General features: G+C 63.5%; 112 protein-coding genes, 1 tRNA gene, 2 pseudogenes and 1 riboswitch (1 of these 116 cut by a window edge). Of the genes and pseudogenes, 51 read left to right on the forward strand and 64 right to left on the reverse strand.

The features are described from left to right. Window positions 1–854: the end of a M23 family metallopeptidase gene (locus NKI50_RS18300; protein WP_352717267.1), read on the forward strand. 1,105 nt of this gene lie to the left of the window's left edge; 854 of the gene's 1,959 nt are visible here — the last part of the coding sequence; its start codon lies beyond the left edge, outside the window; its stop codon occupies window positions 852–854. A 16-nt stretch (window positions 855–870) separates the two neighbouring features. Here the strand turns inward: NKI50_RS18300 and NKI50_RS18305 are convergent, their stop codons facing one another. After that, window positions 871–2,436 (reverse strand): MFS transporter, encoded by a 1,566-nt coding sequence (locus NKI50_RS18305; RefSeq protein WP_352643395.1) that lies wholly within the window; start codon window positions 2,434–2,436, stop codon window positions 871–873. Window positions 2,437–2,606: 170 nt separating this feature from the next. On the opposite strand from NKI50_RS18305, the gene NKI50_RS18310 reads away from it, so the two are divergent. Continuing rightward, window positions 2,607–3,239: a TMEM175 family protein gene (locus NKI50_RS18310; RefSeq protein ID WP_352496396.1), complete on the forward strand. Its 633-nt coding sequence runs from the start codon at window positions 2,607–2,609 to the stop codon at window positions 3,237–3,239. A gap of 20 nt (window positions 3,240–3,259) precedes the next feature. Here the strand turns inward: NKI50_RS18310 and NKI50_RS18315 are convergent, their stop codons facing one another. The 9 genes from NKI50_RS18315 to NKI50_RS18355 all read right to left on the reverse strand — a co-directional run bounded on the left by NKI50_RS18315 (window position 3,260) and on the right by NKI50_RS18355 (window position 15,912). Then, window positions 3,260–4,726: a L,D-transpeptidase family protein gene (locus NKI50_RS18315; protein ID WP_352643393.1), complete on the reverse strand. Its 1,467-nt coding sequence runs from the start codon at window positions 4,724–4,726 to the stop codon at window positions 3,260–3,262. A 235-nt stretch (window positions 4,727–4,961) separates the two neighbouring features. After that, window positions 4,962–5,327, reverse strand: a complete 366-nt coding sequence (locus tag NKI50_RS18320; protein ID WP_352643391.1) for an MmcQ/YjbR family DNA-binding protein — start codon at window positions 5,325–5,327, stop codon at window positions 4,962–4,964. Between the two features lie 100 nt (window positions 5,328–5,427). Continuing rightward, complete coding sequence (clpB, locus tag NKI50_RS18325; protein WP_352483554.1) at window positions 5,428–8,034, reverse strand: ATP-dependent chaperone ClpB; 2,607 nt, start codon at window positions 8,032–8,034, stop codon at window positions 5,428–5,430. A 238-nt stretch (window positions 8,035–8,272) separates the two neighbouring features. Continuing rightward, window positions 8,273–9,232, reverse strand: coding sequence for a DUF4167 domain-containing protein (locus tag NKI50_RS18330; protein ID WP_502899026.1), 960 nt, complete (start codon window positions 9,230–9,232; stop codon window positions 8,273–8,275). Between the two features lie 304 nt (window positions 9,233–9,536). Then, complete coding sequence (gene prmC, locus NKI50_RS18335) at window positions 9,537–10,415, reverse strand: peptide chain release factor N(5)-glutamine methyltransferase (protein ID WP_352496392.1); 879 nt, start codon at window positions 10,413–10,415, stop codon at window positions 9,537–9,539. Continuing rightward, the gene (gene prfA / locus NKI50_RS18340; protein WP_352496391.1) at window positions 10,408–11,487 is read right to left on the reverse strand and encodes a peptide chain release factor 1; all 1,080 of its coding nucleotides are present in this window, start codon (window positions 11,485–11,487) and stop codon (window positions 10,408–10,410) included. The genes prmC and prfA overlap by 8 nt, the downstream gene beginning before the upstream one ends. 8 nt (window positions 11,488–11,495) lie before the next feature. Beyond that, complete coding sequence (ptsP, locus tag NKI50_RS18345; RefSeq protein ID WP_352483551.1) at window positions 11,496–13,766, reverse strand: phosphoenolpyruvate--protein phosphotransferase; 2,271 nt, start codon at window positions 13,764–13,766, stop codon at window positions 11,496–11,498. Window positions 13,767–13,896: 130 nt separating this feature from the next. Further along, window positions 13,897–15,150, reverse strand: coding sequence for an aspartate kinase (locus NKI50_RS18350; RefSeq protein WP_352496390.1), 1,254 nt, complete (start codon window positions 15,148–15,150; stop codon window positions 13,897–13,899). A 195-nt stretch (window positions 15,151–15,345) separates the two neighbouring features. Then, window positions 15,346–15,912: a putative glycolipid-binding domain-containing protein gene (locus NKI50_RS18355; RefSeq protein WP_023722293.1), complete on the reverse strand. Its 567-nt coding sequence runs from the start codon at window positions 15,910–15,912 to the stop codon at window positions 15,346–15,348. Between the two features lie 217 nt (window positions 15,913–16,129). Between NKI50_RS18355 and ubiG the strand changes: the two genes are divergently transcribed. Next, complete coding sequence (gene ubiG, locus NKI50_RS18360; protein WP_352483548.1) at window positions 16,130–16,879, forward strand: bifunctional 2-polyprenyl-6-hydroxyphenol methylase/3-demethylubiquinol 3-O-methyltransferase UbiG; 750 nt, start codon at window positions 16,130–16,132, stop codon at window positions 16,877–16,879. A 19-nt stretch (window positions 16,880–16,898) separates the two neighbouring features. Here ubiG and NKI50_RS18365 read toward each other — a convergent pair whose 3' ends face one another. Further along, a complete protein-coding gene (locus tag NKI50_RS18365) occupies window positions 16,899–17,789 on the reverse strand; it encodes a DMT family transporter (protein ID WP_352483547.1) in 891 nt (296 codons plus the stop codon). 96 nt (window positions 17,790–17,885) lie between these two features. On the opposite strand from NKI50_RS18365, the gene NKI50_RS18370 reads away from it, so the two are divergent. Next, window positions 17,886–18,371 carry a MarR family winged helix-turn-helix transcriptional regulator gene (locus NKI50_RS18370; protein WP_352717272.1) on the forward strand — a complete coding sequence of 162 codons (486 nt, stop codon included), beginning with the start codon at window positions 17,886–17,888 and terminating at the stop codon, window positions 18,369–18,371. 39 nt (window positions 18,372–18,410) lie between these two features. Here NKI50_RS18370 and NKI50_RS18375 read toward each other — a convergent pair whose 3' ends face one another. After that, window positions 18,411–19,064: a Vgb family protein gene (locus tag NKI50_RS18375; protein ID WP_023722289.1), complete on the reverse strand. Its 654-nt coding sequence runs from the start codon at window positions 19,062–19,064 to the stop codon at window positions 18,411–18,413. Window positions 19,065–19,073: 9 nt separating this feature from the next. Beyond that, a pseudogene (locus NKI50_RS30570) lies at window positions 19,074–20,365 on the reverse strand (helix-turn-helix domain-containing protein). A 175-nt stretch (window positions 20,366–20,540) separates the two neighbouring features. Here NKI50_RS30570 and NKI50_RS18390 point away from each other — a divergent pair. Continuing rightward, window positions 20,541–21,341, forward strand: a complete 801-nt coding sequence (locus NKI50_RS18390) for an SDR family NAD(P)-dependent oxidoreductase (RefSeq protein WP_352483545.1) — start codon at window positions 20,541–20,543, stop codon at window positions 21,339–21,341. A 142-nt stretch (window positions 21,342–21,483) separates the two neighbouring features. Here NKI50_RS18390 and NKI50_RS18395 read toward each other — a convergent pair whose 3' ends face one another. Genes NKI50_RS18395 through NKI50_RS18410 form a run of 4 tightly spaced genes read right to left on the reverse strand, consistent with a single transcriptional unit; the run spans window position 21,484 to window position 23,890 of the window. After that, window positions 21,484–21,909 (reverse strand): DUF1178 family protein, encoded by a 426-nt coding sequence (locus NKI50_RS18395; RefSeq protein ID WP_352483544.1) that lies wholly within the window; start codon window positions 21,907–21,909, stop codon window positions 21,484–21,486. Continuing rightward, window positions 21,906–22,772: a carbon-nitrogen hydrolase family protein gene (locus NKI50_RS18400; protein ID WP_352483543.1), complete on the reverse strand. Its 867-nt coding sequence runs from the start codon at window positions 22,770–22,772 to the stop codon at window positions 21,906–21,908. Before NKI50_RS18400 ends, NKI50_RS18395 begins: the two co-directional genes overlap by 4 nt. A 10-nt stretch (window positions 22,773–22,782) precedes the next feature. Next, the gene (gene grxC, locus NKI50_RS18405; protein ID WP_023721036.1) at window positions 22,783–23,052 is read right to left on the reverse strand and encodes a glutaredoxin 3; all 270 of its coding nucleotides are present in this window, start codon (window positions 23,050–23,052) and stop codon (window positions 22,783–22,785) included. 37 nt (window positions 23,053–23,089) lie between these two features. Continuing rightward, the gene (locus NKI50_RS18410; RefSeq protein WP_352641405.1) at window positions 23,090–23,890 is read right to left on the reverse strand and encodes a ComF family protein; all 801 of its coding nucleotides are present in this window, start codon (window positions 23,888–23,890) and stop codon (window positions 23,090–23,092) included. A 54-nt stretch (window positions 23,891–23,944) separates the two neighbouring features. Between NKI50_RS18410 and NKI50_RS18415 the strand changes: the two genes are divergently transcribed. Beyond that, complete coding sequence (locus NKI50_RS18415; protein ID WP_352641404.1) at window positions 23,945–24,817, forward strand: methyltransferase domain-containing protein; 873 nt, start codon at window positions 23,945–23,947, stop codon at window positions 24,815–24,817. Between the two features lie 51 nt (window positions 24,818–24,868). Here the strand turns inward: NKI50_RS18415 and NKI50_RS18420 are convergent, their stop codons facing one another. The 5 genes from NKI50_RS18420 to argJ form a co-directional block, all read right to left on the reverse strand. Beyond that, window positions 24,869–25,048 (reverse strand): Flp family type IVb pilin, encoded by a 180-nt coding sequence (locus NKI50_RS18420; protein WP_023721039.1) that lies wholly within the window; start codon window positions 25,046–25,048, stop codon window positions 24,869–24,871. 206 nt (window positions 25,049–25,254) lie between these two features. Beyond that, the gene (locus NKI50_RS18425; protein ID WP_023721040.1) at window positions 25,255–25,560 is read right to left on the reverse strand and encodes a hypothetical protein; all 306 of its coding nucleotides are present in this window, start codon (window positions 25,558–25,560) and stop codon (window positions 25,255–25,257) included. A gap of 127 nt (window positions 25,561–25,687) precedes the next feature. Then, window positions 25,688–26,110 carry a (deoxy)nucleoside triphosphate pyrophosphohydrolase gene (locus tag NKI50_RS18430; RefSeq protein ID WP_352641402.1) on the reverse strand — a complete coding sequence of 141 codons (423 nt, stop codon included), beginning with the start codon at window positions 26,108–26,110 and terminating at the stop codon, window positions 25,688–25,690. After that, a complete protein-coding gene (locus NKI50_RS18435; protein WP_352641400.1) occupies window positions 26,107–26,886 on the reverse strand; it encodes a GNAT family N-acetyltransferase in 780 nt (259 codons plus the stop codon). Before NKI50_RS18435 ends, NKI50_RS18430 begins: the two co-directional genes overlap by 4 nt. Beyond that, on the reverse strand, window positions 26,886–28,127 hold the full coding sequence (gene argJ / locus NKI50_RS18440; RefSeq protein ID WP_352717275.1) for a bifunctional glutamate N-acetyltransferase/amino-acid acetyltransferase ArgJ: 1,242 nt from the start codon (window positions 28,125–28,127) through the stop codon (window positions 26,886–26,888). Before argJ ends, NKI50_RS18435 begins: the two co-directional genes overlap by 1 nt. A 181-nt stretch (window positions 28,128–28,308) precedes the next feature. On the opposite strand from argJ, the gene NKI50_RS18445 reads away from it, so the two are divergent. Continuing rightward, entirely contained in the window at window positions 28,309–29,535 is a 1,227-nt protein-coding gene (locus NKI50_RS18445; RefSeq protein WP_352717277.1) for a caspase family protein, read from the forward strand. A gap of 3 nt (window positions 29,536–29,538) precedes the next feature. Here NKI50_RS18445 and NKI50_RS18450 read toward each other — a convergent pair whose 3' ends face one another. After that, window positions 29,539–29,775, reverse strand: a complete 237-nt coding sequence (locus NKI50_RS18450; protein WP_352483537.1) for a putative antibiotic biosynthesis monooxygenase — start codon at window positions 29,773–29,775, stop codon at window positions 29,539–29,541. A gap of 111 nt (window positions 29,776–29,886) precedes the next feature. Between NKI50_RS18450 and NKI50_RS18455 the strand changes: the two genes are divergently transcribed. Further along, window positions 29,887–30,543: a TetR/AcrR family transcriptional regulator gene (locus NKI50_RS18455; protein WP_352483567.1), complete on the forward strand. Its 657-nt coding sequence runs from the start codon at window positions 29,887–29,889 to the stop codon at window positions 30,541–30,543. Window positions 30,544–30,586: 43 nt separating this feature from the next. Here the strand turns inward: NKI50_RS18455 and NKI50_RS18460 are convergent, their stop codons facing one another. Further along, on the reverse strand, window positions 30,587–31,504 hold the full coding sequence (locus NKI50_RS18460; RefSeq protein WP_023721047.1) for a peptidylprolyl isomerase: 918 nt from the start codon (window positions 31,502–31,504) through the stop codon (window positions 30,587–30,589). Between the two features lie 253 nt (window positions 31,505–31,757). Between NKI50_RS18460 and secA the strand changes: the two genes are divergently transcribed. After that, window positions 31,758–34,490, forward strand: a complete 2,733-nt coding sequence (secA, locus tag NKI50_RS18465; RefSeq protein ID WP_023721048.1) for a preprotein translocase subunit SecA — start codon at window positions 31,758–31,760, stop codon at window positions 34,488–34,490. 280 nt (window positions 34,491–34,770) lie between these two features. Here secA and NKI50_RS18470 read toward each other — a convergent pair whose 3' ends face one another. The 3 genes from NKI50_RS18470 to NKI50_RS18480 all read right to left on the reverse strand — a co-directional run bounded on the left by NKI50_RS18470 (window position 34,771) and on the right by NKI50_RS18480 (window position 36,360). After that, window positions 34,771–35,721, reverse strand: coding sequence for a 2-hydroxyacid dehydrogenase (locus tag NKI50_RS18470; protein ID WP_156948167.1), 951 nt, complete (start codon window positions 35,719–35,721; stop codon window positions 34,771–34,773). A gap of 24 nt (window positions 35,722–35,745) precedes the next feature. Continuing rightward, the gene (locus NKI50_RS18475; RefSeq protein ID WP_352641414.1) at window positions 35,746–36,066 is read right to left on the reverse strand and encodes a hypothetical protein; all 321 of its coding nucleotides are present in this window, start codon (window positions 36,064–36,066) and stop codon (window positions 35,746–35,748) included. A 96-nt stretch (window positions 36,067–36,162) separates the two neighbouring features. Next, the gene (locus NKI50_RS18480) at window positions 36,163–36,360 is read right to left on the reverse strand and encodes a hypothetical protein (RefSeq protein WP_023721050.1); all 198 of its coding nucleotides are present in this window, start codon (window positions 36,358–36,360) and stop codon (window positions 36,163–36,165) included. 258 nt (window positions 36,361–36,618) lie between these two features. Here NKI50_RS18480 and NKI50_RS18485 point away from each other — a divergent pair, with 258 nt between their 5' ends. From NKI50_RS18485 to NKI50_RS18495, 3 genes are all read left to right on the forward strand, one after another. Then, complete coding sequence (locus NKI50_RS18485) at window positions 36,619–38,019, forward strand: lipopolysaccharide biosynthesis protein (protein ID WP_352641410.1); 1,401 nt, start codon at window positions 36,619–36,621, stop codon at window positions 38,017–38,019. Beyond that, entirely contained in the window at window positions 38,019–39,299 is a 1,281-nt protein-coding gene (locus NKI50_RS18490) for a GNAT family N-acetyltransferase (protein ID WP_352641392.1), read from the forward strand. The genes NKI50_RS18485 and NKI50_RS18490 overlap by 1 nt, the downstream gene beginning before the upstream one ends. A 214-nt stretch (window positions 39,300–39,513) precedes the next feature. Continuing rightward, entirely contained in the window at window positions 39,514–40,122 is a 609-nt protein-coding gene (locus NKI50_RS18495) for a hypothetical protein (protein ID WP_023721053.1), read from the forward strand. Window positions 40,123–40,343: 221 nt separating this feature from the next. On the opposite strand, the gene NKI50_RS18500 is transcribed toward NKI50_RS18495, so the two are convergent. Both NKI50_RS18500 and NKI50_RS18505 read right to left on the reverse strand, forming a co-directional pair. After that, window positions 40,344–41,081 (reverse strand): SDR family NAD(P)-dependent oxidoreductase, encoded by a 738-nt coding sequence (locus NKI50_RS18500; protein ID WP_352483536.1) that lies wholly within the window; start codon window positions 41,079–41,081, stop codon window positions 40,344–40,346. A 154-nt stretch (window positions 41,082–41,235) separates the two neighbouring features. Further along, window positions 41,236–42,051, reverse strand: coding sequence for an antibiotic biosynthesis monooxygenase (locus tag NKI50_RS18505; protein ID WP_352483535.1), 816 nt, complete (start codon window positions 42,049–42,051; stop codon window positions 41,236–41,238). A 147-nt stretch (window positions 42,052–42,198) separates the two neighbouring features. On the opposite strand from NKI50_RS18505, the gene NKI50_RS18510 reads away from it, so the two are divergent. The 4 genes from NKI50_RS18510 to NKI50_RS18525 all read left to right on the forward strand — a co-directional run bounded on the left by NKI50_RS18510 (window position 42,199) and on the right by NKI50_RS18525 (window position 44,501). Next, window positions 42,199–42,630, forward strand: coding sequence for a winged helix-turn-helix transcriptional regulator (locus NKI50_RS18510; protein ID WP_023721056.1), 432 nt, complete (start codon window positions 42,199–42,201; stop codon window positions 42,628–42,630). A gap of 136 nt (window positions 42,631–42,766) precedes the next feature. Beyond that, window positions 42,767–43,366, forward strand: coding sequence for a hypothetical protein (locus tag NKI50_RS18515; protein ID WP_031194561.1), 600 nt, complete (start codon window positions 42,767–42,769; stop codon window positions 43,364–43,366). Continuing rightward, window positions 43,363–43,956, forward strand: a complete 594-nt coding sequence (locus NKI50_RS18520; protein WP_352641388.1) for a hypothetical protein — start codon at window positions 43,363–43,365, stop codon at window positions 43,954–43,956. Before NKI50_RS18515 ends, NKI50_RS18520 begins: the two co-directional genes overlap by 4 nt. Further along, window positions 43,956–44,501, forward strand: coding sequence for a hypothetical protein (locus NKI50_RS18525; protein WP_023721059.1), 546 nt, complete (start codon window positions 43,956–43,958; stop codon window positions 44,499–44,501). The genes NKI50_RS18520 and NKI50_RS18525 overlap by 1 nt, the downstream gene beginning before the upstream one ends. On the opposite strand, the gene NKI50_RS18530 is transcribed toward NKI50_RS18525, so the two are convergent. From NKI50_RS18530 to NKI50_RS18545, 4 genes and pseudogenes are all read right to left on the reverse strand, one after another. Further along, the gene (locus NKI50_RS18530) at window positions 44,494–45,753 is read right to left on the reverse strand and encodes a hypothetical protein (RefSeq protein ID WP_352483533.1); all 1,260 of its coding nucleotides are present in this window, start codon (window positions 45,751–45,753) and stop codon (window positions 44,494–44,496) included. The genes NKI50_RS18525 and NKI50_RS18530 overlap by 8 nt on opposite strands. 299 nt (window positions 45,754–46,052) lie before the next feature. Beyond that, window positions 46,053–46,137: transfer RNA gene (locus NKI50_RS18535), tRNA-Leu, on the reverse strand. Between the two features lie 158 nt (window positions 46,138–46,295). Further along, window positions 46,296–46,829 carry a CPBP family glutamic-type intramembrane protease gene (locus NKI50_RS18540; protein ID WP_023721061.1) on the reverse strand — a complete coding sequence of 178 codons (534 nt, stop codon included), beginning with the start codon at window positions 46,827–46,829 and terminating at the stop codon, window positions 46,296–46,298. A 358-nt stretch (window positions 46,830–47,187) separates the two neighbouring features. Next, window positions 47,188–49,046, reverse strand: a pseudogene (locus NKI50_RS18545) (ABC transporter ATP-binding protein). 370 nt (window positions 49,047–49,416) lie between these two features. Between NKI50_RS18545 and NKI50_RS18550 the strand changes: the two are divergent. Continuing rightward, window positions 49,417–50,004: a YqaA family protein gene (locus NKI50_RS18550; protein WP_352483530.1), complete on the forward strand. Its 588-nt coding sequence runs from the start codon at window positions 49,417–49,419 to the stop codon at window positions 50,002–50,004. A 29-nt stretch (window positions 50,005–50,033) separates the two neighbouring features. Continuing rightward, the gene (locus NKI50_RS18555) at window positions 50,034–50,552 is read left to right on the forward strand and encodes a disulfide bond formation protein B (protein ID WP_352641385.1); all 519 of its coding nucleotides are present in this window, start codon (window positions 50,034–50,036) and stop codon (window positions 50,550–50,552) included. 230 nt (window positions 50,553–50,782) lie between these two features. Here NKI50_RS18555 and NKI50_RS18560 read toward each other — a convergent pair whose 3' ends face one another. Both NKI50_RS18560 and NKI50_RS18565 read right to left on the reverse strand, forming a co-directional pair. Further along, a complete protein-coding gene (locus NKI50_RS18560) occupies window positions 50,783–51,340 on the reverse strand; it encodes an HNH endonuclease (RefSeq protein WP_023677956.1) in 558 nt (185 codons plus the stop codon). A gap of 129 nt (window positions 51,341–51,469) precedes the next feature. After that, window positions 51,470–52,111, reverse strand: a complete 642-nt coding sequence (locus NKI50_RS18565) for a DNA-3-methyladenine glycosylase family protein (protein ID WP_023721065.1) — start codon at window positions 52,109–52,111, stop codon at window positions 51,470–51,472. 124 nt (window positions 52,112–52,235) lie between these two features. Between NKI50_RS18565 and gluQRS the strand changes: the two genes are divergently transcribed. Next, window positions 52,236–53,111 carry a tRNA glutamyl-Q(34) synthetase GluQRS gene (gene gluQRS, locus NKI50_RS18570; RefSeq protein WP_023721066.1) on the forward strand — a complete coding sequence of 292 codons (876 nt, stop codon included), beginning with the start codon at window positions 52,236–52,238 and terminating at the stop codon, window positions 53,109–53,111. A gap of 145 nt (window positions 53,112–53,256) precedes the next feature. Then, a complete protein-coding gene (locus tag NKI50_RS18575) occupies window positions 53,257–54,147 on the forward strand; it encodes a DMT family transporter (protein ID WP_023721067.1) in 891 nt (296 codons plus the stop codon). On the opposite strand, the gene NKI50_RS18580 is transcribed toward NKI50_RS18575, so the two are convergent. Further along, window positions 54,114–54,968: a YihY/virulence factor BrkB family protein gene (locus tag NKI50_RS18580; RefSeq protein WP_031194564.1), complete on the reverse strand. Its 855-nt coding sequence runs from the start codon at window positions 54,966–54,968 to the stop codon at window positions 54,114–54,116. The two genes, NKI50_RS18575 and NKI50_RS18580, sit on opposite strands and share 34 nt — an antisense overlap. Before the next feature lie 57 nt (window positions 54,969–55,025). On the opposite strand from NKI50_RS18580, the gene NKI50_RS18585 reads away from it, so the two are divergent. The 7 genes from NKI50_RS18585 (at window position 55,026) to NKI50_RS18615 (ending at window position 60,451) form a co-directional block, all read left to right on the forward strand. After that, complete coding sequence (locus NKI50_RS18585) at window positions 55,026–55,892, forward strand: SDR family oxidoreductase (protein WP_352641408.1); 867 nt, start codon at window positions 55,026–55,028, stop codon at window positions 55,890–55,892. Between the two features lie 24 nt (window positions 55,893–55,916). Continuing rightward, window positions 55,917–56,108, forward strand: a complete 192-nt coding sequence (locus tag NKI50_RS18590) for a twin transmembrane helix small protein (RefSeq protein WP_023677950.1) — start codon at window positions 55,917–55,919, stop codon at window positions 56,106–56,108. A 29-nt stretch (window positions 56,109–56,137) separates the two neighbouring features. After that, the gene (locus NKI50_RS18595; RefSeq protein WP_352717282.1) at window positions 56,138–56,719 is read left to right on the forward strand and encodes a cob(I)yrinic acid a,c-diamide adenosyltransferase; all 582 of its coding nucleotides are present in this window, start codon (window positions 56,138–56,140) and stop codon (window positions 56,717–56,719) included. Between the two features lie 25 nt (window positions 56,720–56,744). Then, window positions 56,745–57,548 carry a rhomboid family intramembrane serine protease gene (locus tag NKI50_RS18600; protein WP_352641379.1) on the forward strand — a complete coding sequence of 268 codons (804 nt, stop codon included), beginning with the start codon at window positions 56,745–56,747 and terminating at the stop codon, window positions 57,546–57,548. A gap of 209 nt (window positions 57,549–57,757) precedes the next feature. Then, complete coding sequence (locus NKI50_RS18605; RefSeq protein WP_352641376.1) at window positions 57,758–58,507, forward strand: electron transfer flavoprotein subunit beta/FixA family protein; 750 nt, start codon at window positions 57,758–57,760, stop codon at window positions 58,505–58,507. Window positions 58,508–58,528: 21 nt separating this feature from the next. Further along, window positions 58,529–59,458, forward strand: a complete 930-nt coding sequence (locus tag NKI50_RS18610) for an electron transfer flavoprotein subunit alpha/FixB family protein (protein WP_352641373.1) — start codon at window positions 58,529–58,531, stop codon at window positions 59,456–59,458. A 114-nt stretch (window positions 59,459–59,572) separates the two neighbouring features. Next, on the forward strand, window positions 59,573–60,451 hold the full coding sequence (locus NKI50_RS18615; RefSeq protein WP_023721073.1) for a 3-hydroxybutyryl-CoA dehydrogenase: 879 nt from the start codon (window positions 59,573–59,575) through the stop codon (window positions 60,449–60,451). Window positions 60,452–60,460: 9 nt separating this feature from the next. Here the strand turns inward: NKI50_RS18615 and NKI50_RS18620 are convergent, their stop codons facing one another. After that, the gene (locus NKI50_RS18620) at window positions 60,461–61,099 is read right to left on the reverse strand and encodes an NrsF family protein (protein ID WP_352641370.1); all 639 of its coding nucleotides are present in this window, start codon (window positions 61,097–61,099) and stop codon (window positions 60,461–60,463) included. Window position 61,100: 1 nt separating this feature from the next. Beyond that, window positions 61,101–61,643 (reverse strand): sigma-70 family RNA polymerase sigma factor, encoded by a 543-nt coding sequence (locus NKI50_RS18625; protein ID WP_352548864.1) that lies wholly within the window; start codon window positions 61,641–61,643, stop codon window positions 61,101–61,103. A 202-nt stretch (window positions 61,644–61,845) separates the two neighbouring features. Here NKI50_RS18625 and NKI50_RS18630 point away from each other — a divergent pair, with 202 nt between their 5' ends. From NKI50_RS18630 to NKI50_RS18640, 3 genes are all read left to right on the forward strand, one after another. Then, on the forward strand, window positions 61,846–62,853 hold the full coding sequence (locus tag NKI50_RS18630) for an iron ABC transporter substrate-binding protein (protein WP_352717286.1): 1,008 nt from the start codon (window positions 61,846–61,848) through the stop codon (window positions 62,851–62,853). 169 nt (window positions 62,854–63,022) lie between these two features. Further along, window positions 63,023–64,606, forward strand: coding sequence for an ABC transporter permease (locus NKI50_RS18635; RefSeq protein ID WP_352641365.1), 1,584 nt, complete (start codon window positions 63,023–63,025; stop codon window positions 64,604–64,606). Beyond that, the gene (locus NKI50_RS18640; RefSeq protein WP_023721080.1) at window positions 64,603–65,685 is read left to right on the forward strand and encodes an ABC transporter ATP-binding protein; all 1,083 of its coding nucleotides are present in this window, start codon (window positions 64,603–64,605) and stop codon (window positions 65,683–65,685) included. The genes NKI50_RS18635 and NKI50_RS18640 overlap by 4 nt, the downstream gene beginning before the upstream one ends. Before the next feature lie 22 nt (window positions 65,686–65,707). On the opposite strand, the gene NKI50_RS18645 is transcribed toward NKI50_RS18640, so the two are convergent. The 4 genes from NKI50_RS18645 to ugpB form a co-directional block, all read right to left on the reverse strand. Continuing rightward, window positions 65,708–66,775, reverse strand: a complete 1,068-nt coding sequence (locus NKI50_RS18645) for a sn-glycerol-3-phosphate import ATP-binding protein UgpC (protein WP_023721081.1) — start codon at window positions 66,773–66,775, stop codon at window positions 65,708–65,710. A gap of 7 nt (window positions 66,776–66,782) precedes the next feature. After that, window positions 66,783–67,631, reverse strand: coding sequence for a sn-glycerol-3-phosphate ABC transporter permease UgpE (gene ugpE / locus NKI50_RS18650; protein WP_352641362.1), 849 nt, complete (start codon window positions 67,629–67,631; stop codon window positions 66,783–66,785). 8 nt (window positions 67,632–67,639) lie between these two features. Then, window positions 67,640–68,524 carry a sn-glycerol-3-phosphate ABC transporter permease UgpA gene (gene ugpA / locus NKI50_RS18655; RefSeq protein ID WP_352483564.1) on the reverse strand — a complete coding sequence of 295 codons (885 nt, stop codon included), beginning with the start codon at window positions 68,522–68,524 and terminating at the stop codon, window positions 67,640–67,642. Between the two features lie 185 nt (window positions 68,525–68,709). Then, complete coding sequence (gene ugpB / locus NKI50_RS18660) at window positions 68,710–70,020, reverse strand: sn-glycerol-3-phosphate ABC transporter substrate-binding protein UgpB (RefSeq protein ID WP_352641359.1); 1,311 nt, start codon at window positions 70,018–70,020, stop codon at window positions 68,710–68,712. A 293-nt stretch (window positions 70,021–70,313) separates the two neighbouring features. Between ugpB and NKI50_RS18665 the strand changes: the two genes are divergently transcribed. Then, complete coding sequence (locus NKI50_RS18665) at window positions 70,314–72,746, forward strand: bifunctional diguanylate cyclase/phosphodiesterase (RefSeq protein ID WP_352717289.1); 2,433 nt, start codon at window positions 70,314–70,316, stop codon at window positions 72,744–72,746. A gap of 2 nt (window positions 72,747–72,748) precedes the next feature. On the opposite strand, the gene tlpA is transcribed toward NKI50_RS18665, so the two are convergent. Beyond that, complete coding sequence (tlpA, locus tag NKI50_RS18670) at window positions 72,749–73,432, reverse strand: thiol:disulfide interchange protein TlpA (RefSeq protein WP_352641354.1); 684 nt, start codon at window positions 73,430–73,432, stop codon at window positions 72,749–72,751. 35 nt (window positions 73,433–73,467) lie between these two features. Here tlpA and argH point away from each other — a divergent pair, with 35 nt between their 5' ends. The 3 genes from argH to lysA all read left to right on the forward strand — a co-directional run bounded on the left by argH (window position 73,468) and on the right by lysA (window position 76,430). Further along, window positions 73,468–74,868: an argininosuccinate lyase gene (gene argH / locus NKI50_RS18675; RefSeq protein ID WP_352495613.1), complete on the forward strand. Its 1,401-nt coding sequence runs from the start codon at window positions 73,468–73,470 to the stop codon at window positions 74,866–74,868. A 70-nt stretch (window positions 74,869–74,938) separates the two neighbouring features. After that, window positions 74,939–75,145 carry a hypothetical protein gene (locus NKI50_RS18680; protein ID WP_352495614.1) on the forward strand — a complete coding sequence of 69 codons (207 nt, stop codon included), beginning with the start codon at window positions 74,939–74,941 and terminating at the stop codon, window positions 75,143–75,145. 16 nt (window positions 75,146–75,161) lie between these two features. Beyond that, complete coding sequence (lysA, locus tag NKI50_RS18685; RefSeq protein ID WP_352641352.1) at window positions 75,162–76,430, forward strand: diaminopimelate decarboxylase; 1,269 nt, start codon at window positions 75,162–75,164, stop codon at window positions 76,428–76,430. Between the two features lie 16 nt (window positions 76,431–76,446). Here the strand turns inward: lysA and NKI50_RS18690 are convergent, their stop codons facing one another. After that, window positions 76,447–76,749, reverse strand: coding sequence for an ArsR/SmtB family transcription factor (locus NKI50_RS18690; RefSeq protein ID WP_352483516.1), 303 nt, complete (start codon window positions 76,747–76,749; stop codon window positions 76,447–76,449). A gap of 62 nt (window positions 76,750–76,811) precedes the next feature. On the opposite strand from NKI50_RS18690, the gene NKI50_RS18695 reads away from it, so the two are divergent. Then, window positions 76,812–77,753, forward strand: a complete 942-nt coding sequence (locus NKI50_RS18695) for a threonine/serine dehydratase (RefSeq protein WP_352495616.1) — start codon at window positions 76,812–76,814, stop codon at window positions 77,751–77,753. 212 nt (window positions 77,754–77,965) lie between these two features. Then, a complete protein-coding gene (locus tag NKI50_RS18700; RefSeq protein WP_352641350.1) occupies window positions 77,966–80,578 on the forward strand; it encodes a TIGR02302 family protein in 2,613 nt (870 codons plus the stop codon). Between the two features lie 79 nt (window positions 80,579–80,657). Here NKI50_RS18700 and NKI50_RS18705 read toward each other — a convergent pair whose 3' ends face one another. Further along, a complete protein-coding gene (locus tag NKI50_RS18705) occupies window positions 80,658–81,515 on the reverse strand; it encodes a LysR substrate-binding domain-containing protein (RefSeq protein ID WP_023721091.1) in 858 nt (285 codons plus the stop codon). Window positions 81,516–81,737: 222 nt separating this feature from the next. Between NKI50_RS18705 and NKI50_RS18710 the strand changes: the two genes are divergently transcribed. Then, on the forward strand, window positions 81,738–82,688 hold the full coding sequence (locus tag NKI50_RS18710) for a DMT family transporter (protein WP_352483513.1): 951 nt from the start codon (window positions 81,738–81,740) through the stop codon (window positions 82,686–82,688). An 18-nt stretch (window positions 82,689–82,706) separates the two neighbouring features. Here NKI50_RS18710 and NKI50_RS18715 read toward each other — a convergent pair whose 3' ends face one another. From NKI50_RS18715 to NKI50_RS18725, 3 genes are all read right to left on the reverse strand, one after another. Further along, window positions 82,707–83,078 carry a response regulator gene (locus tag NKI50_RS18715; protein ID WP_023721093.1) on the reverse strand — a complete coding sequence of 124 codons (372 nt, stop codon included), beginning with the start codon at window positions 83,076–83,078 and terminating at the stop codon, window positions 82,707–82,709. Between the two features lie 299 nt (window positions 83,079–83,377). Further along, complete coding sequence (gene hpt / locus NKI50_RS18720; RefSeq protein WP_023721145.1) at window positions 83,378–83,920, reverse strand: hypoxanthine phosphoribosyltransferase; 543 nt, start codon at window positions 83,918–83,920, stop codon at window positions 83,378–83,380. A 179-nt stretch (window positions 83,921–84,099) separates the two neighbouring features. Beyond that, window positions 84,100–84,390 carry a hypothetical protein gene (locus NKI50_RS18725; protein ID WP_352591131.1) on the reverse strand — a complete coding sequence of 97 codons (291 nt, stop codon included), beginning with the start codon at window positions 84,388–84,390 and terminating at the stop codon, window positions 84,100–84,102. Window positions 84,391–84,625: 235 nt separating this feature from the next. Here NKI50_RS18725 and ftsE point away from each other — a divergent pair, with 235 nt between their 5' ends. The 3 genes from ftsE to NKI50_RS18740 all read left to right on the forward strand — a co-directional run bounded on the left by ftsE (window position 84,626) and on the right by NKI50_RS18740 (window position 87,114). Continuing rightward, entirely contained in the window at window positions 84,626–85,285 is a 660-nt protein-coding gene (gene ftsE / locus NKI50_RS18730; protein ID WP_023677923.1) for a cell division ATP-binding protein FtsE, read from the forward strand. Beyond that, a complete protein-coding gene (locus NKI50_RS18735; RefSeq protein ID WP_352717292.1) occupies window positions 85,278–86,261 on the forward strand; it encodes a cell division protein FtsX in 984 nt (327 codons plus the stop codon). Before ftsE ends, NKI50_RS18735 begins: the two co-directional genes overlap by 8 nt. Before the next feature lie 88 nt (window positions 86,262–86,349). Beyond that, complete coding sequence (locus tag NKI50_RS18740) at window positions 86,350–87,114, forward strand: YdcF family protein (protein WP_352591134.1); 765 nt, start codon at window positions 86,350–86,352, stop codon at window positions 87,112–87,114. A gap of 16 nt (window positions 87,115–87,130) precedes the next feature. Here NKI50_RS18740 and NKI50_RS18745 read toward each other — a convergent pair whose 3' ends face one another. Further along, complete coding sequence (locus NKI50_RS18745; protein WP_352483511.1) at window positions 87,131–87,751, reverse strand: pyridoxamine 5'-phosphate oxidase family protein; 621 nt, start codon at window positions 87,749–87,751, stop codon at window positions 87,131–87,133. Window positions 87,752–87,885: 134 nt separating this feature from the next. On the opposite strand from NKI50_RS18745, the gene NKI50_RS18750 reads away from it, so the two are divergent. Together NKI50_RS18750 and NKI50_RS18755 are read left to right on the forward strand one after the other, a co-directional pair. Further along, on the forward strand, window positions 87,886–88,794 hold the full coding sequence (locus NKI50_RS18750; RefSeq protein WP_352483510.1) for a LysR family transcriptional regulator: 909 nt from the start codon (window positions 87,886–87,888) through the stop codon (window positions 88,792–88,794). A 108-nt stretch (window positions 88,795–88,902) separates the two neighbouring features. Then, on the forward strand, window positions 88,903–89,703 hold the full coding sequence (locus NKI50_RS18755) for a lysophospholipid acyltransferase family protein (protein ID WP_023721099.1): 801 nt from the start codon (window positions 88,903–88,905) through the stop codon (window positions 89,701–89,703). A 27-nt stretch (window positions 89,704–89,730) separates the two neighbouring features. Here NKI50_RS18755 and NKI50_RS18760 read toward each other — a convergent pair whose 3' ends face one another. Continuing rightward, window positions 89,731–90,351, reverse strand: a complete 621-nt coding sequence (locus tag NKI50_RS18760; RefSeq protein WP_352483509.1) for a LysE family translocator — start codon at window positions 90,349–90,351, stop codon at window positions 89,731–89,733. Window positions 90,352–90,428: 77 nt separating this feature from the next. After that, on the reverse strand, window positions 90,429–91,376 hold the full coding sequence (locus tag NKI50_RS18765; protein WP_352641344.1) for an aldo/keto reductase: 948 nt from the start codon (window positions 91,374–91,376) through the stop codon (window positions 90,429–90,431). A 319-nt stretch (window positions 91,377–91,695) separates the two neighbouring features. Between NKI50_RS18765 and NKI50_RS18770 the strand changes: the two genes are divergently transcribed. Further along, window positions 91,696–92,676, forward strand: coding sequence for a quinone oxidoreductase family protein (locus NKI50_RS18770; RefSeq protein ID WP_352591140.1), 981 nt, complete (start codon window positions 91,696–91,698; stop codon window positions 92,674–92,676). A gap of 45 nt (window positions 92,677–92,721) precedes the next feature. Here the strand turns inward: NKI50_RS18770 and NKI50_RS18775 are convergent, their stop codons facing one another. Then, entirely contained in the window at window positions 92,722–93,255 is a 534-nt protein-coding gene (locus tag NKI50_RS18775; protein WP_352591143.1) for a gamma-glutamylcyclotransferase, read from the reverse strand. Between the two features lie 114 nt (window positions 93,256–93,369). Here NKI50_RS18775 and NKI50_RS18780 point away from each other — a divergent pair, with 114 nt between their 5' ends. Then, the gene (locus tag NKI50_RS18780) at window positions 93,370–94,371 is read left to right on the forward strand and encodes a DUF2125 domain-containing protein (RefSeq protein ID WP_352591145.1); all 1,002 of its coding nucleotides are present in this window, start codon (window positions 93,370–93,372) and stop codon (window positions 94,369–94,371) included. A 131-nt stretch (window positions 94,372–94,502) separates the two neighbouring features. Here NKI50_RS18780 and NKI50_RS18785 read toward each other — a convergent pair whose 3' ends face one another. Together NKI50_RS18785 and hisC are read right to left on the reverse strand one after the other, a co-directional pair. Continuing rightward, on the reverse strand, window positions 94,503–95,438 hold the full coding sequence (locus tag NKI50_RS18785) for a prephenate/arogenate dehydrogenase family protein (protein WP_352483504.1): 936 nt from the start codon (window positions 95,436–95,438) through the stop codon (window positions 94,503–94,505). A 6-nt stretch (window positions 95,439–95,444) separates the two neighbouring features. Then, a complete protein-coding gene (gene hisC, locus NKI50_RS18790) occupies window positions 95,445–96,554 on the reverse strand; it encodes a histidinol-phosphate transaminase (RefSeq protein ID WP_352591148.1) in 1,110 nt (369 codons plus the stop codon). 138 nt (window positions 96,555–96,692) lie between these two features. Further along, window positions 96,693–96,770: riboswitch (SAM riboswitch) on the forward strand. 92 nt (window positions 96,771–96,862) lie between these two features. Here hisC and metX point away from each other — a divergent pair. Continuing rightward, entirely contained in the window at window positions 96,863–98,032 is a 1,170-nt protein-coding gene (gene metX, locus NKI50_RS18795; RefSeq protein WP_292661143.1) for a homoserine O-acetyltransferase MetX, read from the forward strand. Between the two features lie 172 nt (window positions 98,033–98,204). Further along, on the forward strand, window positions 98,205–98,819 hold the full coding sequence (metW, locus tag NKI50_RS18800) for a methionine biosynthesis protein MetW (protein ID WP_023721109.1): 615 nt from the start codon (window positions 98,205–98,207) through the stop codon (window positions 98,817–98,819). A 62-nt stretch (window positions 98,820–98,881) separates the two neighbouring features. Here the strand turns inward: metW and NKI50_RS18805 are convergent, their stop codons facing one another. Next, the gene (locus tag NKI50_RS18805) at window positions 98,882–99,091 is read right to left on the reverse strand and encodes a hypothetical protein (protein WP_352717297.1); all 210 of its coding nucleotides are present in this window, start codon (window positions 99,089–99,091) and stop codon (window positions 98,882–98,884) included. Here NKI50_RS18805 and NKI50_RS18810 point away from each other — a divergent pair. Then, window positions 99,090–99,296, forward strand: a complete 207-nt coding sequence (locus NKI50_RS18810; protein WP_352483502.1) for a hypothetical protein — start codon at window positions 99,090–99,092, stop codon at window positions 99,294–99,296. The two genes, NKI50_RS18805 and NKI50_RS18810, sit on opposite strands and share 2 nt — an antisense overlap. An 84-nt stretch (window positions 99,297–99,380) precedes the next feature. On the opposite strand, the gene NKI50_RS18815 is transcribed toward NKI50_RS18810, so the two are convergent. Next, window positions 99,381–99,701: a DUF1330 domain-containing protein gene (locus NKI50_RS18815; RefSeq protein ID WP_023721111.1), complete on the reverse strand. Its 321-nt coding sequence runs from the start codon at window positions 99,699–99,701 to the stop codon at window positions 99,381–99,383. Window positions 99,702–99,936: 235 nt separating this feature from the next. On the opposite strand from NKI50_RS18815, the gene NKI50_RS18820 reads away from it, so the two are divergent. Together NKI50_RS18820 and NKI50_RS18825 are read left to right on the forward strand one after the other, a co-directional pair. After that, window positions 99,937–100,683 (forward strand): SDR family NAD(P)-dependent oxidoreductase, encoded by a 747-nt coding sequence (locus tag NKI50_RS18820; protein ID WP_352641338.1) that lies wholly within the window; start codon window positions 99,937–99,939, stop codon window positions 100,681–100,683. Between the two features lie 41 nt (window positions 100,684–100,724). Then, window positions 100,725–101,750, forward strand: coding sequence for an RNA polymerase subunit sigma-70 (locus NKI50_RS18825; RefSeq protein ID WP_352717299.1), 1,026 nt, complete (start codon window positions 100,725–100,727; stop codon window positions 101,748–101,750). 18 nt (window positions 101,751–101,768) lie between these two features. On the opposite strand, the gene NKI50_RS18830 is transcribed toward NKI50_RS18825, so the two are convergent. The 3 genes from NKI50_RS18830 to NKI50_RS18840 form a co-directional block, all read right to left on the reverse strand. Then, window positions 101,769–102,575: a DUF1194 domain-containing protein gene (locus NKI50_RS18830; protein ID WP_352591157.1), complete on the reverse strand. Its 807-nt coding sequence runs from the start codon at window positions 102,573–102,575 to the stop codon at window positions 101,769–101,771. Between the two features lie 76 nt (window positions 102,576–102,651). Continuing rightward, window positions 102,652–104,484 (reverse strand): ABC transporter ATP-binding protein/permease, encoded by a 1,833-nt coding sequence (locus NKI50_RS18835; protein WP_023721115.1) that lies wholly within the window; start codon window positions 104,482–104,484, stop codon window positions 102,652–102,654. A gap of 130 nt (window positions 104,485–104,614) precedes the next feature. Next, entirely contained in the window at window positions 104,615–105,385 is a 771-nt protein-coding gene (locus tag NKI50_RS18840; protein WP_352591160.1) for a class I SAM-dependent methyltransferase, read from the reverse strand. A 98-nt stretch (window positions 105,386–105,483) separates the two neighbouring features. On the opposite strand from NKI50_RS18840, the gene gloB reads away from it, so the two are divergent. Further along, window positions 105,484–106,251, forward strand: coding sequence for a hydroxyacylglutathione hydrolase (gene gloB / locus NKI50_RS18845; RefSeq protein ID WP_352591163.1), 768 nt, complete (start codon window positions 105,484–105,486; stop codon window positions 106,249–106,251). 20 nt (window positions 106,252–106,271) lie between these two features. Continuing rightward, entirely contained in the window at window positions 106,272–106,700 is a 429-nt protein-coding gene (locus NKI50_RS18850) for a cupin domain-containing protein (protein WP_352591166.1), read from the forward strand. Between the two features lie 184 nt (window positions 106,701–106,884). Here NKI50_RS18850 and NKI50_RS18855 read toward each other — a convergent pair whose 3' ends face one another. From NKI50_RS18855 to NKI50_RS18875, 5 genes are all read right to left on the reverse strand, one after another. Further along, window positions 106,885–107,469 carry a short chain dehydrogenase gene (locus tag NKI50_RS18855; RefSeq protein ID WP_352641332.1) on the reverse strand — a complete coding sequence of 195 codons (585 nt, stop codon included), beginning with the start codon at window positions 107,467–107,469 and terminating at the stop codon, window positions 106,885–106,887. Beyond that, window positions 107,466–107,828, reverse strand: a complete 363-nt coding sequence (locus tag NKI50_RS18860) for a MerR family transcriptional regulator (protein ID WP_352495627.1) — start codon at window positions 107,826–107,828, stop codon at window positions 107,466–107,468. The genes NKI50_RS18855 and NKI50_RS18860 overlap by 4 nt, the downstream gene beginning before the upstream one ends. A 181-nt stretch (window positions 107,829–108,009) precedes the next feature. Continuing rightward, window positions 108,010–108,678, reverse strand: a complete 669-nt coding sequence (locus NKI50_RS18865; RefSeq protein ID WP_352641328.1) for a lysoplasmalogenase family protein — start codon at window positions 108,676–108,678, stop codon at window positions 108,010–108,012. Beyond that, the gene (yddG, locus tag NKI50_RS18870; protein ID WP_352641325.1) at window positions 108,678–109,583 is read right to left on the reverse strand and encodes an aromatic amino acid exporter YddG; all 906 of its coding nucleotides are present in this window, start codon (window positions 109,581–109,583) and stop codon (window positions 108,678–108,680) included. Before yddG ends, NKI50_RS18865 begins: the two co-directional genes overlap by 1 nt. Before the next feature lie 40 nt (window positions 109,584–109,623). Beyond that, window positions 109,624–110,415: a DUF3108 domain-containing protein gene (locus NKI50_RS18875; protein WP_352495630.1), complete on the reverse strand. Its 792-nt coding sequence runs from the start codon at window positions 110,413–110,415 to the stop codon at window positions 109,624–109,626. Between the last annotated feature and the right edge of the window lie 14 nt (window positions 110,416–110,429).

Raw genomic sequence — 110,429 nt, forward strand, 5'->3', positions numbered from 1 at the left:
TCGACGATTCGCCTGCGCCCGTGGGGCGCGGCAATCTACCGAACGTCTATGACGGCATCTATCGCACCGCCTATTCCTACGGCATGTCCAAGGCGATGACGCAGCGGCTGATCAAGTTGCTGGCATCCGGTGTCGATTTCCAGTCGCGCCTCAGTCCCACGGATCGCATCGAGGTGCTGTTCTCGCAGCCCGATGGCGACGACCAGGCGTCCGACGAATCCGAGCTGCTTTACGTCTCCGCGACTTTCGGCGGCACGACGCGAAATTTCTACCGTTTCCAGATGCAGGACGGCAGCACCGACTATTTCGACGAAAACGGCAGCAGCGCCCAGCAGTTTCTGCTTCGCAATCCCTTGCCCAATGGCAGGTTTACGTCGGGGTTCGGTGCCAGGCGCCACCCCATTTTGGGGTATGTGAAAATGCATACCGGCACCGACTGGGCAGCTCCGGTGGGCTCGCCGATTATTGCCGCGGGCAACGGCGTCGTCGAAAAGGCCGGCTGGGCTGGCGGCTATGGCAAGCAGATCATCCTGCGGCACGCCAATGGTTACGAGACGTCCTACAATCACCAGAGCGCCTTTGCCAAGGGCATTGAGCCGGGTGTTCGCGTTCGCCAAGGTCAGGTTATCGGCTATCTCGGCTCAACCGGCCTCTCCACCGGTCCGCATCTTCATTACGAACTGATCGTCAACGGCACCAAGGTCGATTCGATGCGCGTCCGCCTGCCGGTCGGCAAAACGCTGAAAGGCGACGACCTCGTCGCCTTCAAGCGCGAGCGCGAACGCATCGACGACCTGCTCAAGCAGGAAGACAGCAATCAGTTGAAGGTAGCGAGCGCCAAGATCGAAGGCTGAGCCGACGTTTTCGTCGTCAGCCCTGCTGATTCGCCGTGTCGCGCGCCCATGGCAGCCGCTCGCCGGAAACCGTCATCCAGGCGGTGATTGCCGAAAGCAGGCAAAGCAGCGCGGTCACTGCGGCAACGGCCGCGAATGCCGCGTCGCTGGCGGCAAGCCGTGCCGCATCGAGATCGGGCGCCAGGCCGGCGGGCGCCGGTTCGCCGAAACCCGGAATGCCGGAGCCGGCACCGGTATCGAGCACGGCAGCATAGACCCAGGCCGCCAGCGATCCCATCGCCGCCACGGCGATCAGGCCGCCGATGCGCGAGACGGCGTTGTTGATGCCCGAGGCCGCACCCGTATCCTTGTCCTCGACCGCCGTCATGATGGCGGTCGACAGCGGCGACACCACCAGCGCCATGCCGAACCCCATCAGCGCCATCAGCGGGAACACCCCCAACCAGAAATTATGGATGCCCCAATGGGCCAGCAAGGCAAGCCCGGCAAAGGCAACAGCCACAACCAGACTGCCGCTGGCGATCGGAAAGCGAGGCCCGATGCCGTCGGACCACTGGCCGACCGGCCCGGACAGCAGCGCGATCAATGCCGACAGCGGCAGGAAGATGAAGCCGACCTCGGCCGTGCTCAGCCCCCATCCGGCGATCATGAGCATCGGCAGATAGAACAGATTGGCCGACAGCGCGAAATAAAGGAAGAAGGTCGCCACATTGGCGCCCGCAAACGCCCCAATCCGAAACAGCGATAGGTCGATCATCGGCTCGCGCCGCCGGCGTTCGAAGACGATGAACACGACGAGCAAAACTGCGCCGGCGGCAATACTCGGGCCGGACATCAGCCCCTCCCCGTCACCGCTCATCGAGGTCAGGCCGTAAGCGAGCGCTCCGAACGCCAATATGGCGAGTGCTGCGCCACCGAGATCGAGGCTGCGCTTTTCCGCCGGCGCGTCGGCGGGAACCTTGGCCAGCAGAAGATAGATCGAGATAAGACCGAGCGGCAGGTTGATGGCGAAGATCGCCCGCCAGATGCCGTCGCCGAAGGCCGACAGCACGAAGCCGCCCAGCACCGGACCGAGCGCCATCGTCAGCGCTGATGCCGCCGCCCAGATGCCGATCGCCCGGCCGCGTTCCTTTTTCGGATAGGCTTTGGCGATAATGGCCAGGCTGCCCGGCACCATGACGGCCGCTCCAACACCCTGGATAGCCCGAAACGCAATAAGCACCGCCGGGTTAGGCGCCAACGCGCAGGCAAGCGAGGCGGCGATGAACAGGACGATGCCGGCGACGAAGGAGTGGCGCAGGCCGAAGCGATCGCCAGCGGCGCCGCCGACGAGAATGAGGGCTGAAAGCGTCAATGCATAGGCATTGGAAATCCATTGCGCCTCGGCGAGGCTGGCGCCGAGGTCGACGCGGATCGCCGGCGTCGCAATAGCCAGGACCGATCCGTCGATAAAGCCGAGTGCGGAAGCCAGGATCGCCGCGATCAGCACGAACCGCCGCTGCGCCTGCGGGCAAAACGTATCGGACGGAAGTGAGCCGGTCAGGGGAACGGCGCCGGTACCGACTTTGGTTGGCGTGTGCATGCTGCCTTACCTAGACCGCCGGGGGGCCAGCGACAACCGGCCGGCAGGCTGTTCTCGTTGAAACCAGCCCGAACCTGGCCATGCAGGCAGGACCACGCCAGTGCGGGTGCAAACGGCCGATGCCGTGCTAAGCTTCTTGCAGCGCGACTGGCAAGGGGGAAAATACCCGCATGAAACGACCGCTCGAACCCTCGGCGGAAGGACGTGGGCGCGTCGTCGGCATCACCGACGGCGTGTTCGCCATCGCGCTCACCCTGATCGTTCTCGAGATCAGGGTGCCAGCGCATGAAACGGTGCATTCCGAAAACGAGTTGATCGCCGCGGTCGCAGCACTGGCGCCGCGTTTTCTGACCTATGCGCTCAGCTTCCTGACGCTGACCATCTTCTGGTTCGGCCAGCAGGCGCAGCACGGGCTGATCGCGAAGTCCGACAGGCGGCTTGCCACGCTGAACCTTTGTTTTCTCGGTTTCATCGCCTTGCTGCCGTTCTCGACCGATCTTTTGGCCGACTTCCTCGAATTCAGAACCGCCGTGCTCGTCTACTGGCTCAATCTTTTGATGCTCGGGCTGACGCTGCTCGCCAGTTGGCGCTATGCGGACAAAAACGGCCTCCTGGCGGAAGGCGTCGATGCGGAGACCACCCGAACGGTCTATCTGCGCATCGTCAAGGCGCAGATCCTGTGGGCGATCGGCGCTGCACTCTGCCTCGTCAGCCCGCTGCTCAGCGTCGGCTTCATGTTGGTGGTGCAGCTGATCTATGCGGCGGCGCCACGCGCGCGACTGCTGCGCAAGATCATCGGGTGAGTGGAGCGAAAACGCTCAACTCAGTCGACGAACTCCACCGTCACGCCGGGCGACACGATTTTGGCCAGCTCGCGCGCGTCCCAATTGGTCAGCCGCACGCAGCCATGGCTTTCGGTCTTGCCGATCTTGGACGGATCCGGGGTGCCGTGAATGCCATAGGTCGGCTTGTCCAGCGCAATCCAGACCGAGCCGACCGGACCGTTCGGCCCCGGCGGGATGGTCAGGATCCTGTCGTTTTCGCCCTGCTTGAAATTGATGTTCGGGTTGTAGGTGTAATTCGGATCCAACGCGACACGCGACACCGCATGGGTGCCGGACGGCGACGGCGTGTCCGACGAGCCGATGGTCGCCGGATAGGCCGCGACCAGCTTGCCCGCCGCATCATAGGCGCGGACCTGCTTGTTGGCCTTGTCGGCGATGATGCGCGCCACCGGCGTCGCCACCAGCCTGCCGAAATTGGCGACCTTGATGATGATGCCGGGGCGGCTGAAATTGGCGTCCGGATTGAGCGATTTCAGATAGGCCTCGTCCATGTGGAAGCGCTCGGCCAGCGCCTCGGGCACCGACGTGTAGCCCATGCGGTCGAGCTGGGCCTTTTGGCTGTAGTCCTCCGGTATCGAGGCGACATAGGGGCCGGCCGCATCCTCGGGCGTGATCGTATAGGAGGCGAAGGCATCGCCACCGGATTGCGCCAGGGCGGCCTGGATGCCGATCGCATCGGTCGATTTCAGATTGCTGCCGGTGATCTCATTATAGGCGGCAAGCGCCTTGTCGACATTCGAGCCGAAGCGTCCGTCGATGACGCCGGGCGAAGAACCGGCACGGTCGAGCAGCACCTGCAGCGCCGCCACGTCCTGGCGGGCGCCGAGCGATAACGACGGGTCGACCGCCGTTTTGCCGCCAGTGCTTGGCGGCAAGGCCGCCTGCTCGCCCGGCACTGTCGGTTCGACCGGCTCGATCGAAGCCTCATTGAGCGGCTGGCGCTCAATGGTGCGCGGCTTCACCGGCTGCGCTTCCTCCGGAAAATTGTTGCCATAGCCGCCGTCATCCCGCGGCGCTTCGGGGAAGACTTCTGCCGAATTGTCGCCATAGGGGTCGTACTCGTCAGCCGGCGGCACGATGACCCTGCCTTCGTCTTCCAACTGCCTGCGACGGAACCGCGCCGTGTCCTCCGGATCGTCAAGATAATGGCGGTCGTCTTCGACCGGTCCGAGATTGCGCAGGCGCTCGCGGCGCAAGGCACGGCGATCGAGCCTGGTCTGCGGCGGCTGGATGGCGATAACCTTGCCGGTCTCCGCATCGACGATGACGCGGTTTCCCCTGGCGTCGTAATAGATGTCGAGATTGCCGTTCTGGGCGACAAGAATGCCGCCGTCATCGGCAGCACGACCCACCCGTGGCGCAGTATCCACTATCGGCGATGCCATCGTATTCGAAGCCAGCAGCCCGGCAGCAAGCGCTGAAAGGGTGAAGATGGTGCGCAACATGGTGGCCAAAATTCTCCGGTCCGTAACTGCCGCCGCCGGCATTGTCTCTCAAGAGCGCCGCGCGTCCTTTTGGGGCTTAAGGACACTCTAACGCTTTAAATCTCCGCATCGTGCTTTGCGAAAATCAAACTCGATTTCGGGCCGATGTGGTCGCGAACCCCTTCGCCAGCAAATCACTTGCGTACGATAAGGTTCCAATATGAACCGGGCATGAAGATGGCGGGTTTCTGACCGATTAACCGGCAGCAAGTCCCAATTCCTTGCGCGCCTGCTTCGTCAGCTTCAGCGCGACGAGACGGTGGCTTTCGCGTAGATAATCCTTCAACGCCTCATCATCCATGCTTTCGCCTGTCTGGCGCTGGATCCATTTCATGCCGCGCGAGGCGAGATAGGGTGCCGGCCGAAGGCCCGGCTGTTCCCTCAGCACGTCATAGGCGATATCGGAGCATTTGAAGGTGACGAACGGCTCTTTGCCTTCACTCCAGCCGCCGATTGCAAACACCTTGCCGCCGACTTTCCAGACATGGGCGCCGCCCCACTGCACGACATGGGTCGTCGAAGGCAGCGAGGCGCAGAAGCTGTTATAATCGTCCAGCGTCATCTGCGCCCCGCCAATGATGGTAGACCATGAGATCATGGTCAAAAAAGAAGAGAGGAGCCCATCCCGATTCCATCGGGATGGAACAGGCTTTGGCTTGAAGTCAGGCGGCCGCCTCGGTTGCCACGACCGCCGGCTTCGAGCGGAAGTTCAGCCGGTCGGACCCGGCGGTGACCTTGACGGTCGAGCCGTCGAGGATCTCGCCGAGCAGGATCTTTTCCGCCAGCGGATCCTGCAATTCCTTCTGCATCACCCGCTTCAGCGGCCGCGCGCCGTAGGCCGGATCATAGCCCTTGGCCGCCAGCCAGTCGATCGCCTCCTGATCGAGCGAAAGCGCGATCTTGCGGTCGACAAGCAGGTTTTCCAGCCGCTTGAGCTGGATTTCGACGATGCGGCCCATATCCTGCCGGCGCAGCCGGTGGAACAGGATCACCTCGTCGATGCGGTTGAGGAATTCCGGCCGGAACGAAGCCCTGACCACATTCATCACCTCGTCGCGCACCACGTCGACATCCTGGTCCTCGCCGAGATTGACCAGATATTCGGCGCCGAGGTTGGACGTCATGATGATCAGCGTGTTGCGGAAGTCGACCGTACGGCCCTGCCCGTCGGTCAGCCGGCCGTCGTCGAGCACCTGCAGCAGCACGTTGAACACGTCCGGATGCGCCTTCTCGATCTCGTCGAACAGCACGACCTGATAGGGCCGCCGCCGGATCGCTTCGGTCAGCGCGCCGCCTTCCTCATAGCCGACATAGCCGGGGGGCGCGCCGATCAGCCGGGCGACCGAGTGCTTCTCCATGAACTCCGACATGTCGATGCGCACCATGGCGCTCTCGTCGTCGAACAGGAAGCTGGCCAGTGCCTTGGTCAATTCGGTCTTGCCGACGCCCGTCGGTCCGAGGAACATGAACGAGCCGAGCGGCCGGTTCGGGTCCTGCAGGCCGGCGCGCGCACGGCGCACCGCTTTCGACACCGCCTGCACCGCCTCACCCTGGCCGACGACGCGCTTGCCGACCTCGTCTTCCATGCGCAACAGCTTGTCGCGTTCGCCTTCCAGCATCTTGTCGACCGGGATCCCCGTCCAGCGCGACACGATATGAGCGACGTGATCGGGGCCGACCACTTCCTCGACCATGCCGGCCTTGCCATCCCTGGCTTCAGCCTGCTTCAGCTGCTTTTCGAGTTCCGGGATCTTGCCATAGGCAAGTTCGCCGGCGCGCTGGAATTCGCCCTTGCGCTGCGCAATGGCAAGTTCGTTGCGCGCCTCGTCGAGCTGCTTCTTGAGGTCGGCGGCAAGCCCGAGCTTCTGCTTCTCGGCCTGCCACTTCGAGGTCAGCTCGGTCGATTCCTCCTCGAGGTTCGAGAGTTCCTTCTCAAGCCGGGCGAGCCGGTCCTTCGAGGCATCGTCCTTCTCGACCTTGAGCGCCTCGCGCTCGATCTTGAGCTGCATGATGCGGCGATCGATCTCGTCCAGCGCCTCGGGCTTCGAATCGACCTGCATCCTGAGCCGCGAGGCGGCCTCGTCGACGAGATCGATCGCCTTGTCCGGCAAGAAGCGGTCGGCGATGTAGCGGTTTGACAGCGTAGCGGCCGCGACCAGCGCCGAATCCGAGATGCGCACTTTGTGGTGCTGCTCGTATTTCTCTTTCAGGCCGCGCAGGATCGAGACGGTGTCTTCGACCGTCGGCTCATTGACGAAGACCGGCTGGAAGCGGCGGGCAAGGGCCGCATCCTTCTCGACATGCTTGCGGTATTCGTCGAGCGTGGTGGCGCCGACGCAGTGCAGCTCGCCGCGGGCCAGCGCCGGCTTCAGCAGGTTCGATGCATCCATGGCGCCATCCGCCTTGCCGGCGCCGACCAGGGTGTGCATCTCGTCGATGAACAGGATGATGCCGCCGGCCGCAGACGTGACTTCGGAAAGCACCGCCTTCAGCCGCTCCTCGAACTCGCCGCGGTATTTGGCGCCGGCGATCAGCGACCCCATGTCGAGCGCCATCAGCTGCTTGTCCTTGAGCGATTCCGGCACATCGCCATTGACGATGCGCAGCGCCAGCCCTTCGGCGATCGCCGTCTTGCCGACGCCGGGTTCGCCGATCAGCACCGGGTTGTTCTTGGTGCGGCGCGACAGCACCTGGATGGTGCGGCGAATTTCGTCATCACGGCCGATGACCGGATCGAGCTTGCCCGCGCGGGCGTCCGCCGTCAGGTCGCGCGCGTATTTCTTCAGCGCGTCGTAGCCCTGCTCGGCGCTCGCCGAATCGGCGGTGCGACCTTTGCGTACGTCGTTGATGACCTGGTTCAGCGCCTGCGGCGTGACACCCGCCTTGGACAGGATGTCGGCGGTCTTGGCCGACTTTTCCATGGCAAGCGCCTGCAAAAGCCGTTCGACGGTAACGAAGCTGTCACCGGCCTTCTTGGCCAGTTCCTCGGCGGTCGAGAACACCTTTGCCAGCGGCTGCGCCAAGTAGAGCTGGCCATTGCCGCCCTCGACCTTGGGCATTGCCTCCAGTGCCGTTTCGACGCCGAGCTTGACGTCACGGACATTGCCGCCGGCGCGCTCGATCAGCGACGCAGCCAGGCCCTCGTCGTCATCGACAAGGACCTTGAGGATATGCTCGGGGGTGAATTGCTGGTGGCTGCGGGAAAGCGCCATGGTTTGCGCGGACTGGATAAAGCCACGCACGCGCTCAGAATATTTTTCAAGATTCATGCCTGTCTCCTTCCGTCACCGGCCCGCTTCGCGGCACCGGATCAGATTGCGGTGACGGACCCGCCCGTTCGAGCCGGATCCTGTTCACGCAAGATATGGGACGCAAACCACGGACCCTCAAGACGCCTCGACACTGGCGAACGCATAATATTCCGAGCGCGCAAAAGGAAAACGGCGGAGATTTCTCTCCGCCGTCCATGGTAAAGGATGCGCTAAGATCGTCTGAACGTTTCTTCGATCAATTCTCGACGTCGGCAATAATAGGTTGACCGCCGGCATCTTCAGCCGGCGCCGCATCGACATTGCCAGTTTCGGCACGGTCAGGGCCGGAACTGTCAGGGCCGGCATTGTCGTTGCCGCCATTTGCCTGTTCGACATCGAGGCGCGGACGACGCGGACGCCTGGGGCGGCGGGCCGGGCTGTTTTCGGCAGCAGCTTCGTTGAGCTCGGCCTGGGCGGCGAGACCCGCCGGCGAAAGGTTTTCGAATTGCGGTGCGGGCTCGCTCACAAAGACCGGCTCAGCGGCCGGCACGGGCTCCGCCTGCGCCGGCATCTCGTCGCGCTGTGGCTGTTGTTCGACGCGCTGGCCACCCTGCTGCTCGCCGCGCGCGCCATATTCGCCGCGCTGGCCGTTCTGACCGTAACCGCCATTGGGGCGACGGTCGCGGTGGCGTCCGCCATTGTTGTCGCGGCCGTCACGGTTATCGCGGCCGCCCCGATTGTCGCGGCTGTTTTCCTGGTTCAGAGCCAGTTCGGCCGGCGTGCCATCGATGACCGGCTGCGGGCCGGCACCGTGATTGGCCGACGCCGAGGCCTCGTTGGCATTGTTGTTGCCGGCATTGTCGAACTCGTCGCGATCCTCGTCGCCGTCATCGTCGAAATCGTCTCGATTCTGCTGCGCGTTCTGGATCGGCATCTGTGCCTGAGCGGCTGCGATGATGCGGTTATAGTGCTCGGCATGCTGGAGATAGTTTTCCGCCATCACCCGGTCGCCGGAGCTTTGCGCGTCACGGGCAAGGGTTGCGTACTTCTCGGCAATCTGCTGAGCCGATCCGCGGATCTTCACGTCCGGACCGTTGCTCTCATAGTTGCGCGTCAGGGGATTCGGCCCCTTTCGGTTGTTGTTGTTATTGTTGTTGCCGCCGCCGCCATTGTTGTTGCGACCGCGCATGCGCCTGTTTTGCTGTTGTGGCCTCATTAGACTCTCTTCACTTTGAAATTTTCGAAAAACTCTTCACGAACGGAGGCGCTCATGCGGCCAGCCGTTTCGTTCCTTCACCGGCGTTCGCCCGCATCAATTGCGTTGGCGCCACGTGCCATCCTGTTCCGGTTACTTCACTTGCCGGACGATTCCCGCACGAAGCTTGGGCGTCGTTTGCGCAAGAAGGCAGCTATTTCCAAGGAAAACCGAATCGCTAAGAGCACTGCCTGCTTCGTCTCATCCGGTTAAGGCGACCCTAGCCGCATTCCCCGGTATTGCCAAGCGCTTTTTTCGCACTGCATCACGGCTTCCACCGTTCGAACACAAGAACTCTGTCGTTTCCGCCGAGATCACGAAACACCCCGACCGGACAGTACCCGGCCGCGGAGAATATCCCCGTAACCTGTTGGTGCTGCGTATGGCCGATCTCGACCGCAATCCTGCCTTGGAGTTCCAAATAGGCTGCCGCTCCTGCGGCGATCTTCCTGTAGGGGCTCAGACCGTCCACGCCGCCATCCAGGGCCTGGCGTGGATCGAAACCGCGGACCTCGTCCTGCAGATTTCCAATGTCGTCTGAGGGTATATAGGGAGGGTTTGCGACAATTACATGGTACCGGCCAGAAACTTTTTCAAACCAGTCGGATTTGAGCGCCGTGAACCGACCGGCGAGCCCCAATTCCCCGGCATTACGCATGGCCGTGACCAGCGCCTCTCGCGAAATGTCGACGCCGGTGGCGGTCGCGGCCGGGACAGCGCTGAGCAGCGCCAGCGCGATGGCACCGGTGCCGGTCCCCAGATCGAGGACGCGGCAGCCGCCTTCGCGTGCCGCCACTGCCTTGACGAAGGGCAGTATAGCCTCGACCAGCGTTTCGGTATCCGGCCGCGGCTCCAGCGTTTGCGGCGAAAGCGACAGGCGCAAGCCGTAGAATTCGCGATAGCCGAGGATGCGGTGCACCGGCTCGCCGGCGATACGCCGCCGCAGTGCGGCATCGATCGCTGCTCTCACGCCCGCATCGACCGTTTGCTCGGGATCGGCGATGGCCTGCGTGCGGGTCGTGCCGGAAAAATGCTCGACGATCAGCCTGGCATCGAGCGCCGGATCCGCGATCCCGGCCGCGGTAAGCCGGTTTCGCGCCTCCCGCAACAGTGAGGCGAGCGTGCCGGGCAGGCCGTCAGCCATCGAGGCCGATATCGGCGAGCAGCTTCGACTGGTGATCGGCGATCAGCGCGTCGATGATCTCGTCAAGCTCACCCATCATCACCCGGTCGAGCTTGTAGAGCGTCAGGTTGATGCGATGATCGGTGACGCGCCCTTGCGGAAAATTATAGGTGCGGATGCGTTCCGAGCGGTCGCCCGAGCCGACCTGCGACTTGCGCGATTCGGAGCGTTCCTCGTCCGCCTTGCTGCGCTCGAGGTCGTAGAGCCTGGCGCGCAGGATCTGCATGGCCTTCGCCCGGTTCTGGTGCTGCGACTTTTCCGCCTGCACCACCATGATGCCGGTCGGCAGATGGGAGATGCGCACGGCCGAATCGGTGGTGTTGACGTGCTGGCCGCCGGAACCCGAGGCGCGCATCGTGTCGATGCGGATGTCTTCGGCCCTGATGTCGATATCGACCTCTTCCGCTTCCGGCAACACCGCGACCGTCGCCGCCGAGGTATGGATGCGCCCGCCCGCCTCCGTCGTCGGCACACGCTGCACGCGGTGCACGCCGGATTCGAATTTCAGATGCGCAAAGACGCCCTTGCCCGAAACGGTGGCTATGATTTCCTTGTAGCCGCCGACCTCGCCCTCGCTGGCCGACACCGTCTCGAAACGCCAGCCATGCGCCGCGGCATAGCGCTCGTACATGCGAAACAGGTCGCCGGCGAAAAGTGCCGCCTCGTCACCGCCGGTGCCGGCGCGGATTTCGAGGATGGCGTTCTTTTCGTCGGCGGCATCCCTTGGCAACAGCAGGATTTGGATGTCCTGCTGCAGCGCCTCGATGCGATGCTTGACCCCTGGCAGATCGGCCTCGGCCAAGGCCCGCATCTCGGCGTCGGTGCCCTTGTCGGCGAGCATCGCCTCCAGATCGGCCTGTTCGCGCTCCGCGGCGCGCAGCGCCCTGATCTTTGCCACCATCTCCTGGATGTCGGCATATTCGGAGGCCATCCTGACATAGGCGTCCGCCGCCGGCCCGGCCGACATCTGCGCTTCGAGCATGTCGAAACGCTTGACGACTTGGTCCATACGGTCGCGGGGCAGGTTGATCATGGCGAAGTCTATAGCGGTATGGAGCGGTCGTCGGCAAAGGCTTGCAGCAGCGCCCGCATCGGCAGGCCTTGCGCCGGCGCCATCAGATTGTCGTCGAAGAACGCTTCCAGTTCGCTGAGCGGCAGTTCCGTCAGCATCGCCTTGACCGGGCCGATCGAAGCCGGCGACATCGAGATCGAGCGATAGCCAAGGCCGATCAGCGCCATCGCCGAAATCGGCTTGCCGGCAAGTTCGCCGCACAGGGTCACCGGCGTATGGTTGCGCGCTCCGGCGTCGGCAATTTTCTTCAAAACACGCAGGAACGGCGTCGAGAGCGGGTCGAAGCGGTCGGACAATTGGGTGTTGCCGCGATCCACCGCCATGACGAACTGGAACAGATCGTTCGAGCCGACCGAGACGAAATCGACCGCCTTCATCAACTCGTCGAGCTGGAACAGCAGCGACGGCACCTCCAGCATCGCGCCCACCTTGAGGCTGGTCGGCAAATGATGGGCAAAGCGCGACAAATGCCGCACCTCGCGATCGATGATCTCGCGCGCCTGCACGATCTCGCCGAGTTCCGTCACCATTGGCAGCATCAGCTTCAGTTCGCGCCCGCCGCACGCCTTGAGCAGTGCGCGGATCTGGGTGCGCAGCAGGCCGGGCCGGTCGAGCGTCAGGCGGATGGCGCGCCAGCCGAGCGCCGGGTTCTCCTCCTGGATCGACCCCTTGAAATAGGGCAGCACCTTGTCGCCGCCGATATCGATGGTGCGGAACGTCACCGGCTTGCCGCGCGCCGCCTCGAGCACGTCGCGATAGAGCCGCTCCTGCGCTTCGGCGCGCGGAAAAGTCGAGGCGACCATGAATTGCAGCTCGGTGCGGAACAGGCCGATGCCGGCCGCGCCAGCTTCGGCCAGTTGCGGCAGGTCGACCGCCAGCCCGGCATTCATCAGAAGATCGACCTGGACACCGTCCTTGGTCACCGACGGCTTCTTGCGCAGCTCGCGGTAGACCTCCTGCCGCCGCGCCCTGAAGCGCACTTTCTCGGCATAGGCCGCCTCGAGGTCGGGCTGCGGGCGCAGATGGATCGCGCCTTCCTCGCCGTCGACGATGATGGCATCGCCGTTTTCCGCCATGGAAACGGCGCCCTTCATCTGGCCGGCGACCGGTATGCCCATCGCACGGGCCACGATGACGACATGGCTGGTCGCCGCGCCGTCCTCCAGCACCAGTCCGCGCAGCTTGTCTCTGGGATAGTCAAGCAGCTCGGCAGCACCCATCGAGCGGGCGACGATAATGGCGTCCTTGGGCAGCGAGGCCGCGACGTCCTCCGGTCCGCGCCCCATAAGCTGCCGCAGCAACCGGTTGGCGAGATCGTCGAAATCGCTCATCCGTTCGCGCAGATACGGATCGGTCATGTGCAGCATGCGGGCACGCATGTCGCTCTGCACCTTTTCGACCGCCGCTTCGGCCGTCAGGCCGTTGCGGATCGCCTCCTCCAGCCGGCGTACCCAGCCACGGTCGTTGGCGAACATGCGATAGGCTTCGAGCACCTGGCGATGCTCGCCCTCGAAGGCGACGTCGCGGCGCTCCAGCATGTCGTCGATGGAGAGCCTGAGCGAGCCGAGGGACGCGTCGAGCCGCCTGACCTCCTCCTCGCTGTCCTCGTTGAACAGGTTGGTGACGACAATGCGCGGCTCGTGCAGCACCACATGGCCGAGCCCGACGCCTTCATTGAAGGACAGGCCGGTAAAGCTTACCGGGCGACGCAGATCGAGCTCGAGGCCGGGGCGCGTCAGCCGCTCCAGATCGCCGGTGGCGATCATCTCGGCGATCACCATCGCCGTCGTTTCCAGCGCCTCGACCTCGTCGTCTCGATAATGGCGCATGGTCTTGTTCTGCACGACCAGGACGCCGAGCGTCCGCCCTGCCCTCAGCACCGGCACGCCGAGGAAGGAATTGTAGATTTCTTCCCCGGTCTCCGGCAGGTAGGCGAAGGCAGGATGCTCCTGTGCATTGGAAAGGTTGAGCGGCCGCGCCGAGGCCGCGATCGTGCCGACCAGGCCTTGACCCAGCCTGAGCTGCGCCAGGTGGACGGCGTTCGGGTTCAGGCCTTCGGTGGCGTAGAGCTCGAGCACCGAATCGGCGCGCAGCACATAGAGCGAGCAGACCTCGGCAACCATGTTGGAGGCGATGTCGCGCACGATCCGGTCAAGCCGCTCCTGCGGCTCCAGCGGCTCTTGCATGAGCTCGCGGAGCCGTTTCAGCAAAACGCGCGGGCCACTGGCCGAATCACGCATCGCGGCTTCTTCTCCAATAGCATTTCAGCCGGTGCAGGTTGCCCTGCACAGCGGCACAAACGCAACAACTCAATTAGAGCGCCGTGCGTCCAATTGAACGCATAAAGGCCGCTCCAAGACTTTCGATCTGCTACTGCTTATCCAGACCGTAGACGGAATGCAAAGTGCGAACTGCTAGTTCCGTATAGGGACCGTCGATCAGGATCGAAATCTTGATTTCGGACGTTGTAATGGCGCGGATGTTGATCGACCTGTCGGCCAGCGCCTTGAAGGCGGTGGCGGCGACGCCGGCATGGCTGCGCATGCCGATGCCGATGACCGAGACCTTTGACATGCCGGCTTCCGACTGCACCACATCGTAGCCGATCGTCGCCTTCAGCCGTTCGAGCACGGCAAGCGCCTTGTCGACGTCGCCGGATGGCACGGTGAAGGTCATATCGGTGAACTTGCCGTCCTCGGAAATGTTCTGGACGATCATGTCGACGTTGATGTTGGCCTCGGCGAGCGGCCCGAAAATGCCGGCGGCGACGCCCGGCCGGTCGCCGACGCGGCGCAGCGATATCTGCGCCTCGTCCTTGGCATAGGCAATTCCGGTGACGACCTGCTGTTCCACGATCTCTTCCTCGTCGCAAATAAGCGTTCCCGGCGGATTGAGCAAATCCCCCATTCCGGGTGCATCGGGATCGTCGAAGGACGACCGCACAAAGGTACGCACCCTGTGCACCATGGCAAGCTCGACCGAGCGCACCTGCAGGACCTTGGCGCCCAGCGAGGCCATTTCGAGCATTTCCTCGAAGGAAATCTTGGCCAGCCGCCGCGCCTTCGGCTCGATGCGCGGATCGGTCGTGTAGACCCCGTCGACATCGGTGTAGATGTCGCAGCGGTCGGCCTTGACCGCCGCCGCGATGGCGACAGCGCTGGTATCGGAACCGCCGCGGCCGAGCGTTGCGATCCGGTTGTCCGGCCCGATGCCCTGGAAACCGGCCACCACCGCCACCTGGCCTTCGCCGAAGCGCTTGATCAGGAACGCGCCGTCAATATCGAGAATGCGCGCCGCGCCATGCGCGTTGTCGGTCTTGATCGGGATCTGCCAGCCTTGCCAGGAGCGGGCATGCACGCCGATATTCTGCAGCGCGATCGCCAGCAAGCCGGCGGTGACCTGCTCGCCGGCCGCGACGACGGCGTCATATTCGCGCGCATCGTGCATCGGCGAGGCCTCGCGCGTCCAATGCACGAGCTCGTTGGTCTTGCCGGCCATCGCCGAGACCACGACGGCGACCTCATGGCCGGCATCGACCTCGCGTTTGACGTGACGCGCCACATTGCGGATGCGGGCGATGTCGGCGACGGACGTTCCGCCGAATTTCATCACGATGCGCGCCATGGAAGCGAAATGCCTTTGACTGAATGCCGGACCGAGGGCCGAAAAGCGGAAATGCGTCCGACCGGGCCGGACGCTCAATGCGCGGCCTCCTTAGCCAAATGATCGCGGTTTCGCAAGGCATGCCGCCGCTGCCGGCCAGGCGACACACGAGCGCAGTGTCACGCCTGCACTGCTTGTTGGCAAATGCCGCTCGCTTCAGCCCTGCAGTGCCGTGGCTCTCCACAGGCGCGGATAATCGAGGACGAAACCGAGCGGCGAGACCTCCAGCATCTCGTTGTAGCCGAACAGCGGCGCGGCATAGGCGTAGTGTGCTGCATCGACGCGCTGATAGGTCTGTTCCAGGTGCGTCAGCCTCAGGTCGGGAAATGTCAGATAGGCCGCCGGGGCGGGCGTCGCCGTGCCGACATCGAGGGCAAAACGGCGGAGCGCCAAAAGGTTTGTGGCAGGCGTGAAGCCGAGATCGACATCGATGAGACCGTCGGCTTCCGCTTGATGCTCGCCGTTCAGCGTCCATTGGCGCTCGGTAAGCCGGTCGATGCCATAATGCAGCTCTTGCGTGCCGAGGAAGCCGTCGGCACGCGCCGAGCGCGTATGCCAGCCGGTATCGCAGTCCACCTCGTAGGCGATGCTGCACGGCTTGCCGTCCTGGACGAAAAGCGCGTGTCCCCTGAGGTTCCACCCGGAACTCGCTTCCGACAGCAGGCAAGCGTCGTGGCCTTCCTGGTCAAGCCGGCGCCAAAGAATGGAAGCAACCGTTCGCATCGTTGTGCACTCCTTCGATCACCATGTCTCTGCTTCGTCCGCCAGGGCATTGGTGTTTCCTTCCGGGACACCATCAACTGACATGTGCTGACACAATTGCCTCCGGCAAAAGGCGGTGCTGTCAGGCATCACGCGCATCGCGCTGCCGGCGGTGAATTTCGCGCCTTGACATTCGCAGCCTTGCGCCCGACTTCCTAGCGTCCGAGGAGACCACGCCATGCCAGAGCCCCGACGATCGACGATCGATGCCGGAGAGGTGGAACGATTTTCCGCCCTTGCCGCCGAATGGTGGAACCCGAACGGCAAGTTCCGCCCGCTGCATAAGTTCAACCCGATCCGGCTTGCCTATATCCGCGACCAGGTGGCGGCCCGCTTCGGCCGTGATCCGCGTGCGGCACGGCCGTTCGAAGGCCTGCGCTTCCTCGACATAGGCTGCGGCGGCGGGCTTTTGTGCGAGCCGATGGCGCGGCTTGGCGCCGAAGTGGTCGGCGCCGATGCCTCCGCCACCAACATCGAAGTGGCCAAGCTGCATGCGGCGGAAGTCGGCGTGAGCGTTGACTACCGCGCCATGACCGCGGAAGACCTGGCCGACGCTGGCGAAAAATTCGACGTCATCCTCAACATGGAAGTGGTCGAGCATGTCGCCGATGTCGATCTGTTCCTGGCCAAATGCGGCGAGATGGTCAAGCCCGGCGGCATCATGTTCGTCGCCACCATCAACCGCACGCTGAAGGCCCTGGGCCTGGCCATCATCGGCGCCGAATATGTGCTGCGCTGGCTGCCCCGCGGCACCCACCAGTTCGGCAAGCTGGTGCGCCCCGAGGAACTCGAAAAGGCGCTTGCCGGCGCCGGCCTGACCGTCATCGACCGCACCGGGGTCAGCTACAGCCCGCTCGCCGATCGCTGGCAGCGGTCGAAGGACATGGACGTCAACTACATGGTGCTGGCGGAGAAGGTATCCGTCTGAAGCTTACGCCTTCTGGCCCCTATGTCTTCTGGCTTTGCGCCTTGGTGGTGATGAACACGCCGGCGGTGATGATGACGGCACCCGCCCAGGTCAGCAACTGATAGCGCTCGCCGAGGAAGAGCGTCCCGGCAAACAGCCCGACCGCCGCCGCCACATAGCCGATCTGGCTGAGATAGACCGGGCCGCCGACCGCTTGCAGGCGGAAGAAGAAGGCGAACATCGCCGAGGCTGATGCCACCTGTGCCGCAGCGACCAGCGGCACGCCGCCGAGCGAGCCGAATGCATTGCCGCCCAGCAGGACCAGAATGCCGGCAAGCAGCATCAAGGCTGCTGCCAGATGGCTGCCGACGGCAAGCTCGATCGGGCCGGTGTCTTCAGGCCAGTCGACGGTGCGGTAGATGTTGCCGGCGGCGAGGCTGACCGGGATGAGCAGGCCCATCGCCACCCAGAAAAATTCGGCCGGATGGCCCGCTTCCCCGCGCGTCACGGCCACCATGACTGCGCCCACGAAACCGACGACTATGCCGACGATGCCCAGCATGGTCGGGCGCCTGACCCCGAGCAGCATCGAGAACACCAGCGTGACGACCGGCGACAGCGTGAACATGATGCCGCTGTAGCCGGCGCCCAGATGCGGAATGGCTGAAAACATCAGCAGATTGGGGATTGCGTAGGAGACGGCCGCGGTGACAAAGAAATAGCGCAGCCTGTGCGGCGAAAGCCGCATGCGCTGCCCGTTGAGCAGCAATGCGCACAAAAGCACGCCGCCGGCGCCAAGCGAGATGACGAAGGCCCAGACCATGGCGGGGACGCCGGCCGCCGTCGCGATCTTGCCGAACGGCAGCGTCAGGCCGAGCAGTCCACCGGTGACGACCAGAAGGCCAAGCGCCGAGTCCCAGAGAAATTTCATCGCCGTCCCATCGCCTGTTCGCACTTGGCCGATACCACAAGCTGAGGTACGATAAGGTAAAGATTCTTCACGTCAAGATACATAACGGTGAGAGACATGGATCGCGCAGCAAAAGCGATGGAGCAGTGGAAAAAGGAACGGCCGGATCTCGATGTCTCGCCGATGGCCGTGCTCGGACGGTTGAACGAGGCTGCCTCGTTGATCGCGCGGGAGCGGCTGGCGCCGCTGTTTGCAAGTTACGGACTGCAATCCGGAGAATTCGATGTGCTGGCGACGCTGCGTCGTTCCGGGCCGCCATACGCGCTGACGCCGACCGCTCTGTACGAGGCGACGATGGTGACATCGGGCGCGATGACCAACCGCCTCGATCGGCTCGAGAAATCCGGCTTGATCAAGCGCGGGCCACATCCCGACGATCGCCGCGGCATCGTCGTACAACTGACCCGGAAGGGCCTCGCTTTGATCGACGAGGCGGTTGCCGCGCACGTTGCCAACGAGCACGAGATACTTTCCGGCCTGATACGCCCGGAGCAGGTCATGCTGGCACGCCTGCTCGAAAAATTGATCGCGAGCCTAGGCTAACCAAACCGGCCAAAAGGGCCGGCCGAGAAGGTGGAAAACTCAAATCCTGGCCGCGGAGCCTCGTTTGGGCCGGCGGACAGCTCTGATCTTGCCGCTGTTTCCGCCGCCACAGAAAAACTGGTCACCGCCATCGGATTCGAGCCCCGACACGCCTGTTCCTGGCGGCATATCGAGCTTCTCCAGGACCTTTCCCGTTTCAGGATCGATCCGCCGGACATCGCTCTCCTCACCCTCCCAGGTGCCATGCCACAGCTCGCCATCGACCCAGCTGACCCCGGTGACGACGCGGTTGGAAACGATGGTGCGAAGGATTGCCCCTGTCTCGGGATCGACCTGATGGATCTTTCGGCCCCGGTGCTGCCCGACCCAGAGTGTTCCTTCGGCCCAGGCGAGCCCGGAATCACCGCCATTGCCGGGCGCCGGGATCGACGCCAGCACCTGGCCATTCTTCGGATCGATCTTGTGGATGCGATCCTCGGCGATCTGATAGAGGTGCTGGCCGTCGAAGGCCGTGCCGGCGTGTGCCGCGACATCGATCGAGCGCACCACTTTGCCGCTCGCCGGATCGAAGGCGTTCAACCTGTCACCTGACGCAAACCAGACATGCTCACCGTCGAAGGTAACGCCGTCGACGTGGTCGACACCCGGAAAGGGTCCATATTCACGGAGGATTTCGGCTGAGGATCGTTTCATAATACCACCCTAGTAGCCCGGCAGCGGGCCGGGGAGTAACAAGATTGTCGGGAAACCCGGCACCGGCGGGGTCATCCAGCGACGCGCCCGCCCGCGGCCGAACGACTGCACCTTGCCTGACTGGGCGAGTTGCTCGAGCGCCCGCTGCACGGTACGCGAACTGGCTCCAAGCGCAATCGCCAAGGCCGAGCTCGACCACGACTCGCCGTCGGCGAGGAAGGCGAGCACCGCGGCATGATCGTCCTCGACGGGCGGCGCCAGCACGACGACCTCGCCGGCGCGGCGCGGCGCCAGGGCAAAGCCCCGCTTCGTCGCGCTCACATCGGCCAAGCTCCGAAGCTCCGCGCGAAGCCGCCCGATTTCGACCCGTAACCGCGCGCGATGTGATTCGTCCGCGTCCTTTCCCCGGAAAGCGCGCGCAATAAGCGTCGATCTTGCCACGTCCCCCGGCCAGGCTTCGGCCAGCGCGCGGGCAACAGCGAACAGCACCGGGCGGGTCGCCAGCGAGACGACGGTGTCTGCGACCCGCACGACATTGCGGCATGCATCCACCACGAGCGCCCCCGACGCCAGGAGCGCTTCGACTTCGTCGAGCAGAAGGGGCCGTTCCTCGCCACGGGCGACAAGGCGTGCCGCCGGCGTCTCCAGCACCAGCGATGCGCTCTCCACCTCTGCGGTCAGCGCGGGGATGCCGGCCGGGGGGGGGGGGCGCCCCCCCCCCCCCCCCGGGGCGGGCGCGCGCGCCGGCCCCCCGCCCCGCCCGGGGGGGGGGGCGCCCCCGCCCCCCGGGGGGGTGGGGGGGGGCGCCCAGGACCGGTCCGCAAGCGGCGGATGGCGATGCCGGCGACAGCCAGCTCGTGGGCGGCCCGCGATGCCGGCGGCAGCGGCGAGGGATCGAAGCCGTCCAGCCTGCGCTCGGCTTCGTCTAGATGACCAATCAGCAGCAGGCGCCGAACTTCGAGGTTGCGCGCATGCGCGGCGTTGACGCGGTCGCCATGCTTTTCAAGCGTCGCCCGCGCGGTGTCGAGTGCCTTGGCCGGCCAGGCGAGGTCGCGCGAGACGAGCGCGATCTCGGCCTCGGCGACGATACACCTCGCGCGGGCCACGGCCTCCCTCGGGCTGAATGCGTGCGCCGCCCTCTTGAGAAGAACCTTCGCCCTATTCAGGTCGCCAAGCTGCGCCATCGCGATACCGCGCAACGCAAGGGCCGGCGCATCGTCGCGCAGCGCAACCCGTTTCAAGGCGCCGAGCGGATCGCCCGCCGCGAGCGCATGCGCCGCGGCCGTGATCAGCGAGTCCATCGGAATCCCGTCACACTTGTCACTCCCATGGCTTCGACATCCGGCGCTAAGTCCATCTCACCAACCAGTCGTATCGAGAATGGCGACTGTAGCCAACCTGAGTTGCGGCGCGCCTGAGTTGCGGCGCGATTGTGCACTGAGCTCGAACACAACGATAAGCACTAGGAGAGACGCAATGAAGATCGAAGGCACAACTATCCTGGTGACTGGAGCCAATCGGGGCATCGGTCGGGCACTGGTCGAGGAAGCCCTGAGCAGAGGCGTAAAGCGCGTCTATGCCGCAACCCGCCAAGCCATGGCTCACCCGGACCGGCGTGTGACGTCCCTGACCATGGATGTAACGAACGCTGCGCAGATCCGGGAGGCCGTCGAGAAAATCGATGCTCTCGATATCCTCATCAACAATGCCGGCGTATCGCCCTTCGACGACCTCAGCGACCGTCGCGTGCTCGAACAACAGCTCGCCGTAAACCTCTTCGGCGCGTATGACGTGACCCAGGCTCTGCTGCCGTTGCTGGCCCGGTCGCGGGGAGCCATCGTCAACATTCTGTCGCTGGCCTCTATTGCCGCCGTGCCGTTCAGTCCGGCTTACTCGATCTCGAAGGCGGCCTCGTTCTCACTGTCACAGTCGTTGCGCACCCTCTTGGCCGGACGGGGTGTCAGCGTCCACAGGGTCCTTCCCGGCCCCGTGGACACGGACATGACACGGGGCCTGGACATCCCGAAGGCCTCTCCGGAGTCTGTTGCGCGAGCGATCCTGGACGGCGTGGAGAACGGCGAGGAGGAAATCTTCCCCGATCCCATGTCGGAATCCGTGGCGGAGGGTTGGCGCAGCAGTGCGGTCAAGGCGCTTGAACGCCAGTTTGCAGGCTATGCGGAAGCAAGCCCGTCAAGTGAAGCAAGCCCGTCAAGCAGTGGGCACGAAAGAAGCAGCGAAACGACTACCCGAGAAGCCCATCCTTGCTGCTCGGCATGAAACTGCAGACGCCTGTGCAGGGGGCGGCAGCACCGCCGCCCTCGACGCCGGCGGTCGGCTGTCGCTGGCGACGGCGCCGACCTTCACGGTCATGGCGCGGCCTGGCGGAGATGCCTCGTTATGTCCCGGGCAAGTTGACGGATCAGTTGCGGTCGTCCGGGAAGCTGGGAATAGGCAAGAACTCGACGCCGTCGTCGGCGAGGCTCTTGGCCTCCTCCAGCGTCGCCTCGCCATAGATGCCGCGCGGATCGCTCTCGCCGAAATGGATTTTGCGCGCTTCCTCGGCAAACTTGTCGCCGACATAATCGGCGTTCTCGCGCACCTTCTCGGCCATGGCCTTCAATTGCGCCAGCGCCTGCTTCTGGGCCTCGCCCATGGCGAGCGCGATCTTTTCCTGGTTGCGCCCGGTCGAGACCGCGGGCGCCATCAGCGCCTTGTCGACCTTACGCGAGCCGCAGGCCGGACAATCGACGAAACCGCGCTTCTTCTGTGTGTCGAAATCGTCGTTGCTGCGGAACCATGCCTCGAATTCGTGCTCGTGCTCGCAGGTCAGGGAAAAGCGGATCAAGAGGCGGCACCCCTGAGCGGCAGCGCGTCCACCGGACCGGCGTTGACGGCAAAATCGCGTGCGTTCTTGAGGTTCGGTATCTTCTTGCGCGCTGCGACCGACTGCGCCGGGTCGATTTCGGCGACGATCACCGCCGGCTCGTCATGCGCTGCTTCGGCGATGATGCGGCCCCAGGGATCGACGATCAGCGAATGGCCATAGGTTTCGCGACCGTCTTCGTGCACTCCGCCTTGCGCGGCGGCGACGACATAGGCGCCGTTCTCGATGGCGCGCGCCCTGAGCAGCACATGCCAATGCGCTTCGCCGGTCTGGCGGGTGAAGGCGGCGGGCACCGCAAGCAGATCGGCGCCGGCCAGCGCCTCGGCGCGGAACAGCTGCGGGAAGCGCAGATCGTAGCAGACGGCAAAGCCCAGCTTCGCGCCATCGATTTCGGTGACGACAGCCTCCGTGCCCGGCTCATAAGCGGCGGATTCGCGCCAGCTCTCGCCATTGTCGAGATCGACGTCGAACATGTGGATCTTGTCATAGGTGGCAATCGTGGCGCCGTCAGGCCCGAACAGAAGTGCGCGGTTGGCGAGCTTGCCGTCGGCGCGCAGAATGGCGGTCGAGCCGATATGCAGGAAGATGCCGAGTTCGTTGGCCAGCTTCCGCGACGTCGAGACGATGATGTCTTTGTCTTCGGAGGTGAACGAAGCGGCCCGGGCTTGGCTGTCGCGGATCAGCGCGCCGGTCATTTCCGGGGTCTGGATGTAGCTCGCGCCCAGGCCTGCCGCCTCGCGCACCAGCCGTTCCAGATCGACCGCATTGCGCTCCGGGCTGGTTCCCGAACGCATCTGGATCGCCGCCGCCTTGAAACCAGTCATCGTCATGTCCTTACCTGGCCGAGCCGTTGGCGAGCAATCTGTCCAGCCGTCCTTCCGCCTCCAATTCGTGGAGATCGTCGGAGCCGCCGACATGCGTGTCGCCGATGAATATCTGCGGAAAGGTGGAACGGCCGTGAGCCCGGGAAATCATCTCCTGGCGCAGCTCCGGCGAGAAGGAGGCGTCGTGCTCGGTGTAGGCGACACCCTTCCTGTCGAGCAGCCGCTTGGCCGCAGTGCAATAGCCGCACATCATCCGCGTGTAGATCGTCACATCGACCATCGGTCAGCAACCCTGCCTCGTTCCGCTGTCATATAGGCTATATAGGCGCCGATTCGTCGGCCCGAAAGTCCCCCGGCAGCACGCGCGCGAAGGTCAGTACGTCGACTGCGCCGGCACCGCCCTTTTTTAACGCCCTGGCGACCGCACGGACCGTGGCGCCGGTGGTGTAGACATCGTCGATCAACAGCACCCGGCGGCCGGCGATTTCGATCTCCGCTTCATCAGGCACTGTGAATGCGGCGCGCACATTTTCCTCGCGTTCCCGCCGCTCCATCCCGACCTGCTGGCGCGTGAGTTTGACGCGCTTGACGGCTGATGGCGCGAAGGGCCGATCGCCGAGCTGCGCCACCGCCCGCGCCAGTTCCGCCGACTGGTTGAACTGCCGCCTGAAGAAGCGCCGCCAGTGCAGCGGCACCGGCACGACCACGTCGGCCTCGGCGATCAGCTCGGCACCGGCGCGAAGCATCCAGCGCGCCATCCACGGCGCCAGATCGGTGCGGTCCTGATATTTCAGCCCTTGCACCATCTGGCGGGCCACGCCGGAATAGGCAACCGCCGCCCGCGCGCGCTCGAATGGCGGCGGGTCGGCTATCGCCTCCGCCGACAGGAACCCCTCACCCATATTGTGGGTGAACGGCGTGCCCATCACCGGGCACCATGGCCGTTCCAGCAGCCTGAGTTTCGGCCAGCAGGCGCCGCACAACACGCCGGGTTGCGAGACATGGCGGCGGCAGCCGGCGCAGACCGGCGGGAACAACAGGCGCGCCGGCCAGCCCAATGCCTTGCGGGCAATGCTCTTGATCGCAATACGCTTGATCTCTGGCATGGGATCGGCCACGTGGTTGGTCCTCCGCAGCACTATATCAGAGAGCGAAGCACAAGGACCTGCCCATTGCAGCCCGTAATCGACACCTCGCTCTGGCTGGCGCGCAAGCGCCGGGCACTGGCCCGCCCTATCGCCGGGGCGGATTTCCTCATGCGGCGGGCGGCCGAGGATCTTGCCGACCGGCTCGGCGCCGTCGAACGCAAGTTCGGCAAGGCGGCCTCATTGTTTTGCCAGACGCCGGCAGCAGCAGAGGTGCTCGCAGAAAGCGGCAAGGTAGCGGAAAACGTGCGCGTCGAGGCCGACGCCGCTTTCCTCGACGGCCGGCCAGGAGTGGTGGCGCCGTTGGAAACCGTGCCATTCGGGCCGGAAAGCCTCGATCTCGCTGTCTCGCTGCTGTCGCTGCAGGCGATGAACGACATTCCCGGCATGCTGGTGCAGATCCGCCGGGCGCTAAAGCCGGACGGGCTTTTCCTCGGCGCCTTCGCCGGCATAGGCACGCTCTCCGAACTGCGCGAAAGCCTGCTTGCCGCCGAGACCGAGCTCTACGGCGGCGCCAGCCCGCGTGTGATCCCGTTCACCGATGTCCGCGACGCCGGCGTGCTGCTGCAGCGCGCCGGCTTGGCGCTGCCGGTTGCCGACGTCGAGACGATTACGGTGCGCTACGATTCCCTCTTTGGCCTGGTCGCCGACCTGCGCGCAATGGGCGAGACCAGCGCGCTTGTCGACCGCAGCAGACGGCCGGGCACCCGAGCGCTGTTCGCGCGCGCCGCCGAAATCTATGCGGAGCGGTTTTCGGACGCCGATGGCCGCGTCAGGGCGAGTTTCTCCGTGGTCTGGATGTCAGGCTGGGCGCCCGATGCCTCTCAGCAAAAACCGCTGAAGCCGGGCTCCGCAAAAATATCGCTGAAGACGATCCTGGAAAACCCCGGCGGCCCCTGAGCATATCCCTGCGCAAAAGCTAAGCGTAGCCCTGCGCAACAGCCGAGCGAATCACTGCGCAAATGCGTTGGCAAGCCTGCTGCTGTTGTCGCTGAACAGCCACTCGATCGCACCGGCAGCCTGGCCGATGCCTGTGACAATGGCAAGCGACAGCACGGCCACGATCAAACCATATTCGATAGCCGTCGCACCCCTCTCGTCTTCTAAAAATCGTTGCAGCAAGATTTTCATGGGCGCCCATCCCTCTTGCCGGAACCTAGCGCCGACCCGTTAAGAAAGGTTAACGTGACAGGCTTAACGCGCGGTGAAACAGCTGCATTCCAATGCATGTCGCGCAAAAGTGTGCAGCGGTTTTGCGATAACGACATGCATCGAAACATAAGCGCGTCGCATGAGGCCGGTCGAACGCGACGCGCTTCAGATATCTGTTGAGGACGTCAGCAGTCACCGCTGCTTCTGCCATCGGCCCGAATGACGCAAACCGAACTGGGCAGCGGCTGCAGCACGCTCTTGCGCAGCGTATAGCTGTCGCGCTGGCCGATCGAGCCGGTGCTCATTGTATCAAGGCCGTCGCGGGCAAACTGCGATCGGGTCCGGCTGTCGAGGTAGGGTGTCGCGATCAAGGCCAGAGCCACCGCGGCCGAGCCGAACAAAAGGGCGATGCGCAATATTCCCATGCCAGCATTGGCGGCGCCAGGAAGGCGATCGGGCCAAGGCAAGTCCCAGTCCTTGTCGAAGCTCATGCAAATCGCTCCCCAGCGGTGGAATCGGCGTAACCGCTTTGCGTCAATTTTTCACGGCCAGATAAATCTTTCATTAACGCTGCTGATATCGCTTCGCGGAGCTGCCCGGTTTACGGGAGATCGGCCGTTACAGCAGATCGATGAGGAACTGGATCAGCGGGGCATCGGCCGCCGGCATTGGAAAATCGCGCATCTGGCGCGGCCGCACCCATTTCAGCACCTGCCGTTCCTTCGGCTGGGCAATGCCGCGGAAGCGACGGCAGACGAACAGCGGCATCAGCAGGTGAAAATCATCGTAGGAATGGCTGGCAAAGGTGAGTGGTGCCAGGCAAGGGATATCGGTCTCGATGCCGATCTCCTCATACAGTTCGCGGATCAGGCATTGTTCCGGCGTTTCGCCGGGCTCGACCTTGCCGCCCGGAAACTCCCATAGGCCGGCGAGTTGCTTGCCTTCGGGCCGCTGCGCCAAAAGCACGCGCCCGTCGGCATCGACTAGCGCGCAGGCCGCAACCAGGAGCAGGCGCTTGCCGACCGTGTCTGAGCCGCTCATGCGCCTTGTGGCCGGCGATAGTGATAGCGATAGACTTCGTCGAATCCGAGCGAACGGTAAAGCGCCAGCGCCGGCGCGTTGTCCGCCTCGACTTGCAGCCAGGCTTCCCGCGCCCCGCGCAGTCGCGCCCATTTCAGCGCCGATCGGATGAGGTGGCGGCCATGGCCCTGGTTGCGCACCGATCTGTCGGTGGCGATCTCGAACAGCCCGGCAAGGTCGCCGTCATGCACGCAGATCAACGTTGCCAGCGGCTCGCTGCCGTTCTCCAGCGCAAACAGCCCGGCCTCCGGCTGGATGGCGCCAATGATCTCCGACAGGCCGGGCCGCAGCGACACATCCGAGCCGCTCACCTTGAGCGCCGCGCCGATGAAACGGCTGATGTCCTTCAACGGAATCTGGTCCATGGCGTCGTCGAGCATAGCGTCCGCCAGCGGCAGCCGCATGACCAGCGACTCCGCGAATGTGCTCCAGCCCTCGCTGTCGAGGTACTTTGAGAGATCCGGCCCCGACAGCGGCGAGATGCGAAAGGTCAGCGGCCTGCCATAGGCGTCGAAGCGACGGCTGGCGCGGCCGATGCGCTCGGCAATGTGCTGGATGTCGCCCGGATCGAGCGGATTGACCGAATTCAGCCGCTTGGCCGGGTGGCCGGCCGTCAGCCGCACCACCCAGGTGCCATCATAATGGACGGCGGCCGCCGGCCAGGCGCGAAAGCCCGCCGCCTCGTAGCGGCGCACGATCGCCAACACGCTTGCCGGATGTCTGGAAGCCAATGTCATCAGCTCCGATAATCGCCATTGATGGCGACATATTCCTTGGTGAGATCGCAGGTCCACACCGTCGCCTTGCCGCGGCCGATGCCGATATCGGCGCGGATGCGGATCTCGTCGCGCTTCATATACGCCGAAGTCGCCGCTTCGGAATAGGCGGCGTCGCGCTCGCCCTGATATGCCAGGCGGTTGTCGCCGAACCAGATCGACAGAAGGTCGCGGTCGGCCGGTTCACCGGCCTTGCCGACGGCCATGACGACACGGCCCCAATTGGCGTCCTCGCCGGCGACTGCCGTCTTGACCAGCGGCGAATTGGCGATCGACAGCGCGATGCGCTTGGCCGAGCGGGCCGATTTGGCCCCGGTGACGGTGACCTCGACCTGCTTGCGGGCGCCCTCGCCGTCGCGCACCACCTGCAGCGCCAGCGATTTCAATACCTTGCCGAGGGCACGGCGGAACGCGCTGAGGCGCGCATCCTTGGGGTCGGAAATCGCCGGCGCGCCACGCCTGGCGGCAGCAGCTGTGGCGAACATCAGCAGCGTGTCGCTGGTCGAGGTGTCGCTGTCGACGGTGACCGCGTTGAAGGTCTTGGCCGTGCCGCGCGACAAGAGATCCTGCAGCACCGGTGCTGCGATCGGCGCATCGGTGGCGATGAAGGAAAGCATCGTCGCCATGTCGGGCGCGATCATCCCCGCGCCCTTGGCGATGCCGTTGATGGTGACGTCGGCATTGCCGAGCTTGACCGTCGCGGTCGCCAGTTTGGGATAGGTGTCGGTGGTCATGATTGCCTTGGCGGCTTCGGTCCATAATTCCGGCTTGCCGTCCTTGATCAGCCCGGCCAGCAGGTGGCTGAACTTACCAGTATCGAGCGGTTCGCCGATGACGCCGGTCGAGGCCAGGAACACCTCGCCTGGCGTGCAGCCGGCCGCCTTCGCCGCCGTCTCGCCCGTGAGTGCCGTCGAGGCGCGGCCCTTCTGGCCGGTAAAGGCATTGGCATTGCCGGAATTGACGACCAGAACGCGCGCCTTGCCCGCCGTGAGGTTCTGCCGGCAGAAGTCGACCGGCGCCGACGGGCATTTCGACCTGGTAAACACGCCCGCGACGGTGGTTCCGGCGTCGAACACCATGGCCAGCAGGTCGGTGCGGTTCTTGTATTTTATGCCGGCCTCGGCGGTGGCGATGCGCACGCCCTCGATGGCCGGCATCTTGGCATATTTCTTCGGCGCGAGCGGCGAAACCTGTGCGGACATAGAAGACCCCGGGGCGGGAAAATCGCGAAAGGAACGCCGGTTTGCCCGATAGCGCGCGTCGGCGCAAGCCGTTTTCACAGCCGTTACGGGTGCCGGACGCCTGACACTGCCTCATGCCGCAAGCAGGGCTGTTGCAAATTTGTTGGCATCGCTGCGGCCGATAGCGCTATGATCCTGCCCTATGGGCAGGCTTGTGGTCTTGGCACTGGCGTTTCTGGGCTTTCTGCTGCTGCGCGCGGATGCGCAGACGGCGCGGCGCGTGGCGCTTGTGGTCGGCAACGGCAGCTACGCCAAAGCCGGCACGCTGGCCAATCCCGTCAACGATGCGCTCGACATTGCCGACAAGCTGCGCGCCATCGGTTTCGAAGTGATCGAAGGCAACGATCTCGGGAAGCGCGAGCTCGAACGCAAGATCGGCGAATTCTCCGATGCGCTGCAAGGCGCCGGTGCCGGGCTGTTCTACTATGCCGGCCATGGCCTGCAGGTCGACGGGCGCAACTTCATCGTGCCGGTCGACGCCAGGCTGGACATGCCGGTCAAGCTGCAGCTCGAGGCGGTGCCGATCGACGAGGTCCTCGACATCATGGAGCAGCAGACCAAGGTCAGCCTGGTCTTCCTCGATGCCTGCCGCAACAACCCGTTTGCCCGAAGCCTCAGCCGCAGCGCCACGACGCGCTCGGCGACGGCTCTCGCCGGCCTCGCCCAGTTCGAGTCGACACGCGGCTCGTTCATCGCCTTCTCGACGGCGCCCGGCGCCGTCGCAATGGACGGGACGGAGCGCAACTCGCCCTTCGCCGCCGCACTTTTGCGGCATATGGCGGAACCCGGACAAAGCATCAACGACATGATGATCGCGGTGCGCCGCGATGTCGTTTCCGCAACACGCGAGGCGCAGCGTCCCTGGGAGCAGGGATCGCTGCTCGAGCGTTTCGAATTCGTGCCGGGCGGAGACAGTGCCCAGCAACCGAAACCGGCCGTCACCCCGGCGCCCGCGTTTGAGGTCGCAGCGCTCGAACGCTCCGTCGGCGACAAGGGCGCCATCGAGCAGTTTCTGCGCCACGACTATCTGGCGCCTGATGCCAAGGCGATGCGCGAGACCGTCAAGCGGCTTTACGGTGCATCGGCCACCATCTACGGCACGCGCTACGACAGCGAGGCCATCGTCAAGGTCAAGACCGACTGGTTCGCGCAATGGGCATCGTGGTCGTTCGGTCTTGAGCCCGGCAGCCTTGAGGTGACGCCGCACGGCAAGGACCGCGCCGATGCGGTTTTCGCCATGACCTACGATTATGTGCCGAAGGACCACTCGGCGCAGCGGCTGACCGGCAAGGCACGGGTCATGCTGGAACTCGTGCTGGCCGACGGCGAGTGGCGCGTTGCGTCGGAAACGTCGCAGGCGCTGGAATGAACATCACCGGACCGCTGGGTTAATGAACCCGCGAAACGCCCGCTGCACGCCCGGAATCAGTCCCCAGATCATGATCGAGACCATCAGCGGCGCGATGACCAGTGTACGCTGCCAGATTTGCCACTCCTTGGTCAGCGGAAAAACCATGTACAAAATGGCAGTGATCAGCGGGTAGACGCCGAGCAGCACCAGCAGGGCGAAGCGCAAGCGCGAAAAACGCGTGGCGACAGTCGAGGTCATTGCTGTTCTCCTTATCGTTACGGAACGTTCCGTTACATATGAAACGGATCGTTTCGTTTCGTCAAGGGGCTGTGTATGATGGCTGCTGAGATCATCGGCAAGGAAGACGAGATGGGCGAAACCACCGATCCCGGGCGCAAATCAGCCGGCGCACGGCGCAGCCCCGAAAGCGCCGATGCCATTCTCGATGCCGCCGAAGCGGTACTGGTCGAAGCCGGCTATTCCGGCTTCTCCATCGAGGCGGTGGCGCGGCGGGCGCGCGCCGGAAAACCGACGATCTATCGCTGGTGGCCAAGCAAGGCCGCTCTGCTGCTCGACGTCTACCAGCGGCAAAAGCGTGTCGACAATCCCGACACCGGGAACCTTGAGCAGGACCTCGTCGGCTTCCTGAAGAGCTTGTTTGCGCACTGGCGCGACACATCGTCGGGCAGCGTGTTCAGATCGCTGATTGCCGAGGCGCAGTCGGACGAAAAAGCGGCCGCCGCCCTTGCCGAATACGCGAGAGGCCGTCGTGTCCACACCGGCCAGATGGTCGAACGCGCCAAGGCAAGGGGAGAGGTGGCAGCCGATGTCGATGCCACTGTCGTCGCCGACCTGATCGCCTCGTACGCCTGGACGCATCTTCTGACGAACCGCCTCGACGAGGACGAAGCGACGCTGCACAGGGCGGTCGGCTATGTCTTGAAAGGCATCGTCGCTGGCGATGCCGGCGATGCCACGGCGGTCCGGCGGCGGCGTCGACGCATCATCGTTCGCCCTACCAAATAGAAGCGACAGGGCGGCAGCGCGCCCTGTCGTAGCTCAATCTGGCCTATTTCGCGCTTTCCAGTGCGTCGACCGTCTTCTTCAGGTTGGCATCGGGGATGTCGACCTTGGCGTTGGCGCGCAGCGACTTGACCAGCGCGAAATACTTGTCGCGGATGACCGCCTGGCGGGCCTGGTCCTTGACCTCGTCGAAGGCCGGCGGCTGCTTGGTGCGCTTGTCCTCGACCTTGATGACGTGCCAGCCGAACTGCGACTGTACCGGCTGCTCGGTGTATTTGCCGACCGCCAGCGCAAACGCCGCCTTGTCGAATTCCGGCACCATCTGGCCAGGCCCGAACCAGCCGAGATCGCCGCCGCTGGTCTTGCCGCTCGGATCGCTGGTGTGCTCGTTGGCAAGCTTCTGGAAATCGGCACCGCCGTCGAGCTGCTTGATGATGGCGTCCGCCTCTTCCTTCGTCTTCACGAGGATGTGACGGGCGTGCACCTCGTTGGTGGGCGGCGTGTTGGCGATTTCCTGGTCGTAGCGGGCGCGGACCTCGGCATCGGTAACTTTGTTGACGACGCCCTTCTCGACCATTTCGCCATGCAGCGCGCGCTGCTGCAGGAATGCCATGCGGCGCTGGAAGTCGGGATCCTTGTCGAGGCCGGTGGTCACCGCCTGGGCCGCCATCACGCGGATTTCGATCGCCGCCGACAGCGCCGCGGCGCGGCGCTGCTCGGGCGGAAGCTGCGCGAACTGCTGCGACAGCTCGCCCTCGGCAAGCCCAAGGTCTGCCTCGGTCAGCGTCTGGCCGTTGATGGTGGCGACCACGGCGTTCGGATCGACCGGCTTGGCCGCCGGGGCGGGTGCCGCCGGCTGGGCAGGGGCGGCTTCCTGCGCCATCAACGGCGACAGCGAGAGGGCCGACAGCCCGAATGCCAGACCAAGGCTGGCGAGCGACGCGCGGCGGAACAATACAGACATTACGATTATCTCCAAAGCGGGGTAGCTAGAGCGGAATGGCTTCCAGACCAGCAGGATTGTGGCGGAATTTGGCGCGGTCGACAGGGCGAGCGCGGCGTTGACATCGAATGAGCCCCCTCTTATCTGTCCAACGACTTTGCGTCCAGAACCGTTTTCCGGGCGCTTTTTGCGTTTGTCCGCGTTCACGCGGATTTGATGGGGGCCGGCCGGCGCCCGTCGCAATGACTTGGAATGCTATCGAAAGGGCCATTGGATGGTCAGTCTCGGCGGTCTCGCCCGTAAAGTTTTCGGCTCCTCCAACGATCGTCGGGTCAAATCGACCCGGCCGCGCGTCGAGGCGATCAATGCCATGGAAAACGAGATGCGGGCGCTTTCCGACGCCGAGCTTCAGGCCCGCACCGACAAATTCCGCCAGGACATCGCCAACGGCGCCAGCCTCGACGACCTTCTGGTGCCGGCCTTCGCTACCGTGCGCGAGGCCGCCCGCCGCGTGCTCGGCATGCGGCCGTTCGACGTGCAGCTGATCGGCGGCATGGTGCTGCACAATGGCGGCATCGCCGAGATGCGCACCGGCGAAGGCAAGACGCTGGTGGCGACGCTGCCGGTCTACCTTAACGCGCTCGCCGGCAATGGCGTCCATGTCGTCACCGTCAACGATTACCTGGCCACGCGCGACTCCGAATGGATGGGCCGCGTCTACAAATTCCTCGGCCTCAAGGTCGGCGTCATCGTCCACGGCCTGTCCGACGAGGAGCGCCGCGTCGCCTACGCCGCCGACGTCACCTACGCCACAAACAACGAGCTCGGCTTCGACTATCTGCGCGACAACATGAAATACGAGCGCGCCCAGATGGTGCAGCGCGGTCACAGCTACGCCATCGTCGACGAAGTCGATTCCATCCTGGTCGACGAAGCCCGCACGCCGCTGATCATTTCCGGTCCGCTCGAGGACCGTTCGGAAATGTACAACACCATCGACACCTTCATCATCCAGCTGCAGCCGCAGGACTACGAGATCGACGAGAAGCAGAAGACCTCGATCTTCACCGAAGAAGGCACCGAGAAGCTGGAGAACATGCTGCGCGATGCCGGCCTGCTCAAGGGCGAGTCGCTCTACGACGTCGAGAATGTCGCCATCGTCCATCACGTCAACAACGCGCTGAAGGCGCACCGGCTGTTCCAGAGGGACAAGGACTATATTGTCCGCAACGGCGAGATCGTCATCATCGACGAGTTCACCGGCCGCATGATGCCCGGCCGCCGCTATTCGGAAGGCCTGCACCAGGCGCTCGAGGCCAAGGAGCATGTGGCGATCCAGCCGGAGAACCAGACGCTCGCCTCGGTCACCTTTCAGAACTATTTCCGCCTCTACAAGAAGCTGGCCGGCATGACCGGCACGGCGCTGACCGAGGCCGAGGAATTCGCCAACATCTACAATCTCGACGTCACCGAGATCCCGACCAACCTGCCGGTCATCCGCATTGACGAGGACGACGAGGTCTACCGGACGGTAGAGGAGAAATACAAGGCGATCGTCAAGGAGATCAAGGAAGCCCGCGCCAAGGGCCAGCCGACGCTGGTCGGCACGACTTCCATCGAGAAGTCGGAGCAACTGGCTGAACGCCTGCGCAAGGAAGGTTTCAAGGATTTCGAGGTGCTGAACGCCCGCCACCACGAGCGCGAGGCGGCGATCGTCGCCCAGGCGGGCAAACCGGGCGCCATCACCATCGCCACCAACATGGCCGGCCGCGGCACCGACATCCAGCTCGGCGGCAATGCCGACATGCGCATTGCCGAGGAGCTTGGCGACATGCCGGCCGGCCCCGAGCGCGAGGCCAGGGAAAAGGACATCCGCGACGACATCGCCCGGCTGAAGGAAAAGGCACTCGCCGCCGGCGGTCTTTATGTGCTCGCCACCGAACGCCATGAATCGCGCCGCATCGACAACCAGTTGCGCGGCCGCTCGGGCCGCCAAGGCGATCCCGGCCGCTCGAAATTCTTCCTGTCGCTGCAGGACGACCTGATGCGCATCTTCGGCTCCGAGCGCATGGACGGCATGCTGCAGAAACTCGGCCTCAAGGAAGACGAGGCAATCATCCATCCGTGGATCAACAAGGCGCTGGAAAAGGCGCAGAAGAAGGTCGAGGCGCGCAACTTCGACATCCGCAAGAACCTGTTGAAATATGACGACGTCTCGAACGACCAGCGCAAGGTGGTGTTCGAGCAGCGCATCGAGCTGATGGACGGCGAAGGCTTGTCCGAGACCATCACCGAGATGCGCGAAGGCGTCATCGAGGAGATCGTCGCCAAGAACATTCCCGAAAACGCCTATGCCGAGCAGTGGAACGTCGCCGGGCTCAAGGCCGAGATCGCCGAATTCCTCAATCTCGATCTGCCGGTCGAGGACTGGGTCAAAGAAGAAGGCATTGCCGAGGACGACATCCGCGAGCGCGTCAGCCAGGCTGCCGAAGCCGCCGCCAAGGAGCGCGCCGAGCGCTTCGGCCCCGACGTGATGACCTATGTCGAGCGCTCCGTGGTGCTGCAGACGCTCGACCATCTGTGGCGCGAGCACATCGTCAATCTCGACCATCTGCGCTCGGTCGTCGGCTTCCGCGGCTATGCCCAGCGCGATCCGCTGCAGGAGTACAAGGGCGAGGCGTTCGAGCTGTTCCAGGCGATGCTGGGCAATCTGCGCCAGGCCGTCACCGCGCAATTGATGCGCGTCGAGCTGGTCCGCCAGGCGGCGGACGCGCCGCCGCCCGAGGCCCCTGACATGTTCGGCAGCCATATCGACGGCAGCACCGGCGAAGACGATTTCGACGGCGGCGAGACGGCCGTGCTGGTCCGCCAGGAAAGCAACGCCATCGTCGCCCCCGAAGACCGCGACCCGAAGAACCCGGCAACCTGGGGCAAGGTCGGCCGCAACGAGGCCTGCCCGTGCGGGTCGGGCAAGAAGTACAAGCACTGTCATGGGGCGTTTGCGTAAGGCTGCGCTTTCCTTCTCCCCGTGATGGGGAGAAGGTGCCCTAAGGCGGGGCGGCACGGACGTCTGCGACTAGCCAATCTCCCCACCTGAGGGGGAGATGGCCGGCAGGCCAGAGGGGGGCGGTGTCCCGCCGACACCAAAATACGCATTTCGAATTTTCTGTATCTCGACCGGCGGTGGTGTTTGAGTTTGAAATCTAATAGCCGGGTGACGCACGCGCTGATGTCCGCGCTTCATGAAGATCGGAACCTGCTAAAGTGGGTAAAGACACTACTTTGATTCAATAACCCCGTTCGAGGTCGATCTTGTTGGACAGAGGCTCTCCTCTGGCGACTTGACCGCAGAGATCGGCGGCCTGGTCGATTCCAGAATCCACCCAGAAGCTCGCGACATGAGGTGTGACGGTCACCTTGGGATGAGTCCACAACGGCGATGAAGCCTCCAGCGGTTCACGCTCAAACACGTCAAGACAAGCACCAGAAAGCTGACCTTCGTCGAGAGCGCGGATCAGGTCGGCTTCGTTGACATGCGCGCCCCTGCCGACATTCACAAGGTAGGCACCTCGCTTCATTTTTCCAAAGGCACTCAAGTTCAGTATCCCACGAGTCTCACCAGTCAGGGGAAGTGAACAGATAACGTAGTCCCGACTTGTGAGTGCGCCCGCAAGCTGGGCACGGCCAAAGTAACTGTGTATGCCAGGAAGCGTCTTTTGATGACGAGACCAGACTGCTGTGTCGTAGCCAAAGTCCGCAAACAGCTTTGCGGCCCAGCCACCGATCCGGCCCGCACCAAGCACAACTATTCTTGTCTCGGAGATCTTCCGCGGCGCGATCGGATTCCACAACTTGCGGGCTTGTAGACTCATGTAATCCGCAACATGCCGTTGCTGGCAGAGAACGCGAAGGACGATGTACTGCACCACTTCCGAAGCCTGCTCACGCGTTGCGAGCCTGATGAGCGGAACACTCTTGGGAAAGCTCTGAAGATCAATACCCTCGACACCGGCTCCCAAATAGACGACGGCGCTTAGCCCCGTCATGGCATCAAAAAAGCCAGGACTGGCGCCCTTGTCGATCAGCACAATATCTATGTCACTTTTGTTCCCGGCGTCTGGCCAAAGCCTGAACTCCAGCTGCGGCACACGGGTTTTCAGCTCAGCAGCCCACACTTGTGCATCAATGTAGTCAGGATACTCATTGACCATCAGAACGGTAATGGGCTCGCCTAACACTTCGCCCCTCCCAGATTCAGGTAATCAGGCATCCACCGGATTACCGTTCTGTTGAGACTGAGGTTTGCGCAAACTGGCACCAGTTGCAAGATCAGACTCCGGCACAAGGGCGCGTTGGTGATCCGCCAAAGCCGTGATGTCTGCCCGCTGCTGGCCGAGGATGTCGATTTCGCTTTCTTCAAGGCATAGTTCTCCCCTTGTTTTGCTGAAACGCATGACAACCGGGCCGGTCACGCCGGTGATGGATGGGGCGATGGCCGGAGTTCCGCGATCAGCCGCAGGATGTCGGTGAAGAGTTGCCTCGGGATAGCGACCTCCGCATCTGGAAGGCGACATAACGCCCATGGCTGATAACCTCGGCAACGATCTTGATGAGCTTCTTTGTGAGCTGGTAAGTGGTGCCAGAACATCCTTCCTGGCCTTTAGGTCCGGTTGGCATTCTTAGTTCTCCGCATGGCTAAAGACGACAGCGCCGTTGTCCTTACGAACTTCAACGGACACGATTCCATCGTCACCCTTTCGGGTTTGGAACATGGAGGTTGCATGATCTTTCGCGGTCTTCTCGTCGTCGAAGATCACCTTGTCGACGATGCCCTGCCTTCCATACCAAATGACAGTGTAGACCATTGTTGCTGCCATGCGTTCCGCTAAGCATATAGGCGTTTTCGCATATGGGGCAAACGAGATAGGCGTTTCCGCGTATTTCAAACTGAGACACTAAAGAGCAGGGTGAAGGGTTGCGCGAATGATGAATATGAAGCAGCGCGCCGCCCCTCATCCGCCTGCCGGCACCTTCTCCCCGTGAACGGGGCGAAGGAACACCCACCCAACCGTTTCTTAATGTGTTTTCGCTACACGCATAGCCAGAAAAGAAGCGGAAAACGGAGTGTGATCGGGGTGCGCTTTTCCGCGGCGACGACAGCCGGGCGGTTCCTGCCGCAGCGCTTTGCGCTGCGCATAAGGCCGCTGCTTGGCCTGATCGATGCCGTGCTGTTCAGCGCCGGCGAGCGCGGCGAAGCCGGCCGCATGTCGCTGATCGCCTTTTCGGTCCGCATCGTCAGCGCCGTCATCGCCTTCGTCAGCCAGGTCTTGATGGCGCGCTGGATGGGCTCGTTCGAATACGGCATTTTCGTCCTCGTCTGGGTAACGATGGTCATCGTCGGCAACCTCGCCTGCCTTGGCTTCCACACCTCGGTCATCCGCTTCATTCCCGAATATCGCGAGCGCGGCATGCTGGCCGAATTGCGCGGCATCGTGCAGGCCAGCCGGCTGTTCGTGCTGGTTGCCTCCACGGCGATCGCCGGGCTCGGCGCGCTCGGCGTCTGGCTGCTGTCGCCCTTTATCGAAGACTATTATGTCGTGCCGTTCATCCTCGGCATCATCTGCCTGCCGATGATCGCCATGTCCGATCTTCTGCAAGGGCTGGCGCGCGCCAATTCCTGGGCGCTGTTTGCGCTGTCGCCGACCTTTCTGGTGCGGCCGCTGCTGATCCTGGCGTTCATCGCGCTGATGCTGCTGGTCGGCTACGCGCCGGATGCCAAAACGGCGATCTTCGCCGCGATCGCCGCCACCTATGCCACCACGCTCGGTCAGCTCATCGGCGTCACTTCACGCATGGACAGAAGGATCCCGGCCGGGCCGATGAAGCTGCATTTCGGCCAGTGGTTCATCGTCTCGCTGCCGATCTTCCTGGTCGAGAGCTTCTTCTTCCTGCTCACCAATGCCGACGTGCTGATGGTCGGCGCCTATCTCGATCCCAACGACGTCGCCGTCTATTTCGCCACCGTCAAGACGCTGGCGCTGGTGCATTTCGTCTATTTCGCGGTCAAGGCCGGTGTCGCCCAGCGCTATGCGCAGTTCACTCATGGCGAGCCGCAAAAGCTCGCCGCCTTTGCCCGCGAGACGGTGTCGTGGACGTTCTGGCCGTCGCTGGCGATGGCGCTGCTGGTGCTGACGCTGGGCGAGCCGATGCTGACCCTGTTCGGCCCGGAATTTGCCGCCGGCTATCCGCTGCTGTTCCTTTTGGTGTTCGGCGTCGTCGCTCGGGCCGCCGTCGGCCCTTGCGAAAGCCTGCTCACCATGAGCGGCAACCAGAATATCTGCGCCGCCGTCTACGCCATGACCCTGGCCTTCAACATCGCCCTCAACGTCGTGCTGATCCCGCTCTTCGGCCTGTGGGGCGCGGCGATGGCCACCGCCTTCGCCATGATCTTCGAGGCCGGCGCGCTGTCCTTCACGGTCTGGCGCAAGCTCGGCATCGTCATGGTGATTTTCGTGCCCGCCAAAGGAGCCGCCTGATGGCTGCCGTCCCCTTGCTCGAGGAAACCAGCGGCGGCCCGGCCGGTGCCATGGTGTCCGGCCTTGCCGGGCTTGCCCGCGAAGCTGATCCCGCCCATATCGAGATCCTCGCCAACAACCGGCCCGAGCGCAAGCTTGCCATCTATCCGGCCTCCGCCGGCTTCGACCTGGTCGAGGAGCTCGACTATCTCTGCACCCGCACGATCGAGCCGAACGTCTTCTTCAATCCGCGCTTCCTGGCTCCGGCCATGCCCAGGCTCGAGGACCGCGAGGTGCGGCTGGCGGTCATCCGCGACGGCGACCAGTATCGCAACCGGCTGCGCCTGCTGGTGCCGTTTTCGGTCGAGCGGCCGATGGTGCCGCTCGGGGTTCCCGTCATGCGCACCTGGTCGAGCCCGTTCGGCCCGATCGGCACGCCGCTGGTCGACCGCGACGATCCGATCGGCGTCATCGAGGATTTCTTCTCGATGCTGTCCAGGCCGCATCTCAAGCTGCCGAAGGTCTTCGTGCTGCCCGACATAAGGCTGGATGGCCCGGTGGCCAGCCTGCTCGCCAGCGTCGCCGAGACGCGCGGCCTGACGCTGGTCACCACCGGCAAGGCCGACCGCCCGGTGCTCGAAAGCGAGCTCGACGGCGAGGCGTATCTGAAGGCTTCGCTGCGCGCCCACCATTATCGCGAGTTTCGCCGCCTGAAGCGCCGCCTCGCCGACCTCGGCCGGCTGGAGCATGTCGTGGCGCGCGGGCCCGACGAGATCCGCCACGCCATCGAAAATTTCCTGACATTGGAGGCCGCCGGCTGGAAAGGCCGCGAGCGCACCGCCATGGCCATCGACCGCTACCGCGCCGCCTTCGCCCGCGAGGCGGTGCACCGGCTGGCCGAGCAGGATCTTTGCCGCATCCATTCGCTGACGCTCGACGGCCGCACCATCGCCTGCCTGGTCGTCTTCGTCGAGGCCGGCGTCGCCTATACCTGGAAGACCGCCTATGACGAGACGCTCGCCGCCTATTCGCCGGGCACGCTGCTGATGATCGAGGTGACCAGGCAGCATCTCGACGACCCCAACATCATGATGACCGATTCCTGCGCGGTGCCCGACCACCCCGTGATGAGCCGGCTGTGGAGCGAACGCAAGCCGATGGGCACGCTGGTGATCGGGCTGACGCCGGACGCCGACCGCCCCGCCCGCCAGGCGGCCTCGCAGCTTCACCTCTACCGCGAGACCCGCAACATGGCGCGCCTGCTGCGCAACCGGATGAGAAGCCTGCTGCGGCGACGGTAGCGCATCGGGTCCAAAGGGGGACCCGGCCCGGCCGACCGTCTCCGCACCATCGACCTGCTCCGGCCTAGGTCGTCAGGGTTAATTCTCCCGATCAGCGGAAAGGATTAGCATCGACGCAGTCCCAACAGGGATGAGGCGATCAATTACGGCCGCGCGTCCAGCATCACTGCCGCCTCGGTCCTGCACGGCCAGAAGAAAAATCTGGGAGGAATGCATGACGAAAACAACTCACCTCAGGCGTCTCGGTATCCTCACATTGGCAGGTCTCGTCGGCGCGTGTCTGAACGCCGCCGCTCCTCGGGCCGCCGAACCCGACAAGGCCGAGATCGATGCCCTGCGTAAATCGCTGTCCAGGTATGAAGACTACAAGGTTGCCATTCGCGAGCTTTATCTGTCGACGGTTGGATGCGTCTTCTACAGCGGCGAAAAGGTAGAGGGAGCGATGGACTACCCGAAGGGCGCGATGGGCATCCATTTCGTCAACGTCACGACTGTCGGCCCGACCGCGGATCCGACGCGCCCCAATGTGCTGATCTATGAGCCGGTCGGCGGCGAATTGCGCCTGGTCGGTGTGGAATGGCTCGTGCCCTTGACGCCGGACACCAAGGAGCCGCCGAAGCTCTTCGGCCAGACATTCATGGGGCCTATGGAGGGGCATTATCCGCTCATCCCGAAGGAGTTCCACCACTACGACCTTCACGCCTGGCTGTTCAAGGAGAACCCGCTCGGAATGTTCAGCCCGACGAACCCGGACGTGAAATGCGACAATTATGCGTTTCCGATGCCGGAGCAGCCGACCAAGATGGTGCCGGGGCCGATGTGATAGCGGCTCGGGCTGCGATCCGCAGCTTGCCAGGAAGGGCTGCCGGATCTCAGACGTTATCCCAGAGGACGCTCCTGGGATAACGCCCAAGTAACCTCTCGAGGTTTCCCGGAAGAAAATGGTGCCCTCAGCCCGGATCGAACCGGCGACGCATCGGCAGCCTAGGGCAATTTCGCCATAGCGCATTCGCTGCGGGGCCGTTGGGCTCGCAGCGCGGTCGCCTATGACTTGGCGGGCATGGCTTGGACGAAAGCCGCCATCTGGCGTTCGAGCGCCTTGAACGCGCTGCCGCGCCAGCTCTCGGCCATGGACGCCGATTTTGGATCGGGGAAAATTTCCTCCTCCCCTCGCGCCATGCCGTCCAGGATACCTTTCGCGACGCTCTCCGCAGAGCTCTTCGGGATGTCGGCGTCTCTGCTCATGTCGGTGTCTATGGGACCGGACAGGACCGCATGAACGCTCACGCCACGAGCGCCGGCGAGAGCACGGAGCGATTGCGTCATGGAGAACGCGGCGGCCTTCGACAGCGAGTAGGACGGAATAATCGGGAAGGGAACGAGGGCCGCTTCCGACAGGATGTTGACCACGGCGCCGCGCGAACTCGTGAGCAGCGGCAGGAATGCGTCGGTTACGCCGTGCACGCCGAGCAGGTTGACGGCGAGGTGTCGCTCGAGCGCAGCACGATCGCCGAGGTCGTCGTAGAGCCCGATGCCAGCATTGTTGATGAGGATATCGAGAGACCCGACCCTTTCGACAGCCGCCTCAATCTGCGCCGTATCGGTCACGTCCAGGATCAGCGGCGTGACACGCCGATCCGCGTGGGCGAGCGGTTTGCGCGCGCCGGCATAGACGCGCTTGGCACCCCGCCTCAATATTTCCTCGACCAGCGCCTTGCCGAGGCCGCGGTTGGCCCCGGTTACCAGAACGGCCTTGTCTGTGACTTCCATCGATTTTGGCACGGCGATCTCTCCTCCTACTTGCATGAATGCAAGCCATTCGTTCTTGCATCATGCAAGTAGGTTATAATTTTCTGTTCCATGCTTGGATGCCGTCCCCCATTGCATTGCTCCAGGGCAGCCGGCACCGGCACCGTCGCCGGGCGAACCCTTGCAATCAGGACCCGACTTCCAATGTCGTGTAGGAGATCGGCGAAGGCCGCTCCAGGAAGGCGCCGGTTATGGCCGAAACGAAATTCTTCGCGTCCGCCGAGCCCAGAAAAGCGTCGCGCTCCTGCTTCGATGCCCAGCGCTCGACGCAGATGGTAACGTTCGGCTCTGCCTCCGAGCGAAAGACGCTGTAGTCGATGCATCCGCTTTGCTTGCGGGCCGCGCCGGCTACGTCCCGCAGGGCATCCCGCACCTTGCTCTCGATGCCGGGCTTCGCCGCTGCCGTCGTCATGACGATCATCTCGGCGCCATCGCTCGCTGTCTTGCGCTCGAGGCCGATGTTCTCGTTTTGCGGCACGACCGTTGGATTGGCGTTCTCTTCGCCCTTGTTGGGCTGCCCCTTGCCCGTCGAAATCAGGTCGCGAAGACTCGCGACATAGAAGCGCCAGGAGTCATGGCAGACGTCGTAGCATTCTTCACTCGGCTTCAGCCCGACATGGGTGAAGCGCAGCTCGGTACCCTTGTCGGTCGGCGCGATCTCGAAGACCACGTCCGTGCCGGTCCACTCGGTCGCATCCTTGACGAAGTTGAAGTAGTTCTGGACGACGTGCCAGACGACCTTCTTGCCGGGCACAAGCTCCGTAACCTTGAAGGTACCGCGGTGGATATCCTTGAAGTGATAGTAGAATATCGCACCGGGCTTGTTGGTATCGCCGTCGATGTCTTCGGACCACCAGGCGCGCGGATTGACAACCGCCGCAAAAACCTCTTCCGGGCTTTGCTCAACGACAAATAACGTCGTGTAATCTTCATCCTTTTTCATGACATATCTCCTGTCTGGATCCGACGGTTGATGGGCACCCAAGTCTCGGGCGATGAAGTGAGCGACGCTCTCTCGAGCTCCATCGCTTGCACCATGCAAGCACAATGCATACTTGCATGATGCAAGTCAACAGGGTATGTTCACGCCATGCTTGGTCGTCTTTATGAAAAACAGAACTGCTCGGCCTCACGCGCCCTGGAGCTGGTCGGCGAGCGCTGGAGCCTGTTGATCCTGCGCGACGCGATGTTCGGCGGCTACACGCGCTTTTCGCAATTCCAGAAGAGCCTGGGGATTGCCACCAACATCCTGGCCAAGCGCCTCGAGGATTTCGTCGAGGCCGGCCTGATGGACCGTCGTCCGGGTGCCGCCGGCGAGCAGGCCGAATACGTCCTGACCCGAAAGGGGCTGGAATTCAAAACGGTCATCATCGCGCTGACCGAGTGGGGCGACAAATGGGTGCGGCCCGGACCCATCTTCTACTGCGACCAATCCGACGGCAGGCCCGTCGAGGTGCAATTGCGCCGCGCCGACAATGGCAAGCGGGCCGATTTCGCCGACGTCGTGGCGGCCCTCCGCTAGGCACGGCGGCGGGTCCGGCCCGCAGCACGATCCGAGACGAAGCTGTTTCGAATTGTGCCATAAATGTTACCGCATAGCTCACCTCTCCAGGTTGCATCTGTGGCTCGGGTCTGGTGGATAGTCCGCGGGAGGAAACATGTCCGTCGGACAGCGATCGACTTTGCGGCAGCGTCTTTTTGCGTTTCTCGTCGCCGGCCTTGGTGGCCTCGCGGCGGCCGCCGCGTCATTCGCAATGACGGTGTATGAAGCATCCAACTCGCGGCCAACTCCAACGGTCGCAGCCGGCGAGCCCATCGACACCGGGCGCTGGGTTATTACGTTTCGCGGTGCCCGAACCGGCTCGGTTCCGCCGACGGGAACCGAGCCGTCCCAGCCGAAGACCTTTTTGATGGTCGAATTCGACCTCGACAACCGCTCGGCGGCGACCAGCAACGCCTTCGCGTCCATGTTTGACATCGACCCGCCGATCACGGACGTGCAGGCGCCGGCCTTCTATCTTGCACGCGACAAATGGATCGCAAGCGGCGTCCATCCCGGCATACCGGAACACATGATCGCCGCCTGGGAGTGGCCGAAGGCGCAGCCGCTGCCGCAGGATCTGCGTCTCGTGGTGGGCAGCCAGATCTACAAGCGGCGTGACAATCTCTACGGCGGCTCGGGCTGGTTCGATCGCGATCCGGTCGCGATCGTGGCATTGCCGGTAAAGACCGAAATGGTCGTCGGGCCGGGGCAATGAGAACAGGTCTCAAGGAAACCGGCGCAATCATCTTCGCGGCGGCGGCCCTCTACGCAATGCAGCGGACTACCCCGCTCTACAGCAACATCACCTCGCCCGTCTCGATTGCTGGCGAGCAGGGTAAGCGCACCGACGCACGCGCCTTCGCGCTGGCCGTCGGCGACGTGCATCTCGCGCGTACCGTAAGGATCGAGCGCTTTGGCCAGACCCGGACCTACACCACTTCCGGGGTCTGGGTCCTGGTCGAGGCCGCCGCCGAAGCAAAACGCGAGAGCCTGACCCTGACCTCCGCCGAATGGCTCGGCCCGAGCGGGTTGCGCTATTCTCTCAGCCAGCGCATTTCCACCATGCCGGCAATGCTGCCGGCAGAGCGGCTGGAGCCGGGACTGCCAAAGCCCGTGCTCATGGCTTTCGAAGTCCCGGAAAACGAACTTGCGGGCGGAACCGTGCTGGTCGCGCCATCGGCATTCACACCGCTGGGTGAAGAGGTCCGGGTGGCAATCACCGAACTTGCGGTGGGCGACATCCCTGGCGCCGTGACGATCCGCCGGAGCGATGGCCCGATGCCTTGGACGCTGGAGACCGAGTGATGGCGGAGGCCATTTCCCGTGCCGAGAGACGCCGCTACTGGCTGAGCCTTGCTGGGCTGGGCTTCGCTCTGCCGGTTGCAGTGCTGGTGCATTCCTGGGAAAGCCTGGAGGCATGGCGATCCGGTAGCGACCGCGACCCGATCGCGGTCGACAGGGGTGAGTCGCAGCGCTACGCCGGGGCCGAATGGCGGCTGACAACGCTGTCGCGCCTGCCCGGCGGCTCGGCAGATGAAGCCGTCGTGCTGGCCGAATTCGAGGCGAGGATCGAGGATCCTGGTCTCCTTGCAGAAAGCCCCTGCGCCGTTGTGCTCACAGACGCCGAAGGCCGCCGCTGGCTGCCTGCCTTCCTGACCCGGCCCGTCGTGCGCAAGATGCAGCCCGAGGCAGCCGACAAGCCCCGCTGCGGCGGGCTGGCCTTCCAGGGCGCCGGCACGCACGGCACGGCGCGCATGGCCGAGACTTTCGTCATTCCGGCGACGGCAAGCGGCCTTGCGCTGTCGGTCACGCTGGCGAACGCCAGGCCGCGCCATCTGCTCTTCAGGTAGCGACCCTCAGCGGCTGCCGTTGCGCCGCCACCGCAAATTCAAGCACCGCCGCCAGCAGCGCGATCCTCAAGGCGTCGAGCACTATGCCGCCGTCAAGATCGCTCGGACTGCCGATGAACACGCTGGCGAAGCTGAAGACGACCTGCCATGTATCGAGGTCTGGCGCGCCGAGCGTCCGCGTCGCGCCAAACCACAGCCAGGCGCAAAGCCAGCCGATCAGCCGGTAGGCGACGACGAAGGTGAGCAGCGTCGCGAGTCCTGCGCCGAGCGTGAGCTTGAGACAGGCCCAAATCGGCGCATAGCGCGAGCGGTAGCCGCCGAGGAAATGCGTGATGAAGTCGCTCAACCATTTGCGCCAGGTGGACCCGCGCGACGGCGGCGGCGCGGCCGCTGCCGAAGCGGCCGTCAGCTCGTAGCCGTTGATGATCGCCGCCATGACCAGCCAGACCATTGGCAGAAGCGCATAGAAGAACAGGCTTTGCGCCTGTTCCAGGATGCCGGGCTGCCTGAACTCGACCGGCGTGAAGCCTTCGGCAGCGTGAGCGGCGATCGACAGGACAAGCGATCCTGCGCCCATGCTGAGTTCGCTGCGCAACGCACTAGCCCCGATCCAGGTGATGAACTCGTCCTTCCAGATATCGAGCGCATAGAGCCCGATAAAAATCCAGCTTGCATCCGCCGCCACGACGAGCAGCCGCCAGTAAGGCCTGCGCGCGCCTTTGTTCATGCGCTTCGCGAACCAGCGGACCAACCAGCAGCCGACAATCGACGCAATGAGGCCGCTGGAGCGCAGCAGGCCGAATATGTCGGCGCTTTCTCCCAGCGGAATGCGTTCGAGCGCCAGCCGCGAATATTCTCGCACACTGTCGCCGAGGAATCCCCATGCGGCGTAATAGGCGAAGAAGGGCAAGATGGCGGCCGCGGTCACCGCCAGCAAGTGGTCGGCGGGCTGGGACGTTTTCTCCTGTTTCGCACCGCTTGCCGACATTTGGCGAAGCGAGGCGAGTGCCGGCAGTCCCGGACGCAGGGCGACGAACATCGCCACGATGACCAGAAGCTTCGTCAGCACCACCAGCGAAAGCACAACCATCCCGCCGAGGGGATTGACGAGGCCCACCGTGACTGCCGCGTTGAGCAGGAGGTCGCGCGCTACATAGCCGATGGCGCCGAGAAGCAGCAGTTGCGGCCAGAAGCGGGCAATAAGACCCACGGTAAGGGAAAGAGGCCTGACAATATCGTCGGTCGTTGTCATGCCATGTGCATAGCCGAGCAAGACCGGCGCCTCAATCCACGGAATGTCCGGTTCGGCTATACCAGCTGACCGCGGAGTTGGCGGCGCATCCCTCGTGATGGCGGGGACCGCAGCACGCCCGATTGCGGTGGTGAGGAACGCCCAATTGCGCTTGGGTCTAGTCCGCGCACCGTTCAGCGGAAGCTTGGGCAGCTTGCGGCAACAGGCAAGACGCAACCATTCGATGCCGTCGAGGGCGTCGTGGACGATCCCACCGACGCCCTTGGGTTTAATAAGAAGTGGCGTGGGAATTTAAGAAATGGTGCCCCTAGCCGGGATCGAACCAGCACTCCTTGCGGAACTCGATTTTGAGTCGAGCGCGTCTACCAATTCCGCCATAGGGGCTCAGGCCGGGCGGCCTGGATGGGCGCGGACTATACGGTTGGAGGCCTGTTCGTCAACTGGCCAATTCCCGAGACCCTATCTAGCCCAAGCCCAGGCTTTCGATTTCGTCGATCGGAGGCTTCGGTCCATAGTGGGCATCTCAGCCCGTTTGAACCCTTCTACCTCAACAGCGGCCACAGAATGCCGATGAATGCTGACACCCCATCCATGAGCCAATGCGCCGTCGCCAGCGGCAGGATGCGGCGCACGCGCAGGTACACGAGGGTGATGAATGTCGAATGGGCGATAGGCGCCAAGAGCCGGTAGAGCATGAAGTGTGGGTCGAACGTCAGCGGCATCACGGCGTGCTGAAACGACCAGGAAAACGCTACGACGGCAACGGCAAATCCCGTGCTTCCCGACAAGACTTGGAAACGCGGCAGAAGATAGCCGTTATAGGTGGTCTGCTCCGTAATGCCCCAGACCAACGGAAAGATCAGCACCCCGTAAAGCGCAGGCAAGAGCGGCAAAGGTCCGTATATTTGCAGTGCATCAGGGTTGCCGTAGACCAACAGGCTGCTGGCGATGATCCCACCGTAGATGAAAACGAGGCTCGGGAGGATGAGCGCGACGCCCAACAACAGATCGCGCCCCAAGCGTTTGCGATCGAAGCTGATAAAATCGAGCAGCGTGATGCCCTCGCGCCCGTGCAAGCCACCACAGGAGACCAAGGCAGCCCGCGTCGATCAAACTGCCGTATGCCGGCAGCCAAGCCCCTGCGTCGCGCCAGGGCGTTGCCGAACCGTGCGCTGCATAAATGGCCGCAACCAGGCCCTGCGCGGCAACAGCGAACGCCGAGCGCGCGAACAACATCAAGGCGGGGCCGGACCATGTCAGCACGCCGGCAGATCGCCGCTCGAGAATGGCGGCACGGGAGTTCGGGACTGTGGCTTCGCTCATGATCGGCTTCCGAACGCTACGGTGGAAACGAGTTCAGCCAATTCCGGTTTCTGGAGTGAAAGCAGAATGTGTCGAGCCGGCCATGAGCAAAACATCATCACCGAGGGCGGCTCACATCTCCTCGATGGCGTCGGCAATGTAGCCGCCGGTCTGACGCTTCCACAGTCGGGCATAGAGCCCGTCGCGTTCCAACAGCGCCGATGGTTTTCCCTCCTCGACGATGCGGCCTTTGTCGAGGACGACGATCCGGTCCATCCTGGCAATGGTCGACAGGCGATGGGCGATGGCGATCACGGTCTTGCCCTCCATCAGAACCGCGAGCTTGGACTGGACCGCCGCCTCGGCTTCGCTGTCCAGTGCGGACGTCGCCTCATCGAGAACCAGGATTGGCGCATCCTTGAGCAACACCCGGGCGATCGCGACGCGTTGGCGCTGGCCGCCGGAAAGCTTCACGCCGCGATCGCCGACGAAAGCGTCGTAGCCGGTGCGGCCTTCAGCATCTCTGAGATCGGCGATGAAGCCGTCGGCCTCGGCCAGCAGCGCGGCGTGCTCCAACGCCTCCGGCGGGGCATCGGGCCGGCCGTAGCGGATGTTGTCGCCGACGGAGCGATGCAGCAGCGAGACGTCCTGGGTGACGACGCCGATGCTCTCCCGAAGGCTGGCCTGGGTCACGCTGCGGAGATCCTGTCCATCGATCAGGATCGCGCCGCCCTTCAGCTCGAAGAACCTTAGGAGCAGGCTGACAAGGGTCGACTTGCCGGCCCCGGAGAGGCCGACGAGCCCGACCTTCTCGCCTGCGCGCACGGTGAGCGACAGGTCTTCGATCACCCTTTGGCCCTCGCGGTATTCGAACTGGATGTTCTTGAACTCGACTTCGCCGGCCGTGACGTCGAGCGGGTTGGCGTTCGGCGCGTCTTTTATAGTCGGCGGCGTCGTCACGACCGGCATTGCGTCGCGGATCGTGCCCACCGCCTGGAAAATCTGCTGGCCCATCTGCAGGAAGGCACGGGAGTTGGCATTGAGCCGCTGAACGATGGCGATCGATGCGGCGAACTGGCCAATCGTGACAAAGCCGGCGACAAATCCCCAGAGCCCTATGGCAACGTTGGTGAGAAAGAGCGCAACATTGAGCAGGACGACGCCCATGTCGGTCGTCAGATAGATGCGCCTTTCGCGCTGCTGGGTCTCGATGGCGTTTTCCATGACGGTGCGCATTGCGCCCGCCTCGCTGTCTTCCGCCGCAAACAGCTTGACCATCTGGATGTTGCTGTAGAGGTCGGTCATGGCGCCGACAACAAGGCTGCGCCCCCGCGCCGAGCGGCGCGAGCGTTCGGAATATTGGGGCACCGCCACCACCGCAATGCCGATGTTGGCGGCGATCCAGACGAACACCGGAAGCGCCAGCGGCCAGGATAACGCGCCAAGCAGAACGAGCGAACCGACGAGCTGCACCAGAAACAGCGGTATTCTGTAAAAGGCCACGACGATCTGCTGCTGCACGGCGGATGCGACTTGCGAAATGCGCGACGCAACCTGACCTGCGAAGAGATCGTGGAAGAAGGCAAGGTCCTGGCGTTCCACCGCCTTGTGGCCCTGCCATTGCATCGCCGCCGGCATGCATACGGCCACCGTCTGCGAGTTCAGCGCATTGCCCAGGAAGATGAGCAACGGCAGCACGGGGAAAACCAGCACGCCGAGCACGACCAGCGTCGGCCAGTCCTCGTGCAGGAAAACCGCCGCGCCCTTCGCGCTCACCCCGTCGACGACGAACGAGGCCCCCAGATCGTCGCAAGGTTGATCCCCTCGATCGCCATCATCAAGACGGTAATGGCCGCAAGAGTGCCGCGGAACATCCTCGCGAAATGCAGGAGCAGCGCAAACGGCCCGCTCGCTGGCAGCGGCCCGGGTGGAATATCCAGCGGACGGATGAGCGTCTCAAAGGGGCGGTAAATGAAATCGGAGAACGTCATGGCGGCGCAAAGGGCGGATGGAAAGACAGGATGTGACAAAAATCGCCGTATTTAAACACGGATCGTGTTCGACGGGAAAACCCACGATTTATTAGATATTGCCTTGACGCACTTCAGGCGGGCAGGTGCTCGATGCCATGGCCTGGTCGTCAACTGGCCAAATCCCGACATCTGGGCTCGCTCAAGCCTCAGCCTTTCGATTTCGTGAAGCAGCTGCCATTGTGCAGCGCGGAAAATCTTTCTAGACAGGCGGCGCATGTCATTGAAGCGCACCTTGTCCGACGAGATTGATACGGCGCGCTTCCAAGTCTTGTTTGTACATGTCGTGACCCAAGACCACTACCGGTTTGGGCGTGCATTAGGAGTGCCGATGCTTCGCGGACTTTACGACTGGACCTTGTCGCTGGCGGCCAGCAAATCGGCCGAATGGTGGCTGGCCTTCATCGCCTTCGTCGAGAGCTCGGTGTTCCTGGTGCCGGCCGACGTGCTCTATCTGCCGATGGCGCTTTCGCGGCCGGATCGCGCCTATCGTTACGCGCTGGTCGCCACCGTCGCCTCGGTGCTGGGCGGCATCGCCGGCTGGTTCATCGGGCACTACGCCTATGACGCGGTGGCGCGGCCGATCCTCGAATTTTACGGCAAATATGACGAGTTCGAGGCGATGCGCGTCTCGTCGGGTGTTGGCTTCATCATCCTGATGCTGGTCACCTCCGGCCTCGCCCATTTGCCGCCGATCAAGGTGGTGACAATCCTGTCCGGCGTCATCGGCGTTCCTTTGCTGCTGTTCATCGTGCTGGCAATCGTTGCGCGCGGAGCTCGCTTCCTGTTTCTCGCCTGGCTCTTGCGCCGCTATGGCGAGCCGATCCGCCACTTCATCGAAAAGCGCCTTGGCCACATTGCGGGCGCCGGCGCCGCTGCCCTGATTTTGCTCTATATCGTCGTCAAATACGCCGTCTGAACGGCATCGAACCGAATGGACTGATTCCGATGACAGCGACCGTGAATGCCGATACCGGACGCCAGCGGCTGCGCACCGCCCTGTTCCTCGCCGTCGCCATGGCCGCCACAGTCGGCTCGGCGCTGGCCTTCCAGTATGTTGGCGGCTACATCCCTTGCAAGCTCTGCCTCGAGCAGCGCACCCCTTACTATGTCGGCGTGCCCTTGATGCTGCTGGCGGTGCTTGCGTCGGCCCTTAAGGCGCCCGCCTGGATAAGTCGTGGCCTGCTGGCCATTGGCGGCCTGCTGATGCTCTACGGCCTCTATCTCAGCGTTTATCACTCCGGCGTCGAATGGGCGTGGTGGCCGGGCCCGACCGATTGCACCGCAGCCGCCGGACCGGTGGACACCGGCGGCAAGGGCGTGCTCGACGCGCTCGACAAATTCGTCCCGCCCTTCTGCGACAAGGCGGCGCTCCGCATCCTCGGCCTGTCCTTGGCCGGCTGGAACGCCATCGCCAGCTTTGTCCTGGCAGTCGTCGCCTTCCGCAGCGCCTTTGCCCGCGATTGAGCGGTTCACCCTTGCGCCGACGCGAGATTATTCAAGAATTCGGCAGGCTGAGTCGTATCAAGTGATTATCGAGAACCGGAGCGGAGCGTACTAAAGTACGTGAGCACCAGCCTACGCCAGCCGTAGCCTTAACTACCACACCACGACCGCTCATGAATGCTTCGGCCGGCGAAGGCCGGAAGCGCAGAAAATCGCTTCAGACGGCCAGCCTCCCGAATTATCGGATGATCTCAAGGCTCCAGTTCGACATCCCAGTACAGATAATCCATCCAGCTTTCGTGCAGATGGTTGGGCGGGAACAGCCGGCCGTTATTATGCAAATCATGCACCGTCGGCTGGTAGGGCTTCTGCAGCGGCCACATCTTGGCGTGGGCCGGCATCATGCCGCCCTTCCTCAGATTGCAGGGCGAGCAGGCAGCGACGACATTCTCCCAGGTCGTGGCGCCGCCGCGATGGCGCGGAATGACATGGTCGAACGTCAGATCGTCCGGCGTGCCGCAATATTGGCACTGGAAACGGTCGCGCAGGAAGACGTTGAACCGGGTAAACGCCGGATGCCTCGACGGCTTCACGTAGGCCTTCAGGCTGACGACACTCGGCAGCTTCATCGAAAAGGTCGGCGAAGACACGGCGTGTTCGTATTCGGCGACGATGTTCACCCTCTCGAGGAACACCGCCTTGATGGCATCCTGCCAGGACCAGAGCGACAGGGGGTAATAGCTGAGCGGACGGTAATCCGCATTCAGCACCAGCGCTGGAAGCCCATCCGGAGATACGGCAACCGTCACGTCGTTGACCTCCTTCACCCTAGAACCGGTCGACGCGGATACTGTAAGCCCGACATGACAGGGATGTGAAGCGGATTGTCGATCATGCCGGGTCTCAAAAACGCATGATTTCAATGCTTTTTTGCGGATTCAGGCCGGAGGCGCGGCATCCCTGCCCTTCAATTCGCGATAATAAGCCCAGAAAAGCCGCGATGCGACACCGCGCCACGGGCTCCATGATTCGGCAAGCCGGATCAGCATTTTCTCCGGCGGACGCGGCTCGATGCCGAGTGCATGGCCGACCGCGCTCTGCAACGCAACATCGCGCGCCGGAAAGATATCTGGGTGTCCGGCGGCAAACAAAAGGTAGACTTCAGCCGTCCACGGGCCGATGCCCGGCACCTTGGTCATGGCAGCGATCGCTACCGTCGCATCGAGTTGGCAGAGGTGATCGAGGTCGAGCCCGTCGGCCACCGCCTGGGCGACGGCAATCAGGCCGCGCTGCTTGGGCCGCGACAGCCCGACCTCGCGGAAGACCGCCTCATCGGCGGCTAGTATCGCCTGCGGCGTCAGCGGATCGAGCAGTTTCGTCAGCCGGCCGAAGATGGCATCGGCGCTCGCGCGGGACACTTGTTGCGAAACGACGATCGAGGCAAGGCTCCTGAAGCCCGGCTCCGACAGCCTGAGCGGCACCTCGCCGGCCATGCCGCGCACCTTGTCCAGGCGCGGATCTAGCAGGCACAGCGCGTCCAGGCCTTCTACAATGTCGTCAAGGTTGGCGATGCGTTGCATGTCTGCTTGTTCCAAAATCAAAAGTGCCGCACACGCTTCGTCACGCGTCCCTCTGGACGCGCGACGCTGCCGGCGCAAAGTAGCAATTGGCGAAAGCGCCGCACAACCCGATTGCCGCCGGACAATGACACTGCTGACATTCCGCTTCGCGCCGAGCCCGAATGGCGAATTGCATCTCGGCCACGCCTATTCGGCACTGCTCAACCAGAAAATGGCCAAGGCGGCGGGCGGACGCCTGCTGCTGCGCATCGAGGACATCGACACGACACGCTGCACGCCGGAATTCGAGGCGGGCATTTTTCGCGACCTGAAATGGCTGGGGCTTGGCTGGGAGGAACCGGTGCGCCGCCAGTCCGAGCATTTTGCCGAATATCAGGCTATGCTCGAGCGTCTGATCGAAGAGGAGCTTGTCTATCCAGCCTTCATGAGCAGAAGTGAGATCCGCGCCTTCATCGCCGACAGCGAAAAGCGCGGTCGCGACTGGCCGCGCGACCCGGACGGCGTGCCCCTCTATCCCGCCGCCGACAAGGCGCTGCCGGCCAGCGAGCGTAAGCGGCGCATCGTCGAAGGTGCACCATTTGCCTGGCGGCTAGACGTCGATGCGGCAATGGCGCGGGTCGGCAGGGACCTGACATGGGCCGAATACACGGACGAGACGCTCTCTGGGACGCGTCATGTCGAGGCCCGACCGCAGGATTGGGGCGACGTGATCGTGGCGCGCCGCGAAATCCCGACCAGCTATCATCTCGCCGTCACCTTGGACGACGCGCTGCAGGGCGTCAGCCATGTCGTGCGCGGCCAGGACCTTTATTCCGCGACCAGCGTGCAGCGGCTGCTTCAGCAACTGCTTGGCCTGCCGCAGCCGGCCTATTTCCACCATCGCCTGATCCTCGGCCCGGATGGACGAAAACTGTCGAAGAGTCTTGGCGATACCGGCCTTGCCGCCCAGTGTAAGGCGGGCGCCTCGCCCGACGATGTCAGGCGGCTGGTCGGTCTTTAGACCGGTGAGCCGACGGCCATCAACGGCGCTCCTTCAATTCAAATGACTCTATGGATCAACCGTTTGGTTTTGCTTGCCGGCCCGAACGGCATTAAGCAATCGCCGCAGTCGATCCCTCACCCGAATTCACCGCGGCCTCCGGAAAATGCACAGCCTCAAGCGGTTCATCCCCGCCTCTTTCGTCGTCCTGTGGGCGACCGGCTTCATCGGCGCGCGCTATGCCATGCCGTGGGCCGAGCCTTTTACTTTCCTGGCTGCGCGCTTTGTCCTGGCCGCAATCCTGCTTGTCGCGTTGATGGCCGCGCTTGGTTCGAGCCGCGCCACCCGCGACGAGGCGCTGCACGCAGCCGGCGCCGGCATCCTGATGCATGGGGTCTATCTCGGCGGCGTGTTCTGGGCCATCCACCGGGGCATGCCCGCAGGGCTTTCAGCCCTGATCGTCGGCCTGCAGCCGCTGATCACGGCAGTGCTCGCCGGCCGGCTTCTGGGCGAGGCCATCCTGCCGCGCCACTGGGCCGGTCTCGGCCTCGGGTTGATCGGCGTGGTAATCGTGCTCTGGCCGAAGCTCGGCGCGCTCGGCGGCGGCGTGACCGCCGAAACATTGGGCGCCTCGCTGGTCTCCGTACTCGGCATGAGCGCCGGCACGATCTGGCAGAAGCGTTTCGCCTCCGGCGGCGATCTGGTGGCTGCCACGTTCTGGCAATATGTCGGCGGCGCATCGGTGATGGCTCTGGCCTCGCTCGCCTTCGAGACCCGAACGGTGATCGTCAACGGCGAACTGATCTTCGCCACGGCCTGGCTCGTGCTGGTGCTGTCGATCGGTGCCATCTTCCTGTTGATGGTAATGATCCGCGACGGCGAGATGTCGAAGGTCGCCTCGCTGTTTTACCTCGTGCCGGCCGTCACCGCGGTCATCGCCTGGACATTGTTCGGCGAGCAGCTGAGCCCACTCCAGATCGCCGGCATGGCCATCGCGACGCTCGGCGTCGGGCTGGCGACGGCTCAGCCACCGACGCGGGCGCGCGCCTCCAAATAGCGGCTGATCGCGGCGTTGAGCTCGCCGCCGAGGATGAAGATCGCCGAGACGATGTAGAGGAAGACAACGGCGATCATGATCGAGGCGAGGCCGGCATAGGTCGTCACATAGGACGAGAAATGGTCGAGATAGGCGGCGAAGATGGTCGACCCGATGAGCCAGCCGACCAGCGTGAAGATAATGCCAGGCACGATCGAAACGAACCGGCGCTTGCCGGCCGGCAACCAGAAATGCACGGCGAACAGGCCGCCGATGATGACGACCGAGGCGATGACGTAACGCCAGAGGGTGATCGTGCCCATATAGGGTTTTATCCATTCAAGATGAGATTCGGCCAGCCGCGCCAGCAATGGCGCAAAGACCAGCAGCACGCTGATCGCCAAAAACCCGGCCGTCGCGATCAGCACGAAGATGATGCTCTGCACCCGCCGGTAGATGATGCCGCGCGTTTCTGAGACACGATAGGCGCGGTTGAGCGAGGTGCGCAGCGCCTCGATGCCGTTCGAGGCGAAGTATCCGGCAAGCACGATACCGTAGGTCAACAGGTCGCTGCGCCTGACGGTAAGCACGTTGAGCACTTCGCGCGCGATCGGTTTGGCGATCTGCTCGGGCCATGTGTCGAACACAAGGTGCACGGCGGTGTCGGCGAAAGCCTGCGCGCCGAAAAAACTCGCCAGCGTCGTGGCGAAGATCAGGAAAGGAAAAAGCGCCATCAGCGCGGTGATCGCCAGATGGCTGGCCATTGCCCAGCCGTCGTCGGTGTTGAAATGGCCGAGCGCGTCGTAGAGCACGCGTTTGAGGGCTACGATCTTCCGCAACAAGAACCGCGTTCCCTTCGATTGTCCCGACGCCGCGAATATGGGAAGGGTTTGCGGCAAATGACAACCCTCGGTCAAACCACCATTCCTCCCGAAGAAGAGTTGCGCACCATCATTGTCACCGGTGCGTCTTCCGGAATAGGCGCCTATTGCGCCCATGCTCTTAAGAAGGAAGGCTGGCGGGTGTTCGCAACGGCCCGAAAGCCGGAAGATATCGCTACGCTCGAGGCCGACGGCATCGAGGCCTTTTATCTGGACTACACCGAGCCCGGATCGATCGAGGCGCTGGTGGCGTCGGTGCTGGAGCGGACCGGCGGCCGGCTCGATGCCCTTTTCAACAACGGCGCCTACGGGCAGCCCGGTGCCGTCGAGGACCTGCCGATCGAAGCTTTGCGGCAGCAGTTCGAGGCCAATGTCTTTGGCTGGCACGATCTCACTCGCCGTGTCGTACCGGTGATGCGCCGCCAGGGCCATGGTCGTCTCGTTCATTGCTCATCGATCCTCGGCCTCGCGCCGCTGCCTTTCCGTGGCGCTTACTCGGCATCGAAGCACGCCGTCGAGGGGCTGATGCTGTCCCTCTATCAAGAACTGCTCGGCAGCGGCATCCATGTTTCGCTGATCGAGCCGGGGGCGGTGAAATCGAAGATCGCCAGCAACAGCCTCCCCTGGTTCCTTGCGAACATCGATCACGAGAACTCAGTCCATCGCCTCGCCTATGCTGTGCAACTCAAACGGCTGCGGGCCGGCGGCAGCACATCGCGGCTGAAGCCCGGGCCGGAGGTGGTTTATGCCGCCTTGCGCCATGCGCTTCTGTCGCGGCGCCCGCGCCCGCATTATGTGGTAACTGTGCCGGCCAGGATCGGCGCGATCCTTAAACGCATCCTGCCGTCTTCGGTACTCTATCGTCTGCTCGCCAAACGCGCCTGAACGCAATCCAACCTGGAACACACCATGGCAACCGTCTTCAACATCCTCGCCGTTCTCGTTATGGTCGCCGTGGTGATCGTGCTGATCCGCGGCCTCATCAACATGATGCGCGGCGGCTCCAGCATGACCTCCAACAAGCTGATGCAGACGCGCGTGCTGTTGCAGTTCGTGGCCTTGGTGCTGATCATGCTGGCGGTGTATTTCACCCGTAAGTGACGCACCGGCCAGCAGCCGGGAGGTAACCCGTGGTCAAGCTCAACAAGATCTACACGCGCACCGGCGACGATGGCACCACCGGCCTCGGCTCTGGTGAGCGGCGGCTGAAATCCGACCTTCGCATTGACGCCTGCGGCACGGTTGACGAGGCAAATGCCTGCATCGGCATGGCTCGCATCCATACAGCGGCGGTAAATCCGGCGATCGATGCGATGCTCGGCCGCATCCAGAACGATCTTTTCGATCTCGGCGCCGATCTGGCAGTCCCCGATAATGGCAAGCCGCTCGACTACGAGCCGCTGCGCATCATCGCCTCGCAGACCGAGCGCATCGAACAGGACATCGACCTCCTCAACAAGGACCTTGAGCCGCTAAAATCCTTCGTACTCAACGGCGGTACGCCGGCCGCCGCCGCCCTTCACCTCGCCCGCACGGTGGCCCGCCGCGCCGAGCGCATCATGGTGGCGCTGTCGCAAGATCCAGACGAGCACGTCAATCGCGAGGCGATAAGATACATCAACCGGGTCTCGGACTTTCTGTTCGTCGCCGCACGCGCGGTCAATGACAATGGAAATGCCGACGTGCTATGGATTCCCGGCAAGAACCGCTGAATCCGCCGGAAGCGGGAGAGGCCCGATGTTCATTCCGCTCTACGACACCAACCGGCTGCGGCACATCAAGCTGCAATATGTGACGATCAGCCTGATCGCGCTCAATGTGTTGATCTATTTTGTAACAACACTTGGCGGCGAGGACTTCGCCAACGCCGCGGTATTGGGCCTCGGCTTCATCCCGTCGGTTGTGCATGACAGCGTCGAGCTCGCTCCGCAATTTGTCGTCATTCCGGAGAGCCTGAGCTATCTGACCTATTCCTTCCTGCACGCGGATATCTTCCACCTCGGCGGCAACATGCTGTTCCTGTGGGTGTTCGGCGACAATGTCGAGGATGCGCTCGGCCATGTCCGCTATCTCGTCTTCTACCTGCTTTGCGCCATTGCCGGCGCTTTCTTCCAGGGCTTGGTGGCCTGGGATTCGGAAGTGCCGCTGATCGGCGCGTCGGGCGCCATCGCCGGCGTCGTCGCCGCCTATCTGATCCTTTATCCGCGTGTGAAGGTATGGGTGCTGGTCTTCGCCCGCATCCCGTTGCGCATCCCGGCCTTCATCCCGCTCATCCTGTGGATCCTGTTCCAGATCTTCATGTTTGCCCAGGGTGGCGAGGACCAGGTCTCCTGGGCCTGCCACATCGGCGGCATCATCGCCGGAGCCGTGCTGGTGCTTGTCTTGCGCAGCCGCGGCGTGCCGCTACTCGCCGGCGCAGACGAGGAGCCGGCCGTGGTCGCCGGTCCGGTGCCCGTAGCCGTGGAGCCGGCGCCAAGCGACCCACAACCTGCGCAGCCGGCGCCGCGCTGGGGCCGGGGAAGCGTTTCCGGTCCGGACTGAACCGATTTGAGTGCTTTCGCCGAGGATCCGAGTGCACCCGGGATATTGACGGGCGGGGTCGCCGCAACTACGGAAGCGCCACCCTACTGGCGTGGCGAAGACCAGATTTCCGTCCGGAATGTCGGCTTTCGACAACTCTGAAGAGGTGCACGCTGCTATAGCGCGCCCGACGAGCGTGAAGAGACTATCGTGAAAGAGGTGACAGGCAAATGAAGATCCTTGTGCCCGTGAAGCGGGTTGTGGATGCAAACGTCAAGGTCCGGGTGAAGGCGGACGGTTCGGCGGTGGAACTCGCCAACGTCAAGATGGCGATGAACCCGTTCGACGAGATCGCGGTGGAAGAGGCGATCCGGCTGAAGGAAGCGGGCAAGGCCGAAGAGATCATCGTCGTGTCGATCGGGCCGCAACAGGCACAGGAGACCTTGCGCACGGCGCTCGCCATGGGCGCCGACCGCGCCATCCTGGTCAAGACCGACGAGCTGACTGAGCCGCTGGGCGTCGCCAAGGTGCTGAAGGGGGTCGTAGAGGCAGAACAGCCCGGCCTGGTCATTCTCGGCAAGCAGGCGATCGACGATGATTCCAACCAGACCGGCCAGATGCTGGCTGCACTTCTCGGCTGGGCGCAGGGCACCTTCGCCTCCAAGATCGTGCTCGACGGTGACAAGGCCACGGTGACGCGCGAGGTCGATGGCGGCCTGCAGACGCTGGAACTGAAGATGCCGGCAATCGTCACGGCCGATTTGCGGCTGAACCAGCCACGCTACGCGTCGCTGCCCAACATCATGAAGGCCAAGAAGAAGCCGCTCGACGAGAAGAGCCCTGCCGACTACGGCGCCGACGTCAAGCCGCGGCTGAAAGTGATCAAGACCGAGGAGCCGGGCGGCCGCAAGGCGGGCGTCAAGGTCAAGAGCGTCGCCGAACTGGTGGACAAGCTGAAAAACGAAGCCGGCGTGCTGTAAGGCCAGGAAGGGACAACAAAAATGACAATTCTTCTGATTGCCGAACACGACAACGCGGCGCTTTCCGACCAGACTGCCAAGGCGCTTTCGGCGGCGCTGCAGATCGGTTCGGACGTGCATGTGCTGGTTGCCGGCAAGGGCGCCAAGCCGGCAGCGGACGCCGCCGCCAAGCTCAAGGGCGTCACCAAGGTGCTGCTCGCCGACGCCGACGAACTGACCGAGCGTCTCGCCGAACCGCTGGCGGCGCTCGTCATTTCGCTTGCTGAGCCATACGACACGATCATTGCGCCGGCGACCTCGTCGGGCAAGAACGTCTCGCCGCGCGTCGCGGCCCTGCTCGATGTCGCCCAGATATCGGAAATCATCGAAGTCGTGTCGCCCGACATCTTCAAGCGGCCGATCTATGCCGGCAACGCCATCCAGACCGTGCAGTCGAGCGACGCCAAGAAGGTCATCACCGTGCGCACTGCTTCCTTTCAGGCAGCACCCGAGGGCGGTTCCGCGCCGGTCGAGACGGTTCAGGCGGCAGCCAATCCCGGCCTGTCGAGCTTTGTCGAGAACAAGCTGTCCGAGACCGACCGCCCGGAGCTGACCTCGGCCAGGATCATCATTTCGGGCGGCCGTGCGCTGGGCTCCTCCGAGAAGTTCCAGGAGGTCATCCTGCCGGTCGCAGACAAGCTCGGTGCGGCTGTCGGCGCATCTCGCGCCGCGGTCGATGCCGGCTATGCGCCGAACGACTGGCAGGTCGGCCAGACAGGCAAGGTGGTGGCGCCCGATCTCTATATTGCCGTCGGCATCTCCGGCGCCATCCAGCACCTTGCCGGCATGAAGGATTCAAAGGTCATCGTCGCCATCAACAAGGACGAGGAAGCGCCGATCTTCCAGGTCGCCGACTACGGCCTCGTCGGCGACCTCTTCGTCATTCTGCCGGAACTGCAAAAGGCGCTTTGACGCCGTCTGCCAAAGCGTATTAAATTCTGCGGGGTGGGGTAGACGAAGTCGCCCCGCCCTTTTAGTTTGCACTGCACAAAAAGCAGGCCGCAAAGGCCTTGACGGGATCGGGTAATGAGCAAGATCGAGACGATCGGCATCATCGGCGCGGGCCAGATGGGTGGCGGCATCGCCCATGTATCGGCGCTGGCGGGCTACAAGGTGCTGGTTTACGACATTTCGCCCGACCGCATCGAAAAGGGCATTGCTACGGTCAGCGGCAACATGGCCCGTCAGGTCGGCTCCGGCAAACTTGAGGAAAAGCTGCGCAACGAGGCGATGGCGCGCATTTCCGCGGCGCCGGCCATGGCCGACCTTGCGGGCGCCGATCTGGTGATCGAAGCGGCGACCGAAGACGAGACAGTCAAACGCAAGATCTATGCTCAGCTCTGCCCGCAGCTCAACCCCGAGGCCATCCTGGCGACGAACACCTCGTCGATCTCGATCACCCGGCTGGCTTCGCAGACCGACCGCCCGGAACGCTTCATCGGCATACATTTCATGAACCCGGTTCCGGTGATGAAGCTGGTCGAGCTGGTGCGCGGCATCGCCACCGAGGACCAGACCTTCGAGGCAGCAAAAACCTATGTGAAGCAGCTCGACAAGACGATCACCGTCTCGGAGGATTTCCCGGCCTTCATCGTCAACCGCATCCTGCTGCCGATGATCAACGAGGCGATCTACACGCTCTATGAAGGTGTCGGCTCGGTCGACGCCATCGATACCGCCATGAAGCTCGGCGCCAACCATCCGATGGGGCCGCTGCAGCTTGCCGACTTCATCGGGCTGGATACCTGCTTGTCGATCATGCAGGTGCTGCATGACGGCCTGTCGGATTCGAAATACCGCCCCTGCCCGCTGCTGGTCAAATATGTCGAGGCCGGTTGGCTCGGCCGCAAGACCGGGCGCGGCTTCTACGACTATCGCGGCGAGCATCCCGTTCCGACGCGCTGATCGCCACCGCTACCAGCGCACGAAAAGCCGTCCGCCGACCGCCCCGAGCGCGGCAAGGCCGGCGATCGCGATCGTATACCAGGTGCCGACGAAAAGCGGCGAATCGTCGAAGCAATGCGCTGCATAGAAGGTCGCCGCCAGCCCGCCGGCAAGCAGGCCCGCGGTCGCACCGGCAAGCACCGGCCTTGTTGGCGCGCCATGGCGCAGCACCGCGAGAAAGACGGCAAGCGGGCCGATGCCGATCAACGGAATGAAGGTCAGGCAGATGACCATGTTCGTGCCGACCAGGCGCGTGCCCCAGTCGGACGCAGGCACGACGAGGAGTTCGAGAATCACGGCCATAATCACCAGCAGCGGCGCGGCGATCATCCAGCTCGCCGCCCGCCCTGTCGATGCACCGGGCGTCGACAGCGCGCGGACGAGGGCAAAGGCGCTGGCGGCTAGAGCAATCGTGAAGACGAATTTGGACAGGAACCGCATCGTGTGCATGGCAAATGCGATGTCGGGACGTGGGCCGATCGTCAGCCAGAAAACCGCGGCCGCGATCACGATGGCCGCGCCGGTTGCAAGCAACCAGGCGGCGCCCAGCGGCAGCGCCTTGCTGCGGACATCGGCATCGAGCGCCTTGATAAGATCTTCGGTCCTCATGCTATTCCCGCCCCGCCCCGAACCGTTTGGCAATGGCGGCAAGCCCGCGGTGTAGTGACACCCGCACAGCCGTCTCGCTGATGCCGAATTTCGCCGCCGTCTCGCCGATCGAACGGCCTTCGACCGACACGGCCGAGACGACCGAACGCTGCGCCGGCGGCAGGCAGTCGAGTGCCCGGTTGACGTCACGCTCGCTGACCGTCTCCGATTCCGGCTCGGCAAAGGTCTCGGCGATTTCGTCGATCTCGATCTCGATCCGCCGGCCGCGCCGCCGGAACGCATCGATCAGCTTGAAGCGGGCTATTGCATAAACCCAAGGCAGCACCGGCGCATCATGGCGCCAGGTATGTCGTTTCACATGAATGGCCAGCAAGGTTTCCTGCACGACATCCTCGGGATCGACCCCGCCTTGCACGATCTTGCGCCGGGCAAAGCCACGAACGAGGGCGGCGATCCGGTGCAGAAAGTCGGCATAGGCCCTTTCGTCTCCGGCGATTGCGGCCCGCAGCAGCCGGGAAAGCTCGGCTTCGTCCTTGCCGCTCACAAGAGTTCACTCCCCGATATTCGCGTCTCGGCGCTGATTTGTTACGTGGCCGGCGAAATAATGTCCAAGGCAAATTAGCTGAGCATCACGAAAGTTTGCTCCTTTTGAGCGATTGAGCAGGCCAGCAATGTTGACTGCGCTAGTCATGTATTGATAGGTGCAGCATACCAAGCCAAAGACCATCGAAATCGAGGACGATGCCATGAAATATGCTCTTTCCGCCCTTGCCGGTGCGACAGCACTTGCAATCAGCCTGATCGCCGGCCCGGCGTTAGCCGAGGACGAGGGCATCGTCGTCTACAACGCCCAGCACGAAAACCTGACCAAGGCCTGGGCGGAAGGATTCACCAAGGAAACCGGCATCAAGGTCACCGTCCGGAACGGCGGCGACAGCGATTTCTCCAATCAGATCGTTGCTGAGGGGTCCTCTTCGCCAGCTGATGTGTTCCTGACGGAAAACTCACCGGCCATGGTGCTGGTCGAGACAGCCGGCCTGTTCGCGCCGGTCAACGCCGAGACGCTGGCCCAGGTTCCGCAGGAGTACCAGCCGGCGAGCGGCAAATGGGTCGGCGTTGCCGCGCGCAGCACCGTCTTTGCCTACAACAAGACCAAGCTGACCGCCGACCAGCTGCCCAAATCGCTGCTCGATCTCGCCGATCCGAGCTGGAAGGGCCGTTGGGCCGCTTCGCCCTCCGGCGCGGATTTCCAGGCGATCGTCAGCGCCTTGCTGCAGCTCAAGGGTGAGACTGCCACGGCCGACTGGCTGAAGGCGATGAAAGAGAATTTTACCGCCTACAAGGGCAACAGCACGGTGATGAAGGCGGTCAATGCCGGCGAGGTCGAAGGCGGCGTGATCTATCACTACTACTACTACGGCGATCAGGCCAAGACCGGCGAGAACAGCAAGAATGTCGAGTTGCACTATTTCAAGCACGAGGACCCCGGCGCTTTCGTCTCGGTTTCCGGCGGCGGTGTGCTGGCCACGAGCAAGCACCCGAAGGAAGCCCAGGCTTTCCTGAAATGGGTCACCGGCAAGGGCGGCCAGGACGTGCTGAAAACCGGCGATTCGTTCGAATACGCAGTCGGCAAGGGCGCCGAGTCCAATCCGAAGCTGGTGCCGCTGGCCGATCTGCAGGCGCCGAAAGTCGACCCGACGGCGCTGAACTCGAAAAAGGTGACCGACCTGATGACGGCGGCCGGCTTGCTTTAGCCGGCGTTCGTCCTAAAAGGGCAACCGACTGCGCTCCTGTGGGAATTCGCTTTCCGCGGGAGCGCTCTGTTTTCAAAATGGCATTTGCCCATGACCACAAGCTGCTCGCCACATTGTCGGCCGCCGATCGTTTCCGCCTCCGGGCGGACCCGGCGCAACGTCTGATCTGATGCAGTCTGCGATCGATCTCGCACCTTCAGGCTTGCCGGCCGACACCACGGCCGTGCGGGCACGTCGTTGGTCGGTCTCATGGATTGCGTTGGCTGCCGTCTTTGTCTCGCTTTTCGCGCTGCTGCCGCTTGCCTTCATCGTCTGGGTGGCGGTGCAGACCGGCTGGGAAACGGTGGCGGCGCTGGTGTTCAGGCCGCGCGTCGGCGAGCTTCTGGTCAACACCAGCCTGCTGGTGGTGCTGGCGGTGCCGATCTCGATCGTGCTGTCGGTGGCGCTGGCTTGGCTGACGGAGCGCAGCGATCTGCCGGGTGCCCGCTTATGGGCCTGGCTGTCGGTGGCGCCGCTCGCCATTCCCGCCTTCGTCCACAGTTACGCCTGGATCACCATGGTGCCCAGACTGCACGGCCTGTGGGCCGGCGTGCTTGTGTCCGTCATCGCCTATTTCCCCTTCCTTTATCTGCCGGTGGCGGCGGCATTGCGCCGGCTCGATCCCGCTCTCGAAGATGCAGCGGCAGCCCTCGGGCTCGGCCCGTGGCGGGTGTTTCGGCGTGTCGTACTGCCGCAGCTCAGGCTCGCCATCTGCGGCGGCTCCCTGCTGGTCGGCCTGCACCTCCTGGCCGAATACGGGCTCTACGTGTTCATCCGCTTTGACACCTTCACCACGGCGATCGTCGATCAGTTCCAGTCGACCTTCAACGGCCCGGCCGCCAACATGCTGGCCGGCGTCCTGGTGACCTGCTGTTTCGTGCTGCTCGGGCTGGAGGTGCTGGTGCGCGGCGAGGAACGCTATGCCCGCGTCGGCTCGGGCGCTGCGCGCCACCAGCAGCGCACGAGCCTGGGGCGCGCCACCATCCCTTGCCTGCTGCTGCCCGCTGTCACCACGCTGCTGGCGCTGGGCGTGCCGTTCGTCACCATCGGCCGCTGGCTACTGGCTGGCGGCGCCGATGTCTGGCGGCTCGACGAGATCGGCCTGGCGCTCAGCCAGACACTGTTCCTGGCGATAGCCGGCGCGCTGCTCGCTACCGTCGCGGCAATGCCGATGGCGTGGATTTCGATCCGCGCGCCGGGGCGGCTGCAACGCGTCCTGGAAGGCTGCAACTATATCGTCGGCGCGTTGCCCGGCGTCGTCATCGCGCTGGCGCTGGTCACCATCACCGTGCGTATCGCCATGCCGCTCTACCAGACCTTGTTCACCATCCTGGTCGCCTATGCGCTGATGTTCCTGCCGCGCGCCCTGATAAGCCTCAGGGCGTCAATCGCACAGGCGCCGGTCGAGCTCGAACGCGCCGCCTCCAACCTCGGCCGGTCGCCCCTCAAGGCACTGTGGTCGACGACGATCCGCCTGTCGGCGCCGGGCGCCGCGGCCGGCATGGCATTGGTCGCGCTCGGCATCATGAACGAATTGACCGCAACCCAGATGCTGGCGCCCAACGGCACCCGCACGCTGGCGATGGCGTTCTGGTCCTATAGCGGCGAGATCGACTATGCGTCGGCGGCGCCTTATGCCCTGATCATGGTGGCGATGTCGCTGCCTTTGACCTGGCTGCTCTACGTCCAGTCGAAGCGGATGGCCGGGCGATGAGCTTTCTCGAGCTGAGCGGCATCCACAAGCACTACGGCCCGGTGGCAGCACTTGCCGGCGTCGACCTCAGCGTGGCCAGCGGCAGCCGAACGGCGATCGTCGGGCCATCCGGTTGTGGCAAGACCACCTTGCTGCGGCTGATCGCCGGCTTCGAGGCGCCGGACCAGGGCCGCATCGTGCTCGATGGCGAGGTGCTGGCCGATGGCGACACGGCCGTGCCGGCGCATCGCCGCGGCATCGGGCTGGTGGCGCAGGACGGCGCTCTGTTCCCGCATCTGAGCATCGCCGCCAATATCGGGTTCGGCATGGGCCGTCACGAGGAAAAGCGGAGCGAGCGCATCGCCGAGCTCGCCTATGTCGTCGGGCTGGACAAAGGGATCCTGAAGCGCCGCCCGCACGAACTCTCCGGCGGCCAGCAGCAGCGCGTCGCGCTCGCCCGCGCCATGGCCATGAAGCCGCGGCTGATGCTGCTCGACGAGCCGTTCTCGGCGCTCGACACCGGCCTGCGCGCCTCAATGCGCAAGGCCGTGGCCGAGCTCCTCGAAACGGCCGGCATCACCACCATCCTGGTCACCCATGATCAGGCCGAGGCGCTGTCATTCGCCAGCCAGGTCGCGGTGATGCGCGACGGCAAATTCTCGCAGGTCGGCACGCCGCGCGAGCTCTATTTCAAGCCGAAGGACCGGATGATCGCCGAGTTCCTCGGTGACGCCATCGTCCTGCCGGCCAGGATCGCCGATGGCGTTGCCACCTCGCCGCTCGGCCGCATCGCCGTCGACAGCACGGAGCGGCGCGACGTCGCCCGCATCATGCTACGGCCGGAGCAGGTGCTGCTGAAACGGACATCGCGTGAAGGCATGTCCGGCACGCCGGACATGCTGTTCGGCGAGGTGACGGAATCCGAATTCGCCGGCTCGATGTGCACGATCGCGGTGCGTCTCTTGAACAGCCCCGATCCGCCCGATGCTGCCGCCATCGGCAACACGCCGTTGATCCTGCGCAAGCCGGGCATGGACGCGCCGGCGATCGGCGAGATCGTCCGGCTGACCGTGTCGGGCAAGGCGCATGTGTTTGCCTGAACGGTTTTGCGCAAGGCCGACCTCAATCGACCCGTTTACCGGCCTGATCGAACCAGTGCAGCTTTTCAGACCTGGCCACGACGCGCAATTGGTCGCCTGGCTTGGCGCTGGCGCGGCCTGAGACGCGCACGACGATACGGCTGCCGGCTGCCGCGCAGTGGAGAAAGCTTTCGGCACCGACCGGCTCGACTGCTTCCACTGTCGCCGGCAACGCGAGCGCGCCGGCCGGCGCCTCTGCCGCGAAGGTGATATCGGCATCCTCCGGACGAAAGCCGAGTGTCACCGCCTTGCTTTGTCCAGGCGCCGAGCCAATCACCATCCCGTCCGCCAATACCGAGCCTGGAGAGGCCCCCGTGAGGGCCAGCAGATTCATCGGCGGCGCGCCGATGAAGGAAGCAACGAAGGTCGAGGCCGGCTTCTCGTACACGTCGAGCGGCGCGCCGATCTGCTCGACCAGGCCGGCGTTCATGACGACAAGGATGTCGGCCAGCGTCATCGCCTCAAGTTGGTCGTGGGTGACATAAACCGAGGTGACGCCAAGCGAGCGCTGCAAATTCTTGATCTCGACGCGCATCTGCCCGCGCAATTTCGCATCGAGGTTGGACAGCGGTTCGTCGAACAGGAAGACTTTCGGGTTGCGCACGATGGCACGGCCCATGGCGACACGCTGGCGCTGACCGCCGGAAAGCTCGCGCGGGCGCCGGTCGAGCAGCCCCGAAAGCTCCAGCACCTTGGCAGTCGAGCGTACCCTGCTGTCTATCTCGTCCTTCGGCGTGCCGCGGTTGCGCAGGCCATAGGCCATGTTGTCGTAGACCTTCATATGCGGGTAGAGCGCATAGTTCTGGAACACCATGGCGATGTCGCGCTCGGTCGGGCCAATGGCGTTGACCACCTTGCCGTCGATGGCGACTGTACCGGCCGAAATCGTCTCGAGCCCGGCGATCATCCTCAGCAGCGTGGACTTGCCGCACCCGGAGGGGCCGACCAGCACGCAAAGCTCCTTGTCGGGAATGGCGATGGAAACGCCCTTCACGGCCTCGACGCCGCCGGGATAGATCTTCTTGACATCCTTCAGATCGACGGTCGCCATCGGCTTCTCACTTTTCGGATTCGACCAGGCCGCGCACGAACCAGCGTTGCATCAGCACCACGACCAGGATCGGCGGTACGATGGCCAGCATCGCCGTGACCATGACCAGGTGCCATTGGGTGTCGGCATCGGCGAAGGAAACCATCTTTCGCAGCGCGATGACGATGGTGTTCATGTCGTTGCTGTTGGTGACGAGCAGCGGCCAAAGATACTGCGTCCAGCCGTAGATGAAGAGGATCACGAACAGCGCGGCGATGTTTGTCCGCGACAGCGGTACCAGAATATCGAAAAAGAAGCGCCATGGACCGGCACCGTCGACACGCGCCGCCTCGACCAGTTCGCCCGGGATGGTCATGAAGAACTGGCGAAACAGCAGCGTTGCGGTGGCCGAGGCGATCAGCGGGATGATCAGGCCGGCATAGGTGTCGATCATGCCGAGATCGACCATCACCTTGTAGGTCGGCAGAATGCGCACCTCGACCGGAAGCATCAAGGTGATGAAGATCAGCCAGAAGAAGGTCATGCGCAGCGGAAAGCGGAAGAACACGATCGCGTAGGCCGACAGGATCGAGATGAAGATCTTTCCCACCGCGACGCCGAGCGCCATGATCGTGGTGTTGAGGAGCAGTCTGCCGACGCTGACACCGCCGATACGACCAATGCCGCCGAACAGCGCCTCGCTGTAATTGTTCCATAGCTGGACGCCGGGCAACAGCGGCAGCGGCGGCCTGAGGATCGTTTGCAGCGTGTGCGTCGAGGCAACGAAGGTGTAGTAGATCGGAAAAGCCACGATCAATATGCCAAGGATAAGCACGGCATGGGCGATGACGGTGCGGAGCGGAGATTGGCCGATCATCGCTGCCCTCAGCCGTAATGGACTTTGCGTTCCACATAGCGGAACTGGATGGCTGTGAGCGCGATGACGATGGCCATCAGGATGACCGACTGCGCCGCCGAGTCACCCAGGATCAGATTGACGAAGCCGTCATTGTAGACCTTGTAGACCAGCGTCTCGGTCGTCTTGCCCGGGCCGCCGCCGGTGACGGCATGAACGATGCCGAACGTGTCGAACAGGGCATAGACGGTGTTGACGACCAGCAGGAAAAAGGTTGTCGGCGCAAGCAGCGGGAAGACGATGGTCCAGAAGCGCTTGGTCTCGCCGGCGCCATCCATGGCCGCCGCCTCGATCAGCGTTTTCGGCACCGCCTGCAGGCCGGCGACGAAGAACAGGAAATTGTAGCTGATCTGCTTCCAGGCAGCCGCCGACACCAGCAGGATCATGGCGTGGGTGCCGTTGAGCAGCGGGTCCCATGCGATGCCGAGGCTTCTCAGCAAATAGGCCAACGAGCCGATCGAAGGATTGAACAAGAAAAGCCACAGCATGCCGGCAATCGCCGGCGCGACGGCATAAGGCCATATCAACAGTGTGCGGTAGAGGCCTTTGCCGCGCACGGCCTTCTCGGCCATGACCGCGAGCAGCAGGGCCACAACCATGGCAACGATCGCGGTCGCAAGCGAGAACACCACCGTGACCTTGATCGAGTTGAGGTAGGCCGGATCGGCCAGCACCTTCCGGAAATTGGCAAACCAGACGAACCTGCTCTTCAGCCCGAACGGGTCTTGCCTGAGCATCGACTGGTAAAGCGCCTGACCGGCCGGCCAGTAGAAGAAAACCAGGGTGATGGCGAGTTGTGGCGCCACCAGCAGGTACGGCAGGATCTTGTTGGGAAATACGACGCGTGGAGACAGGCTGATTTCCCTCACTATCCAGGTGTCGCCAACGCGAGCTCGCGTGGGCGATATTTCAACCGACTAACGCATGTCGCCCAAAAGTGCGCAGCGGTTTTGGGATAACGACATGCATAAGAACAAGAGCTTAAAGCGCGTCGCATGTGGCCATTCAAACGCGACGCGCTTTAACCGAGATAATCTCGTCAGTTCTCCAGCGCTTCCTTGATCGCGGCGTTGCCGCGTGTGACCGCATTGTCGAGCGCCTGCTGAGCGGTTTGCTGGCCGGCCAGCATCTTCTCCAACTCCTCATTCTGGATATCACGCACCTGCGGCAGATTCGGCAGGCGCACGCCCTTCGAGTTGTCGGTCGGCGCCTTGCCCGTCATCTGCAGGATGGGTGTCTCGCGGCCGGGGTTTTTGTCATAGAAGCCTGATTTCTTGGTCGCCTCATACGCGGCGAGCGTCACAGGCAGATATCCCGACTTCTGGTGCAGATATTTCTGCACATCGGTCTTGGACAGATAGGCAAAGAAGGCGGCAACACCCTTATATTCCTCGTCCGACTTGTTGCCGAACACCCACAGGCTGGCACCGCCCGGCGTGGTGTTCTGTGGTGCGCCCTTGGCGTCGCTATCGTAAGGAAGCTGGCCGATGCCATAGTTCATGCCGGACTTGACGATATCGCCGAGGCCGCCCGACGATTCGGTGAAGATGCCGCATTCGCCAGCGAGGAATATCTGCTTGGCTTCGGAGGTGCGACCGCCATACTTGAACGTGCCGTCCTTGGCCAGGTCCGCGAGCGCCTGGAAGTGGTTGACGAAAATTGGCGCATTGATCTTGAGTTCGACATCGCCGCCGGCCAGGCCGTTCTGCTGAGTGGCCCAAGGCACGTCATTCCACGCCGCGAAATTCTCCAGATGGATCCAGGTCAGCCAGGTCGAGGTATAGCCGCAAGGGGCGGCGCCGCTCGTCTTGATCTTCCTGGCAGCTTCCCACACCTCGTTCCAGGTCTTGGGCGGGCTGTTCACGTCGAGGCCTGCCTTCTGGAAAATGTCCTTGTTGTAGTAGAGGATCGGCGACGAGGAGTTGTAAGGGAACGACAGCATGGTGCCGTCCGGCTTCGAATAATAGCCGACGATGCCGGGCAGATACTGGCTCTTGTCAAAGGTCATCCCGGCACTGGTCAGCACATCGGCCGCCGGCTTGATCGCACCCTCGGCCGCCATCATCACGCCGGTGCCGACGTCGAACACCTGGAGGATATCGGGCGCCTGGCCGGCGCGGAAAGCGGCGATGCCGGCATTCAGCGTCTCCGGATAGGTGCCCTTGAACACCGGAACGAGCTCATAGTCGCTCTGGCTGGCGTTGAAATCCTTGGAGATCTTGGCTACGACCTCGGCGTTGGCGCCGGTCATGGCGTGCCACCAGCTGATCTGCGTGACGGCGAAGGCGGAGGTGGTGGAAAGCAGGGTCAAGGTGGCGGCGACACCGGCCGCGAAGCCGAAGAACTTCATGTTTCATCTCCCGTTTGTCATTGGCGAAAGGGGCACTCTCGCAAAGCCAATATGTGGCGCTGATGACAATCGGACAACGGTTTTGTTGCGGGTCAATGAACATCGCTTCCGGCTAAAGTGCGCTCGCTACCGAAAGCGTCGCCAGGAACTACATCACCGCCTTCTCGGCGGAGCGCATCGGTTTTCCCCCGAAAAGGCCCGCCTCATGGCCCGCGGGTTAACCATTCGTTAAAATCTCCAAGAGCTAATCAGTCACACCTCCCCTGTTATTTGGCAGACCGAGTGAACCCAGGATGCTGACGGTCTATAATTGTATTGTAAGTCAGCACGACCTGAGACTGGTCGCACTTGCCGCCCTCGTCTGCGGCATTTCTTGCTTCTCTGCAGTAAATCTCCTTAAGCACGTCGGCCGATCGACCAACCGAAACCGGCTTGTCTGGCTAATGATCGCCGCAACTTCGACCGGGTTCGGCATATGGGCGACGCATTTCATCGCCATGACTGCGTTTACGCCGGGAATACCAAACGCATATAATCCGGGATTATCCGCCTTTTCGCTTGCCGCCGCCGTCATCCTGACCGCGCTTGGGATGTGGGTTGCCACCTTGCGCCGCGGCATCGACCATTTCCTCGTCGGCGGTGCCATTCTCGGTGGCGCCATCGCGACGATGCACTATATCGGCATGGCGGCGTTCGAGGTCGAGGGCCGGATCGTATGGAACCTGCTCCTTGTCGCGATATCGCTTCTGGCCGGCGGGACGCTCGCGGCAATGGCGCTCCTTGTCGTCTTGCGCCGCCCGTCCGCGCTCGCAACACTTGGTGGCGCCGCGCTTTTGACGCTGGCGATTTGCAGCTTGCATTTCATCGCGATGGGCGCGGTGTCGATCATTCCGGATTCCTCGATTGAAATATCCGAACATTCCATCGAGCCCATTTCCCAGGCCTTTGCCGCAGCGGTCGCCAGCCTGGTAATCCTTGTGCTGTCAGGCGCCGCGCTGTGGATCGACCTGCGCTTTCGCCGGCAGAGGCTCGAGGCCGATCGCATGCACGATCTCGCCAATGCCGCGGTCGAAGGGCTGATCGTTTGCGATGGCACACGCATAGTCAGCGCCAATGACAGCATGGCGAAACTGACGGGCACGGCGACAGCCACCCTGAACACGATGCAACTCGGCGAGCTGTTCGATGGACAGAGCGCAGCCGATGTATCCAGCTTCGGCGAACAGGCACAAGAAACGAAATTGAGGGGCAGCGACGGCACGAGAATTCCTGTCGAGCTGATCGCCAGGAAGATCGCCTACTGCGGCAGGCCTCATACGGTGCTTGCCGTTCGCGACATCCGTGAGCGCAAGAAGGCGGAAGAAGAGATCCTCCGTCTCGCGCATTTCGATCCACTTACCGGACTTGCCAATCGGCGGAGCTTTTCTTCCCGGCTCGAAGCAGAAATCGCTTCGATGGGGCGTGGCAGCAAGGATGGATATCTGGCGCTCCTGCTGCTTGACCTCGACCGGTTCAAGCAAGTCAACGACCTCTACGGCCACAGCGCCGGTGACGCCATGCTGCAGAAGCTGGCGCACTGCATTTCCGGCATTCCGCGCCACGGACAGATGCTCGCGCGTCTCGGCGGCGACGAGTTTGCCGTCTTAGCTCCGAACCTCCCCGACCCCCTGGCCGCAGGCCGCATAGCCGAGGACTTGCTGGCGGCGATCCGGGAGGAAAACAGGGTTTCAGTCGGCTCCGGCCTTGTTTCGGCCAGCATCGGCATCGCCTTCTTTCCGCTGGATGCCGAAGATCAGGCCGGCCTGATCGGCCATGCCGACACGGCACTCCATCGCGCCAAGACCGAGGGCAGGGACACGTATCGTTTTTTCGAGATAGCCATGGGCACCGCGGCCCGCGACAAGCGCGTGATGGAGCATGAACTGCGCCAGGCGATCGCCCGCAAGGAGTTCCACCTCGTCTACCAGCCGCAGAAGGAAATCCGCAGCGGCAAGATGATCGGCTTCGAAGCCCTGGTCCGTTGGCAGCATCCGGAGCGGGGCGACATTTCCCCGGCCGTTTTCATCCCCGTGGCCGAGGACAGCGGCGCCATCGCGCAGATCGGCGACTGGGTGCTGACGACGGCTTGTAACGATGCAGTTCGCTGGACAAATCCGCTGATGGTCGCCGTCAACGTCTCCGCCGTGCAGCTTCACAATCCGAACTTCAGCCGCAAGGTGCACGACGCACTGGCGAGATCCGGCCTCGCACCCGGCAGGCTCGAACTGGAGATCACCGAAACGGCCCTAGTGAAGGACATGCCCCGCGCATTGGCAACCTTGAGGCAGGTCAAGGCGCTTGGCGTGCATGTGGCGATGGACGATTTTGGCACCGGATATTCTTCGCTGTCCAACCTTAGCGCCTTTCCCTTCGACAAGATCAAGATCGACGGGTCGTTCATCAAATCGGTCGATAAGAACGGCCAGTTCGCGGCGATCGTCCGCGCCGTGCTGGGGCTTGGACGCGGTCTCGGGCTGCCGGTCCTGGCGGAGGGCATCGAGACGCCGGGCGAATTGCAGTTCCTTGACGCCGAGGCTTGCGAGATCGGGCAAGGCTATTACCTCGGCAAACCGGCTCCGATCGAGACATTCGGCGAGTTGACGGGCGTCACGGCTCCGGCAGTCCGCGCCGCCAGCCGGCGCGGCGCAAGCATCGCCGTGCTCAAGCCGCGCCTGCGCACGGTCTGAGCCTATCCCGGCTGAAGCGCTGCCTCGACCAGACGCTTGGCATCCGGCCCTGACCATTCGGCCGGGCCGTTCATATGGGCGATCAGGCAGCCTTGCCCATCGATCAGCATGGTGACCGGCAGACCGAGCGCCAGGCCGCGCGTCTTGACGTCGTTGAACAGTGCCATGGTGGCATCGCGATAATAGCCGAGCGCCTTGACGCCGGTGTCCTCGAGGAACTTCTTCGGCTTGGTATCGTCGCCGGCATCGACGTTGACTGCAACAACCTGAAACGCGTCGCTGCCCATCTCCTTCTGCAGTGCATCGAGCGCCGGCATTTCGGCGCGGCAAGGTGCGCACCATGTTGCCCACAGATTGAGCAGCACCGTCTTGCCGGCATGATCGGCGATCGTCGTCGGCTTGCCGTCGGGGCCGTTGAAGGCGAGGCTTTTCAGCGATTGCGGCGGATCCGCCGGCAAAAGCGCGGCGACTTGACCGGTAGCGGCCGCGGCGATCTTCTTGGCATGGTCGGTCTTGGCGGCGCAGGCGACGTCGTCCTTGCCGCCGCCGGCGGCCACTTGCGCGGGCGCGTTGTTGCCAGAACCGCTTTCCCTGACATATACCGCGACCGCGCCGGCCAGCACGCCCGCAACCAAAGCGGCGAGGATGAGACGCAAAGCCGGGAAAAATCTATTGCCGTCTGCCATTTTTCAAAAACTGCTCCGGAGCACGGGTTATAGCGATGAGCGACAAGAAGGCCAGCAACCAGATGTGGGGCGGACGTTTTGCCTCGGGTCCGGCCGCAATCATGGAAGCGATCAACGCGTCGATCTCGTTCGACCGCAAACTCTATGCCCAGGACATTCGCGGCTCGATCGCCCATAGCGAGATGCTGGCGCAAACGGGCATTATTTCGGCGGCCGATCAAGAAAAAATCAGTCACGGGCTGAACACGATCCTGGCAGAGATCGGGGCCGGCACATTCGAGTTCTCGACCAGGCTGGAAGACATCCACATGAATGTCGAGGCCCGCCTCGCCGATTTGATCGGCCCTGCCGCCGGCCGCCTGCACACTGCCCGCTCGCGCAACGACCAGGTGGCGGTCGACCTCAGGCTCTGGGTCAAAGACGAGTGCTTTCGTGTCGCCGAGGCGCTGAAAGGCCTGATCACAGCGTTCCTCGCCCGGGCCGAGGAGCATGCGGCAACGGTGATGCCGGGCTTCACCCACATGCAAGCGGCGCAGCCGGTGACCTTCGGCCACCACTGCATGGCCTATGTCGAGATGTTTGCGCGCGACCTGTCGCGCGTCCGCGATGCGATCGAACGGATGGACGAAAGCCCGCTCGGTGCGGCCGCCCTTGCCGGCACCAGCTTTCCGATCGACCGGCACCAGACGGCAACGGCGCTTGGTTTTCGCGAACCGATGCGCAATTCGCTCGACAGCGTTTCGGACCGCGATTTCGCGCTGGAATTCTTGGGGCTGGCGGCGATCTGCGCGACACATCTGTCGCGGCTGGCCGAAGAGATCATCATCTGGTCGACGCCGCAATTCGGTTTCGTCAGGCTGTCGGATAGCTTCTCGACGGGTTCGTCGATCATGCCGCAGAAGAAGAACCCCGACGCCGCCGAACTGGTGCGCGGCAAGACCGGCCGTGTCACCGGCCATCTGGTCGGCCTGCTGACGGTAATGAAGGGCATGCCGCTGACCTATGGCAAGGACATGCAGGAAGACAAGGAATCCGTCTTCGACGCGGCAGAGACGCTCGACCTGATGCTGGCGGCGATGACCGGCATGGTGCGCGACATGACGGTGAACACTGCCGCGATGAAAAAGGCGGCCGGCGCCGGCTATTCGACTGCGACCGACCTCGCCGACTGGCTGGTACGCACGCTCGGCCTGCCGTTCCGCGAGGCGCACCATATCACTGGCCGGGCGGTGGCGCTGGCCGAGGACAAGAAGGTCGGGCTCGACAGGCTTTCGCTGCAGGATTTGCAGTCCATTCACCTCGGTATCAGCGCCGACGTGTTTTCGGTTCTGGCCGTGCAGAATTCTGTAAAGAGCCGCACAAGCTTCGGCGGCACCGCGCCGTCCGAGGTGCGCAAGCAGATCCGCTACTGGAAAAAGCGGCTAGCCAAGGCGTAAGACGCGGGGTGCAATGGCCGCAAAACTCGGCTAGAAGCGCTGCGGGCAACAGTTTCGGACGGATGACGCGATGACCGGAAGCAGGATTTTGGTGACGCTGACGCTGCTAGCGGCGATGGCGACCGTTGCGGCCTGCGGCAGGAAGGCTGCGCTCGATACGCCCTACGCGGCAGCCGTGCAGGCGCGCAAGGACGCCGAGAAGGCCAAGCAATCTTTGCCGCCGGAGCCGGAAAAACCTGTCGAGGACAAGAAATTCATCCTCGACCCGCTGCTCTGATTTTCGGACCGATCTCGTGAACCATTTCGACTACCGCGACGGCGCACTGCATGCCGAGGACGTGGCAATATCAGATATCGCCGCCAGTGTTGGCACGCCGTTTTATTGCTATTCGACGGCGACGCTGACCAGGCATTTTCGCGTCTTTGCCGAAGCTTTTGCCGGGCTCGACGCCCTCGTCTGCTATGCCATGAAGGCGAATTCCAACCAGGCTGTGTTGAAGGTGCTGACAAGGCTCGGCGCCGGCGCCGACGTTGTCTCGGAAGGCGAACTGCGCCGCGCTTTGGCCGCCGGCATTCCGGCAAGCAAGATCCTGTTTTCAGGCGTCGGCAAGACCGCGCGCGAAATGGATTTTGCGCTCTCGGCCGGCATTCTCTGTTTCAACGTCGAATCCGAACCGGAGCTGGAGCTGCTGTCGGCCCGCGCCACCGCGCTGGGCAAGATCGCGCCGATCTCGCTGCGCATCAACCCGGATGTCGACGCCAGGACGCACAAGAAGATTTCGACTGGGAAGGCCGAGAACAAGTTCGGCATTCCCTGGCAGCAGGCGCGGAAGGTTTATGCCCGCGCGGCTGAGTTGCCGGGCATCAAGATCACCGGCATAGATACCCATATCGGCAGCCAGATCACCGAATTGCAGCCCTTCGACGACGCCTTCGCGCTGCTGGTGGAACTGGTCGGCGCGTTGCGTGCCGACGGGCATGCCATTGAGCATATCGATGTCGGTGGTGGCCTCGGCATTCCCTACCGCGTCGACAACAACCCGCCGCCTTTGCCCGAAGCCTATGCCCAGATCGTCAGGAAGCATGTCGCCAAGCTCGGGCTGAAAGTGATGTTCGAGCCGGGCCGGCTGATCGTCGGCAATGCCGGTATCCTGGTCTCGGAGGTCATCTTCGTGAAAGAGGGCGACGCCAAGAACTTCCTCGTCGTCGACGCCGCGATGAACGATCTGATCCGGCCGACCCTTTACGACGCCTTCCACGACATCAGGCCGGTGGTGCAGCAGCCGGTCGCAGCACCGCGCATGAGGGTCGACGTCGTCGGCCCGGTCTGCGAGACCGGCGACTATCTCGGGCTCGACCGTGACCTGCCCAGGCTGAAAGCCGGCGACCTGATCGCTGTCGCCACCGCCGGCGCCTATGGCGCCGTCCAGGCCGGCACCTACAACACCAGGCCGCTGGTGCCGGAAGTGCTGGTCGACGGCGACCGCTTCCACATCGTGCGCCCGCGCCAGACCTATGACGAATTGATCGGGCTGGATTCGGTGCCTGATTGGTTGACCTGAGAGATACCTTGCAGCGCTACAGCCGGTGCTGGATGAGCGCCCTGGCCTCGGCGATCCTGTCCTCGTTCCGGCGATAGAATATCCACTGCTTGATACGCTTGCTGCGCAAAAGCCCTGCCTGGGTGAGCACGCGCATATGCTCGCTGAGCGTCGCCTGCGTGATCCCCAGCTTTTCCGCGATCAGCAGCGCGCAGACCCCGTCCTCGACCAGATCACCGTCCGCCTGCGGCGGAAAATGCGCGCGCGGGTCCTTGAGCCAATCGAGGATCTGCAGTCTGCGCTCGCTGGCAATCGCTTTGAAGACGTCGACCTCTTGCATTTAGGCACTTTGCCAAGTTACTAAGTAATGTCAACTCTGAATGTCAACTCTGGGAGTGAAGCATGCTGCATGGCCACACGATCACCCGCGAGCGCATTGCGGCGATGGAACCCCGCATCCGGCCCTTCGTGCGCCACACGCCGGTGCTGCGCGTCGACATGGCCGATTTCGGCCGCCCGCCTCTGCCTGTCGACCTGAAGCTCGAATGCCTGCAGCATTCCGGCTCGTTCAAGGCGCGTGGCGCGTTCACCAATCTCCTCGAACGGCCGGTTCCCGCAGTTGGCGTCGTCGCCGCATCGGGCGGCAACCACGGCGCCGCGGTCGCCTATGCCGCCATGCGGCTCGGCCATAAGGCGACCATCTTTGTTCCCGAAGTGAGCCCGCCGGCCAAGCTGGACCGCATCCGCGGCTACGGCGCCGAGCTGATCGTCGGCGGCGCCCGTTATGCCGAGGCGCTGGCCGCCAGCGAGAGCTTCGCCGAAAAATCCGGCGCGCTGCAGATCCACGCCTTCAACCAGGAGGAGACGCTGGTCGGGCAAGGCACGCTGGGCCTCGAGATCGAGGCCGACCTGCCGAAGCTCGACACGCTGCTGGTCGCTGTCGGCGGCGGCGGCTTGATCGGCGGCATCGCCGCCTGGTTTTCCGGCCGCATCAGGATCATTGCCGTTGAGCCGGAGGGTGCGCCGACGCTACACCGCGCTTTCGAGGCTGGCCGGCCTGTCGATGCCCCGACCGAGGGCATCGCCGCCGATTCGCTCGCGCCGAAGCGTGTCGGCGAAATGATGTTTCCTATCGCCGAGGCGTTCGTCGAGCGCTCGATCCTCGTCGGCGACGACGACATTATCGCCGCCCAGGCGGCGCTGTGGGACCGGGTGCGAATCATCTCCGAGCCGGGCGGTGCGGCGGCCTTCGCGGCGCTCCTGTCCGGCCGCTACAGGCCGGCTGTGGGCGAGCGCGTTGCCGTTCTGGTCTGCGGCGCAAACGCCAATCCAGCGAAATTTTGACAATATCCGGGGCATTATTGTTCACGTTTTGGGGAACCGCCTCGCCTTCGCCGTGTTTGTTGGTATCCTTAGGGCGACGTGCAGCCGCCTGAATGCACGACGTATGCGCTAAGATTTTGGGTCTTCGCATCGTGCTTCCCGAAAATCGACTTTTCGGGCCCATGCGATAGACTCGTGAGGTCCGGGCTATCCCGCCCGGCCAGGAAGGGCCGATGACGCAACGACCCGTCTTTACCAGCGATCGCAGCCTGGCCGGGCGCCTTGCCTTGAGCCGGCTGGCGACGCAGGTCTCGATAATCGTCGAGCGCGGCTGGCCGTTGCTGCTGCCGCTGATCATCGTCGCCAGCCTGTTTCTCAGTATCTCATGGCTCGGTCTGTTCCCGCTTTTGCCCGATTTAGCGCGATTCGGTCTCATCACGGCATTCGGCGTCGCAGCGCTTGCCGCACTCTATCCATTGCGTTTCTTCCGCACGCCATCCAGTGCCGAGGTCGACCGCCGCATCGAGGCGGCCAACCGGTTGCTGCACAGCCCGGTGCAGGTCCAGACCGATCGCCCGAGCGGCAAGGAAAGCATTTTTTCGCGAGCCCTGTGGCGCGAGCATCAGCGGCGCATGGCGGACCGGCTGGGCGAGCTTGGCGGCGACGTGCCGCGCACGCGCGTCCCCGAGCATGACCCGTGGGCGTTGCGCGCCGTTGCGGCGCTTTTGTTGGTCACCGCCTTTGCCTTCTCCTTCGGGCCGTCGGGCGGCAAGCTGAGTGACGGGTTTGTTGCCCGTGCCGCGCGCGACGTCGTGCCGCCGCGCATTGATGCCTGGGTGACGCCACCGGCCTATACCGGCAGGCCACCAGTATTCCTCAACGCCCCTGTCCTTGCCAACAATGCCAATCAAGCGGCGCCGACCTTCACCGTTCCGGAGGGCAGCGACGTGTCGCTGCGCGTCACGGGCGGTTCGGGCGAGGAAACGCTGAGCTACGCCGACGCCGGCGGCAACACCCGCGCCATCGATCCGACCGGGCCGCAAGCCAAGCCAGAGGCAAATACTGCAACGCCTTCCACCGTGCGCCAGTTCAGCGGCAAGTTGACGGCCGACGGCATGCTGACGCTGCAATCCGGCGACGGCGAGCTCGGCCGCTGGGCCTTCGCCATAATCCCCGACAAGCCGCCGCAGATCCGCTTTGTCGGTGAGCCGAAACGCGCCGTCAACGGCGCCTTCGAGCTCAACTACCAGATCGACGACGACTATGGCGCGGCCTCCGCCAAGGCGGTTTTCGCATTGGCCGATCCGCAGGTGCCCAACGCGCATCCGCTCTATGGCCCGCCGGATATGCCGCTGACGTTGCCGCGCCGCGGCGGCAAGGCCAATGCCGCCAAAACGACGAAGGATCTGACCGACCATGTCTGGGCCGGTGGCAACGTCAAGCTGTCGCTTGTCGCCACCGACGGCGCCGGACACACGGCGACCAGCGAAACCAAGACGCTGGTGATGCCGGAGCGGCCATTCTCCAACCCCTTGGCGCGGGCCGTGGTCGAGCAGCGCCGCATGCTGGCGCTCGACGCCTATGCCAAGGACCGCGTCCTCGACCTGATGGATGCGATCACGCTCAGGCCCGAAGACACCTTCGACAATATGGCGCACTACCTCGCCATCATGAGCGCCCGCACCCGGCTGAAGATGGCCGACAGCGACGACCAGTTGCGCGACGAGGTCGCTTACCTCTGGGAGATCGCGCTCGGCATCGAGGAAGGCAATCTGTCGGCGGCGGAGAAGCGGCTGCGCCAGGCGCAGCAGGCGCTGCAGGATGCGATCAAGAACGGCGCTAGCGACCAAGAGATCGAGAAGGCGATGAAGGAACTGCGCGAGGCGATGAACCAGTTCCTGCAGGAATTCGCGGCGCGGGCGCAGCAGAATCCGAATGCGCCACAGATGCAGCAAAACGGCCAGGAACTGCGCCAGAGCGACATCGACCGCATGATGGACCAAATCGAGAACCTGGCGAAATCCGGCAATCGCGACCAGGCGCAGCAATTGCTGTCGGAGCTGCAGGACATGATGAACAATCTGCAGGCAGGCCGCCAGCAGCAAGGCGGCCAGCAGGACAGCGAGATGCGCCAGCAGATGGACAAGCTGGGCGAGATCATGCGGCGCCAGCAGGAGATGATGAACGACACCTTCCGTATGGACCAGATGCAGCGCGGCCAGCAACAGCGCGGGCAGAACCGCGACGAGCAACTCGGCGAGAACGGTGAGCAAGGCCCGATGGGCGAACAGGGCAAGCCCAGCCCGGGCGACGACCGCGATCCGCTCGGCCGGCCGAAGCCGATGACGCCGCAGGAATTTGCCGATGCGCTGAAGCAATTGCAGGAAGGCCAGGGCAAGCTGCAGAGCGAGCTCGATCAATTGAGGAAGGGCCTCGAAGGCATGGGCCTCGACCCCAATGAGGGGTTTGGCGAAGCCGGCAAATCCATGGGCAATGCCGAACAGGCGCTCGGCGAGGGCGAGGGCGACCAAGCCGTCGGCCACCAGGGCCGCGCATTGGAAGCCTTGCGCAGGGGCGCCAAGGATATGATGAAGCAATTGCAAGCGATGCAAGGCGACCAGGGCGGCAACGGGCAGGGCGGACGCCAGCAGAATGCCGACCGTGACCCGCTCGGGCGGCCCCGCACCAGCGAGGGTCCCGATGACGGAAGTTCGGTGAGAGTGCCTGACGAGATCGACGTGCAGCGCGCGCGCCAGATCCTCGAGGCAATCCGCAAGCGGCTCGGCAACGCGCTCAGCCCCGATATCGAGCGCAGCTATCTGGAGCGGTTGCTGGAGCTGAAGTAAGGCTGCACTCTACATTTTTGGAAGATCGCCGTGCGCGGTCCTCCGTGGTGGCAGCTGTCGCCGGACCGAGCGACATGCTCTAACGGTTGGTGAACGCCTCGCGGATCGCCTCTTCCATGCCGTCGATCGCCTCGCCGGAAGCGTTCGGATTGCGCCGCAGCACTACGTTCGAGGAATCGATGTCGCCGAAGCCGTCGGCGGCCGTAAGTTCGCGGCAGCCGGCCGGAATGTTGCTGCGCGAGATCGGGGCAATCGCCAGCCCGGAGGTGACGGCGAGCCGCAGGCCGCCATTGGTATCGCTGGTGTAGGCGACACGATAGGCGAGACCGCGCTGTTCCAGCGACTTTATCGCGAAATCCTTGCACCAGCCGGCGCGGTTGTAGAGCGCGATCGGCACCGGCCGGTCCTCATGCATGTGATGCAGCTCCGACGTCACCCATACGGTCGGATCATGCATCAGCACCTCACCGCCCGAGAGATCCTGCCATTCGAACACCACCGCCAGATCGAGCTCGCCGGCGGCGAGCGCCGCGATCTGCGCACCGGAATGCGCGTAGCGGACGGTGATGTCGACCTGAGGATGGCGCTTGGCAAAGGCACCGAGCGCGCGCGACAGGATCGCGTGGCCATATTCCTCCGGGATGCCGATGCGCACCGGCCCGCCAAGCGGCGCCGCGACCATCGATGCCGCCGTCTCGTCGAGCAGCGAAACGATGCGCCTGGCGTTGGCGATGAGCTCGCCGCCGCGCCGCGTCAGCGCCACACCACGCGAGCCGCGCTCGAACAGGCTGTCGCCGACCATGCTTTCGAGCTTCTTCATCTGCATCGAGACCGCCGACTGGGTGCGGCCGGCCCGCTCCGCCGCCTTGGTGAAATTGCCGGTGTCGGCGACCGCGACGAAGGTGCGCAAGAGGTCGCTGTCGAGATTGGGTCGCATGTGCCCGCCATAAGAAAATCTGATTGCTGGCATCATTCCAATTCGTTTGCAACATGTCAAACGGCGGACGATAGTCGCCTCACCCATTGGATATGCGGCCGCGAAATCGGCCGCGGACCAATCAAAAGTCCTCACTCGTACCCGCTGCCCGAAACGGTGGCGGGTTCTTTTTACCCGGATGCAGGCCTGCTTCCGGCCGGCGCGCAGGAGACCGGAGCGCCCATGCAGAATCGGCTTGTGCTCGGCATCCTCAGCCTCTGTCTCGGCGTGTTGGTCTTTTCACTGCAGGACCCGCTGGTCAAGGCGGTGTCGAGCCGCTATCCCGTCACCGAGGTGATGGCGATCCGCTCGATCGTCGCCCTGCCGATCCTGGTTTTCCTCGTCCACGCCGACGTCGGATTGCAGGCGATCCAGTCGAAGCGGTTCGGCATGTTGACGATGCGCGCCTTCATCCAGTTCACCTCCTACACGGCCTACTATCTGGCAATCGCCGCCCTGCCGCTGGCCGACGCGGTGGCGCTCTATTTCATGGCGCCACTGTTCATCATGGCGCTGGCCGGCCCGTATCTCGGCGAACGCGTGTCCTGGCAGGCGCTCGCCACCGTCCTGGTCGGCATGCTCGGCGTGCTGGTGATGGCGCGCCCGGGTGCCGGCGTGTTCGACTGGGCGGCGCTGCTGTCGCTAGGCTCGGCTCTGCTCTACGGTTTTTCGCAACTGATGGCACGCAAGATCGGCGACACCGAATCCTCGACCGTTATGGCGTTTTACCAGAACGGCGCCTATCTGGCCGGTGCTGCCCTGGTGGCGGGGCTGTTTTGGCTGGCAGACATCGACCATGCCGTGCATCCGAGCCTCGAATTCCTAGTCCGGCCATGGGTCTGGCCGACGACGTCGGATCTGCTGAAGATGGGGGCATGCGGCTTCGTTGCCTCGGCCGGCATGATCCTGTTGTCGCAGGCCTACCGGTTGGCGCCCGCCAACAGTGTCGCCACCTTCGAATACACCGGTATCATCTGGTCGCCGCTATGGGGTTTTCTGTTCTTTGCCGAAGTGCCGCGACCGGCGACGGCGGCCGGCGCAGCCCTCATCATCGGCGCCGGCCTGTTTGCGCTCAATGCCAGCCGGCGCCGGAGCGGCGCGCCAGCCATCGCTGCGACCTGCGACCCTGCGTGAAGGGGTCGGCCTTGGGCTTTAGGCGAAACAGGCGAGCGCCTGTTCGACGCGGGCGCGAATTTCAGCCAGCGTGAACGGCTTTTGCACGACATCGAGAATAACGCCGTCCAATTCCTCGGCGCGCTCGCGCTGATCGGCAAAGCCGGTCATCAGCATGATCTTCATCGCCGGGAACAGCGCCGCTGCCGCCTTGGCCATCTCGATGCCGTCCATCTCCGGCATGCGGATGTCGGACAGCACAAGGTCGTAGCCCCCTTGCGCCGCCCGGATCAGAGAAAGACCGTGCGCGCCGTCGGCGGCAATAGTGACATTATGCCCGGCGCGTTCGAGCGCACGGGCGGCGAGGGTGCGGACGGATTCATCGTCCTCAACGATCAAGAGCTTTGCCATGGGCAGGATATTTGGCGAGGAAAAGTTGATGTTTCCTGAAGGCGCTGAGTGTCGATGAGGCCTTTTCAGAATTCGCTCCGGCGAGTCAGATGGCGTGGTTTTCGAGAACCGGAGGGGAGCGGACGTTCGAGTCCGGGAGCTTCGCGCTTGATCCCGAACTCGGTTTCGATTTCGGAAAGCATCATGCGCAAAATCAAAAGTGCTACAGCGTCCTTTGCGCGTCCAAAGGACGCGCTGCGCTGCAGGAAGCGCAGAACACTGCGTCAGGTGTCCGCCGGAGTAGAATTATCAAAAAGGCCTCAAGCGTCGCCCTTGACCATGCCGACGAACGGCAATTCGCGAAACGCGTGGGCGACGTCCATGCCATAACCGACGACGAAATAATCGGGGCAGTCGAAGCCGACATAGTCGGCGTTGAGCGTGGTCTGGCGGCGCATGCGCTTGTCGAGCAGCACGGCGATGGCACAGCTCCTCGCGCCGCGCGACAGCATGAGGTCGCGGGTGAAGCTCAGCGTCTTGCCGGATTCGAGAATGTCGTCGATGAGAAGCACATCGCGGCCGGCGACCTCGTTGTCGATGTCGCGCAGCACCCTCACCTCACCGCTGGTTGTCCCGGCGCCATAGCTCGAGATGAAGATGAACTCGACCTCCGGCGACAGGCCGACATCGTGCATGGCACGGATAAGATCGGCGGCGAAGATGAATGATCCCTTCAGCACCGAGATTACCAGAAGGTCGTGGTAGTCGTGCCCGGCGATCTCCTTGGCAAGTTCCAGATTCCGCCGCGCGATGGCGGACGCCGAAAACAGGACTTCGATGTCCTTGCCGCGCACAACTGGCATTGGCCGCCTTTCCAGAAATGATCGCCTTGTAGGCGAAGCTGACCGAAAACGGTCTTCAACCCGTTTCTAGGCATGTCGAGCCGTCTGGCAAGGCCAAATCTTTGGCAGGGCGCCCGCGAACCGTCCCCTGCGCGTCGCAAATCGTTTATCTGGTGACCTGTTGATTTTCTGGCGCCGTTCTAACGAACCAGCGCATGGCCGCCCGAAATCCAGAAGGCGGCCAAGGCGGCACCGACGCCGGCAATCCAGAAGATCGGCCCACCGTGCACCCATAACGGCCGTTCGACGGCGGTTTCCGGCTTGCGCAACATGTCCATGCCTTCGATCGAAGGGGCGGAAATCGTGCGCGCAGGCGGCGGCGCAAAGTCTGGACGCGTAAAATGGCGGGGCAGCACCTCATAATCGGCATCGATGACGTCGGCGGTCACGTCGCGCATGATGCGTTCCGGCTCGGCGGCCGCATCGGTCATGATTTCGCCGGAAACCGGGCGCGCGGTTCGATCCTCAGCCATCGTGGCCCAACACTACGGCACCTGTTCGCTGTTCGTTTCTTTGGGTAAACGGAAATGGTTAACGCTTCCCCACCGGAACCCCTGTGACTCGTTTGAAAAGCCCCCAAATTAACCGTCGGTTAACCATGCCGGCCGATGGTCTTTCCACAGAAAGGGCTGGCATCTTGCCGCCGAGAATTTCAGGTCGTCGAAAGTGATCCGCTTCGAAAATGTCGGCCTCCGCTATGGCATGGGTCCGGAGATCCTCCGCGACATCTCCTTGCACATTCCGGAGCGCTCCTTTCAGTTCCTGAGCGGACCTTCAGGCGCCGGCAAGACGACGTTGCTGCGGCTTTTGTTCATGTCGCTGAAGCCGACGCGCGGCCTGATCACCATCTTCGGCAAGGACCGATCGCGCATCTCGCGCACCGAATTGCCGCATCTGAGGCGCCGCATCGGGGTGGTGTTCCAGGATTTTCGCCTGCTCGACCATATGACCACCTACGAGAACGTGGCCTTGCCGCTGCGCGTGCGCGGCCGCGAGGAGGCGACCTACCGCACCGACGTCACCGAGCTGCTGAAATGGGTCGGCCTCGGCGAACGCATGCATGTGCTGCCGCCGGTGCTGTCTGGCGGCGAGAAGCAGCGCGCCGCGATCGCCCGTGCGTTGATCGAGCAGCCCGAGATCCTGCTCGCCGATGAGCCGACCGGCAATGTCGATCCACCGCTGGCACGACGCTTGCTGCGGCTGTTCATCGAGCTCAACCGGCTGGGCACTGCCGTGGTGATCGCCACGCACGACCTCGGCCTGATGGAACAGGTCGACGCACGGCGCATGATCCTGGCCGGCGGAAGGCTGGACATCTATGACTGAGCTCTCCGTCGAACACTTCGAGGGTCACGACGCCGCGGCGGCCAAGCCCCGCGTCCAGCGCAAGATGGCGCCGATCGTGCCGGCGCAGAACATCGCCGGCCGGGCGCTGGTGCTGGTCATCGCCATCATGACCTTTCTGTCCTGCCTGACGTTTGGCGCAGTCACGCTGGTGCGTGACACCGCCTCGGTCTGGGAGAACCAGATCTCGCGCGAGGCGACCATCCAGATCAAGCCGGTCGACGGCCTCGACATGGAGGCCGCACTTGCGCTGGCCTCGCAGATCGCCTGCGAATTCCCCGGCGTGAAAAGCGCCAGGATCGTCGACCGCGAAGCGACGGCCCGGCTGCTCGAGCCTTGGTTGGGCTCGGGCCTGAACATCGATGAGCTGCCGGTGCCGCGTCTGATCATCATCACCATCGACGAGAACAGTCCGCCCGATTTCGCCGCACTGCGCGCGGCGATCACGCCGAAGCTGCCGAGCGCCTCGCTCGACGATCATCGCACCTGGGTCGACCGGCTGGTTGCCATGGCCCGCACCACGGTAACGATCGGTATCGCAGTGCTGGCGCTGATGCTGTCGGCGACGGTGCTGACCGTGGTGTTCGCGACACGCGGCGCCATGGCCGGCAACGGCCACATCATCGAGGTGCTGCATTTCGTCGGCGCCGAGGCGCGCTTCATCGCGCGCGAATTCCGCCGGCATTTTCTGGTCACCGGCATGAAGGGCGCCGCGGCAGGCGGCGCCGCGGCAATACTCGTCTTCATCGTCTTCTCCTGGTGGTCGTCACGCAATATGGCGACGCCGCAGGCCGACCAGGCGACCGCCCTGTTCGGCAATTTCGCCATCGGCTCCGCAGGCTATCTCGGGGTCGCTGTCATGGTGCTGGTGATCGGCGCGCTGACCGCGGCAACCTCCCATTTCACCGTGGTTACCTATCTCAGCGACATCGACATTCGCCAGCCGGACGCCGGCTAAAGGAAAGATCGATCACGGATGAAAACGCATCGTCACGAAAATTGCATTTTTTTCCTACCAAAGGCCGTATTTCGGGATTAACCATTTCATGATGGACGTTCGGGACTCGACCGATACCGCTGGGTGCATGCCAGTGCTGGTTGCGCGTCCGCATGAATTCGCCGGGCCTGATGAATTTGCCAAGCCGGATCAATTCGCCACACACGGGCGGCTGCTGGCAGCCCGCTCCTTGCGACTTTCGGCCCTCGTTCTGCTCGCCCTTGTGGCGCTGTTTGTCGCCGGCTTCGGCTGGTTCGCCAACACCGTCAGCCGTCTGACGACGCCCGCCAATCCGGCAAGGGCCGACGCTATCATCGTGCTGACCGGCGGTCAGTCGCGCCTCGACGCCGCAATGGGGCTGCTTGCGTCAGGCAAGGGCGAGCGGCTGCTGATCAGCGGCGTCCATCCCTCCGCCAGCCGCCGCCAGCTTCAGGCCGCGACCGGCGGCGACAAGAGGCTGTTTTCCTGCTGCGTCGACATCGACCGCGCCGCGCTCGACACGATCGGCAATGCCGAGGAAAGCGCCAAATGGGTCGAGGACCACGCCTACGGCACCGTCATCCTCGTCACCAACAATTATCACATGCCGCGCAGCCTGCTGGAAATGGGACGGCTGCTGCACGGCGCCAGGCTTGAACCCTATCCGGTGGTCAACACCAACCTTGGGAATGGCGGCTGGCTGACCAAGCCGGAAGCGCTGCGCGTGCTGTTCACCGAATACAGCAAATACCTGCTGGCGCTGGCGCGTGGCATCATGCCGGTGAAGCAACCGCCCAACAGCGTCACGCTGGCCGACGCCGCGGGCGGAAACTGAACGGCACCGGCAGTTTTTATTCCCTGGCTGTTGCACCCGAGCGCAAGCGCGCGATCTCCTGCTCGAGCCGTTCTATACGCCTGTCGCGTTCGGCCAGAGCCGCCGCCACATCGGCCGCTTCGAAACGCTGCGGGATGTGCTGTGAGCAATTGGAATCCCAGGCAGAAACGGTAAACAGGATGACCTGTTCGGGTCGCGCTTTGTAGTCTTGCGGCACCAGCTTTGCCATCAGTTCGGCATCGCCCTCGACGACCTGCGCTGTGCCCCAGATCTTGATGCGCTGCCGGTGGGCATAATCGATGAGGAACAGGAAAGCCTGTGGGTTGTCGCTGAGATTGCCTTGGGTGATGAACTGCCTGTTGCCGGAAAAATCGGCAAAGCCGATCGTCCGTTCGTCGAGCACCTTGAGGAAACCGGCAGGCCCGCCGCGATGCTGGATGTAAGGCTGCCCGTCAGCATTGGCGGTCGACAGGAAGACGCTGGTCTGCGCCTCGATGAAGGCGGCGAGATCGGGCGTGATTGCCGCCTGCCAGCCACCACGCTCCTCAACACGGGCATAGGCCTGGCGCGAGCCCTTGCGGGCTTGGATCGCCTTCACCGTCGGTGTGAAGGCAACATCGCTGGTGTGAGCGTTCATGAAGACCCTCCTCAACTGCCGAGCTACGCTGCATTACTCACCGAAAAGTAGATACTTCCATCTTCGAGAAGCAGATGCCATATCTGCGATGCGTCCTTCCATTCTTCGGAAGGGCCAATTTTTTCGGGAAAGTTATGGATCGCCTCCACTCCATGTCGCTTTTCGTTGCCGCGGCGGAGACAGGCAGCCTTTCGGCTGCCGGGCGTCGCTTCGGCATTCCGCTGACGACGGTCAGCCGCAAGGTTTCGGACCTGGAAAGGCACCTGAAGACACGGCTGTTGAACCGCTCGGCGCGGCAGCTGTCGCTGACCGATGCCGGCCACGCCTATCTCGCCGCCTGTCGTCGCATTCTCGACGAGGTCGGCGAGGCCGAGCGAATAGCCGCCGGCGAGTACAGCGCCCCGACCGGCGAACTGATCGTCACCGCGCCGATCGTCTTCGGCCGCCTGCATGTGCTGCCGGTCGTCACCGCCTTTCTCGCCGCCTACCCCGACGTAAGTGTGCGGCTGACACTCGCCGACCGGATAACCCAGTTGGTCGAAGAGCACATCGATCTCGCCATCCGCATCGGCGCCCTTGCCGATTCGAGCCTGGTCGCCATCCGCCTCGGTTCGATCCGCCGCGTCGTTTGCGCGAGCCCGGCCTATCTCGCCGAGCACGGCACGCCGAAAAAGCCGCAGGAGCTTGCGGCACACAGTGCGATCACCTTCGAAGGGCTCAACGCCTCCGCCTGGAGTTTCGCCACCGGCAAGGCCGAATTCACCGTACCGGTCCGCTCCAGGTTACGGGTCAACACCGCTGAGGCGGCAATCGATGCGGCGATTGCTGGCGTCGGCGTGACGAGGCTGCTTTCCTACCAGATCGCCGCCGCGGTTCGGTCGGGTACGCTGCGCCCCGTGCTGCAGGAGTTCGAGCCCGAACCATGGCCGGTGAGCCTCGTCCATGCCGGCCAGGGCCTGCTGCCGGTGAAGCTGCGCGCGTTCCTCGACTTCGCCGCCCCACGCCTGAAGCAGCGCCTGCTGCAGGCGGCGTGGCAGGCGTGACGAAAGACGGCCTACCGCAAAACCGGGCCGATCGCCGGCCTCGCACCGTTTCCTTTTTGCCGGCGCTTGGTGTAACCAACGCACACCTCCTCACCGGGCACTTGCTGTATGCTCTATTTCCGCTCGCTGGCGTTCAATCTCGCCTTTTACCTCAATCTGATCGTCCAGATGATCCTCTGGACCCCGTATTATTTCCTGTCGCCGCGCCACCGCGCCTGGTTCGTGCCGAAATTCTGGTCGCGCACCAGCATGTGGCTCTACGACAAGATCGCCGGCACCAGAAGCGAGATCACCGGCCAGGAGAACCTGCCTGAAGGCTCCTTCATCCTGGCGCCGAAGCACCAGTCCTTCTGGGACACGATCGCTTTCCTGCCGTTCCTCGACGATCCCGTTTACATATTGAAGCGGGAGCTGACCTGGATCCCGTTCTTCGGCTGGTACATCTTGAAGATGCGGATGATTCCGGTCGACCGCGGCAGCCGCTCGAAGGCATTGAAGATGGTGATCGCCGCGACCAAACAGGAATTGGCGCGCAATCCCCGCCAGCTCATCATCTATCCCGAGGGCACGCGCCGGGCGCCGGGCGACGAGCCGGTCTACAAATACGGCATCGTCGAACTCTATGCGCAACTTGGCATTCCGGTGGTGCCGGTCGCTCACGTCGCCGGCCTCTATTGGCCGCGCCGCAAATTCCTGCGCTATCCCGGCACGATCAAGGCGCGCTTCCTGTCGCCGATCCCGCCCGGCCTCGGCAAGGACGAATTCATGCAACGGCTGATCGGCGAGACGGAGGCCGCCTGCGACCAGCTCCTCGTCGAGGCGTCGCAAACGCCGAACCCGCCGCCGATGCCGCCGACTGCGGTGAAAAGGCTTGGTGAGCTGGACGCGAAACCTGAATTGAAAGGCTGAGGCAACGGCCTCAGATGCCACAAGGGCTCACGGCAGGGCAGCCAGGGCGGCTGTTGCAACCAGCGTCACGGCAAACACCAGATTGATGATCCGCGACGCCAGCGGTTTGCGCAGCAAACGTGCAAAGGCTGCGCCGGCGAGAAGCCACAAGAGATGAATGGCAACGATCATCAAGGTGAGAACCCCCAGCTTGGCTGAAATACCGAGACCGCCGGCGCCGGAAGACGCGCCGGCGAACACGGCGGCAATCGCCACATAGGCTTTCGGGTTGGCAACAGCCAGAAGAAACCCGCCAAGGAAAGTGGGAAGCGCCGCTCCACGGACGCGTGCCGTCAGTGGCGGCGCCGTCGCTATCTTGAACGCCAGGTAAAGGATGTAGGCTGCCGAGGCGACCGCCAGCAGCGCCGCGAGCTTCGGCAACGCGGCGAGAACGGCCATGATGCCCGTCGCCACCACCACGAGCACGAGGATCGTGCCAACAACGATCCCCGAGGCATAGCGGAGCGAATCCCGCAGGCCGAACGCGGCGCCGATCGCGGTGACGCTTATCGTCGCCGGCCCCGGGCTGCCCATGACGATGGCCGATGCCAGCACAAGCGCCAGCAATTGCTGCCATAGCTGCTGATCGAGAAGAACCTGTCCGGCCATGCGGCGTCCCTGCATTCCTGTGACGATGTAGGACGGTAGGCAAGGCAGCGGTGCGGGTCTTGAACGATCGTGCGCGGCTATGCGCTGGCCTTGTCGAGCTCGGCGATATCGTCCGGACTGAGCTGCAACGACGCCGCACGCACCAGGCTGTCGAGCTGGCCGAGCGTCGTCGCGCTGGCGATCGGAGCGGTGACGCCGGCGCGCGCCATGATCCAGGCCAGCGCCGCTTCCGCCGGCTTGGCCGAATGTCTGGCCGACACGGCGTCGAGCGCTGAGAGAATGCGCATGCCACGCGCGTTGAGATACCCTTTCACACCGCCGCCGCGCGGGCTTTTGCCGAGATCGGCTTCGCTGCGGTACTTGCCGCTCAAAAACCCTTTGGCGAGGCTGAAATAGGTGATGACGCCGATGTCCTCGGCCACGCACAGATCACGCAGCGGACCATCGAAGAACGAGCGGTCGTAGAGGTTGTATTCCGGCTGCAGCACCTCGTAGCGCGGCAGGCCGCGCAGGCTTGCTACGTCGAGTGCGGCGCGCAATTGGGCGGCGTCGAGGTTGGAAGCGCCGGCATAGCGGATTTTGCCCTTGTCGAGCAGTTTCTGGTAAGCACCGAGCGTTTCCTCATACGGGGTCGCAGGGTCGGGCCAGTGCGACAGATAGAGATCGACGGTATCGACCTGCAGCCGCTTCAGCGAGGCATCAATGGCCTTTTCGATATAGGCGGCGGACAGATCCCTTTTGCCCTGCCCCATGTCCGAACCGACCTTGGTGATGACGACAACCCTGTCGCGGTTGCCGCGGCTCTTCATCCATTTGCCGATGATGGTTTCGGATTCGCCGCCCTGGTGGCCGGCAATCCAGCGCGAATAGGAATCGGCCGTGTCGATGGCGTTGAGACCGGCGTCGACAAAGCGGTCGAGCAAGTCGAACGAGGTTTTCTCATCGGCGGTCCAGCCGAACACATTGCCGCCCAGAACCAATGGCGCGATGGATAGGTCGGTGCGACCGAGACGACGTTTCTGCAAGGCTGATCTCCATGGTGATTCATGCTGAGGCGGGTGGGAGCCGCCGACCGGGCTAACCTATGTCGCGCCATGGCAACGTCAAACGCATAGCCTCTTTTCCAACCCGCTGGCGCTTCACAAAACCGCGACCCGCCGCGCCGTGTCCGGCTTCCAAACCAGCCCCTCTGAGGAAATTGGCAAGTTTAGCACATAGATTGTCAAATCTGCCAATTCTGGCCTTTGCCGGCTGGCCATAAGTTCCGCGGCGCCGACGCAAATTTCGGCACGGTCTGGCCAAGCCCAGACTGTTTGCCCCGGATCGTTTGTTATGGAGACCGGCATGAAAGCAATTGTATTTGACGCCATCGGCTCGCCGCGCGACGTGCTCTACGTTGACGACCTGCCGATGCCGCGGATCGGCGATGGCGAGGTGCTGGTCAGGATGGTCTCGGCCTCGATCAATCCGGGCGACTTCCTGTTTGTCCAGAACCTCTATCCCGAACCGAAGAAGCCGCATTTTCCCCAGCAGATCGCGGGAAACCATGGCGCCGGCATCGTCGAAGCCGTTGGCGCGAACGTTTTGCTGGAACCGGGCACGCTCGTCGCGTTCAGCTATTATGGCAGTTGGGCCGAGTACGCGGCCATTCCCGCCGAATGGCTGATCCCGTTGCCTGCCGGCTATCCGGTCGAACGCGCCGGGCAGATGGTGAACCCCATTACCGCGTGGGATCTGATGGTGGATTCCCGTGTGCGGCCTGGCCAGTGGCTGGCTGTCACGGCCGGCTATTCGTCGATTTCGACAATGGTGATGCAGTTCGCCCAACGACGCGGCATCAACGTCATCGCGCTGGTGCGGCGCTCGCACCAAAGCTTCGATCTGAAGACGCTTGGCGTCGCCGCCATTCTTGACCTTTCGGACTTGAAGGCAAGTATCCGGGAAGCCGTGATGGATATCACCGGTGGCGCCGGATTGAACGGGATTATCGACAATGTCGGCGGACCTGTCAGCGGCGAATTGATCCGCACCCTGGCGCTCGGCGGGCAGATGGTGATCAATGGCGGCATGAGTGCCGAGCGCTTCGAACTTCACAATTTCGATGTGTTGCTGAGCGGCGTGGAGATCAGGGCGAATATTTATCGCTACTTCTTTTCGCCGCCGGTCGAAGCCGACCGACCTGTGCTACGCGAGATCATCGACATCTTCGGCCAGCCCGGCTTCCACGTTCCTGTCGGCGGTCTCCGCCCGTTGACCGAGTTCAAGCTCGCCGTGGCAAACAGCCTGGATCGCGCCGATCTTGGCAAACAGATTTTCAGGATGTAGCCCGGACCACGACGCCGAAAGCATCATGGTCAACGACCAAAGAAGCTACGTCGCGACCCGTCTTGTCACCTCTTCCAGCCAGCGATCGCTTATACCCAGTGCTTCGAGGTGCTCCAGCGTGCTGAGCACGTAATCCTCATTCCTCCCCGACTGGCCGACGGCGCCGCGAACGACGGCTGCTGCCTCGGCGGCGTCGAGCGCACCGGCGTATTGCTCATGGCTGCGGTCCACGACATAGGCGATGGCTTCGACCGTCTCGCCCCCATCCGTTTCACGCTTGTCGAGGCGGACGCTGAGCACACGCTCGAGATAGACGTTGGTGACCAGCTCGCGTTCGCGCAGATAGGTGACGACCTCGTTGCGCAGCTCGCCTGGAACCCGGAACGCCAGCCCGACGCAGGAGCCGCCGCGGTCGAGGCCGAGCACCAGGCCCGGCCGTTCGCGCGAGCCGCGATGCACGAAAGAATAGACGCAGAGCGAACGGCGATAGCCATGCAGGCGGGCACGCCGCGTCTCGACATGCGCGAATCCCGGCCGCCAGATCAGTGAGCCGTAGCCAAAAACCCAAAAATCGCCCATATCGCCAAGCCTGATTGTGACGAACCACCTCACCGGTGGTGTTTCAGTCCGTCTACCTGTTGTTGCCGAAAGCGACAGCCCGCCCGTGCCACCCGCGTTAACGAAAGCCGCAGCATGACGTCAAGTGACGAGCGCCCGCCGCCCAGCCAACGTCGCCGCCTGTTGTGGCTTGCCGCTTTCATCCTCGTGCTGTTCGGCATCTACAGCGCCGGCTGGTTCTACCTGGCGGACCTGGTCGAGAGTGCAACCGACAAGGCGGTCGCCGATCTCGACGACAAAGGCATCAAGGCCGACTGCGCCAATCTCGCGGTCAGCGGCTATCCCTTCACCTTCACGCTTTCTTGCGAAAGTCTGGCTTACGAGGACGACAGCCGCAACGTCGCTGCATCGACAGGCAAAATCAACGCCGCCACGCAGATCACGCGGCTTCTGTCGCCTGCCGCCGAGTTCAGGGGGCCGCTCAGGACCTCTGTTCCCGGCATGACGCCGCTGTGGATCGACTGGGATGATCTGCGGGCCGACATGAAGCTGTCCTGGCCGCTGCCGGGGCGCCTCTCGCTGCAGGCAGAAGGGCTGTCCGGCCAGACCGATCCGGCGGACGACACCGATCCCGTCTCGCTGTTCAGCGCCGGAACCGCCACCGGGCAATTGCGCCCAAACGGCCAGGACATCGACTATGCCGGCAATTTCACCGATCTCGAAATCGACGCGGAGGCCATCGGCGGGCGCGTCTTGCCGCCACTCGACGGCAGCGGCGACGTGACGCTTAAGAACGGCGTGACGCTGATCAAGGAAAATCCGAAGAGCCTGCGCGGCCAGGCGGCCGAAATCCACGAGCTCGATCTGTCTTCAGGAACCGCGCGCATCACCGTTTCCGGACCGCTGTCGGTCGATGACGACGGTCTCATAAATGCCGACCTGATGATCAAGGTCACTGACCCGAAGGCCGTGGCGGCAATCCTCGCCACCGCCATCCCCGAGCAGAAGAAAGAAATCCAGACCGGCTTCGCCGGACTGGCGCTGCTCGGCAACGCACCGTCGATGCCGCTGAAGATCGTCAAGGGCAAGGCCTCGCTCGGCTTCATCCCGCTCGGCAAGATCAAGCCGCTCGACTAGAGCAATTCCAGGAAAATTGTGAACGGTTTTCCGTCCGGATTGCGTCAAACAAAAAGATAGACCGGTTCGGCGTTTCCGTGAAACGATGAACCGTTCTGGGGCGGTACGGCCTGCGATCGGCTTGCCGCGGCTTATCCCTTCGGCGGGTGTTCGACTGCCTGGCGGCCGAAATCCGGTACGTCGATGTCCTGGCCGGCCTCGATAATCGAGCGGCGGACAGCGCGGGTGCGGGTGAACAGGTCGAACAGCTTTTCGCCGTCGCCCCAGCGGATCGCCCGCTGCAGCGAGGACAGATCTTCCGAGAACCGCGCCAGCATTTCGAGGATGGCGTCCTTGTTGTGCAGGCAGACGTCGCGCCACATGGTCGGGTCGGACGCCGCGAGACGGGTGAAGTCGCGAAAGCCGGAAGCCGAGTATTTGATGACCTCGGACTTGGTCACCGACTCCAGATCGTCGGCGGTACCGACGATGTTATAGGCGATGATGTGCGGCAGGTGCGAAACGATGGCCAGCGTCATGTCGTGATGCTGGGGGTCCATCGTGTCGATGTTGGAGCCGCAGCGGCGCCAGAATTCCGAGAGCTTTTCCAGCGCCACGGGATCGGTGCCGGCCAGCGGCGTGAAAATGCACCAGCGGTTCTCGAACAGTTCGGCAAAACCGGCATCCGGTCCCGATTTTTCGGTGCCGGCCAAAGGATGGCCGGGGATGAAGTGCACGCCATCAGGCACATGCGGCTGCATCTGCGCGATCACCGATGCCTTGGTCGAGCCGACATCGGTGAGGATGGCGCCCTTCTTCAGCGCCGGTGCGATCTCCTGGGCGACCGTGCCTGAAGAGCCGACCGGCACCGAAACGATGACCAGATCGGCATCGCGAACCGCTTCTTTCGCATCTGTCGTGTAGGTGTCGCCAAGGCCGAGTTGGCTCGCCCGCTCCAGCGTCGCTTCGCTGCGCGTCGAAATGGCGACTTGGCCGGCAAGTCCCTCGCGGCGGATGACGCGGGCCAGCGACGAACCGATCAGGCCGATGCCGACCAGCGCGATCTTTTCGAACATCGGTGAGGTCATGGTGCCCTAGCTTTTCAGGAATGTCGCGAGTGCTGCGACAACGCCGCGATTAGCCTCTTCGGTGCCGATGCTCATGCGCAGCGCGTTGGGAAAACCGTAGCCGGAAACGCGCCGCAATATGTAGCCGCGCGCACTGAGGTAGTCGTCGGCGGCCGCCGCCGAATGCTTTTTGTCCTCGGGAAAGTGGATCAGGATGAAATTGCCGACGCTCGGGGTCACCCGCAGCCCGAGCCCGGTCAATTGCTCGCTCAGCCAGGCCAGCCAGGTCTCGTTATGCGCGACGCTGCGCTCGATATGAGCCCGGTCGCGGATCGCCGCGATGCCTGCCTCGATCGCCGTCGCATTGACGTTGAAGGGCCCGCGCACGCGGTTGATCGCGTCGATGACGTGCATTGGCGCATAGATCCAGCCGATCCGCGCGCCACCGAGGCCCAATTTCGAGAAAGTGCGGGTCATGACCACGTTTTCCGCGCTGCCCACCAACTCGACGCCAGCTTCATAGTCGTTGCGCCGGACATATTCGGCGTAGGCGGCATCCAGCACCAGAAGCACGTTTCGCGGCAGGCCCGCATGCAGGCGGCGCACCTCCTGGAACGGCACGTAAGTGCCGGTCGGGTTGTTCGGATTGGCAAGGAAGATGATCCTGGTACGCGGCGTCACCGCGGCGAGGATCGCATCGATGTCGGCGCGTTCATCAGTCTCCTTGACCGTTACCGGGACGGCACCGGCCGACTGGATGTAGATCTTGTAGACCATGAAGCCGTGTTCGGTGATGATGGCTTCATCGCCGGCCGCGAGGTAGGTCTGCGCAAGCAGGCCCAGGATCTCGTCGGAACCGTTGGAGCAGACGATGTTCGCCGGATTGAGCCCGTGCACGTCGGCGATCGCCTCCCGCAGGCGCCTGGCGCTGCCGTCGGGATAGACCGCGAGCTTGTCGGCGACCGCGCGCGCGGCCTCTATCGCCTTTGGCGAAGGACCGAGCGGGTTCTCGTTCGCCGACAGTTTGTGGACTTTGACGACACCTTCAGGCGCCGCGCTCTTGCCGGGCACATAGGCTTCGATGTCCATGATGCCGGCGCGGGGCGTTGGACGTGTCTGATCCGGTGTCTGGCTCATTCCATGAAATCCGTCGAGGAAGCCTCCATCCGGAAGCCGCAGCGGAAATACAAGCCGTGGCCCGGAATGTCGAGGGGCGGCAATTCGGGATCAATAACTTGCCGTTGACGAAGCCATGCGTCAGTCCTAGAAGAGCAGCGACAGTTCCGTGGTGATTTGGCCGGTCGGCTTGCAGCCACGTTAAACAACTTGCTAAAGGGCCGTTTGCATCTTGTAACCGGCTTTGCGAAGGCATGGCCGGTTTTTTGTTGCCCTGACTGGTTGTTGCCCGGACCGGCGGACAACTGAAGGCCGGGCAAGGAGATGTGATGGTCGCTTTGCGCGCGCGAAAAACCAACAACGAGGCCGACCAGCCGTCGAGCCCGGTGTTGCGTTTCGGCGCCGACAAGCCGCTCAAGCTCGACGCCGGCACGCTGCTGTCGCCGTTCCAGATCGCCTACCAGACCTATGGCACGCTCAACGACGCGCGCTCCAACGCCATCCTCGTCTGCCATGCGCTGACCGGTGACCAGCATGTCGCCAACACCAATCCGGTGACCGGCAAGCCGGGCTGGTGGGAAGTGCTGATCGGCCCCGGCAAGATCATCGATACCGACCGTTTCTTCGTCATCTCGTCCAACGTCATCGGCGGCTGCCTCGGTTCCACCGGCCCCGCCTCGACAAATCCCGCAACCGCCAAGCCTTACGGGCTCGACCTGCCGATCATCACCATCCGCGACATGGTGCGGGCGCAGCTGATGCTGGTCGAGCATTTCGGCATCGAACAGCTGTTCAGCGTGCTGGGCGGCTCGATGGGCGGCATGCAGGTGCTGCAATGGGCCTCCAGCTATCCCGAGCGCGTCTTCTCGGCCCTGCCGATCGCCACCGGCGCCCGCCATTCCTCGCAGAACATCGCTTTCCACGAGGTCGGCAGGCAAGCGGTGATGGCCGACCCCGACTGGCATGGCGGCAAATATTTCGAGCACGGCAAGCGACCGGAAAAGGGGCTGGCGGTGGCGCGCATGGCCGCCCACATCACTTATCTGTCGGAAGCAGCGCTGCACCGCAAGTTCGGCCGCAACCTGCAGGACCGCGAAGCGTTGACCTTCGGCTTCGATGCCGACTTCCAGATCGAGAGCTATCTGCGCCATCAGGGCATGACCTTCGTCGATCGCTTCGATGCCAACTCCTATCTCTACATGACCCGGGCGATGGACTATTTCGATCTCGCCGCCGACCATGGCGGCCGGCTGGCCGATGCCTTCGCCGGCACCAAGACCCGTTTTTGCCTGGTCTCCTTCACCAGCGACTGGCTGTTCCCGACCGAGGAGAGCCGCTCGGTCGTTCACGCGCTGAACGCGGCCGGCGCCTCGGTATCGTTCGTCGAAATCGAGACCGACCGCGGCCACGACGCCTTCCTGCTCGACGAGCCGGAACTGTTCGCCGCCATCAAAGGCTTCATCGCCTCGGCGGCCCGGGCTAGAGGGCTCGGCGCATGACCTCGAAAAGTTGCACGCTTTTCGGATCAGGACCATGTGCCAGGCATCAGCGCATGACCCTGAAAAGTTGCAGACTTTTCGGATCAGGATCATGCGCCAGGCATCAGCGCATGGCCCCGAAAAGTTGCAGACTTTTCGGATCAGGACCATGCGCCAGGCAGGAGCCGAGCCAATGAGCGTCAACCGCGCCCAGCGCGTCGACCTCGAAGTCGTCGCCGATCTCATCCCGCCGCAGTCGCGGGTGCTGGACGTCGGTTCCGGCGACGGCCTGCTGCTCGAATTGCTGCAGGCGACCAAGAAGGTCGACGGCCGCGGGCTGGAACTGTCGCAGCGCGGCGTCAACGAATGCGTGGCGCGCGGCCTGTCGGTCATTCAAGGCGATGCCGACAAGGACCTCCAATTCTATCCCGACAAGGGCTTCGACTTTGTCGTCTTGTCGCAGACCTTGCAGGCGACCCGCAATCCGAAGCTGGTGCTCGACGAACTGCTCCGGATCGGCAACCGCGCCATCGTCTCATTTCCCAATTTCGGCCACTGGCGGGTGCGCTTTTCGCTGCTCTTCAACGGCCGAATGCCGGTGACCAAGGACCTGCCCTATTACTGGTACGACACCCCCAACATCCATTTCTGCACCATTCGCGATTTCGTCAATCTCTGCGACGAGCTGGGCGCGACGGTGGAAAAGGCAACCGCGCTCGACGCCAACGGCCAGCGGATCGGCTTCTCCATGCCGTGGTGGTTCTGGAACTTTTTCGGCCAGCAGGCGGTATTTCTGCTGAAACGATAGGTTAACAGGCAGAAGCAACGAACCTCCGACCTCCGCAAAAAACCATATTTTCAGTTTTCCATTCAATGAAGTTGCCCAGCATTCTTTGTTGCTTTAACAGGTCTCAAATGGGTTGGTTTGGGGGAAGCAATGAAGACGCTAGTATTAGCAACAGCTTTGATATCGGCCACTTTGATTTCTGGGTGTACGACATCGAAGACCGATTTCCAGAATGGACAAGTCGCGTTGAGCGGCAGCCCGGCGCTGAAGCGGCAGGCGATCCAGCGGTGCATGACCAAGTTCAAGATGCGGTTCGGCAAGGTTGAAAGGGCAAACCTCGCCGCGCTCATGAACGTCCCGGACGCCGGATTGGAACACACGTTCTGCACGCGATTGATGAACGGCTTCGCGAACGGGAGGATCAACTACTCGGATTATCTGGCTGCATTGTCGCACGGCGACATGTCCAACGCGATCAAGGTGCTGCAGGGGCGGTGAAGCTGCCGATGCAGACGCGATCCAAATTCAGTGTCGCCGGACAGATGGCGGCGCCATAGAAGCCGATCGTAGCCGATCATTGCCCTATTCAAGTACGTCGGTGGCCTTGTGCGGATGCGCAACGCCGTCGACAAGGACCACATCGGACTGAGAATTCTCGGTGCGCAGCGGCAAGATCTCCTGATAGGCGGCCGAGCGGTACCATCCGCGCGCCTGCTGCATGTCTGGAAATTCGATCATGACGAGGTGCCCCGGCCAGGTGTTTTCAACCACGTCCACCTCGCTGCCATGCACAATGAAGCGCCCGCCGAACGGCTCAAGCGTGGCATCGATCTTCTGCAGGTACTCGACGATCGGCGGCCCCGGCGTGACCTGGCGCATATGGGCGACGGCGTAGGCGGTCATGGTGTAACTCCTTGTGGTCGAAAGCCGGACAACCGGCTTGATGGGAGCAGTTTGCCGGGACGTTGCGCGCTGGTCGATTACCCCCGAGGTAATGACACCGAATACAAAACTGGCGCGCCGCTGCCGTCACCTGAAAGATATTTCTGCCTGGCACCGATGATTTCCGCCCACCTGCGCTGTCCTTATCGATGAGCGCGCCTGGATGGTCCGGCGGCCGGGAACAGAGAGGTGATCCATGGGATCGTTGCAAAATCAGAATGTCGTCGTCGTCGGAGGCAGCCGGGGTGTCGGCCGCTCCATTGCGGAGGTCGCCCTCAAGGAGAAAGCGACGGTGCTGGCGGTCGCCCGCGGAAAACAGGCCCTGGCGCAATTTGCCTGGGAGGTCTCCGGCGTGAAGACGCTCGCGATCGATGCGACGGTGGACTCCGCCCCCGCTAAGGTCTTCGCCGCGCTTGAGCCGGACGTGCTGGTGATCTGCGCAGGTGCGCTGGCCCCTTCCGCGCCGGTGCATGAACAGAACTGGAAGGCCTTCTCGGCAAATTGGGACACCGACGTCAAGGCGTCGTTCCTGTTTTGCCGGGCCGCTCTGCGCCGTCCGCTCAAGCCGGGAACCCGGATCGTTCTGATCTCCAGCGGCGCGGCCTTGACCGGCGGACCACCCAATGCCGGCGGCTATGCCGGCGCAAAACGCATGCAGATGTTCCTGGCCGGTCATAGCCAGAAGGAGTCGGACCGGCTTGGCCTCGGCCTGCGCTTCATGGCGCTCGCGCCGATGCGGATCATGCCGGAGACCGGCGTGGGCAAGGCCGGCGTCGACAGCATCGCGGCCTATATGGGCATCCAGCCGGCGGACTTCATCGCCGCCATGACCGACATGCAGACGCCGGCCGATGTCGGACGGGCGGTGGTCGCACTCGCCACCGGCCAGCCGCAAGGCAGTTCCTTCATGGTGAGCGGGAGCGGGCTTGCCCCGGCCGCCTGAGGCGCGCGTAATGCAAACCTGACCCGGAACCCGAAAGTAGCATGACAGACGCTCAACCACCTCTGGAACCGGCACGCCAGCCGATCCTCGATCGGCTGGCCTTCGAGAAGGTCACGGCCGCGCATCGCCGCGAGCTCAAGCTGCATTGCTATCGCATGATGGGTTCGCTGCACGAGGCCGACGACCTCGTCCAGGACACGTTGCTTCGCGCCTGGCGCGCAAGGTCGGAGTTCGACGGGCGGGGTTCGGTTCGCGGTTGGCTCTATATGATCGCGACCAATGCTTGCCTTAACGCCATCAAGGCGAGGTCGAGGGCGCGTCGCATTCTCCGGGAACCCGGACGGCCGCCGTCGCACGGGGCGGCCATAGGCGGGCCCGTAGCTGACGTCGCGTGGCTGGAGCCCTACCCCGACGCCGAGCTTCCAGACATTGCCGGCAGCGAGCCAGGTCCGGAAGCCCGTTACGAGAGCCGCGAGGCCGTCCAGCTCGCCTTCGTCGCCGCTATCCAGGATCTGCCGCCCAGGCAGCGCGCCGCGCTGCTGCTTGCCGACGTCCTGGGATGGTCGGCCGTCGAGACGGCGCGTTTGCTGGGCGGATCGACGGCTTCGATCAACAGCGCGTTGCAGCGCGCCCGCGCAACGCTGACGGCGCGCTATCCTGGCGGACGGCCGGCCAGCCGATCACGGCCCAACCCCGAAGAAGGCCTGCTGCTCGAACGTTACATGCAGGCCTGGCAGGCCGCCAATCTCGAAGGTTTGATCGAGCTCCTGCGTGAGGACGCCATCTATACCATGCCGCCTTGGCGCGAATGGTATCAAGGCCGCGAAGCGATCCGCGGTTTCTTCGAGACCGTCTGGCCGAGGTTCGGCGGCTTCCGCACGCTGGCCACCGCGGCCAATGGCCAGCCGGCGGTCGGGGTCTATTCCCGCAGCCACGATGACCCGGCGTGGCGGGCCCATTCCCTGCATGTGTTCGAGCCAGCCGAGGGCGGGTTCGCTTCCTTGACGATCTTCATAGGGCCGCTCGGGCCATCTCTGTTCCCGGCCTTCGGCCTGCCACCGGCCTAGCTTACCCGTGGGCAAGCCTTACCGGTCGAGTTCCGGGAAATACGGGTCGGAGAAAAACCGCCGGTCGCGCTCGCCTTGCAGGCAGTCGATCGGTGCGTCGATGCGGATCGTCCTCGGATCCTCCTTGGGATACTCGACGCCGCTGACCTCGAGGATCAGTTTGCGGCGAGTGGCGGTGGCGAATTCGGAAACCGCATAGATTGGCAGGACGAACGAGCCCGGTCCGCCGGTGACGCATTCGGCATAATACCGGTCGAGATGGCTGAAGGTCGGTGACGGGCTGATCAGGATCGGCAACCCGTTGATGACGATGCCCTTCGCCAGCGCCGCATCGCGTGCCGTTGTGACCGGCAAGCCGGTGTTGTTTGGGCCATCGCCAGAGACGTCGATGACGCGGCGTTTGGCCACGAAGGCCGTGCCATCGAAAAGCTCGGCGCCGAAGGCCACGGCACCGGAAATCGAGGTGCCGCGGAAGCTCCTGAACGGGCGGGCCGCGATCTTGTCGGCGAAAGCGTTGGCGCTCTCCTTGCTGTCGATGACGTGCCAGGCAATGACCGCATCGTCCCGGATGGTGCCGGCCCATTCGAAATAGGCGATGGCGATGCGGCCGGAAGGGCCGGCACGCACGGCATTGATGAAGTCGGGATGGCGCAGCGCCGCGACATAGCCGGCGCGCTGCAGGGCAAACTCCCTTTCATCCATCGACTGCGAGATGTCGACGGCCAGCACCAGCTCGACGTCGACGGCAATGGCATTGGCGGGCGCGGCCACAGGTGCTGCCGGGGCGCAGGCAAGGCAGGCGAGCAGGGCGAGAGCGTCAAGCATGGCCGATCGGAACGTTCCCATCTGAAACGATCGCGATAGTTTTTCGCCGCGATCGCGGCGAAATAAAGCTTGGCTTCTATTTCTTTCGGCGGGCCGAGGCGATAATCGGGGGCGGTTCGATGGCGCCTGCCCTGACACGGGCCGGCTTGAGGGGCGGTTGGCCGGCATCCTTGACGATGGTCAACGCTCGCGGGAAGAAGCGGGTATTGTGCTGGCCGCGGCCGATATTGAGGATCGCGGCGTCGGGAAGGCGCTTGTCCAGCATCGACAGCACTTGCCTCAGCGTCGCGCCGTCGAACGCGTCCAGCGCCTCGTCGATGATCACCCATTTCGGCCGTCGCAAGGCGAGCCTGGCAAAGGCCAGCAGACGCTGCTCGTCGTCGCTGAGCTCACGCTCCCAGCGCGCCGAGTGATCGAGCGAGGACGACAGGCGTTGCAGCCCGACATCGGCCAGCACCTCCGAAATCTCGGCATCGCTCGCCTCCGCCGCGCCGTCTGAATGGTTGAGCACCTCGCGCAGCCTGCCGAGCGGGAAATAGGGAGTACGCGGAACGAAGATCGGCGCTTCTCCGGCCGGCATGCCGATCCGGCCGCTGCCCCATGGCCACAGACCGGCAATGGCGCGGAAGAAAAGCGTCTTGCCGGCGCCCGGATCTCCGGTGATCATGACGCGGTCGCCGGCTCGGATTTCGACATGCGGCTCGGCAAGCTTGGTGCATCCGTCCGGCGAGGCAATCTCGAGCTTCTCGAAGGTCAGGCTGCCGTCGGGATTTTCGCCGAACGAAATGCGCCTTTCCGTATCGTGCAGCGCGTCGGTGTCGCCAAGCGCGATGCGGAAGTCGGCGACCCGCATCAGCGTGGCGCGCCAATCGGCGATGCCGCCGATATTGTTGATGAACCAGCGCAGCGAGGAATGGACCTGATTGAAGGCGCCGACCGCCATCATCAAGCCGCCAAAGCTGATATCGCCGGCAAAATAGACCGGGGAAGCGACGAGGATCGGCGCGACGACAGTGATCCAGCCATAGGTGTCGGTTACCCAGGAAAGATTGATCTGGGCGCTGTAGATGCGCCGCATGGCGCCCAGCACCATGCCAAGGTCGAATTCGAGCCGGCGCCTGGCATCGGCCTCGCCATGCGCAAGCGCGATGGCATCGACATTCTCGTTGACGCGAACCACCGAGGAGCGCAGTTCCGCCTCACGCGTATAGCGATCGTTGTTGAAGCGGATCAGCGGCCGCCCGACCAGCCAGCTCAACCACGAAGCTGTGCCCGCATAGAGGATCGCCGCCCAGACCATGTAACCGGGTATGGCCAGCGAATGGCCGCCTATGTGGAAGACGAAGCCGGAAGACAGCGACCACAAGACGCCAACGAACGAGGCAAGCAGGATGCAGGACTGCAGCAGGCCGATGCCGAGACCGGTCGAAAGGTCGGAGAGATGCCCGGCATCCTGCTGCAGGCGCTGGTCGGGATTGACGCCGATGGCGCCGGCATGGGTCAGCCGGAAGGCACGCGCCGGCCGCATCCATTCGCCGATCAGGTCGAGCGTCAGCGCCTCGCGCAGCTTCAGGCGAAGCATCTGGTCGAGCCAGGTCTGGCTGACATTGAGCACCACAAGCCCGCCGGCGATGCCGGCGAAGACCAGAAGCTGATGCAGGAAAGCCGGCATGTCGCGCCGCGCCAGCGCGTCGTAGAAAGGCTGGTTCCAGCGATTGAGCAGAACCTGCCCGATCGAGCTCGCCACGATGACGGCGACGATGCCGATCGCTGCCCAAAGCAATTGTTTTCGCACTGGCGAGGTGGTCAGCGCCAATTTGATTGTTGCCAGCTGCTCACGCAGGCTGCTGGCTTCGATCGACGTGGCAAGCTTCTGGGCGCTGGGCTCGACATCCGGATGATCAGCCATGAGTGGATCCTTGCATTCGGAAGCGGTGCTAAACCCCGGTCATAGGATCGACCGCGTATGCCTTCAATCGGGCAGCGAACCCGTCCGCGACAGATAGGTGAGAAAAAGCCTGCGTCGGATCACGAACGCGTCATCCTGGCGACGCCGGACGTTCGGCCGGCGACAGCCGGCCAAGCGTCGGCGCACCATGCGGCGAGAGAACCGGCACGAAGACGCGGCGGGAGGCGCGCTGCGCCACCGGGACGCCCTGATAGAGCCGCTTCTGCGCCTCGACAACGATGACGCCCGAAAAGATCGGCCAGAAGCGCCGGCCGGCACGTTCCAGCACATTGTGGAACTGCATCATGAAACGTCGCGGCGACGGCGGAAAGAATAGCGCATCGGACCATGCCGCCGGCGTGAAATTCGCTTCGCGCAGCAATTCGGTCAACTGGCCGCGCGAGAACGGCCGGCCATTGCCGAAAGGCGTATGCTCGAAGCGCGCCCAGACGCCGCGCCGGTTGGGCACGACGATGACGACACGGCCGGCCGGCGACAGCACCCGCCAGATCTCGTTCAGCGTCTCGCGCGGGTTCTCGACATGTTCGAGCGAATGGACGAGCAGCATGCGGTCGATACAGGAATCGACCAGCGGCAGCTCCTCGTCGAAGACCAGCGCGGTCGCCGTCGGCCCCGTCGCCGGCCAGACCACCGCGCCCTGCGTCGCCGGCATGAAGGCAAAGACACGCTCGGCATCGCTGCCGAAGCGCTCCAGCCACGGCAAGGTGTAGCCGAGGCCGACCAGCCGCTCGTTGGGCACGACAGCCCATATCGAGGACAGGGCCATGGTGATCGAGCGTTCGGCCAGGCGCCCGAGCGTGGTCGAATAGAAGGAACGGAGGTCGACAATATCTGAATGCATGGGCGGAACGGTAGCTTCGAAGCAGTCCAAGTTCAACAAAGGCAGATGACATCGGCTGGCAGGCGCCCTATGTCTGCGCCTGTAAACGGAGAGATATGATGCCGGTCGAGATCGAACAATTCATGTGCCGCAGCGACAATTTCGGCGTGCTGGTGCATGACCCCAAAAGCGGCCAGACGGCGCTCATCGACGCACCAGAAGAGGCGCCGATCCTGGCCGCCATCAAGCGCACCGGCTGGGCGCCGACGATGATCCTGACCACCCACCACCATCTCGACCACGTCGAGGCCAATCTGGCGCTGAAGGAGCGTTTCAAGCTGCGCATCGTCGGGCCGGAAGCCGAAAAGGCAAAGATTCCCGGCATCGACGAAACCGTCGAGCAAGGCTCGGTCGTCCACCTCGGCGATGAGCGGATCGAGGTCATCGCCACACCCGGCCACACCGCAGGCCATGTCACCTATCACCTGCCGGCGTCAAAAGTGGCATTCGCCGCCGATACGCTGTTTGCGCTCGGCTGTGGGCGGCTGCTCGAATGCAAGCCGCCGGTGATGTACGAATCCCTGAAAAAGCTCGCAGCGCTGCCGGCCGAGACGGTCGTCTATTGCGGACATGAGTATACGCTGGCCAACGCCCGTTTCGCGCTGACCGTCGACCCGACCAATTCGGCGCTGAAAGAGCGTGCCGCCAAGATCGAGGCGCTGCGCGCCGACGGCAAGCCGACGCTGCCGACGACGATCGGCGAGGAACTGTCGACCAATCCGTTCCTGCGCTGGCACGATCCGGCGATCCGCAGGCATCTCGGCCTGGAAAAGGCCTCCGACGCCGAAGTGTTCGCCGAGATCCGCAAGCGCAAGGACAATTTCTGAGCGGCACCAGGAGCTAGGGCATGACCAGTTCCGCCGAAATCATCGCCCTGCTCGGCCTGAAGCCGCATCCGGAAGGCGGCTGGTATGCCGAAACCTTTCGCGACGGCGCGGCAGGCACGCGCGGCCATTCGACGGCGATCTATTTCCTTCTGGAGAAGGACCAATTGTCGGCCTGGCACCGGGTCAAGGACGCGGCCGAGGTTTGGCACTTCTATGACGGTGCGCCGCTGGCGCTGTCGATACATCGAGAAGGCGGTCCCGTCATCGAGGAGATCCTTGGCACGGCGCTTGCCGCAGGCGAGCGGCCGCAGATCGTCGTGCCGGCAGGCTGGTGGCAGTCAGCACGCAGCCTCGGCGAATGGACCCTGGTCGGCTGCACCGTGGCGCCGGGTTTCGATTTCTCCGCCTTCGAACTGGCCGAACCAGGCTGGCTGCCGGGCACGCCGTAGTGGTGAAGACCTGACGCTTGGTACCCAACGACAACAGCCGCTCAGGATGGAAAGCCGTCGTTCAGGTTGTCGCAAGAGTCACTCTCGAACCTCCGAAATTTTGCAACGGAAACTACCCTTGATATTCAGGGGGCGACCAATATGTCCCAACACTTAGGATTTCTGCGAAACTACCCGACGATGATCACTTGGCCGGTGATGGCCCCTTCCACGCTCTTCGCATAGGCGAGCCCCACCCGTTTCGACGAAACGGGCTCGTGACCGGGGAACCACTCGCCATATCTCGGCACGACACGTCCAGAAGTCCGGGACTCACAACATTGATGCGAAGACCGCGCGGCATCTCGATCGCCGCACCAAGGACAAAACCGCCGAGCGCGCCGTTCGCTGTTGCCGCCCCTGTTCCCATCCGAATGGGATCGCGGTCGAGCACTCCGCTAGTCAGTGTGAACGAGCCGCCATCGCTGACAGTGGCCAACCCTGCCAACACCAGATTGACCTGGCCCATGACCTTATGGCGCAGGCCAAGCATGAACGTCTCTTCGGTGTACTTGCCAAGCGGCCCGAAATGGACATTGCCTGCGGTAGAGATGACGGCATCCACTTTGCCACATTTGGCGTACATGGCATCGAGCGATGCGCGGTCAGCCATATCAACCTGAAAGTCGCCACTAGAGCGGCTGGCCTTGATGATCGCGTGGCGGGAACCCAACTCGTCGCAAACCGCTTTGCCGATGTCACCTTCCGCGCCGACGACAATAATTCTCATGATATTTCTTCTGCCATCTCGTCATATCGTTTGAGCTTGTAGGCAAGGAGTTCGGCGCAGCCATCCAACGCAGCTCGCCGCTTGTCCAGATGCGCTGCGTGATCAAGAAGAACCGCTTTCCGTTCGGGCAGAGTCTCGCTGCCCCGCTGATAAAGCCGCGCAAAGTATCGCATCTGCTCCATGGGCATACCTGTCTCGCGCAGCGAGGACAGGAGTATTAGCCATTCGACGTTCTCTGCCGAGAAGTCCCGCCTCCCGTCACGTCCTCGCCTGACCTTCGGAAGCAAACCCAATTTTTCATAATAGCGGATAGTGTCGATACCCAGTCCGCTTGTAGCTGCCGCCTCCGAAATGCGCATGTGTCGCCTACCCTGCCGATTGTGCGCTAGGCTACCAAGCTGGAGCAGCTCTAGGTCAAGCGAGAATTTTTACCCTCTGATCTGACGACCTCGAGGATTGCGTCACAAAGGCTTGCCCATGGGCACCAGGCGTCGGATCTTTCGCCGTTTGCAGGCCGGCATCATCTGAATATCGACATGCCTAGCCTAAAACGAAACCCAGGGTGATCGCCAGCTGGCCGGCGTAATACAGCGCCCAGACCGCATGGCGCATCCAGGCACGGTGCGGCGAGATGGCGGGCAGCAGGAACTTTTCCGCGGCAAGCAGCCCGTCGGACAATATGAGCAGGGCGACGCCACCGATGACCCAGGCACTACTCAGGGTAAGCGCGCCAATGCCCATGGCGAGAATTGCCGCCACACGAAGGCCTATCGGCAGGCGCAGTGCCGGGCCGACGCGGCGCCGGAGCGCGAAAACCATCGCCAGCACCAACACGACCATCGCCAGCACGATCGCTGCCCGCCACGGCTCGGCCAGAAGCAGCCCGAGGCCGCCGCCGGCACGCAGGAACAGCACGAAGTAAAGCACATGAGCGGCAAGAAAACTGGCCGCGCCGCCAAGAAATGCCTTCTCGCCGTCGCGCGACAGGAAGGCGTCGCCGACGGCGCTGACGCCCAGTGCGGCGACGAGCAGCCATGGGCCGCTCTGCTGCACGACCAGCACCGCCAGCATCGCCGCCGCCAATGTCCTTGCCGCCGACCGCGAAAGACGCGGCGGCATGCCGAGGCTGACCGCATAGATCACCGCCGCCGCCAATGAAAACAGCAGCGTCGCATTGGCATTGGCATCGATGCCGCCGGGAAACGGCATCAAGCGTTTGCCTCGCTCGTGGCCCTCTTGCGCAGCAACAGCGATTTCGCCGCCAGTGCCGCGCCGCCGGTGATCAGCACGCAGGCGGCGAGGATGCGCCATGACGGCTCGGCGAAGCCGGCGGCGATCAGCACCAGTGTCGACAGCAGCGGCGCGGCGTAGCTTGCCGCCCCCAGCACCTGGATGTTGCCGCGCTTGACACCGATGTCCCAGGCATAGAACGCCGCCCCTACCGGCATCAGACCGAGGCCGAGCACGGCCAGCCACTGGCCGGCGCCGTTGGGCAGCACCGTTTCTTCCAGCAATAGATGGCAGACGAGCGAAAGTGCCGCCGTGGCGGCGCAGAACCAGGTGACGATGCTGGTCGGCACCGACGGGAAGCGCCGCGATAACAGCGAATAGGACGACCACACCACGGCACAGACGGCGGCCATCGCATAGCCGAAGGCATAACGTGCATCGAAGGCAAGTCCGCCGCCCTTGGTGACGATCAGGACCGTGCCGGCAAGGCCGAGCAGCGCGCCGACGATATGGTTCCAGGCCAGCCGCTCGCCAGGCATCAGCGCCGATCCCAGCACGATCAGCAGCGGCCACAGATAGGCGATAAGGCTGGCCTCGACGGCCGGCGCATTGCGCAGCGCGGTGAAGTAGAAGAAGTGGTAGCCGAACAGGCCGGCAATGCCGATCACCCAGACTTTGCGTGGTATTTTGACTTGGCGCGGTATCTTCGCGGCGCCATCGGCTGCCGGCATGAACAGCCGGGCAACCAGGCCGACGCAGGTGCCGATCGTAAAGGTGATTGCCGAAAGCAGGAACGGCGGCACCGAACCCGAAGCATCCGTAAACAGCGCCAGCAGCGCCCACATGGCGACCGCGGAGAAGCCGATCAGTGTTGCGCGCGCCATACCCGTCGCCCCGTGGCCCATTGGCGGCGCACCATCACGCCTATTCGTCTGCTTCGAACCGCTCCGCGCTGACCGTCAACGGGCCGATTTGCGTGCTGACCGTGGCGCGGATCGGCGCATATACGCCGCTTTGGCCGACCGGTGCAAACGTCACCATGATGCGGCTGCGTTTCTTCAGGTAGTTCAGCGCCTTGCGGTTCTTGCGGTAGCCGGCCACCGGCTCGAAACCCAGCCTGCAGGTGACCGTATCGCCCTCGTAGCCGGCCACCGAGATCGACCCTTTCGACTCGTAGGTCAGTTTCAGATCGGCACGCATTTCGCCGTCATAGAGCTTCACCGTGCGCCCGCAGACCTGGTCGAGGCTGTCGGCATGGATGACGGTCGCGGCCATCGGATCGAGGACGGATACGAGATCGCTGCCGACCAGCGGTATCCAATTCTCGGGATTGCGCTTCTTTGGCTCAGGCACGACCTTGGTCGAGGTGACCACGCCGTTGGCAAACTGGATGTCGATCATCGACGCCTTCTTGCCGGACGTGTAGTCGGCGCGAAACGCCTGCGGCTGCAACTGCTTGCCCGAAATCTTGCCCTTCGATGAGATCGTGCCTCGCGTATCGTCGAACAATGTGGCGAGCCCGGCGCTGGAGACGCTGCCCTCGATCGAATAGGTGTCGCCCTCGTAATGGCTGGAGAATTTCGCCTTGGCCACGGAAAGGCCGAGGAACGACACCGAATACTCGCCCGTGAAGGATTGCGGCTCGGCGGCCGAAACCGTCGTCGACAGCGCGACGGCGAACAGCACGACCAGGGCATGGAGGAAAGAACGAGGCATGGCGGGTCCTTGAT

Source organism: Mesorhizobium sp. M0563, assembly GCF_040321065.1.
Lineage (GTDB): Bacteria > Pseudomonadota > Alphaproteobacteria > Rhizobiales > Rhizobiaceae > Mesorhizobium.

Excerpts from the sequence above, each read along its gene's own strand:
- NKI50_RS18550 (WP_352483530.1), top strand. The coding sequence starts at position 49,417 with ATGCTTCGCGGACTTTACGACTGGACCTTGTCGCTGGCGGCCAGCAAA.
- NKI50_RS18725 (WP_352591131.1), bottom strand. The coding sequence starts at position 84,390 with ATGACCGATGCGGCCGCCGAGCCGGAACGCATCATGCGCGACGTGACC.
- NKI50_RS18690 (WP_352483516.1), bottom strand. The coding sequence starts at position 76,749 with ATGCAAGAGGTCGACGTCTTCAAAGCGATTGCCAGCGAGCGCAGACTG.
- ubiG (WP_352483548.1), top strand. The coding sequence starts at position 16,130 with ATGCCAGAGCCCCGACGATCGACGATCGATGCCGGAGAGGTGGAACGA.
- NKI50_RS18435 (WP_352641400.1), bottom strand. The coding sequence starts at position 26,886 with ATGACATTGGCTTCCAGACATCCGGCAAGCGTGTTGGCGATCGTGCGC.
- NKI50_RS18585 (WP_352641408.1), top strand. The coding sequence starts at position 55,026 with ATGACAACCCTCGGTCAAACCACCATTCCTCCCGAAGAAGAGTTGCGC.
- NKI50_RS18575 (WP_023721067.1), top strand. The coding sequence starts at position 53,257 with ATGCACAGCCTCAAGCGGTTCATCCCCGCCTCTTTCGTCGTCCTGTGG.
- NKI50_RS18455 (WP_352483567.1), top strand. The coding sequence starts at position 29,887 with ATGGGCGAAACCACCGATCCCGGGCGCAAATCAGCCGGCGCACGGCGC.
- NKI50_RS18860 (WP_352495627.1), bottom strand. The coding sequence starts at position 107,828 with ATGCGCATTTCGGAGGCGGCAGCTACAAGCGGACTGGGTATCGACACT.
- prfA (WP_352496391.1), bottom strand. The coding sequence starts at position 11,487 with ATGATCAACCTGCCCCGCGACCGTATGGACCAAGTCGTCAAGCGTTTC.
- NKI50_RS18460 (WP_023721047.1), bottom strand. The coding sequence starts at position 31,504 with ATGTCTGTATTGTTCCGCCGCGCGTCGCTCGCCAGCCTTGGTCTGGCA.
- NKI50_RS18815 (WP_023721111.1), bottom strand. The coding sequence starts at position 99,701 with ATGACCGCCTACGCCGTCGCCCATATGCGCCAGGTCACGCCGGGGCCG.
- NKI50_RS18615 (WP_023721073.1), top strand. The coding sequence starts at position 59,573 with ATGAGCAAGATCGAGACGATCGGCATCATCGGCGCGGGCCAGATGGGT.
- metX (WP_292661143.1), top strand. The coding sequence starts at position 96,863 with ATGGTCGCTTTGCGCGCGCGAAAAACCAACAACGAGGCCGACCAGCCG.
- NKI50_RS18665 (WP_352717289.1), top strand. The coding sequence starts at position 70,314 with ATGCTGACGGTCTATAATTGTATTGTAAGTCAGCACGACCTGAGACTG.
- NKI50_RS18645 (WP_023721081.1), bottom strand. The coding sequence starts at position 66,775 with ATGGCGACCGTCGATCTGAAGGATGTCAAGAAGATCTATCCCGGCGGC.
- NKI50_RS18770 (WP_352591140.1), top strand. The coding sequence starts at position 91,696 with ATGAAAGCAATTGTATTTGACGCCATCGGCTCGCCGCGCGACGTGCTC.
- NKI50_RS18750 (WP_352483510.1), top strand. The coding sequence starts at position 87,886 with ATGGATCGCCTCCACTCCATGTCGCTTTTCGTTGCCGCGGCGGAGACA.
- NKI50_RS18820 (WP_352641338.1), top strand. The coding sequence starts at position 99,937 with ATGGGATCGTTGCAAAATCAGAATGTCGTCGTCGTCGGAGGCAGCCGG.
- NKI50_RS18390 (WP_352483545.1), top strand. The coding sequence starts at position 20,541 with ATGAAGATCGAAGGCACAACTATCCTGGTGACTGGAGCCAATCGGGGC.
- tlpA (WP_352641354.1), bottom strand. The coding sequence starts at position 73,432 with ATGGCAGACGGCAATAGATTTTTCCCGGCTTTGCGTCTCATCCTCGCC.
- NKI50_RS18430 (WP_352641402.1), bottom strand. The coding sequence starts at position 26,110 with ATGAGCGGCTCAGACACGGTCGGCAAGCGCCTGCTCCTGGTTGCGGCC.
- NKI50_RS18320 (WP_352643391.1), bottom strand. The coding sequence starts at position 5,327 with ATGACGCTGGACGATTATAACAGCTTCTGCGCCTCGCTGCCTTCGACG.
- prmC (WP_352496392.1), bottom strand. The coding sequence starts at position 10,415 with ATGGCTGACGGCCTGCCCGGCACGCTCGCCTCACTGTTGCGGGAGGCG.
- ptsP (WP_352483551.1), bottom strand. The coding sequence starts at position 13,766 with ATGCGTGATTCGGCCAGTGGCCCGCGCGTTTTGCTGAAACGGCTCCGC.
- NKI50_RS18760 (WP_352483509.1), bottom strand. The coding sequence starts at position 90,351 with ATGGCCGGACAGGTTCTTCTCGATCAGCAGCTATGGCAGCAATTGCTG.
- ugpE (WP_352641362.1), bottom strand. The coding sequence starts at position 67,631 with ATGATCGGCCAATCTCCGCTCCGCACCGTCATCGCCCATGCCGTGCTT.
- NKI50_RS18355 (WP_023722293.1), bottom strand. The coding sequence starts at position 15,912 with ATGCGAACGGTTGCTTCCATTCTTTGGCGCCGGCTTGACCAGGAAGGC.
- NKI50_RS18475 (WP_352641414.1), bottom strand. The coding sequence starts at position 36,066 with ATGGGCGTTATGTCGCCTTCCAGATGCGGAGGTCGCTATCCCGAGGCA.
- NKI50_RS18600 (WP_352641379.1), top strand. The coding sequence starts at position 56,745 with ATGTTCATTCCGCTCTACGACACCAACCGGCTGCGGCACATCAAGCTG.
- NKI50_RS18590 (WP_023677950.1), top strand. The coding sequence starts at position 55,917 with ATGGCAACCGTCTTCAACATCCTCGCCGTTCTCGTTATGGTCGCCGTG.
- NKI50_RS18630 (WP_352717286.1), top strand. The coding sequence starts at position 61,846 with ATGAAATATGCTCTTTCCGCCCTTGCCGGTGCGACAGCACTTGCAATC.
- NKI50_RS18425 (WP_023721040.1), bottom strand. The coding sequence starts at position 25,560 with ATGAGCTTCGACAAGGACTGGGACTTGCCTTGGCCCGATCGCCTTCCT.
- NKI50_RS18875 (WP_352495630.1), bottom strand. The coding sequence starts at position 110,415 with ATGCCTCGTTCTTTCCTCCATGCCCTGGTCGTGCTGTTCGCCGTCGCG.
- NKI50_RS18490 (WP_352641392.1), top strand. The coding sequence starts at position 38,019 with ATGGCTGCCGTCCCCTTGCTCGAGGAAACCAGCGGCGGCCCGGCCGGT.
- NKI50_RS18620 (WP_352641370.1), bottom strand. The coding sequence starts at position 61,099 with ATGAGGACCGAAGATCTTATCAAGGCGCTCGATGCCGATGTCCGCAGC.
- NKI50_RS18505 (WP_352483535.1), bottom strand. The coding sequence starts at position 42,051 with ATGAAAAAGGATGAAGATTACACGACGTTATTTGTCGTTGAGCAAAGC.
- NKI50_RS18480 (WP_023721050.1), bottom strand. The coding sequence starts at position 36,360 with ATGGCAGCAACAATGGTCTACACTGTCATTTGGTATGGAAGGCAGGGC.
- NKI50_RS18825 (WP_352717299.1), top strand. The coding sequence starts at position 100,725 with ATGACAGACGCTCAACCACCTCTGGAACCGGCACGCCAGCCGATCCTC.
- NKI50_RS18445 (WP_352717277.1), top strand. The coding sequence starts at position 28,309 with ATGGGCAGGCTTGTGGTCTTGGCACTGGCGTTTCTGGGCTTTCTGCTG.
- NKI50_RS18495 (WP_023721053.1), top strand. The coding sequence starts at position 39,514 with ATGACGAAAACAACTCACCTCAGGCGTCTCGGTATCCTCACATTGGCA.
- NKI50_RS18605 (WP_352641376.1), top strand. The coding sequence starts at position 57,758 with ATGAAGATCCTTGTGCCCGTGAAGCGGGTTGTGGATGCAAACGTCAAG.
- NKI50_RS18735 (WP_352717292.1), top strand. The coding sequence starts at position 85,278 with ATGACTGAGCTCTCCGTCGAACACTTCGAGGGTCACGACGCCGCGGCG.
- NKI50_RS18710 (WP_352483513.1), top strand. The coding sequence starts at position 81,738 with ATGCAGAATCGGCTTGTGCTCGGCATCCTCAGCCTCTGTCTCGGCGTG.
- NKI50_RS18780 (WP_352591145.1), top strand. The coding sequence starts at position 93,370 with ATGACGTCAAGTGACGAGCGCCCGCCGCCCAGCCAACGTCGCCGCCTG.
- NKI50_RS18330 (WP_502899026.1), bottom strand. The coding sequence starts at position 9,232 with ATGAGGCCACAACAGCAAAACAGGCGCATGCGCGGTCGCAACAACAAT.
- metW (WP_023721109.1), top strand. The coding sequence starts at position 98,205 with ATGAGCGTCAACCGCGCCCAGCGCGTCGACCTCGAAGTCGTCGCCGAT.
- NKI50_RS18375 (WP_023722289.1), bottom strand. The coding sequence starts at position 19,064 with ATGAAACGATCCTCAGCCGAAATCCTCCGTGAATATGGACCCTTTCCG.
- NKI50_RS18785 (WP_352483504.1), bottom strand. The coding sequence starts at position 95,438 with ATGACCTCACCGATGTTCGAAAAGATCGCGCTGGTCGGCATCGGCCTG.
- argH (WP_352495613.1), top strand. The coding sequence starts at position 73,468 with ATGAGCGACAAGAAGGCCAGCAACCAGATGTGGGGCGGACGTTTTGCC.
- NKI50_RS18810 (WP_352483502.1), top strand. The coding sequence starts at position 99,090 with ATGACCAAGTTCAAGATGCGGTTCGGCAAGGTTGAAAGGGCAAACCTC.
- NKI50_RS18755 (WP_023721099.1), top strand. The coding sequence starts at position 88,903 with ATGCTCTATTTCCGCTCGCTGGCGTTCAATCTCGCCTTTTACCTCAAT.
- NKI50_RS18400 (WP_352483543.1), bottom strand. The coding sequence starts at position 22,772 with ATGACTGGTTTCAAGGCGGCGGCGATCCAGATGCGTTCGGGAACCAGC.
- NKI50_RS18610 (WP_352641373.1), top strand. The coding sequence starts at position 58,529 with ATGACAATTCTTCTGATTGCCGAACACGACAACGCGGCGCTTTCCGAC.
- NKI50_RS18555 (WP_352641385.1), top strand. The coding sequence starts at position 50,034 with ATGACAGCGACCGTGAATGCCGATACCGGACGCCAGCGGCTGCGCACC.
- NKI50_RS18530 (WP_352483533.1), bottom strand. The coding sequence starts at position 45,753 with ATGACAACGACCGACGATATTGTCAGGCCTCTTTCCCTTACCGTGGGT.
- NKI50_RS18350 (WP_352496390.1), bottom strand. The coding sequence starts at position 15,150 with ATGGCGCGCATCGTGATGAAATTCGGCGGAACGTCCGTCGCCGACATC.
- NKI50_RS18565 (WP_023721065.1), bottom strand. The coding sequence starts at position 52,111 with ATGCAACGCATCGCCAACCTTGACGACATTGTAGAAGGCCTGGACGCG.
- NKI50_RS18315 (WP_352643393.1), bottom strand. The coding sequence starts at position 4,726 with ATGTTGCGCACCATCTTCACCCTTTCAGCGCTTGCTGCCGGGCTGCTG.
- NKI50_RS18775 (WP_352591143.1), bottom strand. The coding sequence starts at position 93,255 with ATGGGCGATTTTTGGGTTTTTGGCTACGGCTCACTGATCTGGCGGCCG.
- NKI50_RS18635 (WP_352641365.1), top strand. The coding sequence starts at position 63,023 with ATGCAGTCTGCGATCGATCTCGCACCTTCAGGCTTGCCGGCCGACACC.
- ugpB (WP_352641359.1), bottom strand. The coding sequence starts at position 70,020 with ATGAAGTTCTTCGGCTTCGCGGCCGGTGTCGCCGCCACCTTGACCCTG.
- hisC (WP_352591148.1), bottom strand. The coding sequence starts at position 96,554 with ATGAGCCAGACACCGGATCAGACACGTCCAACGCCCCGCGCCGGCATC.
- NKI50_RS18365 (WP_352483547.1), bottom strand. The coding sequence starts at position 17,789 with ATGAAATTTCTCTGGGACTCGGCGCTTGGCCTTCTGGTCGTCACCGGT.
- NKI50_RS18640 (WP_023721080.1), top strand. The coding sequence starts at position 64,603 with ATGAGCTTTCTCGAGCTGAGCGGCATCCACAAGCACTACGGCCCGGTG.
- NKI50_RS18855 (WP_352641332.1), bottom strand. The coding sequence starts at position 107,469 with ATGAGAATTATTGTCGTCGGCGCGGAAGGTGACATCGGCAAAGCGGTT.
- NKI50_RS18740 (WP_352591134.1), top strand. The coding sequence starts at position 86,350 with ATGATGGACGTTCGGGACTCGACCGATACCGCTGGGTGCATGCCAGTG.
- NKI50_RS18680 (WP_352495614.1), top strand. The coding sequence starts at position 74,939 with ATGACCGGAAGCAGGATTTTGGTGACGCTGACGCTGCTAGCGGCGATG.
- NKI50_RS18865 (WP_352641328.1), bottom strand. The coding sequence starts at position 108,678 with ATGCCGTTTCCCGGCGGCATCGATGCCAATGCCAATGCGACGCTGCTG.
- NKI50_RS18420 (WP_023721039.1), bottom strand. The coding sequence starts at position 25,048 with ATGAAAATCTTGCTGCAACGATTTTTAGAAGACGAGAGGGGTGCGACG.
- NKI50_RS18840 (WP_352591160.1), bottom strand. The coding sequence starts at position 105,385 with ATGCATTCAGATATTGTCGACCTCCGTTCCTTCTATTCGACCACGCTC.
- NKI50_RS18510 (WP_023721056.1), top strand. The coding sequence starts at position 42,199 with ATGCTTGGTCGTCTTTATGAAAAACAGAACTGCTCGGCCTCACGCGCC.
- NKI50_RS18700 (WP_352641350.1), top strand. The coding sequence starts at position 77,966 with ATGACGCAACGACCCGTCTTTACCAGCGATCGCAGCCTGGCCGGGCGC.
- NKI50_RS18715 (WP_023721093.1), bottom strand. The coding sequence starts at position 83,078 with ATGGCAAAGCTCTTGATCGTTGAGGACGATGAATCCGTCCGCACCCTC.
- NKI50_RS18450 (WP_352483537.1), bottom strand. The coding sequence starts at position 29,775 with ATGACCTCGACTGTCGCCACGCGTTTTTCGCGCTTGCGCTTCGCCCTG.
- gluQRS (WP_023721066.1), top strand. The coding sequence starts at position 52,236 with ATGACACTGCTGACATTCCGCTTCGCGCCGAGCCCGAATGGCGAATTG.
- clpB (WP_352483554.1), bottom strand. The coding sequence starts at position 8,034 with ATGAATCTTGAAAAATATTCTGAGCGCGTGCGTGGCTTTATCCAGTCC.
- NKI50_RS18695 (WP_352495616.1), top strand. The coding sequence starts at position 76,812 with ATGCTGCATGGCCACACGATCACCCGCGAGCGCATTGCGGCGATGGAA.
- NKI50_RS18835 (WP_023721115.1), bottom strand. The coding sequence starts at position 104,484 with ATGGCTGATCATCCGGATGTCGAGCCCAGCGCCCAGAAGCTTGCCACG.
- grxC (WP_023721036.1), bottom strand. The coding sequence starts at position 23,052 with ATGGTCGATGTGACGATCTACACGCGGATGATGTGCGGCTATTGCACT.
- NKI50_RS18525 (WP_023721059.1), top strand. The coding sequence starts at position 43,956 with ATGGCGGAGGCCATTTCCCGTGCCGAGAGACGCCGCTACTGGCTGAGC.
- NKI50_RS18515 (WP_031194561.1), top strand. The coding sequence starts at position 42,767 with ATGTCCGTCGGACAGCGATCGACTTTGCGGCAGCGTCTTTTTGCGTTT.
- NKI50_RS18520 (WP_352641388.1), top strand. The coding sequence starts at position 43,363 with ATGAGAACAGGTCTCAAGGAAACCGGCGCAATCATCTTCGCGGCGGCG.
- secA (WP_023721048.1), top strand. The coding sequence starts at position 31,758 with ATGGTCAGTCTCGGCGGTCTCGCCCGTAAAGTTTTCGGCTCCTCCAAC.
- NKI50_RS18745 (WP_352483511.1), bottom strand. The coding sequence starts at position 87,751 with ATGAACGCTCACACCAGCGATGTTGCCTTCACACCGACGGTGAAGGCG.
- NKI50_RS18705 (WP_023721091.1), bottom strand. The coding sequence starts at position 81,515 with ATGCGACCCAATCTCGACAGCGACCTCTTGCGCACCTTCGTCGCGGTC.
- NKI50_RS18310 (WP_352496396.1), top strand. The coding sequence starts at position 2,607 with ATGAAACGACCGCTCGAACCCTCGGCGGAAGGACGTGGGCGCGTCGTC.
- NKI50_RS18370 (WP_352717272.1), top strand. The coding sequence starts at position 17,886 with ATGGATCGCGCAGCAAAAGCGATGGAGCAGTGGAAAAAGGAACGGCCG.
- NKI50_RS18305 (WP_352643395.1), bottom strand. The coding sequence starts at position 2,436 with ATGCACACGCCAACCAAAGTCGGTACCGGCGCCGTTCCCCTGACCGGC.
- NKI50_RS18850 (WP_352591166.1), top strand. The coding sequence starts at position 106,272 with ATGACCAGTTCCGCCGAAATCATCGCCCTGCTCGGCCTGAAGCCGCAT.
- NKI50_RS18805 (WP_352717297.1), bottom strand. The coding sequence starts at position 99,091 with ATGCACCGCTGGATCGCCTGCCGCTTCAGCGCCGGGCTGCCGCTCAAC.
- gloB (WP_352591163.1), top strand. The coding sequence starts at position 105,484 with ATGCCGGTCGAGATCGAACAATTCATGTGCCGCAGCGACAATTTCGGC.
- yddG (WP_352641325.1), bottom strand. The coding sequence starts at position 109,583 with ATGGCGCGCGCAACACTGATCGGCTTCTCCGCGGTCGCCATGTGGGCG.
- argJ (WP_352717275.1), bottom strand. The coding sequence starts at position 28,127 with ATGTCCGCACAGGTTTCGCCGCTCGCGCCGAAGAAATATGCCAAGATG.
- NKI50_RS18830 (WP_352591157.1), bottom strand. The coding sequence starts at position 102,575 with ATGCTTGACGCTCTCGCCCTGCTCGCCTGCCTTGCCTGCGCCCCGGCA.
- hpt (WP_023721145.1), bottom strand. The coding sequence starts at position 83,920 with ATGCCAGTTGTGCGCGGCAAGGACATCGAAGTCCTGTTTTCGGCGTCC.